116 protein-coding genes, 3 tRNA genes and 1 pseudogene (2 of these 120 running past the window's edge) are annotated in these 108915 nt (G+C 65.4%); 79 read left to right on the top strand and 41 right to left on the bottom strand.

Going from position 1 to position 108915, the window contains the following annotated elements; translation table 11 throughout:
• From lptG to bfr, 4 genes are all read left to right on the top strand, one after another.
• On the top strand, positions 1 to 989 hold the 3' portion of the coding sequence (lptG, locus tag RM463_RS10315; RefSeq protein WP_311429934.1) for an LPS export ABC transporter permease LptG. It extends 76 nt beyond the left edge of the window; 989 of the gene's 1065 nt are visible here — the last part of the coding sequence; the start codon falls outside the window, past its left edge; its stop codon occupies positions 987 to 989.
• 15 nt (positions 990 to 1004) lie between these two features.
• The gene (locus tag RM463_RS10310) at positions 1005 to 1481 is read left to right on the top strand and encodes an RDD family protein (protein ID WP_311429933.1); all 477 of its coding nucleotides are present in this window, start codon (positions 1005 to 1007) and stop codon (positions 1479 to 1481) included.
• Positions 1482 to 1594: 113 nt separating this feature from the next.
• Complete coding sequence (locus tag RM463_RS10305) at positions 1595 to 1801, top strand: bacterioferritin-associated ferredoxin (RefSeq protein ID WP_132043567.1); 207 nt, start codon at positions 1595 to 1597, stop codon at positions 1799 to 1801.
• 101 nt (positions 1802 to 1902) lie between these two features.
• Positions 1903 to 2385: a bacterioferritin gene (gene bfr / locus RM463_RS10300; protein WP_311429932.1), complete on the top strand. Its 483-nt coding sequence runs from the start codon at positions 1903 to 1905 to the stop codon at positions 2383 to 2385.
• Positions 2386 to 2508: 123 nt separating this feature from the next.
• Here bfr and RM463_RS10295 read toward each other — a convergent pair whose 3' ends face one another.
• The 4 genes from RM463_RS10295 to RM463_RS10280 form a co-directional block, all read right to left on the bottom strand.
• Positions 2509 to 2733 (bottom strand): DUF1653 domain-containing protein, encoded by a 225-nt coding sequence (locus RM463_RS10295; RefSeq protein ID WP_311429931.1) that lies wholly within the window; start codon positions 2731 to 2733, stop codon positions 2509 to 2511.
• A 90-nt stretch (positions 2734 to 2823) separates the two neighbouring features.
• Positions 2824 to 3663: a tRNA cyclic N6-threonylcarbamoyladenosine(37) synthase TcdA gene (gene tcdA, locus RM463_RS10290; protein ID WP_311429930.1), complete on the bottom strand. Its 840-nt coding sequence runs from the start codon at positions 3661 to 3663 to the stop codon at positions 2824 to 2826.
• 4 nt (positions 3664 to 3667) lie between these two features.
• Positions 3668 to 4474 carry a pseudouridine synthase gene (locus tag RM463_RS10285; RefSeq protein WP_311429929.1) on the bottom strand — a complete coding sequence of 269 codons (807 nt, stop codon included), beginning with the start codon at positions 4472 to 4474 and terminating at the stop codon, positions 3668 to 3670.
• A 128-nt stretch (positions 4475 to 4602) separates the two neighbouring features.
• Entirely contained in the window at positions 4603 to 5772 is a 1170-nt protein-coding gene (locus RM463_RS10280) for a cation diffusion facilitator family transporter (protein ID WP_311429928.1), read from the bottom strand.
• 166 nt (positions 5773 to 5938) lie between these two features.
• On the opposite strand from RM463_RS10280, the gene aceK reads away from it, so the two are divergent.
• From aceK to RM463_RS10260, 4 genes are all read left to right on the top strand, one after another.
• Entirely contained in the window at positions 5939 to 7684 is a 1746-nt protein-coding gene (gene aceK / locus RM463_RS10275; protein ID WP_311429927.1) for a bifunctional isocitrate dehydrogenase kinase/phosphatase, read from the top strand.
• A gap of 81 nt (positions 7685 to 7765) precedes the next feature.
• Entirely contained in the window at positions 7766 to 8185 is a 420-nt protein-coding gene (locus RM463_RS10270; protein WP_311429926.1) for an STAS/SEC14 domain-containing protein, read from the top strand.
• A 73-nt stretch (positions 8186 to 8258) separates the two neighbouring features.
• Positions 8259 to 8996: an NAD-dependent deacylase gene (locus RM463_RS10265; protein ID WP_311429925.1), complete on the top strand. Its 738-nt coding sequence runs from the start codon at positions 8259 to 8261 to the stop codon at positions 8994 to 8996.
• Between the two features lie 53 nt (positions 8997 to 9049).
• The gene (locus tag RM463_RS10260) at positions 9050 to 9895 is read left to right on the top strand and encodes a DTW domain-containing protein (RefSeq protein WP_311429924.1); all 846 of its coding nucleotides are present in this window, start codon (positions 9050 to 9052) and stop codon (positions 9893 to 9895) included.
• A 10-nt stretch (positions 9896 to 9905) separates the two neighbouring features.
• Here RM463_RS10260 and RM463_RS10255 read toward each other — a convergent pair whose 3' ends face one another.
• From RM463_RS10255 to def, 8 genes are all read right to left on the bottom strand, one after another.
• Positions 9906 to 10280 carry a DOPA 4,5-dioxygenase family protein gene (locus tag RM463_RS10255; RefSeq protein WP_311429923.1) on the bottom strand — a complete coding sequence of 125 codons (375 nt, stop codon included), beginning with the start codon at positions 10278 to 10280 and terminating at the stop codon, positions 9906 to 9908.
• Between the two features lie 78 nt (positions 10281 to 10358).
• Positions 10359 to 11597: a TraB/GumN family protein gene (locus tag RM463_RS10250; protein WP_311429922.1), complete on the bottom strand. Its 1239-nt coding sequence runs from the start codon at positions 11595 to 11597 to the stop codon at positions 10359 to 10361.
• A 162-nt stretch (positions 11598 to 11759) separates the two neighbouring features.
• On the bottom strand, positions 11760 to 13208 hold the full coding sequence (locus RM463_RS10245) for a TrkH family potassium uptake protein (protein ID WP_311429921.1): 1449 nt from the start codon (positions 13206 to 13208) through the stop codon (positions 11760 to 11762).
• Between the two features lie 28 nt (positions 13209 to 13236).
• A complete protein-coding gene (gene trkA / locus RM463_RS10240) occupies positions 13237 to 14610 on the bottom strand; it encodes a Trk system potassium transporter TrkA (RefSeq protein ID WP_195689169.1) in 1374 nt (457 codons plus the stop codon).
• Between the two features lie 102 nt (positions 14611 to 14712).
• Positions 14713 to 14922, bottom strand: coding sequence for a dodecin (locus RM463_RS10235; RefSeq protein WP_195689170.1), 210 nt, complete (start codon positions 14920 to 14922; stop codon positions 14713 to 14715).
• 63 nt (positions 14923 to 14985) lie between these two features.
• A complete protein-coding gene (gene rsmB / locus RM463_RS10230) occupies positions 14986 to 16347 on the bottom strand; it encodes a 16S rRNA (cytosine(967)-C(5))-methyltransferase RsmB (RefSeq protein WP_311429920.1) in 1362 nt (453 codons plus the stop codon).
• A complete protein-coding gene (gene fmt, locus RM463_RS10225) occupies positions 16344 to 17333 on the bottom strand; it encodes a methionyl-tRNA formyltransferase (RefSeq protein ID WP_311429919.1) in 990 nt (329 codons plus the stop codon). Before fmt ends, rsmB begins: the two co-directional genes overlap by 4 nt.
• A gap of 106 nt (positions 17334 to 17439) precedes the next feature.
• Entirely contained in the window at positions 17440 to 17952 is a 513-nt protein-coding gene (gene def, locus RM463_RS10220) for a peptide deformylase (RefSeq protein WP_311429918.1), read from the bottom strand.
• A 175-nt stretch (positions 17953 to 18127) separates the two neighbouring features.
• On the opposite strand from def, the gene RM463_RS10215 reads away from it, so the two are divergent.
• Genes RM463_RS10215 through aroE form a run of 5 tightly spaced genes read left to right on the top strand, consistent with a single transcriptional unit; the run spans position 18128 to position 22721 of the window.
• Positions 18128 to 19210 (top strand): LysM peptidoglycan-binding domain-containing protein, encoded by a 1083-nt coding sequence (locus tag RM463_RS10215; protein WP_409228547.1) that lies wholly within the window; start codon positions 18128 to 18130, stop codon positions 19208 to 19210.
• Positions 19211 to 19219: 9 nt separating this feature from the next.
• Positions 19220 to 20320 (top strand): DNA-processing protein DprA, encoded by a 1101-nt coding sequence (gene dprA, locus RM463_RS10210; RefSeq protein ID WP_409228440.1) that lies wholly within the window; start codon positions 19220 to 19222, stop codon positions 20318 to 20320.
• 43 nt (positions 20321 to 20363) lie between these two features.
• Positions 20364 to 20921: an L-threonylcarbamoyladenylate synthase gene (locus tag RM463_RS10205; RefSeq protein ID WP_311429916.1), complete on the top strand. Its 558-nt coding sequence runs from the start codon at positions 20364 to 20366 to the stop codon at positions 20919 to 20921.
• Between the two features lie 37 nt (positions 20922 to 20958).
• Entirely contained in the window at positions 20959 to 21912 is a 954-nt protein-coding gene (gene hemF, locus RM463_RS10200; protein WP_311429915.1) for an oxygen-dependent coproporphyrinogen oxidase, read from the top strand.
• Entirely contained in the window at positions 21909 to 22721 is an 813-nt protein-coding gene (gene aroE, locus RM463_RS10195; protein WP_311429914.1) for a shikimate dehydrogenase, read from the top strand. The genes hemF and aroE overlap by 4 nt, the downstream gene beginning before the upstream one ends.
• A 102-nt stretch (positions 22722 to 22823) precedes the next feature.
• Here aroE and RM463_RS10190 read toward each other — a convergent pair whose 3' ends face one another.
• Complete coding sequence (locus RM463_RS10190) at positions 22824 to 23081, bottom strand: hypothetical protein (protein ID WP_311429913.1); 258 nt, start codon at positions 23079 to 23081, stop codon at positions 22824 to 22826.
• A gap of 1 nt (position 23082) precedes the next feature.
• On the bottom strand, positions 23083 to 23886 hold the full coding sequence (locus RM463_RS10185) for a M48 family metallopeptidase (protein ID WP_311429912.1): 804 nt from the start codon (positions 23884 to 23886) through the stop codon (positions 23083 to 23085).
• A 190-nt stretch (positions 23887 to 24076) separates the two neighbouring features.
• On the opposite strand from RM463_RS10185, the gene RM463_RS10180 reads away from it, so the two are divergent.
• The gene (locus RM463_RS10180) at positions 24077 to 24946 is read left to right on the top strand and encodes an ATP-binding protein (protein ID WP_311429911.1); all 870 of its coding nucleotides are present in this window, start codon (positions 24077 to 24079) and stop codon (positions 24944 to 24946) included.
• 88 nt (positions 24947 to 25034) lie between these two features.
• Here the strand turns inward: RM463_RS10180 and der are convergent, their stop codons facing one another.
• From der to trmJ, 14 genes are all read right to left on the bottom strand, one after another.
• Complete coding sequence (der, locus tag RM463_RS10175) at positions 25035 to 26438, bottom strand: ribosome biogenesis GTPase Der (RefSeq protein ID WP_132043619.1); 1404 nt, start codon at positions 26436 to 26438, stop codon at positions 25035 to 25037.
• Entirely contained in the window at positions 26435 to 27583 is a 1149-nt protein-coding gene (gene bamB / locus RM463_RS10170) for an outer membrane protein assembly factor BamB (protein ID WP_195689181.1), read from the bottom strand. The genes der and bamB overlap by 4 nt, the downstream gene beginning before the upstream one ends.
• A complete protein-coding gene (locus RM463_RS10165; protein ID WP_311429910.1) occupies positions 27580 to 28305 on the bottom strand; it encodes a tetratricopeptide repeat protein in 726 nt (241 codons plus the stop codon). The genes bamB and RM463_RS10165 overlap by 4 nt, the downstream gene beginning before the upstream one ends.
• A gap of 32 nt (positions 28306 to 28337) precedes the next feature.
• Complete coding sequence (hisS, locus tag RM463_RS10160; protein ID WP_267491313.1) at positions 28338 to 29648, bottom strand: histidine--tRNA ligase; 1311 nt, start codon at positions 29646 to 29648, stop codon at positions 28338 to 28340.
• 28 nt (positions 29649 to 29676) lie between these two features.
• Positions 29677 to 30792 (bottom strand): flavodoxin-dependent (E)-4-hydroxy-3-methylbut-2-enyl-diphosphate synthase, encoded by a 1116-nt coding sequence (ispG, locus tag RM463_RS10155; RefSeq protein ID WP_161424011.1) that lies wholly within the window; start codon positions 30790 to 30792, stop codon positions 29677 to 29679.
• Between the two features lie 10 nt (positions 30793 to 30802).
• A complete protein-coding gene (locus RM463_RS10150) occupies positions 30803 to 31810 on the bottom strand; it encodes a RodZ domain-containing protein (RefSeq protein ID WP_195689183.1) in 1008 nt (335 codons plus the stop codon).
• Positions 31811 to 31839: 29 nt separating this feature from the next.
• Positions 31840 to 32589 carry a type IV pilus biogenesis/stability protein PilW gene (gene pilW, locus RM463_RS10145; RefSeq protein WP_195689184.1) on the bottom strand — a complete coding sequence of 250 codons (750 nt, stop codon included), beginning with the start codon at positions 32587 to 32589 and terminating at the stop codon, positions 31840 to 31842.
• A 117-nt stretch (positions 32590 to 32706) separates the two neighbouring features.
• A complete protein-coding gene (gene rlmN / locus RM463_RS10140) occupies positions 32707 to 33834 on the bottom strand; it encodes a 23S rRNA (adenine(2503)-C(2))-methyltransferase RlmN (RefSeq protein ID WP_195689185.1) in 1128 nt (375 codons plus the stop codon).
• A gap of 68 nt (positions 33835 to 33902) precedes the next feature.
• Entirely contained in the window at positions 33903 to 34328 is a 426-nt protein-coding gene (ndk, locus tag RM463_RS10135; protein ID WP_132043633.1) for a nucleoside-diphosphate kinase, read from the bottom strand.
• 232 nt (positions 34329 to 34560) lie between these two features.
• On the bottom strand, positions 34561 to 34887 hold the full coding sequence (locus RM463_RS10130) for an iron-sulfur cluster assembly accessory protein (RefSeq protein WP_195689186.1): 327 nt from the start codon (positions 34885 to 34887) through the stop codon (positions 34561 to 34563).
• A gap of 55 nt (positions 34888 to 34942) precedes the next feature.
• On the bottom strand, positions 34943 to 36100 hold the full coding sequence (locus tag RM463_RS10125) for an IscS subfamily cysteine desulfurase (protein WP_195689187.1): 1158 nt from the start codon (positions 36098 to 36100) through the stop codon (positions 34943 to 34945).
• 32 nt (positions 36101 to 36132) lie between these two features.
• Entirely contained in the window at positions 36133 to 36603 is a 471-nt protein-coding gene (gene iscR, locus RM463_RS10120) for a Fe-S cluster assembly transcriptional regulator IscR (protein WP_195689321.1), read from the bottom strand.
• A 98-nt stretch (positions 36604 to 36701) separates the two neighbouring features.
• Positions 36702 to 37559 (bottom strand): serine O-acetyltransferase, encoded by an 858-nt coding sequence (cysE, locus tag RM463_RS10115; RefSeq protein WP_311429909.1) that lies wholly within the window; start codon positions 37557 to 37559, stop codon positions 36702 to 36704.
• 386 nt (positions 37560 to 37945) lie between these two features.
• Positions 37946 to 38695, bottom strand: a complete 750-nt coding sequence (trmJ, locus tag RM463_RS10110; RefSeq protein WP_195689189.1) for a tRNA (cytosine(32)/uridine(32)-2'-O)-methyltransferase TrmJ — start codon at positions 38693 to 38695, stop codon at positions 37946 to 37948.
• Between the two features lie 156 nt (positions 38696 to 38851).
• Here trmJ and RM463_RS10105 point away from each other — a divergent pair, with 156 nt between their 5' ends.
• On the top strand, positions 38852 to 39646 hold the full coding sequence (locus tag RM463_RS10105; protein WP_195689190.1) for an inositol monophosphatase family protein: 795 nt from the start codon (positions 38852 to 38854) through the stop codon (positions 39644 to 39646).
• Between the two features lie 77 nt (positions 39647 to 39723).
• Here the strand turns inward: RM463_RS10105 and hisC are convergent, their stop codons facing one another.
• Positions 39724 to 40788, bottom strand: a complete 1065-nt coding sequence (gene hisC, locus RM463_RS10100; protein WP_195689191.1) for a histidinol-phosphate transaminase — start codon at positions 40786 to 40788, stop codon at positions 39724 to 39726.
• Positions 40789 to 40897: 109 nt separating this feature from the next.
• Here hisC and RM463_RS10095 point away from each other — a divergent pair, with 109 nt between their 5' ends.
• The 7 genes from RM463_RS10095 (at position 40898) to RM463_RS10065 (ending at position 47184) form a co-directional block, all read left to right on the top strand.
• Positions 40898 to 41797: an AEC family transporter gene (locus tag RM463_RS10095; protein ID WP_195689192.1), complete on the top strand. Its 900-nt coding sequence runs from the start codon at positions 40898 to 40900 to the stop codon at positions 41795 to 41797.
• Positions 41798 to 41894: 97 nt separating this feature from the next.
• Complete coding sequence (locus RM463_RS10090; protein ID WP_195689193.1) at positions 41895 to 42344, top strand: copper resistance protein NlpE N-terminal domain-containing protein; 450 nt, start codon at positions 41895 to 41897, stop codon at positions 42342 to 42344.
• A 123-nt stretch (positions 42345 to 42467) separates the two neighbouring features.
• A complete protein-coding gene (gene radA / locus RM463_RS10085; RefSeq protein WP_195689194.1) occupies positions 42468 to 43853 on the top strand; it encodes a DNA repair protein RadA in 1386 nt (461 codons plus the stop codon).
• A gap of 50 nt (positions 43854 to 43903) precedes the next feature.
• Complete coding sequence (selD, locus tag RM463_RS10080; protein WP_195689195.1) at positions 43904 to 44941, top strand: selenide, water dikinase SelD; 1038 nt, start codon at positions 43904 to 43906, stop codon at positions 44939 to 44941.
• Positions 44938 to 46026: a tRNA 2-selenouridine(34) synthase MnmH gene (gene mnmH / locus RM463_RS10075; protein ID WP_195689196.1), complete on the top strand. Its 1089-nt coding sequence runs from the start codon at positions 44938 to 44940 to the stop codon at positions 46024 to 46026. The genes selD and mnmH overlap by 4 nt, the downstream gene beginning before the upstream one ends.
• Before the next feature lie 96 nt (positions 46027 to 46122).
• The gene (locus RM463_RS10070; protein WP_195689197.1) at positions 46123 to 46416 is read left to right on the top strand and encodes an MGMT family protein; all 294 of its coding nucleotides are present in this window, start codon (positions 46123 to 46125) and stop codon (positions 46414 to 46416) included.
• Positions 46417 to 46602: 186 nt separating this feature from the next.
• Positions 46603 to 47184 carry a YjaG family protein gene (locus tag RM463_RS10065; RefSeq protein ID WP_195689198.1) on the top strand — a complete coding sequence of 194 codons (582 nt, stop codon included), beginning with the start codon at positions 46603 to 46605 and terminating at the stop codon, positions 47182 to 47184.
• 11 nt (positions 47185 to 47195) lie between these two features.
• Here the strand turns inward: RM463_RS10065 and hisF are convergent, their stop codons facing one another.
• The 4 genes from hisF to hisB form a co-directional block, all read right to left on the bottom strand.
• Positions 47196 to 47969, bottom strand: coding sequence for an imidazole glycerol phosphate synthase subunit HisF (gene hisF / locus RM463_RS10060; protein ID WP_132043661.1), 774 nt, complete (start codon positions 47967 to 47969; stop codon positions 47196 to 47198).
• Between the two features lie 2 nt (positions 47970 to 47971).
• Complete coding sequence (gene hisA / locus RM463_RS10055) at positions 47972 to 48718, bottom strand: 1-(5-phosphoribosyl)-5-[(5-phosphoribosylamino)methylideneamino]imidazole-4-carboxamide isomerase (protein ID WP_195689199.1); 747 nt, start codon at positions 48716 to 48718, stop codon at positions 47972 to 47974.
• A gap of 63 nt (positions 48719 to 48781) precedes the next feature.
• Positions 48782 to 49423 (bottom strand): imidazole glycerol phosphate synthase subunit HisH, encoded by a 642-nt coding sequence (gene hisH, locus RM463_RS10050; RefSeq protein WP_195689200.1) that lies wholly within the window; start codon positions 49421 to 49423, stop codon positions 48782 to 48784.
• A gap of 31 nt (positions 49424 to 49454) precedes the next feature.
• Complete coding sequence (gene hisB / locus RM463_RS10045) at positions 49455 to 50048, bottom strand: imidazoleglycerol-phosphate dehydratase HisB (RefSeq protein ID WP_195689201.1); 594 nt, start codon at positions 50046 to 50048, stop codon at positions 49455 to 49457.
• Positions 50049 to 50235: 187 nt separating this feature from the next.
• On the opposite strand from hisB, the gene RM463_RS10040 reads away from it, so the two are divergent.
• The 17 genes from RM463_RS10040 to RM463_RS09960 all read left to right on the top strand — a co-directional run bounded on the left by RM463_RS10040 (position 50236) and on the right by RM463_RS09960 (position 63869).
• Positions 50236 to 50697, top strand: a complete 462-nt coding sequence (locus RM463_RS10040; RefSeq protein ID WP_311429908.1) for an acetyl-CoA sensor PanZ family protein — start codon at positions 50236 to 50238, stop codon at positions 50695 to 50697.
• Positions 50694 to 53036: an AsmA family protein gene (locus RM463_RS10035; RefSeq protein ID WP_311429907.1), complete on the top strand. Its 2343-nt coding sequence runs from the start codon at positions 50694 to 50696 to the stop codon at positions 53034 to 53036. Before RM463_RS10040 ends, RM463_RS10035 begins: the two co-directional genes overlap by 4 nt.
• Before the next feature lie 52 nt (positions 53037 to 53088).
• The gene (gene mutY, locus RM463_RS10030; RefSeq protein WP_195687364.1) at positions 53089 to 54180 is read left to right on the top strand and encodes an A/G-specific adenine glycosylase; all 1092 of its coding nucleotides are present in this window, start codon (positions 53089 to 53091) and stop codon (positions 54178 to 54180) included.
• A 26-nt stretch (positions 54181 to 54206) separates the two neighbouring features.
• Positions 54207 to 54479: an oxidative damage protection protein gene (locus RM463_RS10025; RefSeq protein WP_195687365.1), complete on the top strand. Its 273-nt coding sequence runs from the start codon at positions 54207 to 54209 to the stop codon at positions 54477 to 54479.
• Positions 54480 to 54539: 60 nt separating this feature from the next.
• A tRNA-Phe gene (locus RM463_RS10020) sits at positions 54540 to 54615 on the top strand.
• 6 nt (positions 54616 to 54621) lie between these two features.
• Positions 54622 to 54696, top strand: a tRNA-Gln gene (locus RM463_RS10015).
• A 94-nt stretch (positions 54697 to 54790) separates the two neighbouring features.
• Positions 54791 to 54866 (top strand) — tRNA-Thr (locus RM463_RS10010).
• Between the two features lie 138 nt (positions 54867 to 55004).
• Complete coding sequence (locus RM463_RS10005; RefSeq protein WP_311429906.1) at positions 55005 to 55871, top strand: ParA family protein; 867 nt, start codon at positions 55005 to 55007, stop codon at positions 55869 to 55871.
• Complete coding sequence (gene dnaB, locus RM463_RS10000) at positions 55858 to 57261, top strand: replicative DNA helicase (RefSeq protein WP_311429905.1); 1404 nt, start codon at positions 55858 to 55860, stop codon at positions 57259 to 57261. Before RM463_RS10005 ends, dnaB begins: the two co-directional genes overlap by 14 nt.
• Positions 57258 to 57638, top strand: coding sequence for a hypothetical protein (locus RM463_RS09995; RefSeq protein WP_300272108.1), 381 nt, complete (start codon positions 57258 to 57260; stop codon positions 57636 to 57638). The genes dnaB and RM463_RS09995 overlap by 4 nt, the downstream gene beginning before the upstream one ends.
• Positions 57631 to 57867 carry a hypothetical protein gene (locus RM463_RS09990; RefSeq protein ID WP_096654978.1) on the top strand — a complete coding sequence of 79 codons (237 nt, stop codon included), beginning with the start codon at positions 57631 to 57633 and terminating at the stop codon, positions 57865 to 57867. Before RM463_RS09995 ends, RM463_RS09990 begins: the two co-directional genes overlap by 8 nt.
• A 75-nt stretch (positions 57868 to 57942) precedes the next feature.
• Positions 57943 to 59847, top strand: coding sequence for a ParB family protein (locus RM463_RS09985; RefSeq protein WP_311429904.1), 1905 nt, complete (start codon positions 57943 to 57945; stop codon positions 59845 to 59847).
• Positions 59844 to 60446, top strand: coding sequence for a DUF2857 domain-containing protein (locus tag RM463_RS09980; RefSeq protein WP_311429903.1), 603 nt, complete (start codon positions 59844 to 59846; stop codon positions 60444 to 60446). Before RM463_RS09985 ends, RM463_RS09980 begins: the two co-directional genes overlap by 4 nt.
• The gene (locus RM463_RS09975; protein WP_311429902.1) at positions 60446 to 61804 is read left to right on the top strand and encodes an STY4528 family pathogenicity island replication protein; all 1359 of its coding nucleotides are present in this window, start codon (positions 60446 to 60448) and stop codon (positions 61802 to 61804) included. Before RM463_RS09980 ends, RM463_RS09975 begins: the two co-directional genes overlap by 1 nt.
• An 82-nt stretch (positions 61805 to 61886) precedes the next feature.
• Positions 61887 to 62636, top strand: coding sequence for a PFL_4669 family integrating conjugative element protein (locus tag RM463_RS09970; RefSeq protein ID WP_023004985.1), 750 nt, complete (start codon positions 61887 to 61889; stop codon positions 62634 to 62636).
• A 333-nt stretch (positions 62637 to 62969) separates the two neighbouring features.
• On the top strand, positions 62970 to 63425 hold the full coding sequence (locus RM463_RS09965) for a DUF3158 family protein (RefSeq protein ID WP_169956674.1): 456 nt from the start codon (positions 62970 to 62972) through the stop codon (positions 63423 to 63425).
• An 18-nt stretch (positions 63426 to 63443) separates the two neighbouring features.
• Positions 63444 to 63869 carry a single-stranded DNA-binding protein gene (locus tag RM463_RS09960; RefSeq protein WP_311429901.1) on the top strand — a complete coding sequence of 142 codons (426 nt, stop codon included), beginning with the start codon at positions 63444 to 63446 and terminating at the stop codon, positions 63867 to 63869.
• Positions 63870 to 64119: 250 nt separating this feature from the next.
• Here RM463_RS09960 and RM463_RS09955 read toward each other — a convergent pair whose 3' ends face one another.
• From RM463_RS09955 to RM463_RS09945, 3 genes are read right to left on the bottom strand one after another with little or no spacing between them, the layout of a single operon-like run.
• Positions 64120 to 65058, bottom strand: a complete 939-nt coding sequence (locus tag RM463_RS09955) for a glutaminase (protein ID WP_133483821.1) — start codon at positions 65056 to 65058, stop codon at positions 64120 to 64122.
• A gap of 4 nt (positions 65059 to 65062) precedes the next feature.
• Positions 65063 to 66475: a YfcC family protein gene (locus tag RM463_RS09950; protein ID WP_311429900.1), complete on the bottom strand. Its 1413-nt coding sequence runs from the start codon at positions 66473 to 66475 to the stop codon at positions 65063 to 65065.
• A gap of 53 nt (positions 66476 to 66528) precedes the next feature.
• The gene (locus tag RM463_RS09945; RefSeq protein WP_311429899.1) at positions 66529 to 67758 is read right to left on the bottom strand and encodes a M20 aminoacylase family protein; all 1230 of its coding nucleotides are present in this window, start codon (positions 67756 to 67758) and stop codon (positions 66529 to 66531) included.
• A gap of 115 nt (positions 67759 to 67873) precedes the next feature.
• Here RM463_RS09945 and RM463_RS09940 point away from each other — a divergent pair, with 115 nt between their 5' ends.
• From RM463_RS09940 to RM463_RS09820, 25 genes are all read left to right on the top strand, one after another.
• Positions 67874 to 68794: a LysR substrate-binding domain-containing protein gene (locus tag RM463_RS09940; RefSeq protein ID WP_311429898.1), complete on the top strand. Its 921-nt coding sequence runs from the start codon at positions 67874 to 67876 to the stop codon at positions 68792 to 68794.
• 252 nt (positions 68795 to 69046) lie between these two features.
• Positions 69047 to 70939, top strand: a complete 1893-nt coding sequence (locus tag RM463_RS09935; protein ID WP_311429897.1) for a DNA topoisomerase III — start codon at positions 69047 to 69049, stop codon at positions 70937 to 70939.
• Positions 70940 to 71755: 816 nt separating this feature from the next.
• Positions 71756 to 72031, top strand: coding sequence for a hypothetical protein (locus tag RM463_RS09930; protein ID WP_299313364.1), 276 nt, complete (start codon positions 71756 to 71758; stop codon positions 72029 to 72031).
• 108 nt (positions 72032 to 72139) lie between these two features.
• Positions 72140 to 72673, top strand: coding sequence for an STY4534 family ICE replication protein (locus RM463_RS09925; protein WP_305497895.1), 534 nt, complete (start codon positions 72140 to 72142; stop codon positions 72671 to 72673).
• A gap of 91 nt (positions 72674 to 72764) precedes the next feature.
• Positions 72765 to 73001: a hypothetical protein gene (locus RM463_RS09920; RefSeq protein WP_023005080.1), complete on the top strand. Its 237-nt coding sequence runs from the start codon at positions 72765 to 72767 to the stop codon at positions 72999 to 73001.
• An 86-nt stretch (positions 73002 to 73087) separates the two neighbouring features.
• Entirely contained in the window at positions 73088 to 73624 is a 537-nt protein-coding gene (locus tag RM463_RS09915) for a hypothetical protein (RefSeq protein ID WP_096655003.1), read from the top strand.
• 140 nt (positions 73625 to 73764) lie between these two features.
• Positions 73765 to 74409, top strand: coding sequence for a PilL N-terminal domain-containing protein (locus tag RM463_RS09910; RefSeq protein ID WP_165771600.1), 645 nt, complete (start codon positions 73765 to 73767; stop codon positions 74407 to 74409).
• A complete protein-coding gene (locus tag RM463_RS09905; protein WP_311429896.1) occupies positions 74402 to 75163 on the top strand; it encodes a hypothetical protein in 762 nt (253 codons plus the stop codon). Before RM463_RS09910 ends, RM463_RS09905 begins: the two co-directional genes overlap by 8 nt.
• 19 nt (positions 75164 to 75182) lie before the next feature.
• A complete protein-coding gene (locus tag RM463_RS09900) occupies positions 75183 to 75938 on the top strand; it encodes a TIGR03759 family integrating conjugative element protein (RefSeq protein ID WP_311429895.1) in 756 nt (251 codons plus the stop codon).
• 14 nt (positions 75939 to 75952) lie between these two features.
• Complete coding sequence (locus RM463_RS09895; protein ID WP_311429894.1) at positions 75953 to 76537, top strand: transglycosylase SLT domain-containing protein; 585 nt, start codon at positions 75953 to 75955, stop codon at positions 76535 to 76537.
• Positions 76538 to 76551: 14 nt separating this feature from the next.
• Positions 76552 to 76728 carry a hypothetical protein gene (locus RM463_RS09890; RefSeq protein ID WP_156940893.1) on the top strand — a complete coding sequence of 59 codons (177 nt, stop codon included), beginning with the start codon at positions 76552 to 76554 and terminating at the stop codon, positions 76726 to 76728.
• Positions 76715 to 77290 carry an integrating conjugative element protein gene (locus RM463_RS09885; RefSeq protein WP_311429893.1) on the top strand — a complete coding sequence of 192 codons (576 nt, stop codon included), beginning with the start codon at positions 76715 to 76717 and terminating at the stop codon, positions 77288 to 77290. Before RM463_RS09890 ends, RM463_RS09885 begins: the two co-directional genes overlap by 14 nt.
• Positions 77291 to 77300: 10 nt before the next feature.
• Complete coding sequence (traD, locus tag RM463_RS09880) at positions 77301 to 79595, top strand: type IV conjugative transfer system coupling protein TraD (RefSeq protein ID WP_311429892.1); 2295 nt, start codon at positions 77301 to 77303, stop codon at positions 79593 to 79595.
• Positions 79564 to 79854, top strand: a complete 291-nt coding sequence (locus RM463_RS09875) for a hypothetical protein (protein WP_311429891.1) — start codon at positions 79564 to 79566, stop codon at positions 79852 to 79854. Before traD ends, RM463_RS09875 begins: the two co-directional genes overlap by 32 nt.
• 1 nt (position 79855) lies before the next feature.
• Positions 79856 to 80548 carry a TIGR03747 family integrating conjugative element membrane protein gene (locus RM463_RS09870; RefSeq protein ID WP_311429890.1) on the top strand — a complete coding sequence of 231 codons (693 nt, stop codon included), beginning with the start codon at positions 79856 to 79858 and terminating at the stop codon, positions 80546 to 80548.
• A gap of 194 nt (positions 80549 to 80742) precedes the next feature.
• Positions 80743 to 81105 (top strand): RAQPRD family integrative conjugative element protein, encoded by a 363-nt coding sequence (locus RM463_RS09865; RefSeq protein WP_311429889.1) that lies wholly within the window; start codon positions 80743 to 80745, stop codon positions 81103 to 81105.
• Positions 81105 to 81320: a TIGR03758 family integrating conjugative element protein gene (locus RM463_RS09860; protein WP_023005028.1), complete on the top strand. Its 216-nt coding sequence runs from the start codon at positions 81105 to 81107 to the stop codon at positions 81318 to 81320. Before RM463_RS09865 ends, RM463_RS09860 begins: the two co-directional genes overlap by 1 nt.
• A gap of 59 nt (positions 81321 to 81379) precedes the next feature.
• A complete protein-coding gene (locus RM463_RS09855) occupies positions 81380 to 81739 on the top strand; it encodes a TIGR03745 family integrating conjugative element membrane protein (protein WP_089689191.1) in 360 nt (119 codons plus the stop codon).
• On the top strand, positions 81739 to 82122 hold the full coding sequence (locus RM463_RS09850; protein WP_089689190.1) for a TIGR03750 family conjugal transfer protein: 384 nt from the start codon (positions 81739 to 81741) through the stop codon (positions 82120 to 82122). The genes RM463_RS09855 and RM463_RS09850 overlap by 1 nt, the downstream gene beginning before the upstream one ends.
• Positions 82119 to 82766 (top strand): PFL_4703 family integrating conjugative element protein, encoded by a 648-nt coding sequence (locus RM463_RS09845; protein WP_311429888.1) that lies wholly within the window; start codon positions 82119 to 82121, stop codon positions 82764 to 82766. The genes RM463_RS09850 and RM463_RS09845 overlap by 4 nt, the downstream gene beginning before the upstream one ends.
• On the top strand, positions 82763 to 83635 hold the full coding sequence (locus tag RM463_RS09840; RefSeq protein ID WP_311429887.1) for a TIGR03749 family integrating conjugative element protein: 873 nt from the start codon (positions 82763 to 82765) through the stop codon (positions 83633 to 83635). The genes RM463_RS09845 and RM463_RS09840 overlap by 4 nt, the downstream gene beginning before the upstream one ends.
• The gene (locus tag RM463_RS09835; protein ID WP_311429886.1) at positions 83632 to 85074 is read left to right on the top strand and encodes a TIGR03752 family integrating conjugative element protein; all 1443 of its coding nucleotides are present in this window, start codon (positions 83632 to 83634) and stop codon (positions 85072 to 85074) included. The genes RM463_RS09840 and RM463_RS09835 overlap by 4 nt, the downstream gene beginning before the upstream one ends.
• Positions 85037 to 85504, top strand: a complete 468-nt coding sequence (locus tag RM463_RS09830; RefSeq protein WP_371931880.1) for a TIGR03751 family conjugal transfer lipoprotein — start codon at positions 85037 to 85039, stop codon at positions 85502 to 85504. The genes RM463_RS09835 and RM463_RS09830 overlap by 38 nt, the downstream gene beginning before the upstream one ends.
• On the top strand, positions 85504 to 88434 hold the full coding sequence (locus RM463_RS09825) for a conjugative transfer ATPase (RefSeq protein ID WP_311429885.1): 2931 nt from the start codon (positions 85504 to 85506) through the stop codon (positions 88432 to 88434). Before RM463_RS09830 ends, RM463_RS09825 begins: the two co-directional genes overlap by 1 nt.
• A gap of 63 nt (positions 88435 to 88497) precedes the next feature.
• Positions 88498 to 89632, top strand: a protein-coding gene (locus RM463_RS09820; protein ID WP_409230097.1) for an IS3 family transposase whose coding sequence is annotated in 2 segments (ribosomal slippage) — positions 88498 to 88757 and positions 88756 to 89632 — 1137 coding nt in all. Because the reading frame shifts where the segments join, the coding sequence is not laid out codon by codon here.
• 285 nt (positions 89633 to 89917) lie between these two features.
• On the opposite strand, the pseudogene RM463_RS09815 reads toward RM463_RS09820, so the two are convergent.
• Positions 89918 to 90215 (bottom strand): annotated as a pseudogene (locus tag RM463_RS09815) (IS1380 family transposase); the annotation flags it as partial.
• 346 nt (positions 90216 to 90561) lie between these two features.
• Positions 90562 to 91815, bottom strand: coding sequence for an IS256 family transposase (locus RM463_RS09810; protein ID WP_311429883.1), 1254 nt, complete (start codon positions 91813 to 91815; stop codon positions 90562 to 90564).
• 907 nt (positions 91816 to 92722) lie between these two features.
• Between RM463_RS09810 and RM463_RS09805 the strand changes: the two genes are divergently transcribed.
• The 5 genes from RM463_RS09805 to RM463_RS09785 all read left to right on the top strand — a co-directional run bounded on the left by RM463_RS09805 (position 92723) and on the right by RM463_RS09785 (position 97070).
• A complete protein-coding gene (locus RM463_RS09805) occupies positions 92723 to 93841 on the top strand; it encodes an FAD-dependent oxidoreductase (RefSeq protein WP_311429882.1) in 1119 nt (372 codons plus the stop codon).
• The gene (locus RM463_RS09800; protein ID WP_311429881.1) at positions 93816 to 94118 is read left to right on the top strand and encodes a (2Fe-2S)-binding protein; all 303 of its coding nucleotides are present in this window, start codon (positions 93816 to 93818) and stop codon (positions 94116 to 94118) included. Before RM463_RS09805 ends, RM463_RS09800 begins: the two co-directional genes overlap by 26 nt.
• Positions 94118 to 95512, top strand: a complete 1395-nt coding sequence (locus RM463_RS09795; RefSeq protein ID WP_311429880.1) for a (2Fe-2S)-binding protein — start codon at positions 94118 to 94120, stop codon at positions 95510 to 95512. Before RM463_RS09800 ends, RM463_RS09795 begins: the two co-directional genes overlap by 1 nt.
• Positions 95509 to 96630: an FAD-dependent oxidoreductase gene (locus tag RM463_RS09790; protein ID WP_311429879.1), complete on the top strand. Its 1122-nt coding sequence runs from the start codon at positions 95509 to 95511 to the stop codon at positions 96628 to 96630. Before RM463_RS09795 ends, RM463_RS09790 begins: the two co-directional genes overlap by 4 nt.
• 95 nt (positions 96631 to 96725) lie before the next feature.
• Complete coding sequence (locus RM463_RS09785) at positions 96726 to 97070, top strand: RidA family protein (protein WP_311429878.1); 345 nt, start codon at positions 96726 to 96728, stop codon at positions 97068 to 97070.
• Between the two features lie 194 nt (positions 97071 to 97264).
• Here the strand turns inward: RM463_RS09785 and RM463_RS09780 are convergent, their stop codons facing one another.
• Entirely contained in the window at positions 97265 to 97639 is a 375-nt protein-coding gene (locus RM463_RS09780; RefSeq protein WP_311429877.1) for a histone-like nucleoid-structuring protein, MvaT/MvaU family, read from the bottom strand.
• Between the two features lie 201 nt (positions 97640 to 97840).
• On the opposite strand from RM463_RS09780, the gene RM463_RS09775 reads away from it, so the two are divergent.
• Genes RM463_RS09775 through RM463_RS09755 form a run of 5 tightly spaced genes read left to right on the top strand, consistent with a single transcriptional unit; the run spans position 97841 to position 102680 of the window.
• On the top strand, positions 97841 to 98308 hold the full coding sequence (locus RM463_RS09775; protein ID WP_311429954.1) for a TIGR03757 family integrating conjugative element protein: 468 nt from the start codon (positions 97841 to 97843) through the stop codon (positions 98306 to 98308).
• Positions 98308 to 99255 carry a TIGR03756 family integrating conjugative element protein gene (locus RM463_RS09770; protein ID WP_311429953.1) on the top strand — a complete coding sequence of 316 codons (948 nt, stop codon included), beginning with the start codon at positions 98308 to 98310 and terminating at the stop codon, positions 99253 to 99255. The genes RM463_RS09775 and RM463_RS09770 overlap by 1 nt, the downstream gene beginning before the upstream one ends.
• A gap of 13 nt (positions 99256 to 99268) precedes the next feature.
• A complete protein-coding gene (locus RM463_RS09765; RefSeq protein WP_311429876.1) occupies positions 99269 to 100759 on the top strand; it encodes an integrating conjugative element protein in 1491 nt (496 codons plus the stop codon).
• Complete coding sequence (locus RM463_RS09760; RefSeq protein WP_311429875.1) at positions 100756 to 101136, top strand: hypothetical protein; 381 nt, start codon at positions 100756 to 100758, stop codon at positions 101134 to 101136. The genes RM463_RS09765 and RM463_RS09760 overlap by 4 nt, the downstream gene beginning before the upstream one ends.
• The gene (locus tag RM463_RS09755; protein WP_311429874.1) at positions 101136 to 102680 is read left to right on the top strand and encodes a conjugal transfer protein TraG N-terminal domain-containing protein; all 1545 of its coding nucleotides are present in this window, start codon (positions 101136 to 101138) and stop codon (positions 102678 to 102680) included. The genes RM463_RS09760 and RM463_RS09755 overlap by 1 nt, the downstream gene beginning before the upstream one ends.
• Before the next feature lie 11 nt (positions 102681 to 102691).
• Here RM463_RS09755 and RM463_RS09750 read toward each other — a convergent pair whose 3' ends face one another.
• Together RM463_RS09750 and RM463_RS09745 are read right to left on the bottom strand one after the other, a co-directional pair.
• Positions 102692 to 103087: a hypothetical protein gene (locus RM463_RS09750; protein WP_311429873.1), complete on the bottom strand. Its 396-nt coding sequence runs from the start codon at positions 103085 to 103087 to the stop codon at positions 102692 to 102694.
• Between the two features lie 230 nt (positions 103088 to 103317).
• Positions 103318 to 104085 (bottom strand): UTRA domain-containing protein, encoded by a 768-nt coding sequence (locus RM463_RS09745; protein WP_311429952.1) that lies wholly within the window; start codon positions 104083 to 104085, stop codon positions 103318 to 103320.
• Between the two features lie 280 nt (positions 104086 to 104365).
• Here RM463_RS09745 and RM463_RS09740 point away from each other — a divergent pair, with 280 nt between their 5' ends.
• The 5 genes in view from RM463_RS09740 to RM463_RS09720 are tightly spaced (at most 55 nt apart) and all read left to right on the top strand, a layout consistent with a single transcriptional unit that may run on beyond the window.
• Complete coding sequence (locus tag RM463_RS09740) at positions 104366 to 105445, top strand: extracellular solute-binding protein (protein WP_311429872.1); 1080 nt, start codon at positions 104366 to 104368, stop codon at positions 105443 to 105445.
• A 55-nt stretch (positions 105446 to 105500) separates the two neighbouring features.
• Positions 105501 to 106325 (top strand): alkaline phosphatase family protein, encoded by an 825-nt coding sequence (locus RM463_RS09735; RefSeq protein WP_224420295.1) that lies wholly within the window; start codon positions 105501 to 105503, stop codon positions 106323 to 106325.
• Positions 106322 to 107155 (top strand): ABC transporter permease subunit, encoded by an 834-nt coding sequence (locus RM463_RS09730; RefSeq protein WP_311429871.1) that lies wholly within the window; start codon positions 106322 to 106324, stop codon positions 107153 to 107155. Before RM463_RS09735 ends, RM463_RS09730 begins: the two co-directional genes overlap by 4 nt.
• Positions 107139 to 107999: an ABC transporter permease gene (locus RM463_RS09725; RefSeq protein WP_023006927.1), complete on the top strand. Its 861-nt coding sequence runs from the start codon at positions 107139 to 107141 to the stop codon at positions 107997 to 107999. The genes RM463_RS09730 and RM463_RS09725 overlap by 17 nt, the downstream gene beginning before the upstream one ends.
• Positions 107996 to 108915 carry the 5' portion of an ABC transporter ATP-binding protein gene (locus tag RM463_RS09720; RefSeq protein WP_311429870.1) on the top strand. The gene runs 232 nt beyond the window's last position, so the window shows 920 of its 1152 coding nt (coding positions 1–920); the start codon lies at positions 107996 to 107998; the stop codon falls past the right edge of the window. The genes RM463_RS09725 and RM463_RS09720 overlap by 4 nt, the downstream gene beginning before the upstream one ends.

Here is a 108915-nt window from a genome sequence, read left to right as displayed (position 1 = left end):
TGGGGCTCGACCTGGTGATCACCTATATCAACGACCTGGGCGATGTGGAGGGAGACTATGGCGCCTTGCAGGTGCTGCTCTACCTGTTGATGCGCCTGCCCTGGCGGCTCTACCAGTATGCGCCGGTGGCGGTGCTGATCGGTGCGCTGATCGGCCTGGGGGGCATGGCCTCGAGCAATGAACTCACCGTGATGCGCGCCGCCGGCCGCTCCCTGGTGCGGATCCTCTGGGGCGCAATGAAGCCGATCATCCTGGTGGTGATCGTGGTGCTGTTTATCGCCGAATATGTCTCCCCGCGAACCGAGCAGTTTGCCAGCGCCTGGCGGGTCGAGAAGATCCAGGGGGCCGGTACCCTGGTGACCGAGCGCGGTGGCTGGCAGCGGGAGGGCGACAGCTTCTACCGCTTCGGCGCCATTCGTGCCGATGATACCGTGCTCGATCTCACCCGTTACCAATTCGAGGGACAGCGCCTGATCGAGGCGATGAGTGCCGCGCGGGCGGTCTGGCAGGAGGAGCGCTGGGTGCTGGAAGACGTGGCGGTAACACGATTTACCGAACAGGCGACCGAGGCCCGGCGCCTCGAGACCCGGGAGTGGGATACCCAGCTGACCCCGGAGCAGCTTTCGCGGCTGTTGCGCGACGTCCAGAGCCAGTCGCCGAGTGAGCTATGGGCCTATGCCAGCTACCTGCGCGACCAGGGACAACAGGCCACCCAGCCGCTGCTCTACTTCTGGCAGAAGATGCTGCTGCCGCTGACCATGGGGTCGCTGGTGCTGGTGGCCGCCTCCTTCGTGTTCGGTCCGTTGCGCAGCGTGGCCGCCGGCACGCGGGTGTTCTATGGCGTGATCACCGGTCTGGCGTTCAAGTATCTGCAGGACCTGCTGGCACCGGCCTCCACGGTGTTCGGCTTCTCGCCGGCCTGGGCGGTACTGGCACCGACCCTTATCTGTGTCGTGGTAGGGGTTCTCCTGCTGCGCCGCAACGGTTAAGACAAGGAGAGCGCCATGCCACACCGCTTGCCCAATCTCGATGACGTCTGGCCCGCCGGCCTCGGCCGCCGGCTGGGTGCCATGCTCTACGACGCCTTCCTGGTGGCCGCCATCTGGTTGCTGGTGGCCGGGTTGCATCTTCTGGTGGTGCGCCACCTGATCGGCCTGCCCGCCGAACAGGTCGGGATGGGGGTCGCGCAGGTCGCTTCCCTGCGCTTTGGCATGCTGGCGTCGGCGTTCGCCTTCTTCGCCTTCTTCTGGTGTCGTGGTGGCATGACCCTGGGCATGCAGGCCTGGCGGCTGCGAGTGCAGACCCTGGATGGCTGCACCATCACCCTGCGCCAGGCCATGGTGCGCTATCTGGTGGCCTGGCTCTCCGTGGCCACCCTGGGGCTGGGCTACCTGTGGGTGTTGTTCGATGCCGAGCGGCGCAGCTGGCCCGATATCGCCTCGGGGACCCGGGTGGTGGTACTCCCCAAGACATCCCGCTAGCCCTGATCCCGCTCGTCGGGCATTGACCGGCGTCAGTCATTGACCCCGTTGCGGTTGCAATACCTTATGCGAATCATTTACATTTGTCTCGCTATCCAACGCGAGGAATTCGCATGTACGTCTGCATCTGCAAGGGAGTTTCCGATCGCCGCATCCGCCAGGTGGTGGAAGAGGGGGCACGTAGCTGGCGCGAAGTCCAGGCCGAGACCGGCTGTGGCACCCAATGTGGCAAGTGTGCCTGCGTCGGCAAGAGCCTGACCCGCGAGGCGGTGAAGGAGGAGCTAATGCAGGCCTCGACGGATCTTGCCTACGCGGTGTAACGGCGCCGGCACCTCCGCTTCCCCGCTGTCGAGGTTTGGCAATCGCCATCGCGGCGTGCCAAGCTTGGGGATGACTCCCCCATGTCATGAGAGGCAGATCCATGAAAGGCGACAGCAAGGTTATCGAACACCTCAATCGCGCTCTGGGCAACGAGCTGGTCGCGATCAACCAGTACTTCCTGCATGCCAAGATGTACAAGGACTGGGGCCTGAAGAGGTTGGCCAAATGGGAATATGACGAGTCCATCGAAGAGATGGTCCACGCCGACAAGCTGATCGAGCGCATCCTCTTTCTCGAGGGCATTCCCAACCTTCAGGACCTTGGCAAGCTGCATATCGGCGAGAACGTGCGTGAAATGCTCGAGTGTGACCTCAAGATCGAGCATGAGGGGCGCAAGGACTACATCGAGGCCATCGACTACTGCGAACAGGTCAAGGACTATGTGACTCGCGATCTGTTACGCGACCTGCTGGCCGACGAGGAAGAGCATATCGATCATATCGAGACCGAACTGGGGCTGATCGACAAGGTTGGCATCGAGAACTACATGCTCAAGCAGATGCAGGAAGCCGGCGACGAGTAATCACTCCCCCCTTTCTCGTCGGCCCTGTACCGAAGTGCCTCCTTCAGGACCCATCGAACGTGACTCCCGGCGCCCAGGTGGCGCCGGTGTTCGTTTCTGCCTCCCGACGCGAGCAGGTCCGTCTCAGAAGGCCTTCTCCAGCTCGAAGCGTGGGACCGGCTCACCCTGCACCTTGACCAGTTCGTTGAACATCGCGAGGGGTCGCACCCAGAGGCCGTAGTCGCCATAGAGGGCGCGATAGACCACCAGAGGCTCCTCGGTCTCGCTGTGATGGGCCATGCCGAGCACCTCGTAACGGTTGCCCTTGTAGTGGCAGTAGATTCCGGGAACCGGCAGTGGGCGGGTCATGACACTCTCCTGAAGTAAGAAAAGAACTCTGAAGTGAACTCTGAGAAGGGCTGCTGTTGGTGGCGCGGTTACTCTATGAACCCAGGAGACTCAAGCGCCACTCTGGCGGCTGCTGACCCGCTTGGCCAGCCTTGCCAGGGTGCGTGATGCGGCCACGAAGCCGAAGCTGCCGGTGACGAAGGTGGCGGCGCCGAAGCCGGAGGCGCAGTCCAGACGGGTGGCCTCGCCGCTGCCCGGCTTCTGGTAGCACACCTCGCCGTCGCTGCCCGGATAGACCAGCTGTTCGTCTGAGTAGACGCACTCCACCGAGAAGCGCCGCCGGGGGTTGCGCGAGAATCCGAAGTCGCGGCGCAGCCGCGAGCGCACCTTGGCCAGCAGCGGGTCATGTTCGGTGCGCGTCAGGTCGGCCACCTTGATACGGGTGGGGTCGGTCTGGCCGCCGGCGGCACCGGTTACCGTGATCGGCAGCTTGCGCCGCCGACACCAGGCGATCAGCGCCGCCTTGGCCACCACGCTGTCGATGGCATCGATCACATGGTCGGCATCCTCGGGGATGCGCTCGGCCAGGTTGGTGGGGGTGACGAAGGCGGTATCGGCCACGACCTCGATGCCCGGCTGAATCGCCCGACAGCGCTCGGCCAGCACCTCCACCTTGGGACGGCCCACGGTACCGTCCAGGGCGTGAAGCTGGCGGTTGGTATTGGAGACGCAGACATCGTCCAGGTCGATCAGGGTCAGCCTGCCGATGCCGGAGCGGGCCAGGGCCTCCACGGCCCAGCTGCCGACGCCTCCCACGCCGACGACCACGATATGAGCGCTGCGGAAGTGTGCGAAGGCACGGGCGCCGTAGAGACGGCGGATGCCCCCGAAGCGCAGGTCGTGGTCATCCTCGGTGAGGCCGGCGGGAGAGGCGGTAATGGGATCGCTCATGGTCTCATGGGGTCGTGAGTGGGACGGTGGATGGTGCCGCGGTGGCGGGCCAGGGGATCTCGGTGGGCGAGAGGGTCTCTACGTTATCCGGGGGCAGGTGGCCGCTCCAGCCGAACCGCTCGAACAGCGCGCGCATGGCGCCATCTGGAGCGCACTCGACGCGCAGCCGCTGGCCCGTGGCAGGATGATGGAAGGCCAGCCCCACGGCGGCCAGCAGCAGACGGGGAGTGTCCAGCTGCTCGGCGAAGAAGCGATTATGCTTGCCCTTGCCATGCTTGGCGTCACCGATGATCGGATAGCCGCGCCGGGAGAGGTGGCGGCGGATCTGGTGGCGGCGCCCGGTGAGGGGATATGCCTCCATCAATGAATAGCGGCTCTGGGGGTAGCGATCCACCTGTACCGGCAGCTCCACGCTGTCCAGGCGGCGCACCACGGTGATCGCCTCCTGAGCCGGCATCTCCGCCTTGGGGCGGCGGCCGTCCTCCTCGCGCAGCGCATAGTCGAGGTGCTCGGCCTCGGGGCCGATGCCTCGCACCACCGCCAGGTAGCGCTTGACGACATCGCGCTCGGCGAAGGCGTCGCCCAGGCGAGTGGCGATCTCCGAGGAGAGGGCGAACACCATGGCCCCCGAGGTGGGGCGGTCGAGGCGGTGGACCGGATAGACCCGCTGACCCAGCCGGTCGCGCAGGCGCTGCAGCAGAAATTCGCGCTCACCCCGAGCCAGGGCCGTGCGGTGCACCAGCAGCCCGGCGGGCTTGTGCACGATCGCCAGGTGCTCGTCGCGATAGAGGATGCGCAGCTCGTCCGCCATGGCCCGGGTCCGATTCAGAAAGGGCGGCCATTGTCGCCTTCAGCCGTGGGGATGTCATCCCCGGTGGAGGGTTGCCTCATCGGCGCCTGCTGCCAATCCATCGAGCCGCCTTCGGACTGCCCGAGGGATCAGTCGCTCGCAGGCAGATAGGGGACGTCGGCCAGGCGACGCACCTCGACGTGGGAGAGCCAGTCGATATCCGCGGCGCGCTCCTTCAGGTCGCGTATCACCGCCTGACTCTCCCGGGGATAGCCTTCGTCCAGGCAGATGACCACCGTTACCGCATCCTCCAGATAGTGCAGCTCCAGCTCGCGGATCTCCGGCCACACCTCGTGAGAGGACCAGCGCCGGGCCAGGGCAGCCTCGACCGCGGGGCGTAATGGCAACCCGGGGAAGCGACTGGGGTCCCCCTCGCCGGCGTCATCCTCGGGGTCGATATGGAAGGTCAGGTCGGTCAGGGCGGGGAAGCCGTTGCGCAGGCGACGACTCACCTCGTTGCCGATCTCGTGCCCCTCGGAGACGCTGATTCGCGGTGACACCACCACATGCAGGTCGAGCATGGTGTGGCCCGCCGACTGGCGGGTGCGCAGGTCGTGGATACCGCGAACGCCGGGCACGCTCATCGCCATCTGGCGCATCTCTTCCTGGGTGGCCACGGGCAGGGCGGTGTCCACGAGCTCGCGGCCCGAGTCCCACAGCAGGTCCCAGCCCACCTTGCCGACCAGCAGGCCAACGATGATAGCGGCCGCGGTATCGATCCAGGCGGCGCCGAACTGGCTACCGATCAGCGCCACCATGACCACGCCGGTAGAGAGCACATCGCTTCGGTGGTGCCAGGCATTGGCCTCGAGCATCTTCGATCCGATGCGTTTCGCCACCCGGCGGGTGACATGGAAGAGCCACTCCTTGGCGAGCAGGGCCAGGGCGGTGAGCAGGATCGCCCAGATGCCGGGTGGCGGGATCCGGGTGTCGGCGAGCAGCCGATCCAGGCTCGACCAGGCGATCGCGCCGGCCACGAAGATCAGCACGCTACCCAGGAACAGGGTCGCCAGGGTCTCGATACGCCCGTGGCCGTAGTGGTGATCATGGTCGGGGCCCTGATGGCCGTAGTGGGAGGCGGCGATCACGAAGCCATCGGTCACCAGGTCGGAGAAGGAGTGCACGCCATCCGCCACCATCGCGGCGGAGCCGACGATCCAGCCCACGATGACCTTGGCCACGCCCAGCACGCAGTTCGCTCCTATCGAGAGGTAGGTGACGCGTCGGGTGGCCTGGTGTTTCTCGAGATGGGTCTGCATGGGCGAATCCGGGAGGGCTCCAGGAGGCAATGGTCGAAAATAGTACCGAAAAGGTACTGATTGATGCAAGGCGGAAAGCCGGTGTCGCTTGCCACCATGGTCGGCTCGCCACGGCGACGGGATAGGGCCATGCTCTACTCCTGCCTGATAGCGTCTGGAGACATGCATGCCGCTTTCCCCCTCCTATCGCCTCGCCGCCACCATCCTGCATGGCTTCGACGAATACCGTTCACGCTTCAAGGCGATTACCGCGGACGCCAGCCGACGCTTCGCCGCCGGAGCGTGGCATGAGGCGCAGCAGGCCTCGGCGGAGCGTATCAATCTCTACGAGGAGAAGGTCCAGGCTACCCTGAAACGGCTGCGCCGCGGCTTCAGCGAGGAGCTGTTGACCGACTGCGAGTGCTGGCGCGAGGCGCGCACTCACTATGCAGGACTGATCGATCAGCGGCTGGATTACGAGCTGGCCGAGACCTATTTCAACTCGATGTTCTGCTCGCTCTTCCATCACCGCCATATCCGCAACGAGTGGATGTTCGTCTACAGCTCGCGGGAGCGGGCGGCACGTCTCTCCGGGCTGACCCTGTGTCGTCGTGTTCGGGTCCAGGGGGACTGGACCGCCGGGTTGCGCTGGGCCCTGGGGGGTGCCCGTCTGGAGCCCCCCTTCATCGATCTGGAAAAGGATGCGGCCCAGGGAGGAGAGATGCTCCGGGGGCTGCTGCCCGACACCATCCGCGATGACCCCGAGGCCGAGATCGAGCTGATCAAGAGTGTCTTCTATCGCAACAAGGGGGCGTATCTGGTCGGTCGGGTGCTGGGCGGGGGGGAACAGGTGCCGCTGGTACTGCCGGTGCTTCACGAAGTGGGAGCCGGACTCTATCTGGATACCGTGCTGATCGAGCCCGATGAGGTCTCGATCATCTTCTCGTTCACCCGTGCCTACTTCCAGGTCAAGGTCGTCGTGCCCAGCGAGTTCGTGCACTATCTTCAGGAGCTGATGCCCGACAAGCCGGAGGGTGAGCTCTACGCCGCCATCGGGTTCTTCAAGCATGGCAAGACCGAGTTCTTCCGCGGTCTCAATCGTCAGGTGGCACGCCGCGATGATCGCTTCATTATCGCCCCGGGAGTTCGCGGCATGGTCATGGCGGTCTTCGTGCTGCCCTCGTATCGCACCGTCTTCAAGATCATCAAGGACCGCTTCGACCCCTCCAAGTCGATGAGCCGCGAGAACGTGCGCGAGAAGTATCGCCTAGTCAAGCTGCACGACCGGGTGGGGCGCATGGCGGATACCCAGGAGTTCTCGAACTTCATCGCCCGCCAGGATCACTTCGATCCCGAGTGCCTGGCACACCTGCTGGAGGTCGCCCCCTCCACAGTCTACTTGCGTGGCGACAAGGTGGTCATCAGGCACTGCTATACCGAGCGCATGATGACCCCGCTCAACCTCTATCTCGGGCAGTGCGACGAGGCGGAGACCCGGGCGGTGCTCAAGGACTATGGCAATGCCATCAAGCAGATGGCCGCCGCCAATATCTTCCCGGGCGATATGCTGCTCAAGAACTTCGGCGTGACCCGCCACGGCCGGGTGGTGTTCTACGACTATGATGAGGTGTGCTATCTCACCGAGTGCAACTTCCGGCATATCCCCGAACCGCTCTACCCCGAACAGGAGCTGGCCGATGAGCCCTGGTACTCGGTGGGACCCAACGATATCTTCCCCGAGGAGTTCAGCCCCTTCCTGTTTGCCGATATTCGCCTGCGGCGGCTCTTCTACGGGCTCCACCCCGAGCTGTTCGATGCCGACTACTGGAAGGGCTTGCAGCGGGCGGTCCTCGACGGCCGCGTCATCGACGTCTACCCCTATCGCAACAAGCAGCGCTTCAGCGGCGTCGAAAACGGAGGCCTGGTCCACTAGCCGAGGCGTGGCGCGCTATGCTGAAGGAGCGTGAAGCCCCCTGGTGGCAATCCGTGGGGCTCTCAACCCAAGGAGAACGTCATGCTGGATCTGATTACTCACTCGGCAGGGCATGTCGTGGCGATGAAGGCGGGAGGCGTCGTCACCGCAAGCGAGTTGCAGCGTGCCATCGATGCCATCGAGGCCGCCAAGCAGAACCATCCGCTGGTCAGCATGGTGGTCGAAATCGATAACCTGCGCTGGATGACCCTCGGTGCGCTGCTCAAGGATGTCGGTTATGGTCTGACCCAGCTCGGTGACCTGAAGCGTTACCACCGTGTGGCCGTGGTCACCGACCAGGCCTGGCTGAAACATGTCGCCCATCTGGAAGAGCGCCTCTTCCACACGTTGGAGATCCAGACCTTCGCCAAGCGCGACCATGCCGCCGCCATGGCCTGGGCGGCCGAGCTTCCCAGGGGAGCCCACGAGAGCCCGGAGGAGGATGGCTATCACGGCGCCTGAGCCGGATCACGCTCGCTGGTCGATACCTGGCCGAGATGGTAGTTTCGAGAGAGACGGTGTCGAGAGGTGATGAATGGGTGAGCGGCGCGCGCCCCATCTGGTGGTGCTGACAGGAGCGGGAATCAGTGCCGAGAGCGGCATCCAGACCTTTCGTGCATCGGATGGTCTGTGGGCCAACCACCCCGTCGAGGAGGTGGCCACCCCCGGTGGCTGGCGGCGCGACCCCGCCCGGGTGCTGGCCTTCTACAATGCGCGGCGAGAGCAGGTGCGTCGAGCGCGTCCCAATGCCGCCCACAAGGCCCTGGCGGCATTGGAACAGCAGGGCTTTCGGGTCAGCATCATTACCCAGAACATCGATGATCTGCATGAACGGGCCGGTTCCCGGCATGTCCTGCATCTGCATGGCGAGATTCTCAAGGCGCGATCCACGGTGGATCGCCGCATGCACTATCCGCTGCCGCGTGGCGGCATCGCCCTGGGGGATGTGTGTGACAAGGGCAGCCAGCTGCGCCCCGATGTGGTGTGGTTCGGCGAGGATGTGCCCCACTTTCTTGATGCCTGCGAAATCGTGGCCGAGGCCGATCTGGTGCTGGTGGTGGGTACCTCGCTCGAGGTGATGCCGGCCGCCTCACTGCTTCAGCATGCTCCCTTCGACGCCGGCTGCGTGCTGGTCGACCCCGAGGCCGAGGCGCTGGCGCCACCCGGTGTCGCCCGGCTCAGGCAGCCCGCCGGCAGGGGGGTGCCGGCGCTTGTCCGGCACTGGCGGCGTGAGGGGCGGCTGTGGGTACCCGAGGCGCTGCTGGAGGAGTGAGGCGCCAGGGGCATGCTAGAATGCGCCCCCGATTTCTCCCCGGACAGGCCATCATGCAGGACGACTTCCCTCACGAGTCCGAGACGTTTCACGAGCCCGAGACCCCGCCGGCGAACGCTCCTCGGGCTGGGCTTTCCCGCGACCCGGGAACCGGGCTCACCCGCGACCCCGGAACCGGGTCTACTCGTGACCCCGGAACCGGTCACCCACGCCCACCACGCCGCGAGTTCAAGGCGCGAGGGAGCTTCGTCGAGCGTTGCCCGGGGTGCAACCTGCCGATGCTCAATTGCCTGTGTCCCTATCGAGTGCAGGCCAGAAGCTACGCCCGGGTGTGGCTGCTGACCCACTCCATGGAGCATTTCAAGCCTACCAATACCGGACGGCTGATCCAGGATGTGCTGCCCGATACCGAGGTGTTCACCTGGTATCGCACCGCGCCGGACGAGCGCCTGCTGGCGCTGCTGGACGACAAGCGCTTCGCGCCCTTCGTGGTCTTTCCCGATGATCAGCCCGACTATGCCGAGCGCGTGGTCGACATCGACGCCGTGACCGAATCCCGGGCGGCGGGTCGCATTCCCGTCTATCTGCTGCTCGATGGTACCTGGCGCCAGGCGCGACGGATCTTCCGCAAGAGCCCCTATCTGGATACCCTGCCGGTGTTGCCATTGCGCACGGAGCGCTTGACGCGCTACCGGTTGCGCAAGCCCGCTTCCAGCTCACATCTGTGTACCGCCGAGGTGGCCGCCGAGCTGCTGCGACAGGGGGGCGACGAGGAGGCCGCCCTGGCCCTGGACGACTATTTCGACGCCTTCAACGAGTGCTATGCCGCCAGTCGGCGCTTCGAGAAGATCGAGGCGCCGACCGCGGCGATGCGGCGTCTGTTGGCAGGCCAAGAGTAGTTCCACCGCCTCAGCCGTTGTCCGAGAAGATCTCCAGCGCCAGATCGTGGGAGCGGCCAAGCCATATGGCGCCCTGGGTATGATCGAAGAGGTCGTCATCGCTGCCGAGATGCACGAAGACATCCAGGTCGCCGCGATTGAGGGCCAGCCAGGGCACCAGCTCACCGAACTGCTCCGGCGCGAAGGAGAGTTGGCAGCTCCATAGGGGATGGGGTCCTACCGGTCGCTCATGAAAGCGGCCCACCTGAATATCGAAGCGCGTGGCGCAGGCGCTGGCGAGGCGCCTGGCCTGGGCCAGGCCATCTGCATCCGAGTAGTAAAGATGCGCGTGGTAGTAGCGAATGACGCTTGTATCGATCAGGCCGTCGGCCGTCTGGTCAGGCATATCACTCCCCCCTTGTCGGGTGTCTCGTGGCGATCTCGGTCAGCCTGGGCGGCATTGTGATCAGGTCCGGTGGCTGGGTCAGCCGCTGCCGAACAGGGTTCCTGCGATGCGGAAACCGGCGATCCAGGTACCGGCGGCGGAGCCCAGGGTGGCGGTCAGAAACACCAGCAGGGTGCGTGAGACCCGGTTGTGCCACCACCCCTTGAGGTGGGTGACATCGTGGCGCAGCGTGGAGAAGTCGCGCACCTTGGGCTTGCGCAGGTAGAGCTCCACCCCGGCCGCGACGAAACCGGCCCCGATGGTGGGGTTGAGCGAGGTGAGCGGCGCGGCGAAGAAGGTGGTAATGACCGTGAACGGGTGGGCCAGGGCCACCAGGGTGGCCCCCGCCGAGAGCACCCCGTTGATCAGGAACCACTCCGCCACCAGCTGCCAGCCGAGGCCGGTGTTGCGTGAGAAGCCGATGGCGAAGCCGGTAAGCACCAGGGCGGTGATCACCCAGGGCAGTGCCTTCCAGATCTTCGACGGCGGCGGCGTGGCCTCGAGTCGCTGACGCTCCTCGGCCGGCTGTGGCGGCAACTCGTCGGCGAAGTGATCGGCCATGCCCTGCATATGGCCGGCACCTATCACCACCAGCACATTGCGATAGCGCCCCGGCGGCGCCTCCTCGGCCAGGCGCAGCACCATGTAACGGTCACGCTCACTGATCAGAGGGGTATAGAGGCTCTCTGACTCGGCCGCGAATTCGCTGAAGGTGGACTCCAGCACGTCGCCCTCCTTGAGGCGCTCGACCTCCTCGGGGGAGACCTCCTGGCGCGACAGCACGCTACCCAGCAGCCCCGAGAACAGCGAGAAGCGCTGCCACCAGGGGACGTTGTGATAGATGCGCTTGAGGGTCACGCCGACATCGCGGTCGATCAGCAGCAGCGGCAGCGCCGCCCGCTGCGACTCCTCCAGGGCGGCGCGCATCTCGGCCCCGGGCTCGATGCCGGACTGTTCGGCGAGGCGCTGCTGGAAGGCGCCCAGCGCCAGGCTGGCGGCCACCACGCCGGCCTTGCCCTGGCGGAAGACCTGGAACAGGTCCTGTTCGGCCAGGGCGTCGGGATTGGTCATGCTGTGATGGCGGGAGTCACACAGCTCGATGGCCACGGCGTCGAACTCGCCCGAGCGGATCAGTCGGCGCACGTCCTCGGCGCTCTCGGCGGAGACATGGGCGGTGCCGAGCAGGGTATAGCGGGTCTCGCCGATCTGCAGGACCCGCTGCGGGCCGCTGGTGGTATCGTCCGGGCGTGTCGGCATGGGGGCCTGGGTCTCGGTCATGGGGGCTCGGCTCGAAGAAGTGAGAGCTCGATTATCCATGAACGCTCCCGCCGGGCCAAACCTCCTGCATACCGGCACGGGGCGATCGCAGATGGCAGCACCGCCCAAGGCGGCGGGCCGTCACCCTGTCGGTGACTGTGATAGCCCTGCGCCGTGGCTCGGCTAGCGGCGCCAGAAGGCGGGGGTGAACAGCACCAGCACGGTGAAGATCTCCAGGCGGCCCAGCAGCATGGCCAGCACCAGAATCCACTTGGCCAGATCGGGCAGGTCGCCGTAGTGGGCCGAGGCCTCGCCCAGGGCGGGGCCCAGGTTGTTGAGCGCCGACCCCACCGTGGACCAGGCGGTCACCTGGTCGACCCCGGTGGCCATCACCCCCACCAGCATCAGGAAGAACAGCATCACGTAGACGGAGAAGAACCCCCATACCGCCTGGGCGATGCCGTCCGGCACGCTTACCCTGCCGATCTTTACCGTGATCACCGCACTCGGGTGGATCAGGCGCATCACCTCACGCATGCCCTGCTTGAGGATCAGGATGATGCGGATCACCTTCATGCCGCCGGCGGTGGAGCCCGAACAGCCTCCCACGAAGGCGGCCATGAACAGCAGGAAGGGCAGGGCGCCGGGCCACAGCGAGAAGTCGGTGACGGCGAAGCCCGTGGTGGTGGCCACCGAGACCACCTGAAACAGGGCATGACGAAGACCGAGCTCGGTCTCGTAGGTGCCGGTCAGCCAGAGGGAAACGGCGGCGATGGTGGTCAGGCCGGCAAGGAACAGCAGCAGGAAGCGTGCCTCGGGGTCCTCGAAGTAGTGCAGCAGGCTGCGCTCCCGCCAGGCGATGAAGTGCAGGCTGAAGCTGACCGCCGACACCATCAGGAAGAACACGCAGATCAGCTCGATGGCGGCGCTGTCGAAATAGCCGATGCTGGCGTCGTGGGTCGAGAAGCCGCCGATGGCAACGGTGGAGAAGCTGTGGCCCAGGGCGTCGAACCAGTCCATGCCGGCGGCCATGTAGGCGAGCATGCAGGCGATGGTCAACGAGGCGTAGATGTACCACAGGGCCTTGGCGGTCTCGGTGATGCGCGGGGTCAGCTTGGAGTCTTTGAGCGGGCCCGGAATCTCGGTGCGATAGAGGGCCATGCCACCGACCCCCAGGGTCGGCAGGATCGCCACCGCCAGCACCACGATCCCCATGCCGCCCAGCCACTGCAGCTGCTGGCGATAGTAGAGGATCGATTCGGGCAGGTGGTCGATGCCGGTGATCACGGTGGCGCCGGTGGTGGTCAGCCCCGAGAAGGATTCGAACACCGCATCGGTCAGTGTGAGCGCCGACTCGCCGGCCAGCATCAGCGGCAGCGAGCCGAACAGCGCGAGCACGCTCCAGAACAGCGCCGCGATCAGGAAGCCATCGCGAGTGCGCAGCTCCTTGAGGGCGCGGCGGTTGGGCAGAAACATCAGGGCGCCGGTCGCCACGGTGATGCCGATGGCCACGGCGAAGGCATCCCACTGGCCGTCGGCGAACAGCAGCGAGATCAGGATCGGCGGCATCATGGTCAGGCTGAAGAGCATCAGCAGCAGCCCCAGGATACGCAGCGTCATGCGCAGGCTCATCGGACGGCTCTCCTTGCGTCGTGGGCTATCAGAAGAAGGTCAGCCCGACCTGAAACAGTCGCTCCACATCGCGGATGCGGCGCTTGTCGATCACGAACAGGATGACATGGTCGCCGGACTCCACCACCACATCATCATGGGCGATCATCACCTCCTTGCCGCGCACGATGGCGCCGATGGTGGAGCCCCGCGGAAGATCGATCTCGCCGATGGAGCGCCCCACCACCCGGGATGACTGGATATCGCCATGGGCGATGGCCTCGATGGCCTCGGCGGCGCCGCGGCGCAGCGAGTGGACGTTGACGATATCACCACGGCGTACATGGGTCAGCAGGCTGCCGATGGTGGCCTGCTGGGGCGAGATGGCGATATCGATCTCGCCGCCCTGGACCAGGTCGACATAGGCGGCATTGTTGATCAGCGTCAGCACCTTCTTGGCCCCCATGCGCTTGGCCAGCATCGACGACATGATATTGACCTCGTCGTCGTTGGTCAGGGCACAGAAGATGTCGCACTCCTCGATATTCTCCTCCTCGAGCAGGCGCTTGCTGGTGGCGCTGCCGTGCAGGACGACGGTGCGGTCGAGGCGTTCGGAGAGCACCGTGCAACGCTTCAGGCTGTGTTCGATGATCTTCACCTGATGGCTGTGCTCCAGGTGCTCGGCGAGGCGTTCGCCGATATTGCCGCCGCCGGCGATCATGATGCGACGGAAGTCGCGGTCGAGGCGGCGCAGCTCGCTCATCACCGCGCGAATATCGCGCCGGGCGGCGATGAAGAAGACCTCGTCATCGGCCTCGATGACGGTATCGCCCCGCGGGATGATCGGACGGTTGCGCCGGTAGATGGCGGCCACCCGGGTGTCCACGCTGGGCATGTGGCGGCGCAGGAAGGCCAGGTCCTGGCCCACCAGGGGGCCGCCGTAGACCGCCTTGACCGCCACCAGCTGCACCAGGCCACCGGCGAACTCCAGCACCTGCAGGGCGCCGGGGTATTCGATCAGGCGGCGGATATGGTCGGTGACCACCTGCTCGGGGCTGATCAGCACATCGATGGGCACCGCCTCGTGGGCAAACAGCCCGCGGCGGGTGAGATAGGCGGTGGCCCGCACCCGGGCGATCTTGGTCGGGGTGCGAAAGAGGGTGTGCGCCACCTGGCAGGCGATCATGTTGACCTCATCCTGGCTGGTCACCGCGATCAGCATGTCGGCGTCTTCGCAGCCGGCCTGACGCAGCACCATGGGGTAGGAACCGGGGCCCACCACGGTGCGGATGTCGAGCCTGGTGTGCAGCTCGCGCAGCTTGTCGCCGTCGGTGTCGACGACGGTGATGTCGTTCTCCTCGCGGGCCAGGTGTTCGGCCAGGGTGCCGCCGACCTGGCCGGCGCCGAGAATGATGATCTTCATCGCGTGAGGGTTCCGCTGGGTCGAGGGGCGGCGACAGCTGTTGCGCCGCAGCACGTGGCGGCTAGCCTAAACCAGCCGCCACGGGAAGGACAGGGGCCGGAGTCAGTCCAGGGTGAAGCCGACCTTGATGGTGACCTGCCAGTGCTGCACCCGGCCATGCTCGATATGGCCGCGGGTATCGATGACCTCGAACCAGCGCATGCCGTGCAGGCTCTCGCTGGCCTTGCCGATGGCACTCTCGATGGCCTGCTGAATGCCTTCCTCCGAGGAGCCGGTCAGCTCGACATGCTTGTAGATATGGTTGCTGCTCATGATCCCTCCTGCACGTGTCGATGGTGTTTCCTGCTTGAGGCGGGCCCTTCTGTGAGCCTGACCCTAGCGTTTCCTTAGTCTGGCATAGAAGAAGCCATCGTGACTGTCGGCTTCCGGCAGCAGCTGCTGCCCGGCACCGGCGGGGCGGCCCCAGGCGACGTCACGCGGTGTGGTCGCCTCGGCATCCGGGGTGCGCGCCATGAAGGCGGCGACCTGCTCGCTGTTCTCCTCCGGCAGTACCGAACAGGTCGCGTATAGCAGGGTGCCGCCGGGGCGCAGCAGTGGCCAGAGGTTGTCGAGCAGGCGGGCCTGGAGCTCGGCCAGTGCCTTGATATCCGAGGCGCGGCGCAGGCGCTTGATATCCGGATGGCGCCGGATCACCCCGCTGCCGGAGCAGGGGGCGTCGAGCAGGATCGCCTCGAAGGGGGTGCCGTCCCACCAGTCGCGGGCGGTGGCATCACCGTGGGCCAGGCGGGCCTTCAGGCCGAGGCGCTGCAGGGCGTCCTCGACCCGGGCCAGACGCTCGGCGTCGCTGTCCACGGCGTGCATGTCGATATCGAAGACCTCCAGCAGATGGCTGGTCTTGCCTCCCGGGGCGCAGCAGGCATCCAGCACCCGGGCGCCGGGGCGGGGAGCCAGGGTCGGGCCGAGCAGCACCGTGGCAAGTTGGGCGGCCTCATCCTGAACGCTGACGTGGCCGGCGTCGAAGCCGGGCAGCTCGAAGACGTCGCAGGGGGTCTCCAGGGTGATGCCATCCGGCGCATGGGCGCACAGTCGTCCCTCGAGGCCCGCCGCGTCAAGGCGCTCGAGATAGGCCTCGCGGTCGCCATGGCGGCGATTGACGCGCAGTGTCATGGGGCCGGGGACATTGTTGGCCTCGGCCACGGCGCGCCACTCATCCGGCCAGGCCTGGCGCAGCGACTTGAGCAGCCACTTGGGGTGCAGCAGCGCCACCGCCGGGTCGCGGTCCACGTCGGCTAGCAGGGCGGCGGATTCACGCTGCAGGCGGCGCAGGCAGCCGTTGAGCACCCGGGTGGCCCACTCCTTGCCGATCAGGCGAGCGGCGCCGGCGGTCTCGCCGACGGCGGCGTGAGCGGGTATGCGCAGGTAGAGCAGCTGATAGATGCCCACCAGCAGCAGCGCCTGGACATCGGCATCACGCACCTTGAAGGGCTTGTTCAGCAGCCTCCCGGAGAGTGCCTCGAGGCGCGGCAGGGTGCGACAGACGCCGAAGCACAACGCCTTGAACAGGGCGCGGTCGCGGGCTACCACCTGATGGTCATCGAGGCCGGCAAGCGACCCCTTGCCGGTGATCACCGGTACCAGGGCGCGAGCGGCGGCGGCGCGGACCGCCAGGCCGCCGTCATTCTCCAGCCCACGCGAGGCGGCGCGGCGCGACTTGCCGTTGGAGGGGGGCTGACTCATGAGGAGGTCTCCTCGTGATGGTGGCCGAGGCGCAGGCCAGCTGGGAAACGGTCGGCCCGGGCGTGCAGCAGATCCTTGACCGGCAGTGCCTTGCCACCGGGCAGCTGGGCGCGGGTGACTCGCAGCACCTCACGGCCCTCGGGGCCACAGGCGATGCGCAGCGCGTCGTTGTCATGCTCGAGCAGGGTGCCGGGCGCGGCGGGAGGCTCGTTAGCGGCGAGATCGCTCGCCTCGGCCATCAACAGGCGCAGGCGGTCGGCCTCGAAGGCGCACCAGGCCACCGGCCAGGGGTTGAAGGCGCGCACGCGAGCGGCCAGTGCCGCGGCAGGCTCGCGAAAGTCCAGCTCGGCCTCGGCCTTGGAGAGCTTGGCCGCATAGGTAACGCCGGCCTCGGGCTGCGGGGTGGCCGTGAGGCCCTCCTCGGCGAGGGCATCCAGCGCCTCGACGATCGCTTCACCACCGAGTGTCGCCAGGCTGTCGTGAAGCTCGCCACCGGTGGTCGTGGTGGTGATGGGGGTGCGTCGCACCAGCAGCATGTCGCCGGTGTCGAGCCCGACATCCATCTGCATGATGGTGACACCGCTCTCGGCGTCGCCGGCCTCGATGGCGCGCTGGATGGGCGCCGCACCACGCCAGCGCGGCAGCAGCGAGGCGTGGATATTGAGGCAGCCGAGCCGCGGCGTATCGAGCACCGCCTTCGGCAGGATCAGGCCATAGGCCACCACTACCATGATATCGGCATCGATGGCGGCCAGTTCGGCCTGAGCCTCGGTGGGCTTGAGGCTCTCGGGCTGGTAGACCGGTAGTTCGTGCTCCAGGGCGAGCCGCTTGACGGGGCTCGGCGTCAGCCTGCGGCCGCGCCCGGCGGGGCGGTCGGGCTGGGTATAGACGGCGACGATGCGGTGGCGGCTGGCCAGCAGCGCCGCGAGGCTCTCGGCGGCGAAATCGGGGGTGCCGGCGAAGATGATATTGAGGGGTCGGGACATGGGGACAGCCTGGCCGTAAGTGGATACCTGCATGATAACGGAGCTTGCCGTAAACGACGAAGGCCGACGCGTTCGGCGTCGGCCTTCGTGAAGCTGGCGGCGGGGCTCAGGCGTCCTGCATCAGCTTCTGGCGCTTCTGCATCTTCTTGATCACCCGGTCGCGCTTGAGCGGCGAGAGGTAGTCGACGAACAGCACACCCTCGAGGTGATCCTGCTCGTGCTGGATACAGTGCGCGAGCAGGCCATCGGCTTCCAGCTCATAGGGCTGGCCGTCGCGATCCAGTGCCTCGAGGTGAACACGCAGGGCACGGGGCACATCGGCGTAATACTCGGGGATCGACAGACACCCCTCCTGCATCGGCTCGCGCTCTTCGCCGATGGGCGTGACCTCGGGGTTGATCAGCACCAGGGGACTCGAGCGATCGTCGCTGACGTCCATGACGATGACGCGGCGGTGCACGTCCACCTGGGTGGCGGCCAGGCCGATGCCCTGGGCGTCGTACATGGTCTCCAGCATATCGTCGACCAGCCGGCGCACCTCGTCGTCGACCGCTTCCACCGGCGCCGCCTTGGTGCGCAGGCGCTCGTCGGGATATTCGAGGATAGGTAATTTGGCCATGGCGTTGGTTTCACCGTTATGCTGTCATTTACACAATGACACTAATTCCAGGTGTGATGCGTACGTCGGCGACAGGGCCGAGAGTCGCAGCACGTCGATAACATCAGACTATATCACGCCGGTAGCGTTCCATGGCATCGGTCGGTGACACGCGGGGAGAGCAGGGATGAGGCAGATGGTGGACGGCAAGTTGCGACGCGCGTGGTTGGGCCTGGCGGCGGGGCTTGGCCTGGCCGCGGCCGCCGGCGTTCAGGCCCAGGGGCTGAGCTGGGAGGATGGCCTGCGCGGTGATGCCCCGGACCGCTATACCGTGGTGCGGGGTGACACCCTGTGGGATATCTCGGGACGCTTCCTGCGCCACCCCTGGCAGTGGCCCGAGGTGTGGCAGGTCAACCCCCAGATCCGTAATCCGCACCTGATCTACCCGGGGGACGTGGTCTACCTCTATGACTGCGATGGTCGCCCCTGCATCGGGCTCGAACGCGGCCAGGGTCAGGTGCGGCTCTCTCCGGAGATGCGCACCATTCCGCATCGCGAAGCGATTGCCCCGATCCCCCTGGAGGATATTCGCCACTTCCTGCGTGAACACCGCATCGTCGATGACCCCGAGGCCCTCGAGGAGCTGGCCTATGTCGTAGGGGGTGATGACCGCCGATTGATGAGTGGCGTGGGGGATCGGCTCTATGCGCGGGGCGAGGTGCCTGCCATTGGTCGCGTAGGATTCTATCGCGTGGGGGAGCGCTTCCTGGATCCGGCCAGCGGTGAGCTGCTGGGCCTCGAGCTGGAGGGGGTCGGTCAGGCACGCCGCGAGCGTCAGGAGGCCGAGATGGCGGTGCTGGAGGTGACCTCTTCGCAGCAGGAGGTGCGCAACGGCGATATCGTGCTGCCCCTGGAGGATCGAGGTCTGGTGACCGAGTTTGTTCCCCGCGCGCCCGAGCGCGAGGTGGAAGGCACCATCCTGGCGGTGCCGGGTGGCGTGCAGTTCATCGGTCGCCTGCAGGTCGTGGCGCTGGATCGCGGCCGTCGTGACGGACTCGAGCCCGGCCATGTGCTGAGAGTCGAGCAGCGTGGCGAACTGGTCAGCGACCCGCGTACCGGCGAGCAGCTGCGCCTGCCGGGGGAGGATGCCGGGCTGGTGATGGTCTTCAAGGCCTACCAGAAGATGAGCTACGGCCTGGTCATGGAGGCCAGTCGAACGCTGGCCGTGGGGGATCGAGTCCACAACCCGCGGCGGGCGGTCAGCGCCGCCCTGCGCTGAGGCCTGGCAATGGCGATGCCTGCCCTCGGCACCCGGGAGTGGCTGGCCCTGACGGGCCTGCCGGGGCTCGGTGCTGGGGCACTGGCCGAGCTGCTCGCCCGGCAGCCGCAGTGGCCCGATGGCTGGCTGGCGGTGTTGCCGCGACGGGCCGCCACGGAGTTGCGGCTATGGCTCGACCACCCCGCGCGCAGCCCGCTTGAGGCCCGGGTGGACGCTGCCCTGGCCTGGGCGGCGGCCAGTGACGACCACCATCTGCTGCACGCCGGGCACCCCGCCTGGCCAGGCCTGCTCTCCGAGATTGCCGACCCGCCTCCGCTGCTGTGGGCCTGGGGTGACCTCGCCAGCCTGGCGCCTCCCAAGCTGGCCATGGTGGGGTCGCGTCGCGCCACCCGCGAGGGGTTGACCAATGCCGCCGGCTTCGCCCGTGAGCTCGCCACACGGGGCTGGTGCGTGGTCAGCGGCATGGCACTGGGTATCGATGCCGCCGCCCAGCAGGCCGCCCTGGATGCCGGTGGCACCAGCGTGGCGGTGCTCGGCTGTGGCGTCGATGTGATCTATCCCCCGCGCCACCATCGGCTGCATGTCCGACTGCGTGAGGCCGGGGGACTGCTGCTTTCCGAGCATCCGCCCGGTACCCCGGCCCGGGCCGGTTTCTTCCCGCGTCGCAACCGTATCGTGACCGGGCTCAGCTGTGGGGTGCTGGTGGTGGAGGCGGCCGAGCAGAGTGGCTCGCTGGTCAGCGCACGACTGGCCGGTGAGCAGGGCCGTGAAGTGTTCGCCCTGCCGGGCTCGCTGCATAATCCTCAGGCGCGAGGCTGCCTGCGGCTGATCCGCGAAGGGGCGGTGCTGGTGCGTGAGGTCGATGATATTCTAGCCGAGCTTACCCAGTGGCAGGCTCCGGTAACGCCCGCCACGATGCGTGCCGAGGCCCCCGGTCGGGATGATGACCCACTGCTGCGCTGGCTGAGCGGGACCCCGACGCCGGCCGACGTGCTGGTGGGACTGACCGGGCTCGATATCGCCGAATGCCAGCGGCGCCTGCTGACACTGGAGCTCGAAGGGCGTGCGGCACGGGTCGCCGGTGGCTGGGTGCGCCTCTCGGCGGCGTGATAGAATCCTCGGCCATTCGCGCCCAGCCGAGTGAGGAGAGCCCATGAGCCAGGCCCATCAGATCGAGCAAGCCGCCGTTGCCCTGCGCCAGGGTGGGGTGATCGCCTATCCCACCGAGGCGGTCTGGGGGCTGGGTTGCGACCCCGACAGCGAGGAGGCCCTGGCCAGGCTGCTGCGTCTCAAGCGGCGTGACCCCGCCAAGGGGGTGATCCTGGTCGCGGCGAGCATCGAGCAGTTCGGCGCGTGGCTGGAAGGGCTGCCCGCCGAGCGGCAGGCACCGCTGGCGGCCAGCTGGCCTGGGCCCAATACCTGGCTGGTGCCCCACAACGGGCGCAGCCATCCCCTGGTGCATGGCGAGCATGATCGAGTGGCCCTGCGCGTCAGCGCCCACCCCCTGGTGGCGGCGCTCTGCGAGGCCTTCGGTGGCCCCATCGTTTCCACCTCGGCCAACGTGGCCAGCGAGCCGCCGGCGATGAGCGCCGACGAGGTGCGCACCCTCTTCGGCACCGGACTCGATGCCATTGTCGAGGGGGAACTCGGTGGTCTCGCGCGTCCCAGCACCATTCGCGATCTGGTCAGTGGCCGAGTGCTGCGCTCCTGACCCATCCACTCTTCTTTCATCCTGCCTGGAGGCACCGTTGGCCCACCCGCAACTCGAAGACGTCAAGACCTATCTGCTCGATCTGCAGGAGCGCCTGTGCAGCGCCCTGGCTGCCGTGGATGGCGGCGCGGTGTTCCACGAGGATGCCTGGCAGCGCCCGGGGGGCGGTGGAGGCCGCTCCCGTGTGATCGAGAAGGGGCGAGTGTTCGAGAAGGGGGGCGTCAACTTCTCGCACGTCTACGGCGAACAGCTGCCACCCTCGGCCACGGCGGCCCGCCCCGAACTGGCGGGGCGCAGCTTCCATGCGGTGGGGGTCTCCTGGGTGCTGCATCCCGAGAACCCCCATGTGCCGACGAGCCATGGCAACGTCCGCTTCCTGATCGCCGAGAAGCCCGGCGAGGCGCCGGTATGGTGGTTCGGCGGCGGCTTCGATCTGACCCCGTTCTACCCGGTGCACGAGGATGTGGTCCATTGGCATCGGGTCGCCCGGGATGCCTGTGCCCCCTTCGGCGAGGAGGTCTACCCGCGCTACAAGGCGTGGTGCGACGACTACTTCTATCTGAAGCATCGCGACGAGACCCGCGGCGTGGGTGGGCTCTTCTTCGACGACCTCAATGAATGGGGCTTCGAGCGCAGCTTCGCCTTCCAGCGTGCCGTGGGCGACGCCTTCCTCGAGGCCTACCTGCCGATCGTGAAACGCCGGGTCGATACGCCCTGGAGCGAACGCGAGCGCGACTTCCAGCTCTATCGCCGTGGACGCTATGTGGAGTTCAATCTGGTGTGGGATCGCGGCACCCTGTTCGGGCTGCAGAGCGGTGGGCGCACCGAGTCGATCCTGATGTCGATGCCGCCGCTGGCGAGCTGGGAGTATGACTGGCACCCGGAGCCCGGCAGTGCCGAGGAGTGTCTCTACCGCGACTATCTGCGCCCCCGTGACTGGCTCGGCGAGCAGGCGGGGCGAAGCCAGGGCCAGGAGGAGGACGGAGCATGACCGATCGCTACTGTGTCTTCGGCCACCCGGTGGCCCACTCGAGATCGCCGTTTATTCATGCCGCCTTCGCCGAGCAGACCGCCGATACCATCGAGTACACCGCCATCGAGGCGCCGCGTGACGACTTCCCCGGCGCCTGGCGGCGCTTCACCGCCAGCGGTGGGCGCGGCGCCAACGTCACCGTGCCCTTCAAGGAGGAGGCGTTCCGCCTCTGCGACACGCTCAGCGAGCGTGCCCGGCGTGCCGGAGCGGTCAACACCCTGATCTTGGGAGGGGACGGCCAGACCCATGGCGACACCACCGATGGCATCGGCCTGGTGCGCGATCTGGAGCGCCATGGCGTGAGGCTGGCCGGGGCGCGCATCCTGGTGCTCGGTGCCGGTGGCGCGGTGCGTGGCATTCTGGAGCCGCTGCTGGCCGGACACCCGGCGAGCCTCCTGGTGGCCAATCGCACCGCCGCCAGGGCCGAGGCCCTGGCCACTGACTTCCGGGACCTGGGCGAGATCGCCGGGGGTGGCTTCGACAGGGTGGAGGGGCCGTTCGATCTGGTGATCAACGGCACCAGCGCGAGCCTGGCGGGCGACCTGCCGCCACTGCCCGAGGGACTGTTCGCCGCCGGCGCTACCGCCCACGACATGATGTATGGCGCCGAGCCCACGGTGTTCCTGCGCTGGGCAGGTGAGCGCGGCGCCCGCACCGTGGATGGCCTCGGCATGCTGGTGGAGCAGGCGGCGGAGTCCTTCTTCCAGTGGCGCGGCGTGCGACCCGATACCGCCCCGGTGCTGGAGGCGCTCAGGGCCGCGCTTTAATCATTCGGGGCTATCGCAGTTAAGGTTATCGCCTAGGGCTGATCCGTCGACAGGTCCCCGGCGCCCCTTGCTAGAGCCAACAGCGATAGACCTGCTGAATAATCAGCGGCGTTTGACATAGAGCCCCATCATGCACAACGCCAGGCCGATCAGCGACAGCAGCATCCCGCCATTGACCAGCCAGGGGTAGCGCTGCAGCCAGGAGACGAAGGGCTGGGGGGCGTCGCGGCACACCCCTTCCAGATAGTCCCAGTGGCCCCCCGAGAGCGTGCACTCCCGCACGCTCGAATACTCCCAGAAGTAGACGCCCATCAGTGCCAGCATGGGGACGATCAGCAACAGAAGTCCGAGTCTCAGCATCTCAGGACCTCGCGCAGCTGGGCGTGCGGCCGGCCTGACGGGCGCGCTCGTAGCGGTTCAGGGCATCGTCCATGAGCGCCTGCAGGTCCTGGGTACGCTGACCGTGGCTGGGGTGGCTGGAGAGCCAGGCGGGGGGCTGGGCACCGCCCTGGGCGCTCATGTTTTCCCATAGCGACAGGCTGGCGCGAGGATCGAAGCCGGCCTCCGCCATCAGGTAGAGACCGAGCTCGTCGGCCTCGCTCTCGTGACGCCGCGAGAAGGGCATCAGGATGCCGTACTGGGCGCCCATGCCCAGGGCCCCCATGACCTGCTCGCCACCCGCTCCCTCGAGGCCGGCGGCCGAGGAGAGCACCGATAGCCCGAGCTGGGTGGCGGTCTGGGTGGAGACACGCTCGTTGGCGTGACGGGCCAGCACGTGGGTGATCTCGTGGCCGACCACCGCGGCCAGCTGGTCCTGATTGCGGGCGACCTCCAGCAGGCCGGTATGGACCCCCATATAGCCCCCGGGCAGGGCGAAGGCGTTGGCCGATTCATCCCGGAAGACGCGGATCTGCCAGTCCTGGGACTGACGCTGCTCGGGTGGCAGCGCACGGACCAGGGCATCGGCCACGCACTGCACGTAGCGCTGGGTGGCGCCGCCCACCATGGGGCGCTCCTGCTGATATTGCTCGAAGGCCTGGGCGCCCATCTGATCGAGCTGGTCGTCCGACACCAGGGTCAGGCGCTGACGCCCGGTGGGGGAGGTGGTGCAGGCGGCGATGGTCAGGCACAGCGCGCCGATGGCGAGGGGTTTGAGCCAGCGCATGGCGGGTCTCCTTGGTGGGCAATGACATCCAGCCTGTAAGACGCTGGACGAAGGTCCGAGTTCGCCACAAGATACTCTGAACGCTTGCGAGGTCAACCGTCGCTTACGGATTCAAACTGCCTCAGGGAGGCATGTCCCCAGCCAGCCCCGAAGGGGTAGCACTCCCTGGGACTTCACGAAGGAGAAGCCAATGGACGCTGAGCTGACGCGTCGCCTGCTGCACCTGCTGGATCGCGTAGAGCACTGGCTGCCGCCGGCTCCGGTGGAGGTGGACTGGTCGCGGGATGTGGCCGCCCTGTGGCAGCGTCATGCCCTGGGAGGGCGCCTGCTGCCGGTGCCGCCCCGGGATGCGCTGGGCCTGGACGACCTGATGGGCATCGAGCGCCAGAAGCTGGCCCTGATCGACAACACCCGGGCCTTCCTGCAGGGGCTGCCCGCCAACCATGCCCTGCTGTGGGGCTCCCGGGGCAGCGGCAAGTCGTCGCTTGTCCGAGCCCTGCTCAATTGCCTGGCCGATGAGGGCCTGCGCCTGGTGCAGGTGGATCGCCACGACCTCTCCGGTCTGCCAACGCTGGTGGAGCAGCTGCGTCACCATGACCAGCGCTTCGTGGTCTACTGCGACGACCTCTCCTTCGAGGGGCACGACGATGCCTACAAGGCATTGAAGAGCGTGCTGGACGGTGCCCTGACCGGCCCTCCGCCCAATGTGCTGCTCTACGCCACCTCCAATCGCCGCCATCTCCTGCCCGAGTCGATGAGCGACAACGCTGGGTCGAGGCTGGTGGGTGACGAGCTGCACCACGGCGATGCGGTGGAGGAGAAGATCTCGCTCTCCGACCGCTTCGGGCTCTGGCTGGGCTTCCACCCCTTCAACCAGGATGTCTATCTGGAGGCGTGCTGTCACTGGGTCTCCCAGCTGGGCCACCCCGAGGACTGGGGCACCGAGGCGCGGGCCGAGGCGATCCGCTTTGCTACCCTACGGGGTGGGCGCAGCGGACGCACCGCCTGGCAGTTTGCCAACCACTGGGTGGGTCGCCGGCGGCTGCACGACAGGCAGTAAACACGAATCAGCAGACACGAAGGCGCCCGGCTCGTGCCAGGGATTTCCTGAAAGCGGGCCGGGCGCCTGTGATCGAGGGGGGACGGGGTCAGCGGCGGCTGTTGCGAGCCTCCTTGGTGCGCGAGAGCTCGCGCTTCTTGGCCTTCTCGCGGTCGCTGGCGCCTGCCATCTTGTCGTAGGGGTTCTTGCCGGAGCGGAACTCGAAGCGCATCGGTGTGCCGCGCACCTTGAGCACCTTGCGGAAGGTGTTGGTCAGGTAGCGGCGATAGGCCTCGGGCAGGGACTCGGTCTGGTTGCCGTGAACCACGATGATCGGCGGGTTGCTGCCGCCCTGGTGGGCCATGCGCAGCTTGATCCGGCGGCCGCGAATCATGGGCGGCTGGTGCGACTCCACCGCGTCCTGCAGGATGCTGGTCAGGCGGTTGGTGGACCAGTGGGCGTTGGCCGAGGCGAAGGCGCGCTCCAGCGACGGATAGAGGTCACCGACTCCGGTGCCGTGCAGTGCCGAGATGAAGTGCAGGTCGGCATAGTCGGCGAATCCCAGTCGACGCTTGATCTCGGCGCGCATCTTCTCCTTGGCCTCGCTTTCCAGGCCATCCCACTTGTTGACCGCCAGCACCAGGGCGCGGCCGGTGGTCAGCACGTAGTCGAGCAGGTGCAGATCCTGCTCCACCAATCCCGAGCGGGCATCGAGCACCATGATGGCGACATGACACTCCTTGATCGCCTCCAGGGTCTTGATGATGGAGAACTTCTCGGCCACTTCACGGACATTCTTGCGGCGCCGTACGCCGGCGGTATCCACCAGCACATAGGGCTTGCCACGGCGCTCGAAGGGGATCTCGATGGCGTCTCGGGTGGTGCCGGCCTCGTCATAGACCACCACTCGCTCCTCGCCGAGCAGACGGTTGACGAGGGTCGACTTGCCGACATTGGGGCGCCCGATGACACCGATGCGGATGCCCTTGGTGCCGGTGTCCGCCGGAATGCTCTCGTCGCGCTCCGGGAAGGGGGCGAGCACCTCGTCGATCAGCGTGGTGACATTGCGACCATGGGCGGCGGCGATGGGACGCGGCTCGCCGAGGCCCAGCTCCCAGAACTCGGCGGTGGCGCTGTCCTCGTCGAGACCGTCGGTCTTGTTGACCACCAGCCAGGTCTTCTTCTGGTTGACCCGCAGGTGGTTGGCGATGGCCTCGTCGGCGACATTGAGGCCGGCTCGGGCATCGACCAGGAACAGCACGATGTCCGCCTCGTCGATGGCGGCCAGTGACTGCTCGGCCATGGCGGCATCGATGCCCGCCTCGTCGCCGCTGATGCCTCCGGTGTCGATCACCGTGTAGGCCTTGCCGCCGAGCATGCCGTTACCGTACTTGCGGTCCCGGGTCAGGCCCGGGAAGTCGGCTACCAGGGCGTCGCGAGTACGGGTCAGGCGGTTGAACAGGGTCGACTTGCCCACATTGGGCCGGCCGACCAGGGCGATCACGGGTGTCATCGGATATCCAGGGTCTCGAGGGTGCCGTCATTGGCCAGCACATGAATGCGATTGCCGTCGGTGACCGGGCGCACGCCGATGCCGGAGCCGTCGATACGCTCACGGCCGACCATCTCGCCGCTGCGTGCGTCGATCAGGTGCAGGTAACCGTCGAAGTCACCGAACACCAGCTTGCCATCGGCAAAGGCCGGTGAGGTAGGCCGACGGCCTTCCAGCACGGTGCTGCGCCAGACCTCCTCTCCGCTGTCGGCGGCCAGGGCCAGGATGCGTCCCGACTCCTCGACCACGAACAGGAAGTCACCCACCACCAGGGGGGTGTGGTAGCTGGAGAGCTCCCGGGCCCACAGGGGTTCGCCACGGGTCGCTTCCAAGGCCACCAGGCGGCCGTTGTAGCTGGTCACGAAGAGGCGACCGTCGGGGGTCAGCACCGGCTGGCCGGCGAGGTCCACCAGGCGCTCGATATCGCTGCGCCCTTGTGCCACGGCGATGCGCCGCTCCCACAGCGGCTGGCCGCTGCGGTTGTCCAGTGCCACCAGGCGGCCGTTGGCGAAGCCGGCGAAGGTCACCGGGTCGATGGTCGTGGGGGTGCCGGTGCCGCGCAGGGTCAGCGAGGGCAGGCTGGCCTGATAGCGCCAGCGCTCATCGCCGCTGTCGCGATCCAGGGCGGTGATGGAGCCGTCGACGCTCTGCACGATCAGCAGCTGCTGATTGGGCTGGGGGGCGGCCAGCACCTCGCTGGGCACGCGGGCACGCCAGCGCACGCTGCCATCACGCTGGCTCACCGCCAGCACCTGGCCGTCGCGGGTACCCAGGTAGATATCCCCGGCTACCGCGGTGAGGGCGCTGGAGACCGGCACCTCGAGCGCCGTCTCCCAGCGAGTGTCGCCGGTATCGGCATCGAAGGCGAACAGCTCCCCCTGGTAGTCGGCGGCGAACAGGGCTTCGCCCTCGCGAGCCGGTGCGATGGGATAGGCGGCACGCCCCAGGCCGTCACCGGCGCCCTCGCGCCAGGCGGTGTCGAGCTCCGCGCTCGCCGCGAAATCTCTTAGCTCGGTAGGCGGATACTGTGGTTCCACCTGGCTGCCGGCACAGCCGGCGAGCAGCGTCAGGCCCGCAAGGGTGGCGATCAGGAAGGTCGGTTTCATGCGTCCAGCCCCCGGTTGTCATGGCTTGTGGTATCGAGGTTCGATGTTTCCAGAGCCGAGCCTTCGGGATCCGGCGACTCAAGCCCCAGGTTGTCGAGCTTGAGCTGCACGCCGTAGAGCGGCTGGTCGTTGGTCTCGGCGAGACGCAGTGCCTCACGCCAGGCGGTGGCGGCCTCTTCGCGACGCTCGAGGGCGTGATAGGCATCGCCGCGCACCTCGGCCCGCTGGGCGGCCAGCGCCTCGGGGACACCACTCTGCAGGACGTTCAGTGCCTGATCGGCGTCGCCCTCGGCGACCAGCAGTCGTGCCAGGCGCAGCCGCGCCAGGCCGGCCACATAGTCGTCCGAGCCGGCATCCGCCAGGGGCTGCAGGCGCTCCCGCGCGCCGGCCAGATCACCCTGGGCGACCGCCAGGCGGGCATCCATCAGGCGCGCCAGGTCGGCATACAGCGTCTTGCCATGCTCATCGACGATCTCCTCCACCAGGGCGCGAGCCTCGGGGAGCTGCGCCTCATCGAGGTCGTTGCCGGCGGTCAGGTTGACCAGTTGCTGGTAGCGCATCGAGGCGGCGGTGGCCTGGTTCTCCTGATAGCCCTGCCAGGTATTCCAGCCCAGCACGCCCGCGGCGGCCAGGGCCACGCCGGCCACCAGCGAGAGGCCATTCTCCTTCCACCAGCGCTTGAGCGCCTCGACCTGTTCTTCCTCGGTTCTCAGCTCCGCCACGGGCGGTCTCCTTGTGTGTCTGGTATGGGCCTTCAGGCCAGCAGATCGCGCAGCTCGTCGACCAGGGCATCCCGGGCCAGGCTGCGCTGGTCACGCTCCTCGCGCAGGAACTTCAGGGTCGCGGTGCCGCGGGCAAGCTCGTCCTCGCCGAGCAGCAGGGCCAGGCGAGCGCCGCTGCGGTCGGCCTTCTTGATCCGGCTCTTGAAGCTGCCGCCACCACAGTGCAGCTGGGCACGCAGGGTCGGCATCTCGCCACGCAGCCGCTCGACCAGCTGCAGGGCGGCGCCGGCCGCGGCATCGTCCATGGGCAGCACATAGAGGTCGAGTTCGCCGCGGGCGGCATCGGGAATCAGTTCAAGGGTCTCGAGCAGCAGCACCAGGCGTTCGATGCCCATGGCGAAACCTACCGCCGGGGTCGGCTTGCCCCCCAGCTGTTCCACCAGGCCGTCGTAGCGGCCGCCGGCACATACCGTGCCCTGGCTGCCGAGCGCGCGGGTGGTCCACTCGAAGACGGTGCGACTGTAGTAGTCGAGACCGCGCACCAGGCGCGGGTTGATCACGTAGTCGATGCCGGCGGCATCGAGCAGGGCGCGGAGCGACGCGAAGTGCTCGCGGGACTCGGCGTCCAGATGATCGAGCAGCTGGGGAGCGCCGGCCAGCATCTCGGCCATCTCAGGGTTCTTGGAGTCGAGGATGCGTAGCGGATTGCTGGTGAGGCGGCGCCGGGAGTCTTCATCCAGCAGCTCGTGATGCTGCTCGAAGTAGGCCACCAGGGTGTCGCGGTAGGCGGCGCGAGCCTCGGAGGAGCCCAGGGAGTTGAGCTCCAGGGTGACATGCTCCATCAGCCCCAGCTCGCGCCACAGGCGTGCCGAGAGCAGGATCAGCTCGGCGTCGATATCCGGCCCCTCGAGACCGAAGCTCTCCACGCCGACCTGATGGAACTGGCGGTAGCGCCCCTTCTGGGGGCGCTCGTGGCGGAACATCGGTCCCTGGTACCACAGGCGCTGGGTCTGGTTGTGCAGCAGGCCATGCTCCATGGCGGCGCGCACGCAGCTCGCCGTGCCCTCGGGGCGCAGGGTCAGGCTGTCTCCGTTGCGATCCGCGAAGGTATACATCTCCTTCTCGACGATATCGGTCACTTCGCCGATGGAGCGGGAGAACAGTGCGGTCTGCTCGACGATAGGGGTGCGGATCTCGGCATAGCCGTAACGGGCCATAAGATCGCGGACCTTGCCTTCGAAGTACTGCCACAGGGCGGACTGCTCCGGCAGCAGGTCGTTCATGCCACGAATGGCCTGGATCTTCTTGGCTGGCGCCTTGGAACTTGCTTGGGACTTGCTCAACGGTGGCTCCTTGATGGATGCCGGCGACTCAGGCGTCGCGGGCGATCACGTCCTGTTCGGTCTGCTCTTTCTCGCGCACCTTGTCGCGGATCAATCGCTCGAGGTCGTCGACCAGGTGGTCGTTGCGCAGCTTGGAAGCCGGCTTGCCGTCGATATAGACGAGGTTGGCCGGGGAGCCGCCGGTGAGGCCGATATCGGTCTCCTTGGCCTCGCCCGGGCCGTTGACCACGCAGCCGATCACCGACACATCGAGGGGCGTCATGATGTCCTCGAGGCGCTCCTCCAGGGCATTCATGGTGCCGATAACATCGAAGTTCTGGCGCGAGCAGCTGGGGCAGGCGATGAAGTTGATGCCCTTGGAGCGCAGGCGCAGGCTCTTGAGCATGTCGAAGCCGACCTTGATCTCCTCTACCGGGTCGGCGGCGAGCGACACGCGGATGGTGTCGCCGATGCCGTCCATCAGCAGCATGCCAAGGCCAATCGACGACTTGACGGTGCCCGAGCGCAGTCCACCGGCCTCGGTGATGCCGAGGTGCAGCGGCTGCTCGATGCGCGTGGCCAGATCACGGTAGGCGGCCACCGCCATGAAGACGTCGGAGGCCTTGACGCTGACCTTGAAGTCCGGGAAGTCGAGGCGCTCGAGGTGGTCGATATGACGCATGGCCGACTCGACCAGGGCCGCCGGCGTGGGCTCGCCATACTTCTTCTGCAGGTCCTTCTCCAGCGAGCCGGCGTTGACGCCGATGCGGATCGGGATGCCGTTATCGCGGGCCGCCGAGACAACCGCGCGTACGCGATCCTCGCGGCCGATATTGCCGGGGTTGATACGCAGGCAATCGACGCCCAGCTCGGCGACGCGCAGGGCGATCTTGTAGTCGAAGTGGATGTCGGCGACCAGCGGTACCTCGACCTCGCGCTTGATGCGACCGAAGGCCTCGGCGGCCTCCATGTCGGGTACCGAGACGCGCACGATATCGGCACCGGCGGTCTCGAGCTGGCGGATCTGCGCCACGGTGGCGGCCACATCCAGGGTGTCGGTATTGGTCATGCTCTGCACCGAGATGGGGGCATCGCCCCCGACGGCTACCCTGCCGACGTGGATCTGGCGTGACTTGCGACGGACGATAGGGGATTGTGCGTGCATGGTGACGGAATCATTCTCCCAGGGTGAAGCGGGCGACATTGCTGGCACCGGCGCGCTCGGCGAGGTCTATGCTTTCGCCCTGCCAGACCAGCTCGACACCGGAAGCGTTGCCCACGGTAAGGCGGAAGGGCGGCTCGCCTTCGACGGTGGCCGTGGTGCCGGGTTCCTGCAGGCCAACGAAGACGCGCTGGTTGGTGGCGTCGAAGACCTCGGTCCATGACTGCTCGTTGAAGGTAAACACCAGGCGGCCGGCATCGGCCGGCGCAGCACTCGGCTCGCTGCCGGCGGTGGAGTCGGCGTCTGCCTCCGGCTCGCCAGTGGCTTCGGCGCTGGTCGGCTCCTGTGTCTCGGCGTCGGCGAGTTCCTCGATATCCCGATCCGGCGTGACCGAGGAGGCGCTGCTCTCCTGCAAGGTACCTTCGGCGGCCTCGGTGGGGCTCTCGGCAGGGGCCTGCCCCGCCGCCGCAGTCTCGTCGGGCAGCGGCGGCAGGCTGTCCGGTTCGGCAGTGGCCAACGTCTCGGATTCGGTCACGCTGGCGGTACCATCGAGCCGGTCGACGGCAACCGGGTCGCTCTCGCCGATGCTCGGCGGCTCGCCCCCGCCGCGGCTCTGCCACCACATCAGGGTCAGGCCGATCAGGCCGGCCAGAACCAGCAGGGAGACCAGCCGAAACAGCCAGGCGCCCAGACGAGAGGGGGGCTTGCTGATCTGAACCGGTGTGACCTGGCGCTGGGCGGCGTCATGTCTGCCGAAGCGGGCGCGATAGGCCTCCAGGACCGGGGTATCGTCGATTCCGAGCAGGTGCGCATAGGCGCGCAGGTAGCCGCGCCGATAGGTGGCGATCGGCACCTCCTCGTAGCTGTCCTCCTCGAGGCCACGGATCACCGCCGGCCTCAGGTTGAGCGCACCGGCCACCTCGGAGAGGGAAAGGCCCTGACTCTCGCGTTCACGCCGCAGCTGCTCGCCGGGCGAGGCCGTGGCATCAGCATGCAGGTCCTGTTCATGGGGGTCGCTCATGGCGGCGCATCCTTGGTGGCGTTCTCGGGTCAGGGCGTGGTGCCACGCCCCTCCAGCTGTTGGGTATAGAAGGCGGCAGTGGTGCCGTCGCCCTGGGCCCTGGCGATGTCGCCGGCCAGCCTCAGCGCTTCAGGGCGCGGGCCGGCCAGGCGCATGAAGGCCTCGATCTGTGCTCGTGCCTGGGGCAGTTGGTTCTCGGCGTACTCCAGTTCGGCCAGGGTGAAGTAGCTGCGCGGAGCGCGTGGGTCGATCTCCTGGGCACGGAGCAGGTTCTGCCGCGCCTCCTGCACCTCGCCGAGCTCACGATGACACTGCCCGAGGTTGGCGAACAGCTGGGCTCGGTTGGGGTACTGGGCATCCTTCGAGGCTCGCTCGAGCTGTTCACAGGCCTCACGCACGCGACCGCGCGCGTAGAGGAACGCCGCATAGTTGTTGCGAGCCCGGGTGAAGTCGGCGTCGGCCATCAGCGCCCGGCGGAAGGTCTCGTCGGCCAGCGTCTCTTCGCCCTGGCGCTGATAGACCATGGCCATGGCCTGCAGCGCCTCGGGATCATCGGGAGCGATCTCCAGCGCCCGGTCCAGTGCCCCCATGGCGCGCCGCAGGTTGTTGCGCTCCAGATAGGCGACGCCGAGCTGGGTGTAGGCGTCGGCCGGGCTGGTCTCGCTCTCCGCGGAGGCGATCCCCTGTGACTGGGTGGCGCAGCCGGCCAGCCACAGGCTGCCCAGCAGGGCGGCCAGAGGCAGCAGCGAGCTTCCGGTGAGGCGTGGGCGGCGTATCATGAACTCCTCCCCAGGATCGACAGGCTCCCACCGGCGGTGTGCCGCGGACTGACGGAAGCCGGAGGGAGGCAGGGACCCATCAAAGCGTTGTGCCCGGTTGAAGTCAAGGTGGCCCCTTCAGTCGGCGTCGAGCTGGATCGACTTGATATAGCGCTCGTGCCGACGGGTACGGTCCTTCACCCGGCCCACCAGCTGACCACAGGCCGCATCGATGTCGTCGCCCCGCGGAGAGCGGATCGGCGCGGTGTAGCCCAGCTCATAGAGCCACTGCTGGAAACGCACCACTTGGTTGCGTGACGGTGTCTCGTAGCCCGAATGGGGGAAGGGGTTGAAAGGGATCAGGTTGATCTTGCATGGCAGCTCACGCAGCAGCTCGGCGAGCTGGCGGGCGTGCCCCTGCTGGTCGTTGACCCCCTTGATCACCGTGTATTCGATGGTGACCACGCGGGTGTCGTCGCACTTGGCCAGATAGCGCTGGCAGGCATCCAGCAGGGTGCGAATGTTGTACTTGCGGTTGAGCGGCACCAGTTCGTTGCGCAGCTCGTCGTTGGCAGCGTGCAGCGAGATGGCCAGGCTCACGTCGAGCTCGTCGCCGAGCTTGTCGAGCATCGGCACCACGCCGGAGGTGGAGAGCGTGACACGGCGCTTGGAGAGGCCGTAACCGTCATCGTCGAGCATCAGCTTCATGGCCGGCACGACGTTGTCGTAGTTCAGCAGGGGTTCGCCCATGCCCATCATCACCACGTTGGTGACCGGACGGTTGGCGGTATCCCTGCGCGGGCCCACACTGCGCTGGGCCACCCAGACCTGGCCGATGATCTCGGCGGCGCTGAGATTGCGCTGGAAGCCCTGCTTGCCGGTGGAGCAGAAGCTGCAGTCCAGCGAGCAGCCCACCTGGGAAGAGACACACAGGGTGCGGCGCTTGCCGTTATCGGCAGGGATCAGCACCGTTTCCACGTAGCTGCCGTCCTCGACCTCCAGCACCCACTTGCGGGTTCCATCGTTGGAGGTGCCCTCGTAGACCACGCCGGGGCCGCGAATCTCGGCCACCTCGGCGAGCCTTTCACGCAGCGCCTTGGAAAGGTTGGTCATGGCCGCGAAGTCATCACAGCCCTCGTGGTGGATCCACTTCATTACCTGGGCGGCGCGAAACTTCTTCTCGCCGATGGAGAGGAAGAAGGCCTCCATCTCCTGGCGGGACATGCCGAGCAGGTTGGTCTTCTGGGGTGCGGTTTCAGCGGTCATGGCGTTCAGCGGGTCGGGGAAGGGGGAGCGCAGGGGAGGCGGGGACAGGGCCCCGCCCGGAGTCTCGATCAGCGCGGGCAGATCTCGTCGGCGCCGAAGAAGTAGGCGATCTCGCGCTCGGCGGACTCGGGGGAGTCGGAGCCGTGCACGGCATTGGCGTCGATGGTCTCGGCGAAGTCGGCGCGGATGGTGCCCGGCGCGGCTTCCTTGGGGTTGGTGGCACCCATCAGCTCACGGTTCTTGGCGATGGCGTCGTCGCCCTCGAGCACCTGCACGACCACCGGGCCGGAGGTCATGAAGCCGACCAGATCCTTGAAGAAGGGGCGCTCCTTGTGCTCGGCGTAGAAGCCGCCGGCCTTGTCGTCGTCCAGCTTGAGCATCTTGGCGGCCACGACCTGAAGGCCGGCCTTCTCGAAGCGGGAGATGATCTCGCCGATGGCGTTCTTGGCGACGGCGTCGGGCTTGATGATGGACAGGGTGCGCTGGGTAGCCATGGGCTTGTCTCCAGTAGGGGTGATGGATATCGATGGATAGCGCCGCGCCGCCCTCTGGCTTGCGGCAAGCAGGGCGGCGCGGTGAATCGGGTGATGCGGCTCGGCGTCCGGTGGTTCGGCAGTGCGCCGACTGGGCGGGATTATAGCGTCCCGGGGCGGCGTTGAACAATCGTCGCCGCCTCTGGGTGGTCAGCCGCTGGTCGAACCGGTCGAGGTCGTTTCGGTGACAGGCCTAGACGGTGAAGCTCTCACCGCAGCCGCATTCATCCTTGACGTTGGGGTTATTGAAGCGGAAATAGCGGTTGAGCCCCTCGTTGACGTAGTCGACCTCGCTGCCATCGAGCATCTCCAGGGCGTCGGGCGCGACGAAGACCTTGACCCCATGCTCCTCGAAGCAGGTGTCGTCATTGGCCGCCTCGTCGGCGAAGTCGAGCACGTAGCTGTAGCCGGAACAGCCACTGGGCTTGACCGACACACGCAGTCCAAGGCCCTGGCCGCGCTCGTCGAGTACCCGACGAATCTGCTCGGCGGCGGCGTCGGTGATGGTGAGATGCGACATGGGTCTCTCTCCTGTTGTGAATGCTGTTGCAGGGGGTGCGCCAGTCATGAGCGCGTCATCTGGCCTGGCGGCGCAGGCCGATCAGGGCGTGGCGCAAGGCCTCCAGGGCCCGGTCGATGTCGGCCTCGGTAGTGAAGCGTCCGAAGCTGAAGCGCAGCGAGGCGAGCGCCAGCGCCCGCGGTAGCCCGATGCCCTTCAGTACATAGGATGGCTCCACGCTCGCCGAGTTGCATGCCGAGCCGGTGGAGAGGGCGATATCGCGCAGTGCCATCAATAGCGACTCGCCCTCCACGCCCGTGAAGGCCAGATTGAGAATATTGGGCACGGAGGCTTCCAGTGCAGTGTTGCAGTGGATGCCGTCGAGGTCGGCGAGCCCGTCGAGCAAGCGGTCGCGCAGCGACTCGATGCGCGCCTGGTCGGCGGCACCCTCGGTGCCGGCGAGGGCGAAGGCCTCGCCCATGCCGACGATCTGGTGGGTCGGCAGGGTGCCGGAGCGCATGCCACGCTCGTGGCCGCCGCCGTGAATCAACGCCTCCAGTCGAATATCGGGGTGGCGCCTCACATAGAGGGCGCCGACGCCCTTGGGTCCGTAGGCCTTGTGCCCGGAGAGCGACATCAGGTCGATGCCGAGGCGCTGTACATCGAGCTCCAGGCGGCCTACCGCCTGGGCGGCATCGACGTGGAAGGCGGCGCCGCCGGCGTGGGCCACCTCGCTCAGGGCCGCCAGGTCGTGGATCACTCCCAGCTCGTTGTTCACCGCCATCAGCGATACCAGCACGGTGTCCTCGCGCATCGCCTCACGCAGCTGTGCCGGGCTGATTCGGCCGTCGTGGGCCGGCGTCAACCAGGTGACGTCGAAGCCCTCGGCCTCCAGGGCGTGGGCGGTATCCACCACCGCCTTGTGCTCGATCACCGAGGTGATCAGGTGGCGGCCGCGGTGGCGGTTGGCACGCAGGAAGCCGGTCAGGGCCAGGTTGTCGGCCTCGGTGGCGCCGCTGGTCCAGACGATCTCGCGAGGGTCGGCGCCGATCAAGTCGGCCACCTGACGACGGGCATTCTCTACCGCCTGCTCGGCCTGCCAGCCCAGCATATGGCTGCGCGAGGCGGGGTTGGCGAAGATGCCATCGAGGGTCAGGTGGCGCGCCATCAGCTCGGCGACTCGGGGGTCGACGGGGGTGGTGGCGGCGTAGTCGAGATAGACGGGTGTGGTCATGGCCTCGGATAGTCTCGAGTTCGGCCTGGCGATCACGTCGCCGAGGCGAGGATGCCGTCACCATCGAGGCGACGACGTTGACGGCCGGCGATCCGCTGGATCTCCTGGCGGTCGGCCAGCTGGCCGAGGGTGACGCCGTCCAGGAAGCCGTGGATATGTTCCGACAGCTCGCACCACAGATGGTGAGTAAGGCAGGTATCCCCCTGCTGGCAGTCGGAAAGGCCACCGCATCTGGTGGCATCCACCGACTCATCCACGGCGTCGATCACCCGGGCCACGGAGATCGCTTCCGGCTCCTGGGCCAGCAGATAGCCGCCGCCAGGGCCGCGCACGCTCTTCACCAGTCCGCCGCGGCGCAGGCGAGCGAACAGTTGCTCGAGGTAGGAGAGCGAGATCTCCTGGCGCCGTGAGATATCGGCCAGGCAGATGGGCCCGCTATGGGCATTCATGGCCAGGTCGAGCATGGCGGTGACGGCGTAGCGTCCCTTGGTGGTCAGGCGCATGGCGTCCTCGGCACCGCCGGAGCGGCGTTGGGTCATCATCGGCTCGCTGGGGAGCGCGCGGGTCGAAACGGCATTATGGGAAAGACCGAGTGACAAGGTCAACCATTCGTGCCGGCCCCTTCGTCGGCCCGATCGCGCCTGTCTTCGGAGGCAGGGGCCTTCTCGGGGGTCTTGCAGGGGTCGTCGAGTACCTCGGCGAAGTCCTCGTCGCGCAGCTCGGGCATCTCCCCGGCACAGTAGCTGGCGTCGACCTTGCGCAGGGTCTGGCACATGCGCTCGAGACGCTCATCCACGGCGTGCATATGATCGAGCATCGCCTGGATGGAGCGCGCCACCGGGTCGGGCATATCCTCGCTGACCCCGTAGGCGTCGAAGCCAAACTTGCGACGAATCGCCTCGCGGCGACCCGGATCGACGTCCAGGGTGTCGGCGGTATCCGGCTCCTCGCGCTTGACGATCTTGCCGGGTATGCCCACCACGGTGGCGCCGGCCGGTACCTCCTTGGTAACCACGGCGTTGGAGCCGATCTTGGCGCCGGTGCCGACGCTGAAGGGGCCGAGGATCTTGGCGCCGGCACCGACGATCACGCCATCCTCCAGGGTGGGGTGGCGCTTGCCCTTGTTCCAGCTGGTGCCGCCCAGGGTCACTCCCTGGTAGAGGGTGACGTCGTCGCCCACCCTGGCGGTCTCGCCGATCACCACGCCCATGCCGTGGTCGATGAAGAAGCGCCGACCGATGGTGGCCCCCGGGTGGATCTCGATGCCGGTGAGCCAGCGCGAGAAGGTGGAGAGGCTGCGGGCCAGCCAGCGCAGGTTGGCGCGCCACAGGCGATGGCTCAGGCGATGGAGCAGCAGGGCGTGCAGGCCCGGGTAGTTGGTCAGCACTTCGAGGAAGTTGCGCGCCGCCGGGTCACGGTCGAAAACGCTGTTGATGTCCTCACGCAGGCGTTGAAACATGCAGCGGTCCTTGGGCTTGGATGGGCAGGGCGGCAGCCGCCGCAGATGGTCATTTTAGTGTGGGGGCGCCGGTGAAGGCCTTCAAGGCGGATCGGGGTTTTTCGCAGGGCTATCGTAGATGGCAGCTGCGCTTAAGGCTGTTCCGGCGACAGGCCGTCGAGGGGCGCTACGAGTACTTCCCTGTAGGCTACCTCGGCCCTGCGGCGCTCTCGCGTCCCGCTCCGCTTGCAGGTCCGGTGCTGGCCATCCATGGCCAGCCCGTTCGGAGCCGTGCTCCTCACCCCCTGGTCCTCGGACCCCCTCTGCGACCTGTCCCCGGCGCCTTTCACGATCACCGTGTTGGTAACTGCGATCGCGCTGGGGCTTTTCACCGGTGCTTTGCCTTTTCAGTCATCGCGTGGCGGGGCGAGCTTCTCGGTCTCCGTGAGGATGCCGCGCAGGATATTGAGCTCCATGCGCTCGGGGCGGGCCCGAAGGGTAAAGCGGCGCAGCCGGGCCATCAGCTGGCGAGGCCTGGCCGGGTCATGGAAACCGATGGCGACGAGAGTGCGCTCCAGGTGGGCAAAGTAGTGCTCGAGCTCGGCATGGCTGGCCAGGACCTGGTCGGGGCTCGTGGGCTCATCGGTATCGGCGGGCTCACTCGTCAGCCAGGCCTGGCGGCATTCATAGGCGAGCACCTGCACCGCCGCGGCCAGGTTCAGCGAGCTGAAGTCGGGGTTGGTGGGGATGTGCACATGAGCATGACAGCGCTGCAGCTCGGCATTGGTCAGGCCGCTGTCCTCGCGACCGAATACCAGCGCTACCCGGGCATCTGGCTCGACCAGCTCCCCGGGCAGGCGGTCACCCACCTCTCGTGGCGAGAGCATCGGCCAGGGGAGGGTGCGCGAACGGGCGCTGGCGCCTACCGTCAGGGTGCAGTCGGCGACGGCCTCCTCCAGGGTGTCGACCACTCGGGCGGCGTGTACCAGATGATCGGCACCCGAGGCGCGCGATACGCTCTCGGCGGTGATCGGCTCACAACGTGGTGCCACCAGGCTCAGGTCGGCCAGGCCCATGTTGTGCATGGCGCGGGCGGTGGCGCCGATATTGCCGGGGTGGCTGGTGCCGATCAGGACGATTCGGATGCGCTCGAGCATGGGTCAGGGTCCGGTGCTGCAGGAAGTTTAGGGGCGCAGTCTAGCATGCGAGCGCCGCCGTGGATGGCGCGTCCCGAGCGCTTCTGCTAGGATTCGCGACATCGTTTCGAGTGAACGTTCCGTTCTTTAACACCACCGACTCCCCAAGGCCCGATCATGCATCCGATGGTCCAATACGCGCTGCGCGCCGCTCGCAGTGCCGGAGAACAGTTCCTGCGCATCCGTGAGCGCATCGAGAACTCCCACCAAGAGCACAACCTCGAGCGCCTGCTGCAAGATGCCGCGCGCAACGCCGAGACGTTGATCGTGCGTCAGCTCTCCCGCGGTTATCCCCAGCACGGCGTCGTCGGTCGATTCACGCCTCACCGCGAGGGTGAAGGCGAGGGGCGCGATGTGCTGTGGCGCATCGAACCCTTCCATGGCTACTCCAACCTCGAGGTGGCTGCCCCCGGCTTCGCGCTGTCGCTGGTCTGCCTGATCAAGGGGCGTGCGGAGCATGCGGTGGTGATCTGCCCCTTCAGCGATGATGAATATCTGGCCAGCCGGGGTCGTGGTGCCCAGCACAACGGCAAGCGCATCCGTGTGCCTGGCCGTCATGCCGTGACCGGCACGCGCATCGCCATGGGTCTGCCCGACGCCACCCTGCGCAGCCGCCATCTGCCCGCTTACCTGACCCTGGTGCAGCAGCTGGGCCCGCTTGTCGAGATGCAGCGCGCCACCGGCAGCGGCCTGCTCGACCTCGCCGAGCTCGCTTCCGGTCGTGCCGATGCCGCCTTCGTGCTGGGTCTGGAGGAGCAGGAGCTGCATGTCGGCAGCCTGCTGCTCAAGGAGGCCGGCGCACTGATGGGCACCCCGGATGGTCAGCCCCTGGTGGAGGCGGATGGCCGCCTGATGGCCGCCGGTCCGCGCCTCTACAAGGCGCTGGTACAGCAGCTCAAGCCGCACTTCTAGGCGGGTGAGCCCATGAAAAGCCCCACGGTGCCTGAGCACCGTGGGGCTTTCGTGTTTCTGGCATCCGGTTTTCGGGCTCAGGCGGGTGCCTGGCAGAGGGCCTCCAGGGTCTCGGTGAGGCTGGTCATCTCATCCTCGGTACCGATGCTGATGCGCAGATGATCACGCAGCGCCTCGGTATTGAAGTGGCGAACCAGGATGCCGCGCTTGCGCAGTCCCACGAACAGCTGGGCGGCATCATGCTCGGGGTGATGTACCAGCAGGAAGTTGGCCTGGGAGGGCAGCACCTCGAAGCCGAGCCGTTCGAGGCGGTCGCGGGTGCGCTCACGGGTGGTGATCACTCGCCCTCGGCATGCCGCGAAGTGCTCGCGATCGGCCAGGGAGGCGATGGCCACGGCGCTGGCCAGGCTATCGATTGGATAGGAGTTGAAGGAGTCCTTGACCCGCTCCAGCCCCTCGATCAGCTCCCGGGAGCCTACCGCATAGCCCAGACGCAGGCCGGCCAGGCTGCGGGACTTGGAGAAGGTGCCGGTGACCAGCAGGTTGGGGAAGCGCTCCACCAGCGGTACCGCACTCTCGCCCCCGAAGTCCACGTAGGCCTCGTCGACCAGCACCACCGACTCGGTGATGCGCTCGAGCAGGGTGGCGAGGGCCTCGCGGGTATGACCGTGGCCGGTGGGGGCGTTGGGGTTGGCGAAGATGGTGCCGCCGGCCGTGGCCGAGAAGGCCTCGAGGTCCACCGACCAGTCGGTGGCCAGCGGCAGGGCCTGGCGCTCGATGCCGTAGAGGCGGCAGTAGACCGGATAGAAGCTGTAGCTGATCTCCGGCATCTCGAGCGGCCGTCCCTGGCGGAAGAAGGCCTGGAAGGCCAGCGCCAGCACCTCGTCGGAGCCGTTGCCCACAAACACCTGTTGTGGCTCGACGCCGAGCTCCTCGGCCAGCGCCTCGCGCAGGGCGCGGGATTCGGGGTCCGGGTAGCGACGCAGATGGTCGCTGGGGAAGTCGCGCAGCACGGCGCCGACCCCGGGGGCCGGCGGATAGGGATTCTCGTTGGTGTTCAGCTTGATCAGCTGCTCGCGGGGCTGCTCACCCGGGATATAGGGGGTCAGCTCGCGCACCTCGGGGCTCCAGAACTTGCTCATCGCTCTCGCTCGGGTCATGGAGGGGATACCAGCATGGTGACCCGCCCGGCCGGGCCGCGCAAGCCGTGCTAGGCTGGGGCTCCTGTTCCCTGATGACAATGACGTCGTGATGACCGCCCAGATTCTTGCCACCCTGCTGCCGGTATTTCTGATCGCCGGGTGTGGCACCCTCTATGGCCGCCTGCGCAACCCCGATATCGCTACCCTCAATACGCTCAACATGGAGCTGTTCGTGCCCATGCTGGTGTTCGCCGTGCTGGCCGATGGCCAGGCGCCACTGGAGGAGTACCTGGGGCTGGCGCTGGGCGGAACCGTGGTGGTGCTGGGCTCCGGGCTGCTGCTGTGGCCGCTGGCCAGGCACCTGGGCCTGGAGGTGAAGACCTTCCTGCCGCCGATGATGTTCAACAACTCCGGCAACATGGGAATTCCCCTGCTGCTGCTGGCCTTCGGAGAAGCGGCGCTGCCCGCGGCGGTGGTGCTGTTTATCGTCGAGATGCTGCTGCACTTCACGGTGGGGCTCTGGATGTTGCGCCCCGGCTCATCACTGCTGCGGCTCCTGCGCCTGCCCATCGTGCTGGCCACCCTTGCCGGCCTTGCGGTCAACCTGTTCGGCGTGGCGCTGCCGGGCTGGCTGCTGGAGGCGCTGCACATGCTCGGCGGGGTGTGCATTCCGCTGCTGCTCTTCGCACTCGGCGTGCGCATGCTCGATATCGATTTCTCGGACTGGAAGACCGGCCTGCTGGGTGCCGTGCTATGCCCCCTTTCGGGGCTGGTGCTCGCCGCGCCGCTGATCTGGCTGCTGGGGCTCTCCGGTCTGCAGGCCGCGGCACTCTGGGTGTTTGGCGCCCTGCCGCCGGCGGTGCTCAACTATCTGGTGGCCGAGCAGTATCGCCAGGAGCCCCACAAGGTCGCCTCGCTGGTGCTGATCGGTAACCTCGGTTCGCTGGTGGTGATGCCGGTGGTGCTGGCGCTGGTCTTTGCCCACGTGCATGCTGGTGTCGGCGGCTGAGATGCTGCGAAGCTGTGCGCCGGCCCTATCAGCGGTTATGCTGTGTGTCAGGCCGCCGTGCCAAACGAAGCAACGACCACTGCCCAGGAGGACGTATATGCAAATCAGGACCTTGCTCGCCGGATCGGCCCTGCTCGCGCTGCTGGCCGGGTGTGCCGCCGGTCCCGGCGGTGGCCCGGGTGGCGCCGCCGTGGAGCCCGACGAAGAGCGTTATCAGGGAACTCTGCCGTGTCGCAACTGTGATGGTATCGACCTCGATGTGCTGATGCGCGGCGATGAGCAGGCCGCTGCCGCGGAGCGCACCTTCGAGCTCAATGCCTCTTACCGTGGCCACCCCCAGAGCCCCCCGGACGAGACCTACGCCGGCAACTGGGAGGTGCTCGCCGGCACCGCCAGTGAGCCCGATGCCACCGTCTACGAGCTGACTCCTGACGGCGAGGGGCAGATCTACTACTTCCTGCGCCTCGATCCCCAGACCCTGGAGCTGATCGACCCCGAGCGTCGCCGCTTCCAGAACAGCGAGATGCTGCAGCTCAAGCGACAGTAATCGCCGGCGAGTGATGCTGGGTGATCCGGTGGGGGCGGCCTTTTGGCCGCCCCCTGCCGTTGAGGCCGATGCCGCGCCTCGCCCAAGCGGCTTTCTACGATCCAACCACCGATGAGACATGCCATGGCCAAGGCAAAGAGCGCCTTCGTCTGTACCGAATGCGGCGCCGAGTACCGCAAGTGGCAGGGGCAGTGTGGAAGCTGTCGCGAATGGAACACCCTCAGCGAGGTGCGTCTCGCTCCGGCACGGCCCGGCGGCGCGAGCGCCGCGGCAGCGACGGGCGGCGGTCGTGGCGGCTATGCCGGCGCCCTGACTCGCGAAGTGGTCGACCTGGGCAATGTCGATCTCAGCGAGGTGCCGCGCCTCTCTTCCACCTTCGCCGAGTTCGACCGGGTACTGGGCGGGGGCCTGGTGCCCGGCTCGGCGGTGCTGCTGGGCGGCCACCCCGGGGCGGGCAAGTCGACCCTGCTGCTGCAGACCGCCTGCAAGCTGGCCCAGGAGCGCTCCTCGATTTATGTCACCGGCGAGGAGTCGCTCTCCCAGGTGGCCATGCGCGCCCACCGACTGCAGCTGCCTACCCGGGGGCTGAAGATGCTGGCCGAGACCAGTGTCGAGACCGTGCTGGCGGTGGCCGAGCGCGAGCGTCCCGAGATCCTGATCATCGACTCCATCCAGACCATGCACCTGGAGGATATCGCCTCGGCCCCGGGCGGCGTGGCCCAGGTGCGCGAATCCGCGGCGGCGCTGACGCGCTTCGCCAAGCAGAGCAACACCGTGCTGCTGCTGGTGGGGCATGTGACCAAGGATGGCAGCCTGGCCGGCCCCAAGGTGCTGGAGCACATGATCGACGCCTCGCTGTTGCTGGAGGGGGGCGCCGACTCGCGTTTTCGTACCCTGCGCGGTCAGAAGAACCGCTTCGGCGCGGTCAACGAACTGGGGGTCTTCGCCATGCTCGAGCACGGCCTCAAGGAGGTGAAGAACCCCAGTGCCATCTTCCTCTCGCGCACCGAGGAGCAGGCGCCGGGCAGCCTGGTGATGGTGGTATGGGAGGGCACCCGGCCGATCCTGGTGGAGGTACAGGCACTGCTCGATGATTCGCCACTGGGCAATCCGCGGCGGGTCGCCGTGGGTCTCGACGCCAACCGCCTGGCAATGCTGCTTGCCGTGCTGCACCGCCACGGTGGCCTGTTCACCGGTGACCAGGATGTCTTCCTCAACGTGGTGGGCGGGGTCAAGGTGCTGGAGACCAGCGCCGACCTGGCGGTGCTGCTGGCGGTGGTCTCCAGCCTGCAGAGCCGCCCGCTGCCGCGTGAGCTGGTGGTGTTCGGCGAGGTGGGGCTTTCCGGCGAGATCCGCCCGGTGCCGAGCGGCCAGGAGCGTATCGTCGAGGCCGCCAAGCATGGCTTCACCCGTGCCATCGTGCCGCGTGCCAATGCCCCCAGGCATGCCCCGGAGGGCATGGAGGTCGTCGCGGTGGACAAGCTTGCCGATGCCCTCGAGGCCCTGTGAGCCGGGTCTCTGGTGTTAGAATGCCCGTCACCGATAGCGAGGAGAAACCGATGAGCGCCATCCGCCTGACACAGTACAGCCACGGCGCCGGCTGCGGCTGCAAGATCGCCCCCGACGTACTCGACGACATCCTGGCCAAGGCCGGCCCCGGCGCAAGCCACTCGCGCCTGATCGTCGGCAACCAGGGCCGCGAGGACGCCGCCGTCTACGATCTGGGCGATGGCCGCGGCATGATCGCGACCACCGACTTCTTCATGCCCATCGTCGACGACCCCTTCGACTTCGGACGCATCGCCGCCACCAATGCCATCAGCGATATCTACGCCATGGGCGGCACCCCGGTCATGGCGCTCGGCATCCTCGGCTGGCCGCTGGACAAGCTGCCCGCCGAGGTGGCCGGCGACGTGATGGCCGGTGCCCAGGCGGTGTGCCGCGAGCTGGGGCTGGCCCTGGCCGGAGGCCACTCCATCGACGCCCCGGAGCCGATCTTCGGCCTGGCGGTGAACGGGCTCGTCGAGCTCGATCATCTCAAGCTCAACAAGGGCGCCAGGCCCGGTGATCTGCTGTTCCTGACCAAGCCGCTGGGGGTCGGCCTGCTGACCACGGCGGAGAAGAAGGGGCTGATCGAACCCGGCCACCAGGGCCTGGCCCGGGAGACCATGCTGCGCTCCAATCGCATCGGCGTGGACCTGGCCCGGGTGGCGGGAGTGCATGCCATGACCGATGTCACCGGCTTCGGGCTCGGTGGGCATCTGGCCGAGGTGTGTGCCGCCAGCGAGGTGGCGGCGCGTATCGACTTCCGTCGCCTGCCGCGGCTGGCCGAGGCCGAGGCCTACCGGCGCAAGGGGGCGGTGCCCGGGGGGACCCTGCGCAACCGCCAGGCGCTGGGCGAGAGCCTGCCCGAGATGGATGAGGCCCACTGGCAGTGGCTGTGCGACCCCCAGACCTCCGGCGGCCTGCTGCTGGCCGTGGACCCGGCCTGGGAGGATGATGTCGAGCGCATCGGCCGTGAGCATGGCCTGACTCTCGCGCCCTTCGGCGAGATCGTCGAGGCCAGCGGCCCGGCGCGCATCGAGGTGCGTGGATGAGAGAGCTGCCGCTGGTCGACCCCGACCCGGGGCTGCTGAGCGAGGGGCGGCGGCTTATCGATGTGCGTGCCCCCGTGGAGTTCATTCAGGGGGCCCTGCCCGGGGCGGTCAACCTGCCGTTGATGGATAACGAGGAGCGGCGCCTCGTCGGTATCGAATACAAGCAGCGTGGCCAGGCGGCGGCCATCGCCCTGGGTGAGCGACTGGTCTGCGGCGAGGTCAGGGCGGCCCGGGTCGCGGCCTGGAAGGCGGAGCTCGAGCGGCACCCCGATGCCATCGTCTACTGCTTTCGTGGCGGCCTGCGCTCGCAGATCGCCCAGCAGTGGATCCGTGAGGCGGGTATCACCCGGCCACGTATCCGCGGCGGCTGGAAGGCGATGCGCCAGGCGCTCTGTGCCCGCATCGATGCCGCCGCCGAGCAGCCGCTGTTGGTGGTGGGCGGGCTCACCGGCTGCGCCAAGACCGATCTGGTGCTGGCGCTGGACAACGGCCTGGACCTGGAGGGGTGCGCGCGTCACAAGGGCTCGGCCTTTGGCCGCCACCCTCTGCAGGCTCCCAGCCAGATCGACTTCGAGCACGCCATGGGTCTGCGCCTGCTGGCGCTGCCGGGCCCGCTGGTGGTGGAGGATGAGTCTCGCCATATCGGTGGCTCCAACCTGCCCCAGGCCTTCTGGGAGGGGATGCAGCGTGCCCCGCGGATACGCGTGGAGATGCCCCTGGACTGGCGTCTGGCGCAGATCCACCGTGACTATATCGAGGCGCTGTGGTCGGTCTATCACCGACAGTTCGGCGAGTGGCTGGGCTGGGCCCTGATGCGCAAGCAGCTGGTGGAGTCCCTGGCCAAGCTGCGCAAGCGCCTCGGCAGCGCGCGCCTGGCTCGGCTGCAACGGCTCCAGGAGCTGGCCTTTCGCGAGCATGAGCGGGGCAACTCCCAGGCCCACGAGGCGTGGCTGGCGCCACTGCTGACCGAATACTATGACCCCATGTATCGTCACCAGCTGGAGAAGCGCGACCCGGGCGACTTTCTGCATGTGGGCGACTGGGAGAGCTGCCTTGCGTTCGCGCGGGAGTGGTCGGCGCAGTAGCGGAGAGGGCAAGGCAGGACGGGAAAGGCAGAGCGGGAACAGGGCATGGGGAGCCCTGTCCAGGCAGAGGGTGTTGGGGCGTCGGACGGAGGCAACATGCAGGCTAGCTGGAGAGAGCAGGTCCTGACCGTGATCGCCGAGATTCCCCACGGCCGGGTGACCACCTATGGGCGCATCGCCGCCATGGCCGAGGGTGCCACGCCACGGCTGGTGGCCCGCGCCCTGCGCGAACTGCCCGAGGGGCACGCGCTGCCCTGGTATCGCATCATCACCGCCTCGCGCCGGCTGGCCGACCATCCGGGTGCCGCGGAGCAGCGCGAGCGCCTGGCCGCCGAGGGGGTGCTGCTGGATGCCCGGGGTCGTGCTCCGGCGGAGCGAATGTGGCCGTGAGTTATATCGCTCAAACGGGGCTTTCTCGGGGACAGGCCCCGAAGTGTCGGACCATCGGGGAGGCGCTGTGAACCCGTCCCTGGGCGCTACCGACGCCATCCCTGGCGTAGGACCTCCTCTGCGACCTGTCCCCGACGCCCCTCGTGGTTCAGCGAGATTTTGATAATGTAAGCCCAAGGAGAGTCCATGAGCGGTTTCTTTCAGCGTCTGCAGGCCCTCGAGCCGCGCCGCCAGCAGGCCTTTATGGCGGCGCTGTGCGAGCGACTGCTGCCCAACTATGCGCTCTATGCCCAGACGGCCGGCCAGGGCAACCCGACGGGGCTGCGCGCCATTCTCGATCTGGTGTGGGAGCGACTGGCGATTGCCGGGGCCAGGATCGACTTCGAGCGACAGGCCGAGAAGCTGGCCGAGCTGGCCCCGCCGGAGGGTGATGACAGCTTCGGGGCTCGGCGTGCCACCGAAACGGTGGCGGCTCTCTCGGCGCTGCTCGACACCCTGCAGGGCGAGGCGCCGGAAGCGGTGCTGGAGGTCAGTCGCGCCTCGCGGGGTGGCGTGCGGGCCTTTATCGAGCTGACCGAAGGTGAGGAGGATGGCGAGCGCCTGTCGGCGCTGGTGCGCGAGCATCCGCTGATGGAAGACGAGAATGACTTCCAGGATGCGGCACTGGAGGCGGTGGAGGAGGGCGTGCTGGATCGCGACGCCCTCAAGGCCCTGCGCCGCCTGGGGCACAACGAGGGCGTCAGTAATCTCGGCCTGTCGGCCGACTGACGCCGGCTGGCTTATAGGCGCATTTCTATGCCGCGCTCGGCCATATAGCGCTTGGCCTCGGGAATGGTGTACTCGCCGAAGTGGAAGATGCTGGCGGCGAGCACCGCATCGGCTCCCCCTTCGCGTACGCCCTCCACCAGGTGGTCGAGGGTGCCGACCCCGCCGGAGGCGATCACCGGCACGCTGACGGCGTCGGCGATGGCGCGGGTCACCCCCAGGTCGAAGCCGGCCTTGGTGCCGTCGCGATCCATGCTGGTCAGCAGCAGCTCGCCGGCGCCGTACTCCACCATCTTCTTCGCCCACTCCACGGCATCCAGGCCGGTGGGGCGGCGCCCGCCGTGGGTGAAGATCTCCCAGCGCGGCGCCTCGCCCTCGGCGGAAACCCGCTTGGCATCGATGGCCACCACGATGCACTGACTGCCGAAGCGCTCGCTGGCCTCGCGAACGAACTCGGGGTTGGTGACCGCGGCGGTGTTGATGGAGACCTTGTCGGCACCGGCGTTGAGCATGGTGCGGATATCATCGCAGCTGCGAATGCCACCGCCCACGGTCAGCGGGATGAACACCTCGCCGGCGATGCGCTCGACCATCTCCACGGTGGTGTCGCGGTCCTCGTGGCTGGCGGTGATGTCGAGGAAGGTGATCTCATCGGCGCCCTGCTGGTTGTAGCGCTGGGCGATCTCCACCGGATCGCCGGCGTCGCGGATGCCGATGAAGTTGACGCCCTTGACCACGCGGCCGGCGTCGACGTCGAGACAGGGGATGATGCGTTTCGCGAGGCCCATGTTCAGCTCCCTTTTCCGGCGAGTTCGTCGCACAGCCGCTGACCCTCGGCCAGGTCCAGGGTGTCCTCGTAGATGGCGCGCCCGGTGATGGCGCCCAGGATGCCCGGCTCCCGGGCGGCTACCAGGGCGCGCAGGTCATCGAGGTTGGTCACCCCGCCCGAGGCGATCACCGGCAGCCCGCCGTCGCGGGCAAGCGCCGCGGTCGCCTCGACATTGACACCATTCAGCATGCCGTCCCGGGCGATATCGGTGTAGACGATGCTCGAGACGCCGTCGTCGGCAAAGCGCTTCGCCAGGTCAACGGCCTTGACCTCGGAGACCTCGGCCCAGCCATCGGTGGCCACGAAGCCGTCGCGGGCGTCGAGGCCGACGATCACGTGGCCCGGGAAGGCGCGACACATCTCGCCGACGAACTCGGGCTCCTTGACCGCCTTGGTGCCGATGATCACGTAGCTGACCCCGGCCGCGAGGTAGTGCTCGATGGTCTCGGCGGAGCGGATGCCACCGCCGATCTGGATCGGCAGGTCGGGGTAGCGCCGGGCGATGGCGGTGACCGCCTCGCCGTTGACCGGCTTGCCCTCGAAGGCGCCGTTGAGGTCCACCAGGTGCAGGCGACGAGCGCCGGCGGCGACCCAGCGTTCGGCCATGGCCACCGGGTCATCGCCATAGGTGGTGGAATCGTCCATGCGGCCCTGCTTGAGGCGTACGCACTGACCATCCTTGAGATCGATAGCGGGAATTACCAGCATGTCAGGCTCCTGTGGATTCGGGGCCGGGCGCCGCTGGGGGCGCTCGGTTGATCCTGGCGCGGCTTAGGGCGCCCAGTGAATAAAGTTCTCGAGCAGCCTGAGGCCGGCCCGCGAGCTCTTCTCGGGATGGAACTGCACGGCGAAGGTGGCATCGCGGCCGATGGCCACATGGGCCTGGGTGCGGCCGTAGTCGGTGGTGCCGAACACCGTGGCATCGTCACTGGCCGCCACATAGTAGCTGTGCACGAAGTAGAAGTGCTCGTCCTGATCGATGCCCTCCCACAGCGGATGCTCGCGCTGCTGGTGAACCAGGTTCCAGCCCATATGGGGGACCTTGAGGCGCTGGTTCAGGCCATCGCGCATGTCGGCGGGAAAACGCTTTACCTCACCGCCGAGGAAGCCCAGGCAGTCGATGCCACCGTTCTCCTCGCTGTGGTCGAGCAGCATCTGCTGGCCCACGCAGATGCCCAGCAGCGGCTTCTCCTGGCTGGCCAGCAGCTCCTCCACCAGGCCACGCAGCTCGGTCTTCTCCAGCTCACCGATACAGTCGCGAATGGCACCCTGGCCGGGCAGCACCAGGCGGGTGGCGCCGAGGATGCGGCGCGGGTCGCGGGTGACCACCACGTTCTCGTGGGTGACGTGTTCCAGTGCCTTGGCGACGGAATGCAGGTTGCCCATTCCGTAATCGATGACGGCAATGGTCATGGGGCGCTCCTCGTGGGGTGGTGCGTGGGGCTCACAGGCTGCCCTTGGTGGAAGGCATCTGGCCGGCCATGCGCGGATCGGGCTCCAGGGCCATGCGCAGGGCACGGCCAAAGGCCTTGAAGATGGTCTCCGCCTGATGGTGGGCGTTGAACCCCTTCAGGTTGTCGATATGCAGGGTGACCATGGCGTGGTTGACGAAGCCCTGGAAGAACTCCCAGAACAGCTGGGTGTCGAGGCTGCCCACGGCGGCGCGAGTGAACTCCACGTCCATGAACAGGCCGGCGCGCCCCGAGAAATCGATGACCACCCGGGAAAGCGACTCGTCGAGTGGCACGTAGGCGTGGCCGTAGCGGCGAATGCCGCGCTTGTCACCGATGGCCCTGGCGAAGGCCTGGCCGAGGGTGATGCCCAGGTCCTCGACGGTGTGGTGGTCATCGATATGCAGGTCACCATCGGCCTTGATGTCGAGGTCGACCAGGCCATGACGGGCTACCTGGTCGAGCATGTGATCGAGGAAGGGCACGCCGGTCTCGCAGGTCAGCTTGCCGCTTCCATCGAGGTTGATGGTGACGCTGATGCGGGTCTCCTGGGTGTCACGGCTGACCGTGGCGATACGCTCGGACATTGAGGCAACTCCAGCGCCTGGGCGCATGTCGAGGCGGGCTGCCGATGGTGGCGGCCCGCGGAAACAGGGTGGCAGCGGGGCTCGCCCGTCACCGGAAAACTGCCATTATAGAGAATCGCCGACCCCATCCGCTACAATGCCCCCTCCGCGGCGGCGAACCACGCTGCCCCGGCCCAGGAGACCAGCTATGCCGGTGACACTGCACCCCGTCGACCGGGGCACCTGTGACGTGGACGCCCAGGCCCGAACCGACCTGGCCCGAATCTATGCCGACGCGCCCGCCGAGCGTCTGCCGGCTCCCCCTGACGTCTTTATCGAAGAGCACCTGAGCTCGGGGGGCGCCTTCCTGTGTGCCCGCTTCAATGACCGCCTGATCGGCGCCATGGCGCTGCAGGATGACGGTGAGGCCTGGTGGCTGTCGCACTTCTGCGTGCGCAAGCCAACTCGGCGCCGGGGCGTCGGCTCGCGTCTGCTGACGCTGGTCGCCGAGGCCGCCAGTGCCGAGGGCAGGCCACTGCGTGTCGAGGTGGCCCAGCTGCAGATGGCCGACCAGCTGATGCTCTCGCGGCTCGGTTATCGTCTCGCTCGCAGTGGCGACCATTACGAACTCGCTCTTCCGGGCCGTCATTCCAAGGAGTCGCCACGATGAAGCGTCTGTTGAGCACCCTGCTGGCCGCCACCGGTATCATCGCCGTGCTGGCCGTGGGGGCGGTGATCTACGTTACCACCTTCCTCGACCCTGAAGACCTCAAGCCGGAACTGGAGGAGGTGGTAAAGGAGCGCACCGGCCTGACCCTTGACCTCAAGGGCCCCCTCTCCTGGTCGTTCTACCCGCGACTGGGGGTCGGCGTGGAACTGGCCGAGGCCTGGCTGCCGGAGCAGTCCATCGAGCAGGACATGGCCTTCATGGCCTTTCGCCGCGCGGAGGTGAGCCTGGCCTTCACGTCGCTGCTGCGCGGAGAGGTGGCCATCGACGGCATGGCCCTGGATGGCCTGCGCCTCAACCTGGCGCGTGACGAGCGCGGCCGCGGCAACTGGGAGACGCTGCTCGAGCGCCTGGCCGATGACGACGAGGAGCTGCCGACACCGGCCACTGCCTCCACGGCGCCGACACCGGGTGGCAGTGGGCCCTCCGTGGCCTTCAATATCGCCCGGGTGGAGGTCAAGGACGGCGAGGTGAACTATACCGATCGGGCCATCGGCCGCTCGCTGCATCTCAAGGGGCTCTCGGTGACCGGGCGTAACGTCAACCCGCGGCGTCCCTTCCCCTTCACGACCAGCTTCCAGCTGCTTGGCCATGATACCCCGACGGGTGCCGGTGATACCGTGCCGAAGCTGGCCAGTGACGTCACCCTGCAGGGGCGTCTCGCCCTGGCCCTGGCCGAGCGCCGCTATAGTCTCGAGGATCTCTCCCTGGTCACCCACAACCAGCTGGCCGGCGTGAAGAGCCCCCAGCAGCTGGAGCTGAGTGGCCAGCGGCTGGTGGTCGACGCGAGGGAGCGTCAGTTGCGCCTGGAGCGCGGCACGCTGAATGCGACGCTCGAGCATGCCGCGCTGGGTGAGGCTCCTCTCTCGCTGGTCATGGACTTCGTTCTGGAGTCTGATCTCGCCGATGGCAGCGCCCAGCTGCGGGACCTGACGCTGAGTGGTAATGATGGCCTGCGCCTGAGCGGCAATCTCAATCTTGCCGCCCTCTACGATGAACCACGCTACGACGGTCAGCTGCGCCTGGCGCCGACCTCGCTGCGGCCATGGCTCGAACGGTTCGGCAGCCTGCCGGCCACGGCCGACTCCGAGGCCCTCACCGACGTGGCGCTGACGACACCCCTGGAGGGCGACCTCCAGCGAGTGGACCTCACCGGCATGACCCTGGTGCTCGATGACAGCACCTTCACCGGGCGGCTGACGGCGGGTCTCGATGGACGCCGCCTGGAGGCCGAGTTGCAGGGAGATAGCCTGAACCTGGATGCCTATCTGCCGGCCGCTTCGGGGGCTGCCCCGGACGGCGCGGGTCTTTGGTCGCCCGGCATCGGTCGCGCCTATGCCCAGGAGGGCGATATGTTGCCCGTCGACTGGCTGCGTGAACTGTCGCTGGACGCCAGCCTGACCCTGAGCCAGCTGCGGCTGGGTGGCCTGGAGTTTCAGGACGCCTCGCTGGCGCTCGAGGGTGAGGATGGCCGACTGCGGCTGGCGTCGCTGGAGTCGGCCTTCTACGAAGGGAGCCTGGCCGCCACGGGCGAGCTTGATCTGACGCGTGACCCCATCGCCTGGCGTTTGGCGCCGCGCCTGGAGCGGGTGCGTGTCGACGCTCTGCTGGAGGCGCTGGGCGAGGGAGATGAGCGGGCGCCGCTGCGGGGCCAAGCCTTTGTCGACGGCGAGCTGACCACCCATGGCAATGCCTGGCCGGTGATGAAGCGCGGTCTCAATGGGCGCCTCGCCACGCGACTGGGCGATGGCGCGATCCTCGACATCAATATTTCCCGGGAGCTGTGCAGCGCCGTGGCGACCCTGCAGGGGGAGTCGACCCAGCGCGAGTGGGCGCCTGATACGCGCTTCGAGCGCGCCGAGGCCACCCTCGAGGTGCGCGACGGCGTCGTGGAGAGCGATGACCTCGTCGTTACCCTGCCGGGGATCGATGTGGGCGGCGAGGGCTGGCTCGACCTGACCAGCGAGCGCTTCGATCTGCGTGCCGCGGCGCGAGTGGTGGATACCGCCGATATGGCCTGCAAGGTCAATCGCCGCCTCGAGCGCCTGCCCCTTCCGGTACGCTGCGAGGGCAGCCTCGACGGCGATAGCGCCGAATGGTGTCGCTTCGACAGCACCGGCTTCCAGGCGGCCGTCGGCGAGGCACTGCGCGATGAGCTTGGCGAGCGTGCCGGCGATGCCGTGGAGCAGCAGCTGGAGGGGGCCCTCGACAAGCTCGAGGAGCGCCTCGGCGAGGGTGCCGGCAAGGAACTTCGTGACTCCTTGAGGGGTCTCTTCGAGTGAGCAAAGTCAGTCCCTGCGTCGGCCTCGTGCCGGCGCCTTTTTTTGAGCTTCAATGACCGATACACCGACACCCGTACTCGCGCCCGCCACCTTTCAGCGGCGTCTGCTCGACTGGTTCGATCAGCACGGCCGCCATGACCTGCCCTGGCAACAAGATCGCACGCCCTATCGGGTGTGGGTCTCTGAGATCATGCTGCAGCAGACCCAGGTGGCCACCGTGATCCCCTACTTCGAGCGCTTCATGGCGCGCTTTCCCGACCTGCGCCGCCTGGCGGCGGCGGAGCAGGATGAGGTGCTGCATCTGTGGACCGGGCTCGGCTATTACGCCAGGGGCCGCAACCTGCACAAGGCCGCCCGGGTGGTGGTGGAGGAGCATGGCGGAGAGTTTCCACTCCACAGCCTCGACGAGATGGCGGCCCTGCCGGGTATCGGCCGCTCCACCGCCGGCGCCATCATCGCTCAGAGCCAGGGGCGGCGGGCGGTGATCCTCGATGGCAACGTCAAGCGCAGCCTCACCCGGCTGCATGCCGTGGCGGGGTGGCCGGGGCGTCCGGCGGTGGAGCGCAGGCTATGGGCGCTGGCCGATCACTATACGCCGGACCATCGCCTGGCCGACTACACCCAGGCGATGATGGACCTGGGCGCCACGCTGTGTCGGCGCGGCACCCCCGAGTGTGGCCGCTGCCCCTTCAGCGATGTCTGTGTGGCCCATGCACGAGGTGAGGAGCGCCGCTTCCCGGAATCCAAACCGAAGAAGGCGCTGCCCACGCGCACCACTCGCATGCTGCTGCTGCGCGATGCGCGTGGAAGGGTGTTGCTGGAACAGCGACCCTCCAGTGGCCTGTGGGGTGGGCTCTGGAGCCTGCCGCAGTTCGATGACGCGTCGGCACTGCAGGCCTGGCTCGATACCCATGCCCCAGGCAGCCGGCTCGATGCCCCGGGCGCCTCCTTCACCCATGTCTTCAGCCACTTCCGTCTGGAGATCACGCCCCAGCCGGCGTGGATCGGGAGCCTCGATTCGATCGGAGAGGCGCGCCGCTGGTACGATCCCGATAATCCCGATGCCGTGGGCCTGGCGGCCCCAGTGAAGGCCCTGCTGGCGAGCCTGGCGACCTTCACCCTGGACATGCCGCCAGGGCCCTGAGCTTCCATCTGCCAAGGAGACGTCTCATGAGTCAGACCGTGTTCTGCCGCAAGTATCAGCAGGAGCTCGACGCCCTGCCATTCCCCCCTCTGCCTGGAAAGAAGGGCCAGGAGATCCAGGCCAGTGTTTCGCGCCGGGCATGGGAAGAGTGGCAGGCCCTGCAGACGCGCCTGATCAACGAGAAGCATCTCAATATGCTCGAACCTTCTTCCCGCGAGTACCTGATGGAGCAGATGGAGCGCTTCCTCGACAACCGGGAGACCGATCAGGCCGAGGGTTACATGCCGCCCTCATCTTGATGATAAGAAAGGGGTTGACGCGAAAAGCTGGTTGGGGTTTAATACGCACCGTTGGCAAGGGGCCAGATAGCTCAGTCGGTAGAGCAGGGGATTGAAAATCCCCGTGTCGGGGGTTCGATTCCCTCTCTGGCCACCAAGCTGCTGGGGTATAGCCAAGTGGTAAGGCACCGGTTTTTGGTATCGGCATTCCCAGGTTCGAATCCTGGTACCCCAGCCATCGCCAACCTCGTTTTCGAAAGACCGTGGACCCAAGTTCACGGTTTTCCTCGCCAGGAGGAATGGTCCTCCATGTCGCATTCAATGCGATTATTGCCGACATAGCTCAGTTGGTAGAGCAACTGACTTGTAATCAGTAGGTCCCGGGTTCGACTCCTGGTGTCGGCACCATCAAACAGTACGCGAAATCAGCAGCTTACGAGCAAGAGTGGAACTCCCACCTGGCGTGTCAGTAGACCTGACAGCTTCGTGAAATAGAGACAGATCATCAGCCTCACACTTGTTTCCATCTGGAACCGAGGTGAGGTTATGCGCGTTGTATCCGTTATTTCGACCAAGGGCGGCGTCGGCAAGACCACCGTCACTGCCAATCTGGGCGGCCTCCTGGCCGATGCGGGCCTCAAGGTCCTCTTCGTCGACCTGGACAGCCAGCCGACCCTCTCCAGCTACTACCCCCTTCGCACCGAAGCCCCCGGCGGCACCTATGAGCTGATCGCGCTCAGCGACACGGCGCCTGATCGCGTCATATCCCAGACGGCTCATCCCAACCTGGATGTTGTGATCTCCAACGATCACGCCGGCCAGCTCCCTCAGCTGCTGCTCAACGCCCCGGATGGCCGCTTTCGGCTTGCCCAGCTGCTCTCCCGCCTGTCGGGCTATGATCTCGTCCTGATCGACACCCAGGGGGCGCGCTCCATCACCCTGGAGATGGCGGTCCTCGCCTCCGATCACGCCCTCTCTCCCATCACCCCCGAGCTGCTTTCCGCCCGAGAGTTCGTGCGTGGCACCGTTGGCCTGCTGCGCGATCTCGAGGCGCTCAGCCAGTTCACCCACCTTTCTGTTCCCCCCGTTTCCGTACTCGTGAATCGCCTGGATGAAACCGCCGATGCGCGGGGCATCCACCAGACGCTGGCAGAGATGTTCGCCGCCGGCGAGCAGGGCGTCACCGTCATGCAGAGCACCATCCGCGCCGGTGTCGCCTTCCGACAGGCGGCCAGCGCGGGGTTGCCGGCTCACCAGTTCGAGCCGCGCAAGCCCGCCGGCCGCAAGTCGCCCGCCGCTGCCGACCAGGTCAAGACGATGGCCTGTGAGCTCAACCCCGACTGGCAGCCGCTGATCGACGCCATGGTCAGCACCACCGCCATGCAGGGAGGCTGCCACGATGAGTGCCATTGAGAACCTGGTCGAGCTTCGGGTGGCCGAGGAGCGCCCGGAAGCCGGTTATCTGCCTCCCCACAGCCTGGAGGCAGAGCAGTCGGTGCTGGGTGGGCTGCTGCTGGATAACGCCATGTGGGACGAGATCGCCGACCGTCTGGCCCCTGCCATGTTCTATCAGCAGGCCCACCGCCTGGTGTTTCAGGCGATCCGGGAGCTGGCAGATCGCGACCAGCCGATGGATGTGGTGACCGTCTCCGAAGCGCTGGAGGAAGCCCACCAGCTGGAGCAGGTGGGAGGGCTCGCGTTTCTGGCTGAGCTGGCCCGCAATACGCCCAGCGCGGCCAATGTGGCGGCCTATGCCGAGATCGTGAAGGACCGCCATGCGCTGCGGCAGCTGATCCACACCTGCTTCACGCTGAACCAGCAGGCCCTGAACGCTCAGGGCCGCACGGCCGCCGAGCTGATCGAGGAGGCCGAGCAGAAGCTCTTCGCCCTGACGGAGGAGCGCCATGACCGGCTGAGCTCCATGAAGGAGATGCTGGGGGAGGCCATCAACGTCATCGATCAGGCCTTCAATGCGCAGGGTGGGGTGACGGGGATCCCGAGCGGCCTGAGCGAGCTGGACGCCATGACCGCGGGCTGGCAGCCGGGGGATCTCATCATCCTGGCCGGCCGCCCCTCCATGGGCAAGACCGCCATGGGGCTCGGCTTTGCGGAGCATGCCCTGATGGCAGAGGAGGCTGCCGGTCCGGTCTTTATCTTCTCCCTGGAGATGCCCGAGTCGCAGCTGATGCTGCGGCTGATCGCCAGCCTGGGCAATGTCTCCCTGCAGAAGCTGCGCACCGGAAAGATGGAAGACGGGGATTGGCCCAAGGTAACCGCCGCGGTCAGTCGGCTCACCCAGCTGGACGGGAAGCTCTTGATCGATGATGCCTCGGGAATCACCGCTTCCAGCCTGAAGGCCCGCGCTCGCCGCATGACCCGCCGCTTCGGGCGCCCCTCCATGATCCTGGTGGACTACCTGCAGCTGCTTCAGGAGCCGGGCAGCGAGAATCGTACCCTCGAGGTGGGCAAGGTCAGCCGCATCCTCAAGGAAACCGCCAAGGAGCTGCGTACCCCGGTGATAGCCCTGTCGCAGCTTAACCGCTCCCTGGAGACCCGCCCCAACAAGCGCCCCTGCATGGCCGACCTACGTGACAGTGGCGCGCTGGAACAGGATGCCGACGTCATCGCCTTCATCTACCGCGACGAGGTCTACCACCCCGACAACGAAGACAGCCACGGCCTGGCCGAGTTGATCCTGGGCAAGCAGCGCAATGGGCCCACCGGCACCGTGCACCTGGCGTTCCAGGGGGAGTCGGCGCGCTTCAAGCCGTTGGCCTGGCAGCATCAGGAGGTGACCCCATGAGCCAGTATCGCGTGCGCACACCCGAACCCCGTTCCCGGCTTTCTCAGGCGTTGGCTCAGGTCATGAACGAGACTCGCCAGCGTCAGCTTGAGGCTGAGAAGGAAGGGTTCCCAGCCCTCGAGCATCTGATCTGCGTGGCTCAGGGACACAGCGGCCAGTCCCATCACCTGCGCCGCCTACTCCTCGCGCTCTACAACGGCGATAGCTGGCCCTTCGAGATGCAGCGGCTGCGCGGGCTCGACCCTGCTCTGCAGGCTGACGCCCTCGCGGTGATCCAGATGGCCACCTACAGCGGCCACGAGATCCACACCTTCATCGAGGGCGGTGATGCCTTGCTGAAACGCTTCTGGGAGATCGAGGAGGGCAACGATGAGTAAGTCGCTGTCGGCAGCACGAGGGTGCAAGGGGATGCAGCGCCTGGTGCGCTATGCCGCCACCCGGGGGTGGGAGGTGCAGCGTACCAGCGGTGGGCACCTGCGGTTCAGCAAGCCGGGTTGTGCGCCGGTCTTCACCTCCTTTACCACCAAGGACCGCCGCGCCGAGCTCAATGCACGCTCCCAGCTGCGCCGCGCGGAGGGGCAGCAGAGGGGCCGCCATGAAGAGTGATTCCACTGTCATCAGCACCCAGGCGCCGCATGGCGGTGCCGCCTCCGTCCGCTTCGTCACCGAGGAATACCGCCGATGAAACGCCCGAGCGACCAGCAGCTTCGTGAGCGCCTGATGCAGCCCAGCCCCAAGCGTCAGGGGCAGCCCGTGGATGCCATGACACCGCCCGACCAGGAGATGGCCGTCTGGGTCACCCTGGACATGCTCAAGCCCTACGAGCACAACCCCCGGCAGGTCCAGAACCCCAAGTACGAGGAGATCAAGGCGTCGATCCGTGCCGCGGGCCTCAAGCACAAGCCCCCGGTCACCCAGCGGCCGGGCGAGAAGCACTACACCATCTGCGACGGTGGCAATACCCGCCTGCAGATCCTGCGCGAGCTCTATGAAGAGACCGGTGAGTCGCGCTTCCACGCCTTCTATGCCCTGTACCGACCCTGGCAGTCGGAAGTGAAGATGCTGACGGGGCACCTCAGCGAGAACGACAACCGCGGCCAGCTGCTCTGGATCGAGCGTGCCAAGGGGGTGGTGGACGCCAAGGCGATGTATGAGGAGGAGAGCGGCAACACGCTCTCGCAACGCGAGCTGATCAAGCGTCTGGCCGAGGACGGCTACCAGGTCGCTCAGAGCCATATCAGCAAGATGCTCTACACCGTCGAGCACCTGCTGCCTACCCTGCCCAACACCCTCTACAGCGGCCTTGGCCGGCCACAGGTCGAGAAGCTGATCAGCTACCGTGAAGCCTGCCGGCTGCTCTGGGAGCGCTGCACCGAGGAGGTCACGCCCGAGGGCTTTGGCGAGGCCTGGCACCAGACCATGGCCTGGTTCGATGACGAGGGCCAGACCGAGATGAACTGGAGCATCGTGGTGGACCGGCTGTGCGGCATGCTGGCGGACCACACTGGCGTGCACTTCAACGTCTGCGAGCTGACCCTCGATAACATTGTCACCTACCGCAAGCGACGCTGGGACCTGGAAGAGCATCAGGCCTTCGAGGCCCTGGACGTTGAGTTGCAGCAGATGCGTGACCCCGACGCCCAGCCGCCCTCGCTCTATCCACCGCTGCCCGAGCCCGCCACGGGCGGTGCGCCGGTGGTGAAGGTACCCGCTTCAGATCCTGGCCGTGAACCTCAATCTCAGCCGCAGACCGACCCTCAGGCCGAGCAGCTGCCGTCGCCTCGGACCCTTAGCCGAGACGCGCCTACTGACGATGAGAGAGCAGAGAGCGCCGAGCTGCTTCGGCTGCGTGAGCAGGTTGCCGCGCTGGAGCGCGAAAAACAGCAGCTGAGCGAGTCACCGTCTCCCTCGGTGCCGGTATTTAGCGAGTCGGCATCGGAGGCTGACTCAGGGCCCATGGTGGCACCCGCAGAGGAGGCGTGTGACTGGCCAGAGGGTGCTGCGCGGACGGAGGCCGAGCGGGCTGCCCGCCTCGAGGGGCTGACCCAGTCCCGCTGGGAAGAGACTCCAGGGAAGCGCGGCTACCGTCACCATCTGGCCAGCGAGCTCGGCGTGCCCAGCTTCGACTTCGAGCAGCTGGCTCCCCTGGCGGCACCGGTGCTCTCCGGTGAGACCACCCCGCCCATTGCCGACGTCTGGTTTATCGAAGGCGTCGAGGATGAGCCTCGCTCACTGCGTATTCGTATCCGGGAACTGGTGCAGGTCATCGCTCGCTGGGGCGGCTTCGGCGGCAGCGACGTGGTGATCGCCGATGACGACGGCATCGGCTTCGACCTCAACCCACTGCCCGAGGCGGCCGACCGCCGTGCCCGCTTCGCCTGGCAGGCGCTGGCCAGCCTGCGCGGCGAGCTCAATCCCGAGTACCCCGCCGATGCCACCCTGTGGGGAGCGCTGCTGGGCACCCATCGGGAAGAGGGCGCTGAGAGCGCCTGGGACGATGCGGTACTGCTTCGTTTCTTCCGTCTGGTGCGGCTGATTCGCCGCCTTCGTGAACACCTGCAGGGACAACAGGAGGCCCAGTCATGAGCTCTTCATCCGCCAACCTGAATCAGGCGCTGCTCAGCCAGGTCATGGGGTTTCTTCGTGAGGGCAACATGCGCCGTGCGCTGGCCCTCGGCTTCAGTGAGGATGAGCTGCGCACCCTGCGGCGGCTGAGAGCGAGCGATATTGACTCGCTGGCCTGCGCAGGGCCGGTGGTAGCGCGCTTCTCGGTGGATCACGCCGCACTGCGCGGCGTCCTGGCGCGCATCGATCGTGACCAGGACCGTGAGACCCTGATCGACCGCTGCCTGAGGCTGGGGGCCAGCGTCAGCATGATGGGAGCGTTCTTCGGCCTGACCGGCAACGACTGCTCGACGCGCCGTCAGTTGTTGGGCATCGCGCCGCGCCAGGGGCGGCTGGCGATGCCGTCGGAGCAGGTAGAGCACGATGCCTGGGAGCGCTGGCAGCATATCGCCCTGGACCCCAAGGCGACCGATGACCTGCAGGGTATGGTGACCCTCGCCGAGGAGACCGATATCCCGCTGGCGGTGGTGTGGCACCTGGTCAAGCAGTGGGTCGACCCCGGCCAGCCGCGCACGGCGCCGCCGGCCGAAGAGTGGGCGTCACCTGAAGGAGAGCGGTGATGGTGCAGCTTCGTGATGCCACTCGGAAGGGGCTGGATCGCCTGATTGGCCAGGCGGCTTCCGAGCTGACCCAGCGCCGGGGCGAGTCCCCGGCGTCCTCCGTTGTGAACGGTGAGGTTGGGCAGTCTGGAGAAGCCGCATCCTCGGGCCTCGATGGCCTGCTGTTCTTCGGGAACCCCCATGAGACCGTGCCGCGGTCGTTGCTGCTGGATCCGCGCCTCGGGCACGTCGACAAGCTTGGCTGGCAGATGATGCGCATGCTGGTCAATCCGGACCGAACCACCGCGGTGCCGACCTACGACGAACTGCAGCCCTTGCTGCGGGGGGCGCCGGGCCAGAAGGCGTCGCGGGCCACGGTCGCCCGGGTTATCGCTGTGCTTCGCTTGACCCGCTGGGTCAGCCTCGGGCACCGGGCGCGCAACGCGCAGAACGGCCGAATTATCGGCAACGTCTATATCCTGCACGACGAGCCGCTTTCGCCCGCAGAAGCTTCGGTGCTGGATGCCGACTACGTTGAGTATGTGTGTCGCTGCCTTGATCACCAGAACAAGGTGGTCAAGGCCGTCGCTGCCATGGTGCTCGAGGAGCTCCAGGAAGCCGGTGCCCTGCATGAGCTGCCGACGCGTCTCGATACCATGGCCTCTCGCTCCCGGCAGGCCCGGAGCCGGTCGCCTGTCAGGCATGACGCTGCCCAGTTCGCTACCGTGACTGACCAGAAGAACCAGGGCAGGCAGCCGAGTTCTCATCGAGAACCCGGCCGAGTGCATCGAGAGAACTCCCCTGGTTTTCAGAGAGAACCAAGCCTGAAATCAAAGGCTTATCGGGCTGTCGAGGCAGTTCTCGATGAAAACTCGGGCAGTTCTTCCCGTACAGTACGTACTTCACACTGTGTAAAACCTACAGGTACCTCAGCCGTGAACCTGCACTGGCCGGCATGTCTCTCGATGGATGAGAGCGAACGCCAGGCGACTCAGCTGCTGATGGCGGAGCTGGCCGGCGGCACCCAGCAGGCGATTCTCGATGAGGCGGCAGGGCGCGTGAGCGGTGGCTCGGTGCGAAACCCCAAGGGCTTCCTGCGAGGGCTGATCAAGCGAGCCATCGGCGGCGAGTTCGTGGCGACCGGCTATGCCCAGGCTCAGGCGAAGCGCCGGGTGGGGAGGGCGCCACAGGGGGCTTCCGCCGCCGCCGAGCGGCCGGCAGCTCGAAGCGTACCGCCGTCCTCCCCCCGGACAGCGGAGCCGTCGATTGCCGAGCCGAGCACCACCTCGCCCGAGGAAGCCCAAGCCGCCCGAGAGCAGTGTCTGCGCTCGCTGGGGTTGTGGCCATCGGCCGGGAAAAACCCACTCAGCGGCCATTAACGATTCCCCTGTCTTCCCCGCATCAACTGATTGACAGTGCCTGCCGTACCGCGGACACACATCAGCATGAGGGCAACGCGACATGGCCGTTGATCGCCTGGGAGCACTGCGCAGCAAGATCGAGCTGACGCTACACACCCATCACGCAGCACGGATCTGGAAGGGGCGAGGCGTCGAGACAGGGCGTCCGCAGATTATCGGCATGCGGCAGTTTCTGCTGATCTGCGGTGCGATCAAGCAGAACGCCGCCAAGGATGACCCCTATGCGGATCACTGGCTGCTGCAGCTGGATGCCAAGCTCGCCGAGACGCGAGCTCAGCTGGACCAGCGCCTTCAGGAGCTGGATAACCTGCTGGCTCAGCTGCCGCCAGAGCTGGACGTGGAAGAGAATCTCAACCAGCAGCCCCTCAAGATTCCCGTCTATACGGGCGGCCAACACGGCTGGCTCGCTCTGCGCCTGCTGATCGATTTCGACCGCTTCGTCAGGCGCGTCATGCTTGCTCACCATATCGCCCTGATTGGCCGGCGACAGATGGAGGAATACGTCCGGGTGGGGGGTCACCTCCTGCGCAGCCTGTGCGCGAGCACCCAGAAGTACCCCGGCTTCAGCGGTGCCACCCGGGATGACTTTGCCGCCAACAATGCCAAGGCTCGAGACGCCATCGAGAAGTTCGGCGCACTCCCTGACGATGTGCTCTCCGGCAAGCGGCGCAGCGAGTTTGCACCGCCAATTGCCAAGCCAGCTGAGGCCGCGAGGGCCGGCAGCGACGGCGAGTCGAAAGGAGACTCACCGCCTTCCGCTGGGGAGCCAGGAGACGCTCCCTCGACGTGATTCCACTGGAATCACTTGATCGGCGGTGCCGGGGAGAGCTCCGGGGGTGATTCCACTGGAATCACCTGGGCGGCGGTGCCGAAGAGGCCTCCGGGGTGATTCCACTGGAATCACCTGGGCTGTGGTGCCGAAGAGGCCTCCGGGGTGATTCCACTGGAATCACCTGGGCTGTGGTGCCGAAGAGGCCTCCGGGGTGATTCCACTGGAATCATCTGGGCGGTGGTGCCGAAGAGGTCTCCGGGGGTGATGCCAGTGGAATCACTTGATCGGCGGTGCCGAGGAGGTCTTCGAGGTGATTCCAGTGGAATCACGGCAAGTGCATGAGGGGGCAGCTTGGATACCGCATCGAACAGCTATGGCAATGATGCATTCAACAGCTACGCAAAGGGTTTTTTAAAACCCTTTAAGGGTAAGGGGGAGCTGATTCGGCTCCGTGATGAGCTGGAGGAGTCGGCAAGGGCGGCGCGGCAAGAGGCGATCGATATAGCCTCGCAGGCGAATGGGGGGTTGCTGAAGTCGACCGACCTCTGGCTGACCCCATGGGGTAAATCAGGCGTTCCTGCCAGAACGCTGCAGTGGCGCGATAACAGGCAGAGGAGCATGGGGCTTTGGCTGCTGGAAACGTTCCTGTCTCGCGACGACATATCCGAGGCGATGCGGCAGTCCGTCATCGATCTCGAGGTGCAGCGCTGCGTGTTCAATGCCAAGGCGGCCACGATCAACTGGTCGATCAAGCGAATCGGCAAGGCGCTGGCCGATATCGAGCATGCCGTCTCATTTCAGCGATAACGACCAAGGAGGATACCCATGGGCACCCGCTTTTACGGTGAGGGAAATATCGGCAGCGATCCGGAGGTTCGGACATTTCCCGTGCGTGAGAACCAGCCGCCCCGCACGCTGCTCAGGCTAAACGTGCGATTCGATAACCTGGTCCCCAAGGATGGAGAGATCGTGGATCGTGGTGGCTTCTGGGCCGATGTGGAGTGGTGGCACCGTGATGCCGAGCGCTGGTCCCGACTGTACCAGCGGGGCATGCGGATTGTGGTAGTGGGCAAGATGGTTCAGGACAGCTGGGAGCAGAGCGGCGAGACGCGAACGGCGTTCAAGGTGCAGGCAGACCGGGTCGCTATCTTGCCTCATCGGGTGGCACAGGTAATCATGGATGCCCCTCATAGCCATCAGCAGCTTGTGGAGCAACATGCCAGTAGCCCGGAGGCGAACCAGGAAGGCTAAGGGAGCTAGCTGTGTAAAGCCACCAGGTTTTTCACGGAAAAGACCAGCTGACTGACAAGAGGCCGATAATTCAGGCTGGCATGCGCACGATACCAGTTATACTAATACAGCCAGGTCGGCAAATTTTGGTCTCGATGATACGAACCTCCGTAAGAATGAGTATATATTCAACCGTGGAAGGCGGCCCGAGTGATCTGCTTTGGCCTGCAGTCAGAATCAGTCTCTATATGCGCTGGCCCTAGTTGTGTGATTAGAAGATCGACAGCCCCAGACGGCTCGCCAGCTCGGTGATCATCGAGAGCCCGCGGGTGGAGTTGCCATGCCTGTTGAGGGGCGGGCTCCAGGCGGCGATAACGCCATGGCCTGGAACAATGGCCACGATGCCGCCGCCGACGCCGCTCTTGGCTGGCAGACCCACAGCAAAGGCGAACTGGCCGGACTGGTCGTACATACCGCTAGTGGAAAGGATGGCATTGACGCGATGGGCATCGCGCGGCGAGGTTACCTTTTCGCCGGTGATCGGATGCATACCTTGGTTGGCGAGGAACAGTAGGCTGGTGGCCAGCTCCTTGCAGCTCATCTCCACCGAGCACTGGAAGAAGTAGTGGGCCAGCACCTCGTCCACCTCGGCCTCGAGGTTGCCGAAGCTCTTCATCAGGTAAGCCAGGGCGGCGTTGCGGCTGCCGTGGCGGGTTTCCGAGGCCAGCACCTCGTCATTTACGTCGCAGTACTCGCTGCCTGCCAGGCGTCTCACGAAGCTAAGAAAGGCCTGGCGAGAGGACGAAAAATGCGAGACCAGGGTATCGGCCACCAGAATGGCGCCGGCATTGATGAAGGGATTACGGGGAATACCGTGCTCCCACTCCAGTTGGACGATGGAGTTGAACGGCTGACCGGATGGCTCCATGCCGACCCGGCGCCACAGACCGTCGCCCATCCGCTGCATCGCCAGCACCAGACCGAACACCTTGGAGATGCTCTGGATCGAGAAGGGAAGCTCGGCATCGCCGGCGGTATGGACCTCCCCATCCAGGGTGGCGAAGGCGATGCCGCAGCGTATAGGGTCGACCGTGGCCAGGGCTGGGATGTAGTCGGCTACCCGGCCCTCGATAGGCTGCTCCACGGCCCGCCGGTGAATATCCCGAAGGGCCTGGGAAAGCGAGAGGTCGGCGTCGGCAAGAAATTGCATGGCCTCAGTAACCGATGTAGTGAGCCACGACCAGGGCAATCCAGCACATGGCGTAGAGTGGCACCATGATCGGCAGGATCACGGGCAGCCACTGGGCATAGGAAACACGGCCCAGGGCCAGCATGGCCAGGATGCCACCGGCGGTAGGAGTGAACAGGTTAGTCAGCCCGTCGCCCACCTGGAAGGCAGTAATCATCAGCTGCCGGCTCATGTCGACGAGGTCGGCCAGCGGGATTAGGATCGGCATGGTCACCAGCGCCTGGGCCGAGCCACTGGGGATGAACAGGTTGATCACGCCCTGGATGATGCTGGCCACCACCGCGGCCAGGGCCACCGGCATGTCCCCCACGATGGCGCTCAGCGAGTGAACAATAGTGTCGATGATACGGGCATCACTGAGGATGACCTGGATTGAAGCGGCAAGACCAATCACCAGCGCACCGGCGGTCACGGAGGAGGCGCCCTCCATCATCCGCTGTACCAGTTGATTGGCGCTGAGACCGCTTGCTAGCCCGATCAGGATGGCCATAAGCAAGAAGTTGCCGGCGATCTCCTTGATGTACCAGCCGCGGGTGAAGACGCCGAAAAGCATGATCACCAGGCCGGCCAGGAAGATGCCGAGGACGATAAGGTTGTTGCGCGACAAGGCGTAGTCCTTGAGCTTCCGGCTCATCTCCACCGGTTCGTCGTCCTTGAACTCGATGTTGACCACGCGCAGGCAGATATAGGCGGCAAGCGTCGCCAGGCAGGTCAGCATCATCAGGGTGCGCAGCCACCAGCCGGAAAACAGCGGCAGTTCGCCAATGCTCTGTGCCACCCCCACGGTGTAGGGGTTGATGGGCGAGAGCGCAAAGCCGATGGCGATACCGCCCACGGCCATGGTCACACCCACCAGGCGCGAGCAGCCGATGGCCGCGGCGATCAGCACACCGACGGGCACCAGGGCAATGTTGTTCTCGGCACCCACGGCCATGCCAAAGAAGCCATAGATGAAGGTGCCCGCGGTGATAATCAGGTTGCGGCTCTTGATGCTGTTGCCCGCGCCCATCCTGTAGGCAGCAATGCCTATGGCGTTTTCCAGCGCCCCCGTGCCCTTGAGGATGTGGAAGAGTCCGCCGGCGATGAAAACGATGAAAAGGAACTGGGCGGCGTTGATCATCCCCTCGGGAATAGCCACGAAGACACGGAAGAAGTGCAAATTGGCAATATCGGACAGGTACTCGAAGGAGCCTGGAATTACCCGGCTCCGGCCATTCACCACTTCCCGCGCGAATTCGCCGGCGGGCACGAAGAAGGTCATCGCATAGACGACCACCAGCACCATGAAGATCAGGACCATTGGGTCTGGAAACTCACGGAACCACTGACGTTTCCGGGAAGCGGCAGGCTTGCGGTCATCGGACTGTTGTTGGCTCATGGTCACCCTTTGGGTCGCTGTGCGACCTCGTTGGAGTTGTCGTGGGTTGTGGATCACTCGGAGCGGGAAGTTCCCTGCGAGAAGTAGCGGGACACCAGGCCCATCAGGAAGGTGGCGGCGGGTCCCATGCAGTCATCGTTGAAGTCGTAGTGCGGGTTGTGCACGCTGCATGGTCCCAGGGGCAACCCTTCGTCGTGGCCGTTATCGCCGTTGCCGACGATGAAGTAGCAGCCAGGCACCTGCTCGAGAAAGTAGGCGCAGTCCTCGCTGCCGGTAAGGGGCGCGGTGGGCGCTTCGACTCGCTCGTCGCCGAACATCTCTCGGGCGGTGTCGATGGCAAGCTGGGTCTCGGCCGGGGCGTTAATCAACACCGGATAACCGCGCACGTAGTCGATCTCGCAGCGGCAGTCGAAGGACTCTGCCTGGGACTCGGCCAGGGTGCGAATGCGGCGCTCGAGGGTATCGCGCACCTCGGGGTCCAGGGTACGCACGCTGAGCTCTAGCTCGGCGCTGTTGGGAATGACGTTGGCGCTGGAGCCGGCCTGCATCCGGCCTACGCTGATCACCGAGACGAGGTTGGGATCGACGTTGCGCCCGACGATGCTCTGCAGTGCCAGCACGGTGGCAGCCGCTGGCAGAGTGGGGTCGGCGGCCAGCTGCGGCAGGGCCCCGTGGCCGCCCTTGCCAATGAAGGTCAGCGTGACCGTGTCCGAGGAAGCCATGAAGGCACCCTCCCTGAAACACAGGTGGCCCACGGGCTTGCCGGGGAAATTGTGCAGCGCAAAGAGGGAATCGCAGGGGAAGCGCTCGAAGAGGCCGTCTTCGATCATGCACAGTGCCCCGCCACCGCCACCCAGCTCCTCAGCAGGCTGGAAGATCAGGTTCAGGGTGCCGCTGCCGGGCAGCCCCTGCTCGCGATGCTGGCGGGCCAAGGCCTCGGCAGCACCCAGTAGGATGGCGGTGTGGCCGTCATGGCCGCAGGCGTGCATCTTGCCGGGAACCTGGCTGGCCCAGGGCAAGCCGGTCTCCTCCTGGATGGGCAGGGCATCCATATCGGCGCGCAGGCCGAGTCGCGGGCCCGAATTGTCGCCCCAGCGCAGCACGCCGACCACGCCGGTAGTGGCGATGCCGGTGTGAACCTCATAGCCCCACTCCTCCAGCCGCTCTGCCACTAGCTGGCTGGTGGCAAACTCCTCGAAACCGAGCTCAGGGTGCTGATGGATATGGCGGCGGCAGGCCTGCATCTGGTCGATATCTGGCGTGATCGTCGAATGGGCTGTCATCGGCTTCGCCTCTTAGCATTGGAATTTGCGTCAATAGAGCCGATGTTGTCAGTGGTGACTGATATCGAAAAGACGATAAAATCTACTTGATGACACGCATAGGTGTTCACTTGAGATGAAAAACCACCATTTGAGGGCCCTGCTGAAGGTGGCCGAAGAAGGGTCGATTCGAGGGGCCGCCAGGGCGCTGCACCTGAGTCAGAGCGCCCTGACCCGCGCGCTGCGCGAACTGGAGGCCGACCTTGGATCGGAGCTGCTGATACGCAGCTACCGCGGCGTCGAGTTCACACCGTCGGGCAAGGTGCTACTGAAACGGGCGCGCCTGGCGTTCTCCACCCTGGACAAGGCCAGGGATGAAATACGTTGGCTGCGCGGCGGCTCGGGCGTGCAGGTCACGGTGGCGGTGACCACCGCAATCGCGACCACGTCTCTGCCCGCCGTGCTTCGGGAGTTCGAGCGCGAGCAGCCTGATGCCAGCCTCAGCCTGGAGGAAGGCATGATGAGCACGGTGCTACCGGGCCTAATGGAGGGACGCATCGACTTCGCCATCGCCGTGGCCGAGGCGGATCAGCTACCCCACGAGATCACCTTCGAACCGCTGACCGAGCTGCTCTCGGAACCCATGGCGCGTGAAGGTCACGCATTGCTGGGTGCCACCGACTGGTCCCAGATGGCTGAGGCGCGCTGGGTGCTGAACCTGGCGGTCGGCAGCTCGGCACAGCGGCTGATCGACTGGCTCGAGGCTCAAGACATCTCGATCTCGCAGCGGGTGGTAAAGTGCGATTCTCCAATCATGATGGTTGAGCTGATGCGACGCACTGATCTGATCGGCTTCGGCCCGCGGTTCTTTGTCGACGATCCGCTTTCCGGCCGTGGGTTAGCCTGCTTCGACACCCTGGCCACCTTTCCGGCCTATACTATCGGCCTGCTCAAGCTGCGCGGCGTGCCCCTCCACCCCGGGGCCGAGCGGCTCGCGACCCTGTTCAGACGCCATATCTCCTTGCTGAATCTATCGCGCCGGCCATCGAGTCAATGAGTGAGTTGGCTCAGCGGGCTAATCCCCGCCCCGCGGGCTGGTAGCCTGACGCAAACCAACGGGTCTCCGAGAATGCCGGTACGTTCAGCTCAATGCCGGGCACGCGGGTGATGCCATGAGCGCGGCGCTCGAGGAGCGTTTCCGTGCGGCGCTCCGTTAGCGCAAAGCCTCGTTGCCAACGTTCCCTTTCTCTCTTCGTTCGCCCCCATCTCCTTGCCATGCTGCCTTCAAATTCATGAGGGAGTTGAGCCGATGCGTCTATTCCTGTGCGAGAAGCCTTCGCAGGCCCGAGATATTGCCCGTGTGATCGGTGCCGGCCAGCGCAGCGAGGGCTTCCTGAAGGGCGAGGGGTGTGTCGTGACCTGGGGGTTCGGGCATCTGCTCGAGCAGGCCCCGCCGGAGCAGTACGACCCGGCGCTCAAGCGCTGGTCGCTGGAGGCGCTGCCAATTCTGCCTTCGACCTGGAAGATGGAGATCAAGAAGAGCGGCCGCAAGCAGTTCGGTGTCGTGAAGAAGCTGCTGGGCCAGGCGACCGAGGTGGTAGTGGCCACCGATGCCGACCGGGAAGGGGAAACCATCGCCCGCGAAATCTTGGATCACTGCGGCTATCGGGGGAAGGTCTCCCGCCTGTGGCTCTCGGCCCTGGATGATGCCTCGATCCGCAAGGCCCTGGCCGGCATCAGGCCCGGCGAGGCGACCTACCCGCTATATCTGGCTGGGCTCGGGCGTAGCCGGGCCGATTGGCTGGTCGGGATGAACCTGACCCGGGCCTATACGGTGCTGGCCCAGCGACAGGGCCATCAGGGAGTACTCTCGGTGGAGCGTGTGCAGACGCCTGCGCTGCGCCTGGTTGTGGATCGCGACCGGGAGATTGCCTACTTCGTTCCCCAGCCCTTCTGGGAAGTCGTGGCGCATCTGCAGGCGTCGGGCGGGACCTTTCAGGCGAAGTGGCAACCGAGTGATGCCTCGATCCAGGATGCCGCGGGGCGCTGCGTCAGCGAGGAAGCCGCCCGGTCATTGGCTCAGCGAGTCACCGGGCAGCAGGGGCGTGTCAGCCACCTCGAGACGAGCCGCAAGAAGGAGGCGGCGCCACTGGTGATGGATCTCTCATCGCTGCAGCAGGAGGCGTCGCGCCGCTTTGGTTACGGTGCCCAGCAGGTATTGGATATCGCCCAGGCGCTCTACGAAGTCCACAAGGCGACCAGCTACCCGCGAACCGACTGTCGGTATCTGCCGGAGTCGCAGCGCGATGATGCCGAACGCATCGTGACGATGCTGCTGCACTCGGATGAGGTGCTGTCACCGCTTCGCCAGCGGCTGGACACGAGCCGCAAGAGCCGTGTCTGGAACGACAGCAAGATTACCGCCCACCACGGCATCATCCCGACCGCGGCCTGCGACCTGGCCAAGTTGAGCGATGACGAGCGCAACGTCTACGACCTGATTCGTCGCCACTACCTGGCCCAGTTTCTGCCGGCTCACGAGTACGATCGGACCGAGGTGCGGGTAGACCTGGAGGGCGAAGCGTTTGTGGCCTCAGGGCGGCAGGTGCGTGTGGAAGGGTGGCGCGAACTCTTTCCCCGGGCGGCGGTTGGAGATGGCGGCGACGAGGAGCGGGAAGCGCCCCCGCTGCCGTCGCTGAGCGAGGGGGAGTGCTGCCAGGCCCGTCAGCTTGAGGTGCTGGCCAAACAAACGACACCGCCCAAGCCCTTCACCGAGGGCACCCTGGTCGCCGCCATGAAGCATGCCGCTCGGTTCGTGACAGACGAGCGCCTGAAGGCGCGTCTCAAGGAGACGGCAGGGATCGGCACCGAGGCAACGCGAGCCGGCATCATCGAGACCTTGCTGAAGCGGGGCTTCATCAAGCGGCAGAATCGGGCCCTGGTTTCGACGCCGACCGGCCAGAAGCTGATCGATGCGCTGCCTACCGTCATCACCAATCCCGGCATGACGGCGCTCTGGGAACAGGCGTTGGATGACGTCGCGGCAGGGCACCTGGCGCTGCAGGAGTTCATGGGCCGTCAGGCCGGGATGGTAGAGAAGCTGGTGCAGCATGCGCGCGAGTCCACGGTGACGATGCCTCAGTCGAAGAGCAAGACGCCAGGAAAAGGCGCTGGCAGCCGGCGCAAAGCGTCATCATCTTGACCCTAAGAGGGGTAGGCTCAATAATGAGAGCCGTACCCCGTTGGTTGCTGACGGTCATCACGCAACGCCCTTTGAGCGCCAACGCTCAATCCCCCAAAGTATTCGCACCTCGCGAGACGAATACGCCCCATCCCGCCTATACGGCTCACACTGCATCATCAACAGTCGGGGTTCGAGGTTCATTAGTCCCAGGCCAACTTGGTTGGTTGGCCACCTATCTCATACGACGACCGGCCTGCCGGCTACCTTGATCCAGGGTAGCAGCCAGGCCGGTTGACGTTTCCACGCTGGAAACGCCTGCCCTTCTGCGGAGCCCGCCGCATCACCAACGGGAGCCCTTTGTGCAGGGATCTGTGCTTGATCGACCGAATGCGTCCGCGAAGAGATTCGGGTGCCACCGTGAGCGAAGCATGGCAACGAGGGACATGCCTTGGCTCCAGTTGCATGGCGGACATCCTGGTACTTGTCGATACGGCGACGACCCTGTTGATGCCCTCTATGGTCTTCAATCCCAAGACGTGGCGTGCCGCGTCTTGCGAGTGGGGATATCGAGGAGACGCTGCCCAAGCAATGAGCAGCCTTCCAGTGGGCAAGTGCCGCCGCTGGCGGCCCGGTGGTCTCGACCGGTTCCAACCGAGACACCCCAGGCACCCAGGCGTTTCAAGGGTGCGCCGCTTGGCGGTACGCCGTCACCCAAGGCCTCGCGCATCCCGAGACGAGGCCGCCCATTCGGGCTGGATGCCACTGCGATTACCACCCATTCGGGGAGATGCCTCCCCAGGGGGGCGGACCCCCTGGAACCTGGAGGAAGACCCCATGGCCACGATTGTCGACGACCATGTCATGGTCTGTGACGACTGCCTGATGATCATCGCCAACGACGATGCCACCGGGCTGGATCACTTCCTGGATGAGGAGAGCGCTGCTGCCCGAGAAAGGGAGGTGCGTGATTCCATCTACGCAGCGCAGCGCGACGGGAACACCCTCGTCGTCGGCGATAGCGAGCACGACGAAGCGTTCTCGACCTCATCCTGCGACTGCTGCCACACCCACCTGGCGGGCGCTCGGCACCACTGCGTGCTGATGGGCTGAGCCAGCGTCTGAATCCACCCCTTGCCCACCCGGGAAGCCACTCGACTTCCCAGAGGGGGGGGCGAGTGTCTTCCGGGCGCACACCGCAACCCACCGAGGAGACACTCCATGACGAACTCCACTCACCAGAGTGCCACCACTGGCTTCTTCGATCTGCATATCACCGGCCTTGGCTATCTCAACCGCATCCGAGAGGTCAGGCCGAAGCGTGGAGACGCGTTCTGGGCATGCGATATCGCCGCCCTGAACGGCCCCGCGGACGATGTGGGCTATACCCGCTTCGACTGCCGGATCAGCGGCCGTGAGGCCGAAGCGCTCGTCAAACGCTGCCGTCAGGCGGTGTATCAAGGTCGCAAGGTGCTGGTGGGCTTCAAGCTGGGCGACCTCTGGACGGACACCTTCGTCTACTCCAGAGGCGACAAGGCGGGCCAGACCGGCGTCAGTCTCAAGGCGCGCCTGCTGTTCATCAGCTGGATAAAGGTGAACGGCGAGATGGTTTACCAGGCACCCCGCCGCGACGAGCAGACTGCCGGCAACGACAGATCCGCTGCCTCAGTGGAGCCGTCTGAAGCCGGCAATGGCTACGCCGCTGCCCACGCGGGAGAAGCGGCCGGCTCCTTCGATTCGCCGGCCATGCACTGATCCACAGCGCTTCCATCAACCTACCCAGCCGGGGATTTACCTCCCCGTCGGGGAGGTTCTTCTCGGCGATGACAGTCCGCTGGAGAAGACAATGCGAGTGGAAGTTAACCAACTGCTCTACGATCCGCGAGATCCGATCTGCTTCTACATCCTGAGCGAGAGTGCCGGGAGGCTGTACGCCTTCGTGCAGTGCATCGATCGGGGCATGGATCTCAAGGCTCACTACCGCGCCCGCTATTGGGGCGAGTACAGCCACGACGACCCGGATGGCAGCATCCGTCTCATCCTGACTCACGGGGGTAAATGGCCAGGCCTGCCCCTCGACTAACCACATTGCCCATCACCACCCAGCCGGGGAAATGCCTCCCCGCTGGGAAGGTTCTCCCCGGTGCTGTTATGAACGGGAGAACCACGATGGAACACTTTGTCCCTAATCCCTATGCGGTCGAAGGTGCGCTGATTCGGGAGGCGGTGCTGCGCGAGCAGTTTCGTCTCACGGTGCATGGCACGCGCTGGGAGTATGACGATACCGCTCCCTCGGACCCCTGGTTCGAGGAGACAACCGTCATCGACGCTGGCAGCTTTGCGACGGTCACCGAGATCGTCCATGCAGAGCCCGACCTTCTGGCGCATATCGGCCCGGAGGTCATGCTGTCTCACGCCGAGGTGCGAGACCGGTACGGTCGCCTTGTGGCAGCAGCACGCTTTACGACGGGTGCCTTCGAGTGGCTCATGCCGCCCACCGTTCAGGAAGCGTCTGCGCTACGCGAGCGCGAGCAGGCACTGGAGCAGCGGGCCAGGGAGGAGATTGCCCTGGCAGACAACGTCAGCGCAGCGCGCTGGCTTCGCGAGCAGGCGGCAGGCGTGCGGCTGCAGCTGGCTCTGGACCACTACTATCGACCCTATGTGCGCCGAGAGCTCGAGGCGCTCAGCGTCATGCCAAGGCACTGACGATTCCCAACCTGCGAAGAACGCCCCATTCCGGGGCGTTTTTCCTTTCCCCGCCTGATTACGCTTTCCAATCGACCCGCCCCCGCAAACCCGAGAACCTCCTGCCTCAACGCCATTGAATGGACTCCTTGAGGCAACGCATGCTCAACCTTCCCACCCTCTCGACCGCTGCGCTGATCGCCACCACGCTGCTGGCGGGCTGTGCGCATCAGCCGCAACAGGCTCCTGAACCCTCGAACGCCGACTCTCTGGTGCTTTCGCTGCCGTACTTCGACGTGGACGGCGAGCGGCATCGGGCCGTGGTCACCGGCCCCAACCCGCCGACGACCGAGGCCGTGACTCCGGACATTTACAGCGACGAACTGCCCTCCGTTGAGGTCATTCGCACCGGGCGTTACCAGCTGGTGGCCACTCAGGCCTCGCTGGGTCAGCGCTACCTCCTGGAGCAGACCATCGACGTGCGCATTCCGGCATCCATGACCACCACTGTGGAGGATGCGCTGCATCACACCCTGCGCCATACCGGCTATTCGCTCTGCCCCGCGCCCGGCCCCGCTCAGCGCACCCTCTACCGCAAGCCGCTGCCGGCGGCCCACTACCGGCTGGGCCCGATGCCGCTGCGCGAAGCCCTTCAGGTGCTGGGCGGCGACGCCTGGGAGCTGGAGGTCGACCCTGTCGCCAGAGAGGTCTGCTACCAGGTGCGGGATATCCGCTATGCGCCGGGGCACGGCGACGACAGCCGTGACGAGCGCAACGAAGCAGTGGCGGAGGTGAGCGATGCGTGAGCCTACTGAGCTGTCGCCCAACCACAAGCCGACGGAGCCGCAGCGTCGCCGCAAGTTCGGGGCAGGGAAGGGCAGCAGGAAGACCCTCTACGGTCTGCTGACGGTCAGCCTGGCCGGTGCCGTGGTGTCGGGGGCTCTGCTGTTGAGGCCGGCGCCTGAGGAGGTGCCGGTGGAATCTCTGGTGCAGTCCCAGGTTCAGCAGGCGGTGGTGCCCCTGGAGGAGGCGCTCGCCCGAGTGGAATCGCAGCAGACGGTGCTGGAGCAGCACCTGGCGGAGCTGGACCAGCGTCTCGAGCGAGCCGAGCAGCGCGGGCTGGAGAATGCCGCCGATATCACCGCCGCACAGGCGCAGCTGGAACAGCGGGATCCGCTTGAGCCCCGCCTGGCCGAGCTATCCGAGACGCTGAGCCACCTGGATAGCGAGCTCAACCTGCGCGTCACCGCCCAGAACGAGCAGATCCAGACGCTGGAGAAGCGCCTCGAGAAGAGCCGGCAGGCGGCACCACGCCCGGCACCTGCCCGCCAGGCGCCGCGGCCAGCGGCCCCGCCGTCGCCCCCGTTCCAGGTCACCGGCGTCGAGTCCCGGGGCGGGCGCCCCTACGTTGGCGTTTCGCCTAACGGCCTGCCGAGCCTGCGCGATATCCGGCTGATTGGCGTTGGGGATCGCCAGGATGGCTGGGAGCTGACCAGTATCCGCAGCACCCACGCCGTCTTCAGCCGCAACGGCCGCTCGGTCGACGTCCAGATTCCCTGAGCCCACCGGAGATCTTGCGATGACCACCATGGCACCTGCTGTTTTGCCCGCTGTGACCGTTGCCGTGGCGCTGCTGGCCAGCCAGGCCGCTGCCCAGTCCACTGCCCAGTCCACCATGGAGCATCGCCCCGATGCCTCCGCCGTGATTCAGGAGGCCCAGCGGCTGCTCGAGAGCGAGCGCACCACCACGCGCACGCAGCGGGCCGAGGCCTGGAGGCTGACCGAGCGCGACTGGGAGCGCTACGAGACCCTGATGGAGGGGCCGCGAGGGATCTGGTCGCCCAACCTCGACCCCATCACTGCCCTGGGCGTGGAGGCGCGCAGCGCCGAGGAGCGCCGCCGCTATGCGGAGCTGCTGGTAGAAGTGGAGCGCGAGCGCACCGAGCGGGAGCTGGCATTCCAGCGGGCCTACGACGAGGCCTGGCAGCGCCTCTATCCCGATGAGATGCCGGTGGACGAGTTCACCCTGCGGCCACGCAATGCCTTTCGCTTCACCGACGAGGGTGCGCTGCAGGCGCGGCTGACGGTGTATGTGGCGGCCGAGGCGTGCGAGCGCTGCGACAGCACCGTCAGCGAGCTGCTGGCCCAGGGCGCCCAGATGGACATCTTCGTGCTCGACAGCGACGGCGACGACGCTGTGATACGCGACTGGGCCCGCCGCGTGGGCGTGCCGGCTGCCCGCGTGCGGGCAAGAGATATCACCCTCAACCACGGCGAACCGAACCTAGAGCAGGGTATCACCGTCGGGTCGCTGCCCCAGGTCTATCCCAGGTGAGGGAGGCGGTCAGTATGGGGCGGAAAGCATGTCCACATCTGGTGATGGGCCTGGCACTAGGTTGTTGCCTGGCAGTGCTGGCATCGCTGGCCAAGGCGGCAGCGGTGCCTCCGGCCTATTTCGATGCAGCAAGCCTGCATCACGTCCCGCCTGAAGTGCTCTATGCGGTGGCGACAACTGAGTCGGTGGTCAGCCTGAAGACGGGTCGCCGTCCCTGGCCATGGACGCTGAACGTGGCGGGGGAGGGCTTCCGCTTCGCAACCCGCCGGGCGGCCTGCAGCGCCCTGATGCAGGCCCTCCAGGAGACTCGCCTGGTGGACGTGGGCATTGCCCAGCTTAACGTGCGCTGGCAGCCGCAGCTATTCGGCGCCGGCAAGCGCTTCTCGAATCCCTGCGATGCCCTCAACCCCTACGCCAATCTGGAGGAGGCGGCACGGCTGCTGCGCGGCCACTTCGAGGCCACCGGTGACTGGGTTCAGGCGGCCGGGCGCTACCACCGACCCGCCGGCGGGGAGCCAGCGGCCCGCTATCGCCGCATCGTTGCCGCAGAGCTCGAGCGCTTGAGCACGTCTCGCCAGCGGCAGCTGGCAGCCAACTGAAGGAGATGCCATCAATGACCTGTTCTGCCCCCTATCGCTGCCCCTACTGCGGGGCATTGGCCTGGCGGGAGCCCCGCGAAATCGAGCCGCCCGTCGACTACTGCCACGGAGATGCCCATGGCTCCCCTGAAGAGTATCGGGAGGAGAGCAGTGAGGTTGCGCTGGAGGAAGATCTTGATGCTGATGCGTGACTGTCGCTGCCGGGCGTTATCTCTGCTGATGGTTGGGCTCTTCGGGCTACTTGTCGCCAGTGCCCAGGCAGAAACCATGGCCCGAATGTCATCGTCTGGGCGCCCTGTGCTGGAGGTGCTCGCCGATCATGGCGGTGAGCCGGCCCGTCCCTACTTTGTTGCCATCGGCATGGCTAATGTGCCGGAGGCGGAGGGCTATGTGCCGGACACGCGGGCACCGGTGCCGTTCGGGGAGGCGGATATGCTGCCGGTGAGCAGCGAGCGGCTATCCCCCGGGGAGGTTGGCTTTCGCCCGCTTGAGCTGCCCGGCCGCATGACGCCTTTCTTCCTGGTCGGAGACGATCCGCTGTCGCTGCGCTGGCTGGAGGCTCGCGGGGAGATCCTGAGCGAGCTTAACGCCGTGGGGCTGATCGTTCAGGTGGCCACGCCCGAGGGGCTACAGCGCTTGCGCGAGACGGCGCCAGGGCTCGAGCTGCGGCCCACGGCAGGGGACGATCTGGCCGGCCGGCTGGGACTTGCTCACTACCCGGTGCTGGTGACGTCTCAAGGGCTGGAGCAGTAGAGGACGCGCGATGAACCAGACACACCCCCTGGAGGCGCTACTGCGCCCAGCGGTAGAGCTCAATACCGCCCTGGTCTGCCTGGCCTGTGCGGTGCTCTGCGTCATGGCGCCCTGGTCGCTGGCCTTGTCGCCCAGCGTGGGCTATGGCATGGCGGCAGGCTTTGCCGCCTTCGGGCTTTGGCGTGTTCGACAGGCCTGGTTGGTACTTCGCTACCGTCGCAACATGAAGCGCCTGCCGCGCTTCGCGCTGCGCAGTCGGCAGATTCCGGTCAGCCAGCGACTGCTGTGGATGGGCAAGGGCTTCAAGTGGGAGGCGCGCCACACCCAACGGCTCCATGAGAGCCAGCAGCCTCACGTGCAACGCTATCTGCGTCCGGGGCCAGCCTACCGCTGGGCCCGTGAGCTGGAGAATCGGCTGGAACGCTATGGGACCAGTCGGCCGCTGGTGAAACTGCTCGCCGCGGATGTGACCTGGAATCCGGTGCGCCCGCTGCCGCCGGTGGGCGGCATGGCAGCACTGCATGCCGTGGAGTGGAAGGAGCGCGATGTCTACTTGCCCCTCGGGGAGCGGGTGGGTCACACCCTGGTGGAGGGCACCACCCGGGTTGGCAAGACCCGGCTCGCCGAGATCCTGATCACCCAGGACATCCATCGCGGTGACGTGGTGATCGCCTTCGACCCCAAGGGCGATGCAGACCTGATGATCCGCATGTATGCCGAGGCTCAGCGGGCGGGCCGCGGCGACGAGTTCTACGTCTTCCATCTGGGCTGGCCAGATATCTCGGCGCGCTACAACGCCGTGGGCCGCTTCGGGCGCATCTCGGAAGTGGCCACCCGGCTTGCCGGCCAGCTCTCCGGGGAGGGCAACAGCGCCGCCTTCCGCGAGTTCGCCTGGCGCTTCGTCAACATCGTGGCCCGGGCCCGTCATGCACTGGGGCAGCGCCCCACCTACGATCAGATCCTCTCGGATGTGGTGAACATCGATGGCCTGATGATCGAGTATGCCCAGCAGACCCTGACGCGCCATGACCAGCACGCCTGGGAGCGCATCACCACCATCGAGGGCAAGCTCAACGACAAGAACATCCCCCGCCAGTTTCAGGGGCGCGACAAGCGGGTGGTGGCCATCGAGCAGTATCTGCAGCAGGTCAAGGTGGTGGACGCCGTGCTCGAGGGGCTGCGCAGCGCCGTGCGCTACGACAAAACCTACTTCGACAAGATCGTGGCGAGCCTTCTGCCGCTGCTGGAGAAGCTGACCACCGGGCGTATCGCCGAGTTGCTCTCGCCGGACTATGACGATATCGAAGACCCCCGGCCGATCATCGACTGGCAGCAGATCATCCGCAAACGGGGCATCGTCTACGTGGGCCTGGATGCCATGTCTGATTTCGAGGTGGCCCAGGCGGTGGGCAATTCGATGTTCGCCGACCTGGTCTCGGTGGCCGGCCATATCTACAAACACGGCATCGATGACGGCCTGCCGGCGGTGAACGGCAAGCGCATGGGCAAGGTACCGATCAACCTGCACTGCGACGAGTTCAACGAGCTGATGGGCGACGAGTTCATCCCGCTCATCAACAAGGGGGGCGGCGCCGGCATCCAGGTCACCGCCTACACCCAGACCCTCTCCGACATCGAGGCACGCATCGGCAACGCCGCCAAGGCCGGTCAGGTGGTCGGCAACTTCAACAACCTGGTGATGCTGCGGGTACGCGAGGAGAAGACCGCCGAGCTGCTGACCCGACAGCTGCGCCAGGTCAACGTGGCTACCCGCATGCTGGTCAGCATGGCCTCCGACTCCAGCGACATTGCCAACGACATCGACTTCACCAGCTCCGGCGGCGACCGCATCAGCACCGTACAGGTGCCGATGATCGAGCCGGCGGACGTGGTCTCGCTGCCCAAGGGGCAGGCCTTCGCCCTGCTCGAGGGCGGCCAGCTCTGGAAGGTGCGCATGCCCTTGCCGCTGCTCGACAGGCACGAGGACATCCCCGGCAGCATCGCCGAGCTCGCCGAGCGCATGAAGCGCGACTACACCACCGGCGAGCAGTGGTGGACCGCGGTGATGCCACCGCCGGTGAACCTGGAGCTGGGCGAGCTAGGGGCTGAACTCCCGATGCGGGCCCGCGATGCCCAGGAGTCGCCGCCTGCGCGGACAGAAGCTCGAGCGGAGGCGCGGGACATAGGCGAGGCCAAGGCGCGCCGGCAGGGGGAGGAGGCTGAGGATCAGCTGCTCAACGAGTGGCCGCTGGCCCAAGAGATGGAGAATCGTGATGAACCTCGAGACAGCGCCCGTGAAGGATGACGCCGCGGTTACCGCCATCGTCTCCAGTGTTGCCCTGGAGAGCGGCTCCCTGAGTGAGCTGCCTCAGGCCCTGTTCGGGCTACTCGACTACGTGGTCATCGGGATCGACCGCGTCGAGCTGACCCAGCATGCCTATCGCAAGGGGCTTTCGCCGGTATGGGAGCAGGGCGAGCACCCTCATGAGGGGCGGCTGATCCTGCACTACCACGATCGCCGCTGGTCGCTGCTCTGCTCGCTGACGCCAGTCAGGGTGCACTGAGATGGCCACGGCGGAACGTGCCCAGGAAACTCGACGCGGCTGGTTCTCCACGCTGTTCGGGCTTCCATTTCAGATTATGGCGGTGCTGGTCGTGTCGCTGCTGATGTCGGTGCTGGTCGAGTGGGCGGGAATCCACTGGCAGTGGTGGAGCCAGCCCGGGGCCCAGCATGCGCTGGAGACCCTGGAAACCGAAGTGGCCCGACTGGATACCCACTTCACGCGCTCGCTGCTGGTCTCGGACCCGGTCGCCCTGGCGACCCGAGCCGTCACCAGCGCCCACGAGTGGCTGTTCGTGAGGAGCGGGATAGCGGCCTGGCTTGAGACCAGTGCCCATCACGGAGGCTGGCTCGGCACCCTGCATATCTACGTGCAGGCGGCGCTCTACGTCACGCTGATGACCCTGACCCGCGTGGTCATTCTGCTGCTGACCTCGCCGCTCTTTGCTTTGGCGGCCCTGGTTGGTTTCGTCGACGGCCTGGTGCGCCGCGACCTGCGCCGCTTCGGTGCGGGGCGCGAGTCCGCTTTCATCTACCACCATGCCAAGCGGGCCATCACGCCGGTCTTCGTGGTGGGCTGGCTGTTCTACCTGAGCGTGCCCTTCGCCATTCATCCCAACGCCTTCCTGCTGCCCTGCGCGGCCCTATTTGGCTTGCTGGTCAGCATCGCCACGGGAAGCTTCAAGAAGTACCTCTGAAACTCCACATCGCAGGCCTTCCGCGGCCTCGCCGCTATCGTCCGGAGCCGGTTCAGGCTCCGCTGCTTGCGTGCCTAGGGAATTGAGCGGTCACAGATAAACGTGGTGTGCGGCGCTTATGGTTTCCTGCTGCGCTGCACCCTGGCGGGCGACAGGATGAGGACAATGCCAGCCAACGGATGGACTGTCTTGCCATGACGTTTCGCCGCTTGCCACGGGCCCTGTCGCCCCTGCTTCTGACGCTGCTGATCGCTCAACTCGGCGCTACCTACTCCGCCTATGCCAACGACCGCGACGGCGTGCGCGATGAGATCGCCCGCCAGGACCTGGCCCTGATCCAGGATCAGCTGGCCCAGATTCAGCGCATTGTGGATCGGCTCGAGAGCCGCGTTGGGGAGTTCGACCCTGAGACCACTCGTGTCTTCCTGGATGTGCCGCGCCTGCGCCGGGATATCCAAGCCGTGGACAAGGGCATCGATGACGTACTCGAACCGCCTCGATTGCCGCCCCGCCAGCCGGTGCCCCTCGCCGGGGACTACCTGCGGGAGTTGCGCTAATGGAGGCCTTCGCCGCCGGTGCCGGCTTCGAGGCGCCACCCCTGGGAGTCCTTATTGCCGGGGTGGGCTGCACCGTGGTGCTGCTCTGGGCGTGTTGGAGCGCCATCTCCTCCTATCGAGGCTACGCCAAGGGGCGCGTCAGCGGCGATGACTTCGGCTTTGCCGCGCTGCGCGCCGTCTTTCTGGTCGTGGTGATGTTCTGGATTTTCCTATGAGGTCACCGGCCTCGAACCCTGCGTCATTCAGCAATTCGTTACTCAAGAAGGAGCTCGTTATGACTACCGTGCGTTCACTCTTCTCTCGTACTCGTACACGGGGACTCGCCGCCTTGGCAGCGGTGGGGCTAGTGCCGCAGGCCATGGGGCAGGGGCTGCCCACCATGGAGGCACCCTCACGTGGTGAAGGCGGTGGTCTGATCGAGACGCTGCAGAACTACCTCTACGATTTCGGCGCCCTTGGCGGTCTCATCCTGGCCACGGTGGCATTCATCATCGTCGCCATCGCATCCATCGCCACCTTCAACGAGGCACGGGTTCGCGGGGAGTGGTCGAAGTTCGGCGTAGTGGTCGTCGTGGGGGTAGTGCTGATCGTGGCCATCATCTGGCTGGCGACCAAGGCCGCGGAGATCCTCTGATGGTCAATCGTCTCGACTTTCTGCCGACCCGTCTGAATGCCGCACCGGTGGTGTTTCGGGGCATGACCGGGCACGAGGTTGGGATGATGGCTCTGGGCGGAGTAGCCGCGGGCTTGCTTCCGGGCGCGATCGGCGCCTGGCTGCTGGGAGCCATCGCCATGGTGCCGACCGTGGCGTTTGCCTGTGCCGGCATGGCGCTCTACGTCGGTGGCGCCGTGATGCGGCGGCTACGTCGCGGCCGTCCCGCCTCCTGGCTCTACCGCAGCCTTCAGTTCCGCCTGGCCCGGCAAGGCATACGCCTGTGGGGCGGCGAGACCCTGATCACCCGCTCCGGCCCCTACTCGCGGCGGCGGATGCGCTACCAGCCGGGAGGACGGCCATGAGTCGCTTTCGTCACGCCCTGAGCGCCCGGGATGCCCATATCACCACCCTGCGCCTGGTCATCGCGGTGCTGGCCCTGCTGAGCGCCGGCCTGTGGTGGGGCTGGAAGTCGGCCCCGGAGAACCTAACCATCCACAATCCGCCCGACCTGCGCTCCGGCAGCACCCGCGCCTGGTGGGAGGTCGACCCCTCGAGCGTCTACGCCTTCGGGTTCTACGTCTGGCAGCAGATCAACCGCTGGCCCTCCGACGGCCAGAGCGACTATCAACGCAACCTGCAGGCCTACTCGCCCTTTCTCACCCCCTCCTGCCAGCGCTACCTGGACAACGACTACGAGACCCGCAACCGCCGTCAAGAGCTCTCCGGGCGCGTGCGCGGCATCTATGAGATTCCCGGGCGCGGCTATCGCGCCAGTGCCGTCGAGGTGCTGAGCCGAGATGCCTGGGTGGTGACCCTGGATATGGCCATCGACGAACAGTACGCCGGCACGCCGGTTCGCGATCTGTTCATTCGCTACCCGCTGCGGGTGGTGAGGGCCGACGTAGACCCTCAGCGCAACCCCTGGGGCCTGCAGGTGGACTGCTTCGATGGCATTCCACAGCGGCTGTCGGTACCAGATGCAGAGAAGCAAGGAGGCTCCTCATGAAGCGTGTGATGCTGGCCTGGTTGGTCACCGCCGTGTTCGCCGGTGAGGCGCTGGCGGTGGAGGTCATGCACTGGGAACGTCGACCGCTGGCGATACCGCTGCCGGTGGATGAGGAGCGGATTGTCACCCTGGACCGCAACGTTCGCGTGGGCCTGCCACCGGCATTGGCCAATCCCGAGGTACTGCGCGTACAGAGCGCCGGGGGCGTACTCTACCTGAAGGCCTTCGAGACCTTCGAGACCCAGCGTGTTCGCGTGCAAGACGTGGAGAGCGGGGATGTGCTGCTGCTGGACCTGTCGGCTGGGGAGGGCGTTAGTAGCGAGGAGATCCTGGTGGTGGATAGCCGAGAGTCATCCACGGCCAGTTCTTCCTCGGGCAGCGGCGGGGCGAAGACAGTATCGACCCCGCCATCGTCGGCTCAAGCGTCAGGCACTGCTGCACAGCGCGCGTCCACCACGCCTGTACCGGTGCTACTGACCCGGCATGCCGCCCAGTCCCTCTATGCGCCGCAGCGCACCATCGAGCCCCTGCGCGGCGTCTCTCGCGTCCCCATGCGGCTGCCCGAGTCGCTGAGTACCCTGCTGCCGTCACTGCCGGTGACCGCCACGCCCCTGGGCGCCTGGCGGCTCGATGGCTGGATGGTCACCGCGGTGAAGCTCGAGAACAACGATCGGCGCCGAGCCTTCGAGCTGGATCCGCGCTGGCTGCAGGGGGACTTCTACTCGGCAACCTTCATGCACCCCTACCTGGCCCCGCGGGGCTCCATGGAGGACACCACCACGGTCTTCCTGGTCACTCGGCGTCGCGGTCTGGGCAGGGCGCTGATCCCGCTGGAGGCGATGGAGGAGACCGAGGAGGGCACCTCATGACGCTGCGCAGCAATACCCTGCTGAAGGTGCTGGTCCCGGCGCTGCTGGTGATCGTGCTGCTGATCCTGGTCCGCGGCCTGAGCGGCGACAATGCCGGCACGGATACCGAGACGGCCGAGGCGGACCCGACGCTGACATTGAATGACGACGAGCTGAAGGCGCTCGGCATCGAGGGCGATACCCCGAGGGATACCGTGGCCACCCTGGTGGGGCACGTCCAGGCCATGCGCCGTGACCTGGAGCAGGCTCAGGCCGAAACTCAGGCGCTGCGTGATCAGAACGAGCAGTTGATGAGTCGCCACCAGGACGTGGACGGTGCCATCGACGAGGCCCTGCGCCGTGAGCGCGAACGGCTGCGTCAGGAGATCGCCCGGTCCAAGCCGGACAGCTCCATGCTGGGCACCTTGCAGCGTCAGCTGGACCAGCTGCGCCGCCAGGTGGATGGGCAGCGTGATGATGACCTGCCCATCGGCCTGGGCCTTGAGGGAGGCGGTGGCCCCGATGGGACATCCTACTCGGGCCCTGGCTCGGAGCATGCGCTGACCTGGGTCGAGCCCCTGGATGCTCAAGAGGACGAACGTGGGCGGGGCGAGATGACCTTCCCGACCCGCTTCGGCGAAGCCGCCGAAGAGCTGAGCGAGTCGGCACAGCGTGCCACCAGCGCGGTGGAGAGCCGGGTGACGGGGCGTCCCGATGAATCCACCGTGGAGCCGGTCTACACCCTGCCGGAGAACTCCACCCTGATGGGCTCGGTGGCCATGACGGCGTTGCTGGGCCGGGTGCCGATCGATGGCACGGTCAACGACCCCTATCCGTTCAAGGTGGTGATCGGCCGCGAGAACCTCACCGCCAATGGCATCACCCTGCCTGAGGTGGAGAGCGCCATTGTCAGCGGCACGGCCACCGGTGACTGGACCCTCTCCTGCGTGCGCGGCCAAGTCAATTCGATGACCTTCGTCTTCGAGGACGGCACCGTGCGCACCCTGCCGGCCCCTGAAGACGTCAACTCGGATGAGGGATCGAGCCGCACCACCCTCGGCTGGCTCTCGGATCCGCGGGGCCTGCCTTGCATTCCCGGGGACCGTAAGACCAATGCCCAGCAGTTCCTGCTCACCAGCTTCATCCTCGGCGCTGCCGAGGCCGGGGCCGATGCCATGGCGATGAACGAGGTCACCACCAGTGTGGACAGTGGTGGAGTGGTGAGTGGCTTGACCGGCGACTCGGGGCGCTATGCCGCCAGCCAGGCCCTGGCCGGCGGTGTGTCGGACGTGCGCCAGTGGGTTCAGGAGCGTTTCGGCCAAACCTTCGACGCCGTTTACGTCCCGCCGGGGCAGCCGGTCGCCATCCATATCGAGCGTGAGCTGCCCATCGACTATGAAACCCAAGGAAGGAGGGTGCGATATGACCGCTCGAGTGCGGCCAATCTCGATCTGCCGTAGCGCCACCATGTCGATGGCGGCCTTGTTCACCAGCCTGACGATGACCGGGTGTGCGACCTCCCAGGAGGAGCTGATGCCGGTGGGCGACACCACCATGATGGAGATCTGGCAGCACCAGGCCGGCCACAGCACCGGTGAGCGCCGCCTGCTGGATGTGCGCAGCGAGCTGCGCCGTCCGCTGAAGAGTGACGACATGGTCACGGAGCAGCTGCGCTACAGCCGCGATGTGGGCAACGAGATCTACAGCCAGTTCCGCCGTCTGCCCAACCCTGACCTGGTGATGTACGTCTTTCCCCACCTGGCAGGTACGGAGCAAGTGCCGGTACCCGGCTACTCGACGGTATTTCCCCTCTACCAACGCATCCAGTACGCCATGCCCGGTGAGAGTGCACGAGCCACCGCGGACTGGGTCGACGGGAGGACCCTCTGATGTCCCAGTTCGATGCGTTGATGAATCGCCTATTCGGCAGCGCCAAGGCCGATGACAGTAACCAAGCGCGGGGCCTGGATGAACTGCTCTCGGCGCCGCCCCAGGCACGAGACTATGAGGCCCAGTCGATCGAGCCCGATGCCATCGCTGCCCTGAGCCATGATATCCAGGGGCGGCCGTTGGCTCTGCCCCGGGGCAAGGCGCCCTCCGTCGCTGAGCTTCGCTCCCACTTTCGCCGGGCACCGTCGTTCAGCAACTACCTTCCCTGGGTGGAGTACCTGCCCGAGTCGGGCTGCTTCCTGCTCGAGGATGGCGTCTCGGTGGGGGTGGTAGCCGAGGTCTTTCCCATCGCCACCGAGGGGCGCGAGCCGGAGTCCCTGGAAGCGATTCGCGACCAGATCGAGGCCGCCTTTCAGGACAGCCTGCCCGAGTACGAGCAGCACCCCTGGGTGGTGCAGCTCTTCGTCAAGGATGAGATCGATGCCCGCCCCGACCTGGAGCGCATGCGCGACTATGTGCGGCCTCGAGCCCGGGAGACCGAGTTCACCCAAGACTGGCTGGCGAGCATGGCCGCCCACCTCAAGGCCATCTCCAAGCCCGGCGGGCTGTTCCAAGATGACGGCGTGACCCAGACCCGCTGGCGGGGGCAGACCCGCCGCACGCGCTTGGTGCTCTACCGTTGGCTCGGCAAGAAACGCAAGGCAGGGGAACGCCAGCGAGGGCTCTCTCCCGAGCAGGCCGCGAACCAGGTCTATGAACGGCTGGCCGCGGCCCTGAGCGGTGCGGGCCTGCGCCTGGAGCGCTACGACGGTCGTGCCTTTCACCGCTGGCTGCTACCTCGCTTCAATCCCCATCCGCGGCTGGTTCCCGATGATCCGGCGCGCTTCTATGCCCTGTGCGACTACCCCGAGGATGCAGATGAGGTGGCCTGGAACTATGACCTGGCCGAAGGAATGCTCTTCAACTCTCCCCGGGGGGATGTTGAGACTGGGTATTGGTGGTTCGATGGGCTGCCCCAGTGCTGTGTAGTGGTGGAGGAGATGCGCCGAGCGCCGGTGGTGGGCCACCTCACCGGTGAGGTGCGACGTTCCGACGGCCAGGCGAGCAACGCCCTGATGGACAAGCTGCCCGAGGGCACCGAGGCGGTACTGACCATCGTGGCCACGCCCCAGGAGCCCCTGGAGGACCACATCAACCGCCTGCACAGCAAGGCAGTAGGCGACAGTGTGCTGGCCCGCCAGGTTCGCGAGGATTGCGAGACCGCCCGCCGCTACCTGGGTCAGAACCACAAGCTCTACCAGAGCACCCTGGCCTTCACTCTGATGGGCAAGGACGAGCAGGATCTCCAGCAGCGCAGTATGGCGCTGGCCACTCAGCTGCTACAGGTCAACCTCTCGCCGGTGGACCCCGAAGACGAGGTAGCAGGCCTGAACACCTATCTGCGCTGGCTTCCGATGAACTTCGACCCGGAGCAGGACCGGAAGAACCGCTGGTATACCCAGTTCAACTACGTCCACCACCTGGCCAACCTGGCGCCGGTGTTCGGGCGCGGCCGCGGGACCGGGCGCCCTGGGATGACCTTCTTCAACCGCGGTGGCGAGTCCTTCAGCTTCGATCCGCTGAGCCTCGAGGACCGCTCGGCCAACGCCCACATGCTGGTGTTCGGCCCCACCGGTGCCGGCAAGTCGGCCACCCTGAACGGCGTGCTGAGCCAGGTCATGGCCATGCACCGCCCGCGGCTCTTCATCATCGAGGTGGGCAACAGCTTCGGGCTGCTGGGCCAGTATTTCGAGCGAAAGGGGATGAGCGTCAACCAGGTCAAGCTCTCTCCGGGCTGCGGGGCCAGGCTACCGCCGTTCGCGGCGGCCACTAGGCTGCTGGAAAACGAGGTGGAGGAGCGGCGCCTCGCCCGAGACGTCGAGGACGCCAACCCCTTCGAGGAGGCTCCCTTGGAGGAGGACGAGGAGCAGCCCGACGAGGAGCGCGATCTGCTGGGGGAGATGGAGATCACCGCCCGGCTGATGATCACCGGCGGCGATCCCAAGGAGGAGCGCGAATTTCGCCGCGCCGACCGGCGCATGGTGCGCGACGCCATCTACCGTGCGGCGGAGCGCTGCCGGGAAGAGGGACGTGACTGCATGACCCAGGACGTGCGCGAGGCGCTCTATACGATCTCCCGCGATACGGAGGTCCCCGAGGAGCGGCAGCGCCGCGCCTATGACATGGGGGAGGCTATGGGGCTGTTCTGCGACGGCTTCGACGGCGAGGTCTTCAACCGCCCCGGCACCGCCTGGCCCGAGTGCGACGTGACCATCATCGACCTGGCCCATTTCGCCCGGGAGGGCTACGAGGCCCAGCTCGCCCTGGCGGTTATCAGCGTGACCAACATGATCACCAACCTGGCCGAGCGCGATCAGTACAGCGGGCGGCCCATCGTCCAGGTCATCGACGAGTGCCACCTGCTCACCGTCAACCCGCTGCTCAGCCCCTACCTGGTCAAGGTGGGCAAGATGGGCCGCAAGCTCTCCCACTGGATCTGGATGGCTACCCAGAACCTCGAGGACTTCCCGGACGCCGCCCGCAAGCTGCTCAACATGATCGAGTTCTGGCTGTGCCTCTACATGCCCCCGGACGAGATCGAGCAGGTCAGCCGCTTCAAGGAACTCACCGCCACCCAGCGCAAGCTGATGGCCTCCGCCACCAAGGTCTCCAAGAAATACACCGAGGGGGTGGTGCTGTCAGGTCGCCTGGAGGCGCTGTTCCGGGTGGTTCCGCCCAGCCTCTACCTGGCCCTGGCCGGCACCGAGGGTGAGGAGAAGGCCGAGCGCATGCGGGTGATGCGCGAGCAGGGCTGCTCGGAGCTCGAGGCGGTGCTGCATATCACCCAGCGGCTGGATGAGGCTCGGGGTATAGGGTCCGTGAGAAAGTGAAGTGGTCCCCGAAATTCGGACCAGGCGCTAAGCTCTGATCAGACCGACCAGGAGACCCTGATCATGAGCAAGAAACGTCGGCAGTACAGCAACGAGTTCAAGGCCAAGGTGGCCTTGGCTGCGCTGAAGGGCGACGAGACCACCTCGGCGCTGGCAGCTCGCTTCGAGCTACATCCCTCCATGGTGAGCCAGTGGAAACGTGAACTGCTGGACAACGCCGCTGGCATCTTCGAGGGCAGCAGCGGCAAGGCCGCCCAGAAGAGCCAGGAGGAGATCGATACTCTGTACCGTGAGATCGGTAAGTTGACGGTGGAACGCGATTTTTATCACGCAGGCTCGATCGTTGAGCCGGGCCCAGCGCCTGGCCATGATCGAGCCGCCATCTTCCGCAACCCCGAGCCTGAGACGGCAGTGTCAGCTGCTGGGCATCAGCCGTTCCTCGCTGTACTACCAGCAGCGCGAGTGGCTGGCCGAGGATCTGGTGCTGATGCGCCTGATCGATGAGCAGCATCTGCTGACGCCGGTCTACGGATCCCGCCGGATGATCGTCCACCTCAACCGGCTGGGGCACCGGGTCAACCGCAAGCGGGTCCGCCGCCTGATGCGTCAGATGGGGCTCCAGGCCATCTACCCGCGACCACGGACCAGCCTGCCGGGCAAGGGCCACCGGATCTACCCCTACCGGCTGCGCGGCCTGACGATCGACCGGCCGAACCAGGTGTGGGCGACCGACATCAGCTACATTCCGCTGGCACGCGGGTTCATGTACCTGATGGTGGTGATGGACTGGTATAGCCGCCGTGTCCTGTCGTGGCGGGTCTCCAACACTCTGGACACGGACTTCTGTGTGGATGCGCTGGAGGAGGCACTGGCCCGTCACGGAGCGCCCGAGATCTTCAATACGGATCAGGGGTGCCAGTTCACCAGCCAGGCCTTTACCGGCGTCTTGGAGGCTCACGGCGTCACCATCAGCATGGACGGCAAGGGCTGTTACCGAGACAACATTTTCGTGGAGCGGCTCTGGCGAAGCGTGAAGTACGAGTGTGTCTACCTGAGGGCCTTCAAGGACGGGGCCCACCTGAAGCAGGAACTGGGCCGTTACTTCGCCTGGTACAACCAAGAGCGGCCCCATCAGGGATTGGACGATGCAACACCGGATGAGGCGTACTTCCCACAACCAGTGAAACAGGCGGCCTGACGCCGATGATGATCCGATCCGAGCTTAGATGACCTGTCAGGTGGTTCGAAGGATGGGGTCCACTTCACGAGGGCGCTGATCGGGCGACCGGAAGGCGCTGGCTGGCAGCATCACTCATCAAGATCGCTATCTTCAACGTGAGCAGCCGCTGGGGAATGCCCGAGAATGGAATTCCCCCGCTTTCTCATAGTTCTTGGGAATCAATTTCGACCGTCGAAGCAGCCTTGACCGCCGGCCGCTGCAGCAGTAGCTCGATTCCAGCTCCTGAGGTAGTCTCGTCGGGCGTCAACTCAGCGCCGTCAGTTTCGGCAGCCCCTTCAACAACGTCGGCCGCCACTTGTCGGCGGCGGCGCCGAGATGAACAGTGATGCGCCGGGCTTGCAACGACATCGTGGCAGTTGCATTCAGCACCTGCTCGCGTATCCGCTCCAGCTCCAGCCTTACCGGGTCTGCTGCCTCAGCAGGCAGCGCAGGCCATGCAGAACTTAATAGGCGTATAGACTCAGCAGCAGGCTCACTTCGTTGCGGGCCTCACGTCCTGTGAAGTGGAGGCGTCGCGATCGGTCGACGAGAAATGCAGGTTCCCATAAGCCACTCTCGGTAGCAGTTGCGCTGGTTGACACGTTCCTCGCGTCGCTCCATGGCAGCCGGTTCTTTAACAGCGCGGTCACCACATGCTCCAATAGCTCCTGAAGCATTAGCATTAGCATCAGCATCAGCATCAGCCTCTGGCTCAGAAAGCCCTGAAACATCCTGCGCTTTTCAAGCAGCTTCGCCAGTGCCATGCTCTTGGCAGCCATCGCGGGCTTCCTTCGGTGGGCGTGTTTGGCGACTTGAAACTTTAGCGAAGGCCCACGGTGGCCTAACTTATCAGATCTAACCACACTTCTTGCTGGCACGAGTTATTGTCAATTTCTGTGTATGGCCGGTCAGGCGACAGCCCTGTCTGACTGATCGGTCAAGGGTTCGCCGTCCTTGAACTGGACGTTGTTCACGACCAGCTCCAGCTTGTTGAACCCCTTGATCCGCTTCCAGCGCTTCTGGGCGCTCTGAAGCAGCTTGAAGACCATCGCCAGGGTCGTCGCTCTGGAGCCGCAGTTCCGGCTGCGCCTGCTCCGCAGGCGGACCGTGGCGAAGGTCGATTCGATCGGGTTGGTGGTGCGGATATGCACCCAGTGCTCTGCCGGGTAGTCATAGAACGCCAGCAGTTCTTCCCGATCCTTGGCCAGGCACTCCATGGCTCTGGGGTACTTGGCCTCGAAGCGTTTTACCGTGCGATCGAAGGCCTTATGTGCCTCGTCGCGGGTCTCGGCCATCCAGATCTCGTGGAGGTCGGCCTTGACCTTGGGCTGCACGGATTTCGGTAGCTTGTTCAGTACGTTGGCGGTCTTGTGGACCCAGCAACGCTGGTGGTTGGTCTCCGGATAGACCTTGCTCAGCGCGGCCCAGAAGCCCATGGCGCCATCGCCGACCGCCAGCTTGGGGGCCGTGGTCAGCCCGCGCTCGCGTAGCCCCGTGAGCAGCTCTTTCCAGCTGGCTTCCGACTCGCGTCGCCCATCCTCGACGGCGACCAACTCCTTACGGCCCTGCTCGGTGACACCGATGATCACCAGCAGGCACAGGCGGTCATCCATTCGAACGTTGCTGTAGACGCCGTCTGCCCACCAGTAGACGTAGCGCTGCTCTGATAAGCCCCGCTTCTGCCACTCGGCGTGCTCAGCCTCCCACTGCTTCTTGAGCCGCGACACAGTGTTGGCCGAAAGCCCCTTGGCCTGGTCGCCCAGCAGGGCTGCCAGGGCCTCCTGGTAGTCATCGGTGGAGACCCCCTTCAGGTAGAGCCAGGGGATCAGCTCTTCGATGCTCCGGGCCCGCTTCAGGTAGGGCGGCAGCAGCGCGCTGCTGAAGGTAACCCCATCACCGCTGCGATCGCGGGTCCGGGGCACCTTGACCTCGACGTCGCCGATACCGGTCTGCACCGTGCGCTCCGGCAAGTAGCCGTTGCGGACGACGGCACGGCGACCGTCTTCCAGCGTCTTCTCGGCGTACTGCTCAAGGAACGTGCTCAACTCGGCCTCCACGGCTTTGGCGATCAGATCTCGGGCACCTTGGCGAAGCAATTCATGCAGCGGGTCGGTAGCACCAGTGTCTGGTTGCGTCACGGCTTGGAGGGTAAAATCGGTCATGGCGTATCCATCCTATGCTGGTTGTGATCTGGCGTGATCAATCAGCAGGATACGCCACCCTTCCTTCTGCCCTCCATACACAAGACTTGAGCTTAACTCTGCTGGCACGTTATCAAGCCTAACTTCAGAAGTTGATTGATGCGTAAAGCGATGACTCCGATAACATATGCGCATAGGGTTGGTAAAAAATGGTATTAGTTTGCATGGCATTTAGGTGCTAGTTTTTAAGCCATAGCGTAAACACTGCATTGAAAAAAATTATAGCAATTTGAGTTATTTTCAATATCTTATTGATTTAATAATAAATAAGAGGATGTGAATTATGGGTTGTCGCGTACTTCGAATAGTATTTATAAATGGCGCAATTGATTTTTCAGTAGCTTTAGCCCCATGATTTTTCCTGCCGGCCCTTTTGTTGATTTAATTCTTCTTGTTCCGTATGAAACTCTCGGTTTATTTTTCCCCGGGTTTTTTTTGCGTACCAGTGTATATAGCAGTCTTAATGCATTGGTGTCGGCTTATGTGGCCACCATTCTGCATACTAATCGCTTATTTAAAGTATCAGTATTTGGTATGGGGGAACAGGTAGTAAATTCCGTGATGTCATTGAGGGCCAGTCAGTGGTCTATTTTTAGTCGTGTCGTATTTCCGGTGACCTTGTCGAGCGTGCCTGGCGGTTGGTTTCTCGCGTTAACCGCAGTTCCTATAAATTTCGATGGCGTTTTTTTGCGTCGTCCAGACCGACAGCGCTGTTCGTAAAATGTATAAGGATATTGTTTACACCATCGGTCCGATGATTGCTTTTATATCGACCGTGCTGATCTTTCTAACGGCTTTCTTGGTTCTGATGCTGGATCATGTCTCTGGGTTAGACAAATTCCTGATCGGCAATGGGTGAATCGATTAAATGAAGACTTATGATTTTGCTATCGTTGGTGGTGGGCTAGTAGGCAGTGCTATTGCTTATGGCCTGGCTAGGGCCAGCTACCGTGTCGCTGTGCTCGATGAGGGCGATGTTGCCTATCGAGCATCTCGAGGCAATTTCGGACTGGTCTGGGTTCAGGGTAAAGGGCTCGAAATCCCGAGCTACTCACAGTGGAGCATGAGTTCTGCATCCTTGTGGCCCAGCCTATCGGAAGAACTCTGGGAGCTCACTGGGGTAGCAACACAACACCAAGCGCCGGGAGGTTTGCATCTCTGCTACAGCCACAAGGAAATAGAGCTGCGGCAGGCTGAACTTACCACGTTGTCCAAGGCAACTGGCGGGCAGTTTGATTTCGCAATGCTCGATCATGAACAGCTACGCGAGATGATTCCGGAAATCGGGGAGAGTGTCACGGGAGCCTCATGGTCACGCTGGGATGGACATGCCAATCCTCTTTATTTGCTACGTGGGTTGCATGCCGGTTTTCTTCGCTTTGGCGGTACTTTCCTTCCTGGCAGCAAGGTTCACCGAGTACAACAGCGAGGGGATAGCTTTGTAATCGAGCGTGAAGGTGAGCGAGTCCATGCGGAGCGCGTGGTGCTCGCCGCCGGTCTCGGTAACCGCCTTCTAGCTCCTCAGGTTGGTCTGCAAGCACCACTGGTGCCTAACCGAGGCGAGATCCTGGTTACTGAGCGCATGAGCCCACTTCTGAATCTTCCGACCACGTACCTTCGCCAGACAGGGGAAGGCTCAATTTTGCTAGGTGATTCACATGAAGATGTCGGTTTTGACGAGGGCACAGAAACTCCTGTGCTATCGCATATCGCCCAACGGGCTGTGCGTGCCCTGCCGGCGCTAGCCAAGACGCGCATAGTACGTACTTGGGGTGCGCTGCGAGTGATGACACCTGATGGCTATCCGCTCTATCAAGCTTCGCTCTCTCATCCGGGCGCATTCGTGGCCTGCTGCCATAGCGGTGTGACCTTGGCTGCAGCCCATGCCAAACGCCTTGCCCCCTGGATCGCTGGTGATTCCTCACCTAACGAAATAGTTCCTTTCACCGCGGAGAGATTCGATGTTCAAACGGCTAACCCTGCCTGATGCGCCTATGCAGAAAACAGTGATCGTTTACTTCAACGGCCGGCAGGTTACTGCCCAGGATGGCGATACCATTGCAGCGGCGCTGCTCGCTGCCGGCGTCGAAGCATGTCGTACCACGCCGGTGAGCGGATCCCAGAGAGGCCCCTACTGCATGATGGGGGTCTGTTTTGAGTGTCTGGTCGAGGTGGACGACGTCCCTAATGTCCAGGGTTGCCAGGTCCATGTGAAGGACGGCATGCAGATTCGCTCTCAACACGGCGCAAGGAGGCTCGGCTGATGACGACTCATGACTTGGTGATACTTGGAAGTGGGCCTGCCGGTATGGCCGCTGCCGCCGCTGCCGTGGCCCATGGCATTACCGCGGTGGTGGTAGATGAACAGCCGGCGCCTGGTGGACAGATTTATCGTTCAATTGAGACTACGCCGATCAAGGAGCGGCGAATTCTTGGTAATGACTACTGGTGTGGTGAGGAGCTGGTAGATGGGCTTGATGATCCACGCATTGATTATCGGCCTGGGACTACCCTTTGGCAGCTCACCAGACAGCTTGAGGTCGGGCTCCTCCAGGGTGACCAAGCGTCGATGGTTCGAGCCCGACATGTCATTCTCGCTCATGGTGCCATGGAGCGTCCTTTTCCGGTTCCGGGCTGGACCCTGCCCGGAGTCATGACTGCCGGAAGCGGGCAGATTATGCTTAAGAGTGGTGGTTTGGTGCCCTCGGCACCGGTTGTTCTCGCTGGCTGTGGGCCACTTCTTTTACTGCTGGCCGTGCAATATTTGCGCGCTGGGGTTCCCATTGCTGCCTTGCTTGATACCTCGTCGCCAGGCCAATACCGGGATGCACTCCCGCTAATGCCAGGTGCGCTACGAAATATTCGAACTCTACTCAAGGGCGTGGGGCTATTGGCCGAACTGCGACGTGCAGGAGTTAGACATGTTCGGCATGTAACGGCTCTGGAGGCCGAAGGCGAGAACCGACTAGAGCGTGTCCGCTGGCGATGTGGCAATGATCCTGAGTGGCACTCCTTGACAACACCGCTGCTGCTACTGCATCAGGGTGTAGTACCAAATACACAGGTTACTCGGGCGCTCGACTGCACACATGATTGGGACGAGCGGCAACTGTCTTGGCGTCCGCGAACGGACACTTGGTTGGCAACAGATGTCGAGGGGGTCTCGGTCGCTGGAGATGCTGGTGGCATCGTAGGAGCCAAAGCTTCTGCTTTTCAGGGGCGGCTAGCAGGCTTGGGTGCCGCCATCGCTCTAGGTCGTGTTAATGAAGATCAAATCCGAGCGGAAGTGAAGCGGCTACGGCGTGAATTAAAGCGGGAAACGGCTATTCGTCCTTTCCTCGACACCCTCTACCAACCGGCCGCACAATGGCGCCTTCCGGAGGACAATACAGTTGTCTGTCGGTGTGAGGAAGTTACTGCAGGTGAAGTGCGGAACATGGCAAAGCAGGGGTGTCGTGGACCTAACCAGACCAAATCATTTACTCGATGCGGAATGGGACCCTGTCAAGGACGTATGTGTGGCCTGACGGTTAGCGAACTGTTGGCCGATGCCAACGGCCAGAGCGTTAGCGAGACTGGTTACTATCGGCTTCGCCCTCCCTTTAAACCCATTACTTTGGGGCAGCTGGCTACAGCCGCTGAGGACATTTCGAGATGAGTGCGCGGATTGTGATTGTCGGGGCAGGTCTCCATGGCTGTAGTGCCGCTGTCCATCTCAGCGCCCAGGGCCATCGGGTCACTGTGATCGACAAGGACTATGCCGGCCGTCATGCCTCAGGTGTTAACGCTGGTGGTGTGCGGCGATTAGGCAGGCATCCTGCGGAGATCCCATTGGCCATGGCGGCCTGGGAGCGTTGGCAACGCATGGCCGAGGTAGTAGGGGACGACTGTGGTTTTCGCCCGGTCGGGCAGATCATGGTCGCCGAGAATAGTGCAGACTTGGAGACGCTGGCTGAGCGTGAGCGACAGGTCCGTTCTCTGGGATTCAACCACGAATACCTTATTACTCGCGACGAGCTCCGTAAGCGTGTCCCTGCTCTGTCTCCCCATAGCCCTGGCGGGCTTGCCTGCGACGGAGATGGTTATGCCAACCCCTATCGGACGGTTACAGCCTGGAGGCGCTTGGCTCAACGGCAGGGCGCAAGTTTCTTCGAAGGTGTGACTGTCACTGACCTGGAGGCCTGTGGCAGCGGCTGGAAGGTTCAGGCTGGCACCCACCGGTTTACTGCTGACATCCTCATCAATTGTGCTGGTGCTTGGGCGGGAACTCTTTGTCAATGGCTGGGTGAGCCAGTGCCTCTCACAGCGGAGGCGCCGATGTTGATGATTACTGAGCGAATGAAACCATTTCTCGGCCCGGTTATTGGGGCTACCTCCAGGTTACTTTCCTTTAAACAGTTTGAGAATGGTACGGTGATGATCGGCGGAGGAATTCGTGGGGAAGTCGATTCACACCGTCAGGTTGCCGAGACCAGCCTTGGTGGCTTGGCAGAAAATGCAGACACTGTGTTGAGTCTATTCTCCTTTATGAATGAGGCGCGCATTGTCCGTACCTGGGCAGGGATGGAAGCCGTTATGCCGGACCAAATCCCAGTATTGGGCTCGAGCAGTACATCCGAGAACGTTATTCATGCCTTCGGCTTCTCGGCCCATGGTTTTCAGCTGAGTCCCATTACTGGGGAAATCGTGGCTGACCTAGCTATGGGGCGCGAGCCGTCCTACCCGATTGAGCCATTTTCGATTACACGTTTCAATGGTAATCACTCCTCAATCTGATCTACTGCTATTCCGCATTATACATCTTGCTCATTTTTCGGCATGCCGAAAAGAGTGACACCACGCCTGAAGTCAGGCAATCAAAGGAGTTAGTCATGATCAAGCGCAGTATCCCTACCCCAATTATGCATCGTGCAGTTGAAGCCAATGGTTTTGTGTTCTTTGGTGGCATCATCGCAGATGATCTCAGCTTGGATATGGCAGGGCAGACTCAGCAGGTATTGGACAAGCTGGAAAATTATCTTGCTGAAGCCGGAACTAAAAAGGAGTGTATTGTCTCGGCTACTGCTTATGTTTCTGACTTGTCGCTAAAGAAAGGGATGAACGACGTCTGGGTCCAGTGGTTTGGTCCCGAAAACCTGCCTGCCAGAGCGACTTTAGGGGTGGCAGATCTTGGAGAAGACGTGTTGCTAGAATTAGTAGTTACAGCGGCTAATTAATTGTAGCCACATAAACAAAGCGTATTGTTTGCAGCCCATTGCTTCACTAGCTAATTTTTAGATGGAGTAATGGGCTTTGAAGCTTTCTTGTATGTTGATTCTAAGGAGAAATGATATTGGCTTCTAGGCTTGTTTTATAAAAGATGTCTTGTTTAATTTTTTCCATCTAAAAATTCTACTCGTGTTCTCAGTCGTCAGTTCTCCGTCCTCACCAGCCACCCTTCCACGGTCTCGGCACCGTACTCCTCCTTCCACGCCTTCAGCGTCTTCTGGTTGCCGCCGCGGGTCTCGACGACTTCGCCAGTGTTCGGGTTCTTGTAGATCTTCAGCTTGCGCTTGGCGCGGCCGGTGCTCTTGGTGCTGCTTGAGCTCTTGTCAGCAGTTGGCGTTGGATCCAGAAGCTTGATGACGTCAGCGGCTGACTTGTCGAACTCGCGCATCAGGTCTTCGAGGTGGTTCTTGAAATCCAGCTCGGTCTTCAGGCGGTCGTCGTTCTTCAGCCTGTCGAGCTCTTCCTGGAGCTGCTTGAGCTGCTGTTCCTTCTGCATGTAGGTGTTGAGAATGGACATGAACTTCCTCGTGGTGGGTGAGTGTTGGGGAATATTATGGTGGTGGTTAGGGAATGATTCAATGTTTCTTGTCATTTAAAATGATGAGTTGGGTTGCGATATTGATAACCCGATGGGGTGGCCTTTGGTGACGACCCCAGAAAACATCTCTCAACGGAATTAACATTTCTTGCTGTCTCTCTGGATGTACCTGGCAATGCTATGCCAGTTCCTTGTTCTATTGGAGTGGCACGCATGGAGAGACACCACCCACGCCGCTGGCTGGCTGCCTTTAGCCTATCTGCCTGCCTGGTAGGCCCCGTACTCGCTGAGCCAGCCATCGAAGTCTTTACCACCGCCGGAGAGCCGGTGATCAATGTGCCGTCTGGTGCAGCGGTCATCGAACTCGATGTGCCTGGACGACTGGATGCCCTGCTGTCTCAGCAGTTGCCCGCAGATCCTGACGTTGCTGCAGCCTTGATGCGCGAGCGCATGACCACGCCCGCGTGGCAGGAAACTGCTGACCGCTATGCCGATAGCTATCTCGGGCTGGCCAGGGCCTGGCAGCTGGGTGTCGAGAAAGTGCCCGCCGTGGTGATCGATGGTCGCCATGTGATTTACGGCCAGCCGGACGTCGCGCAGGCATTGAACGAAGCCGATCGCCTGCTGAGTCAGGAGAGCCGCCCATGATGCGCTACAGGACCTTGGGCGCTCTGTTGATTGGCGCTGTGCTGAGCCTGGGCGTAATTGAGAGGCCCGCCCAGGCGCTAACAACACCAGAGATTGTGGCGTCGTCGATTTCTACTCAATGCCTGGACTATCAGGTCATCGGTATCTGCGTCTGGCTCAACTGTTCCTGGTCAGGCTGCTCGATCCGCACCTCGGTGCAGGTGCGCCATTACATCCCCGAGTTGGTGGTCTCCAGCTACGAGAACACCGGCGACAATCCCTGGTGGGAGGTGGCCACCCTCTCGCCACCATTGGGTGAGGCCTTGGCCGGCGGACAGAGCACCTCGGATGCCAACCGGGCTCGGCACGAGCACCTGCGCTTCAAGAACGTGGACGCCATCGGACACCCGGCCGGCGGTGTCTTCAGCAGCTTTGCCAGCGCCTTCGGCATGTCGTGCGCTGGGGCAGCGACACCCTTCCAGCCCTACCACCTCTCGACCCTGGACGCCCTGGCGTGGCGCAGCGCGATTCCCGAGTCGCTCTACCCGGAGGCTCTCACGCCCGGCATGCGTGAGCTGGGCCAGCCCGGCGACCTGTGGGGCAATATCTATCCGCGCAGCGGTTTCCTGACCCAGGTGCACGACTACAAGACCGCGGCGACCACTGCCCAGCGCTCTGCCGACATCGTCACTCGCACGGGGCAGCCTCACGTCTACACGCCGCTGGTGGCCTCCAGCCGCGACGGCTACTGGCCGCCCGGACCGGTCAAGGAGGGTGACCCCTCTTCGCATCGCTGGCAGCGCCTGACGCCCAGCATGAGCAAATCCTGTCGGGTGTGGCCGGACCGCGGCGTCACCGACACCTACGCCGACCGCCTGGACACCGGCGGTGACTACGCCTGGTCGCTGTGGCGCCCCTATCGCTGTTGCCAGCGTCGCGGGCAGACCCTGCTGTATGCAGTCCCCTGAAGGAGAGAAGCCGATGAAAGGAATTCGTATGCGACGCTTCGCCCTTGCGCCGCTGGCCGGTGCCCTGGTGGTGGGGCTGCTGTCTACCCATGCTGCCCAGGCTCAGGCGCAATCCGCCGATGCCCTTTACTACCAGATCGGCGGCGCCTCGCCTTTTAGCGTCTCCGCCGGACGGGGCTACAACCCCAACAGCCGTGGAATCGGCATTAGCTGGAACATGAATGCCACCTGCGGCAACTTCGATATCGGCGCTACGGTCTCCAACCAGCTCAACGGCATCACCAACGGCTTCCAGAACCTGATGGGGACGGTGGTTCAGAACGCCCAGAGTGCGGTGGCCTCGTTGCCTGCCATGGTCATCCAGCGGGCCAACCCGGGTCTCTATGACCTGCTAAGCAACGGCGTGCTGCAGGGGCGGGTGGACTTCGACCGCGCCTCCATGTCCTGCCGCCAGATGTCCGAGCGCATGGCCGACATGGTCACCGGGCAGGGGTGGCAGCAGATGGCCGCGGCCGAGAGCTGGCAGAGCGCGGCGCAGTCCAACGCCGACGTGGTCTCGGCCCAGGAGCAGGTCGACCAGTCTGGCGGCAACCAGGGCGTGACCTGGGTGGGTGGCCAGCGTCGCGGAGGCAGCGGCCAGGAGCCGATTCGGGTGGTCGAGGACACTGCACGCGCTGGCTACAACCTGCTGCATGGGCGTACCGATACCACCAGCACCGCCCCCATCCCGGGTGGCGGAGGCGGCTGGGGGTCGGTGGCCACCAACGAAGGCAGCTGGATCGGCGGCGGCGGGTTAGCCGGCACTTCCGGTGGGAGCGGTGGTGGCTCGGGGTCAGGCAGCGGGACGGGAGGAAGCTGTCTGGGCGGCATGTGTACGGTCTGGCAGAGCCCTGAGGAGGCCGCCGAGTGGACCCAGACGGTGATCGGTGAACAGTCGATTCGTACCTGCGACGGCTGCGAGCGCAGCGAGACCCAGGCCGGCAGTGGCCTGGTCCGCGAGCTGGAGCGTGAGCAGCAGGAGGTCTACGGGCTGCTGCAGGGGCTGGTCGACGGCAGCGAGCCGCTGACCCCGGAGAACCTGCGCCAGGTATCCGCCGGGGACGGCCTGACCGTCTCCCGTGGGGTGATCGAGTCGCTGCGCAGCGACCCCGAGGCCTCGCTGCTGATCCATCGCCTGAGCGGTGAGATGGCCCTGGCCAGAACCCTGACCAAGGCGCTGTGGGCGCGCCGGCTGCTGCTGGCCGGCAGCAGCGACCCGGGCATCGCCGACAACGAGCAGGGCGTGACGGCGCTGGATCGCAAGCTGGTGGCTCTGGATCGGGATATCGAGTCGCTGCGTTCCGAGATGGAGATCCGCCAGGCGCTGGGCAACAGCGCTGCCGGCATCGCCCTGGAGCGGGCCGCCCGGCGCAGCCAGGGCGCCTCGCAGGGCGAGACCTTCCGTCCGGATGCGGCCCTGGACGGCCGCGGACGCCCTGCCGGCGAGGAGGGCGGGGACGAATGACGCCACGCGCTTTCTCCTGGATGAATCCGGCCCGCTGGCCGTCGCTGCTGGTCGCCATGGCCGTGCTGGTCGTCATGTTCCTGCTGAGCGGCGCCATTCTCGCCGTCAGCGTGCGGCTGCTGGGTGGGCTCGAGGCCCACCATAGCGCCTGGCAGGCCGCCTGGCCGTGGCTGCTGGCCTGGCGGCTGAGCCTCTACGCCGCGCTGGTCCTGGTCTGGTGGCGCAAGGTGCGCCCCCGGGCGGTGGCGCGACTGCGCCGAGACCGCGACGACGGCCGACAGGCGCTCGCCAAGCTCCGGCGGCTCGAGGTGATGGCCCTGGGCATCCTGGGCCTTATCGAGGTCACCAACCTGATCAACCGGCTGGGAGGTGCCTGATGGGAGGCCTGCTCACCGCGCCGCTGGTGGTGTTCGACTACTTCTCGAACGCCATGACGCTACTCGGCTGGATCATCAACAACGCCATCTGGAACGTCATGGTCGGTACCGGCATCGCCGCGGTGCCGTTCATTACCCTGGTGCTCTCCGAATGGTTCAAGGCCCGCCAGGAGGGCGACGAGGCCGGGACCAAGGGCATCTTGACGGTCAACCGCATCGAGACCCGGCTCTACGCCATGATCCTGGCCTACGCCTTCACCTGCTTGCCGCTGCTGCAGGTCCAGCTGGCCACCGCCGATATCGACGAGAGCCGTTCGCTGGAGTGCGGGACCCGCCAGTTCGCCTCCGGCGGCTGGTCCGAGGGGGCGTTTGGAGCCACCGAGAATTCTATTGGAGGCCAGCAGGCCAGGATGCCGCTGTGGTGGGCGGGGGTGCATGCGGTATCCCACGGGGTCACAGCGGCGGCCGTTCATGCTATTCCCTGCTCGACGGACTTCGAGTCCATCCGCATGGAGCTGGACCTGCACAGCATCGAAGACCCGGGGCTGCAACAGGAGGTGGGAGAGTTCCAGCGCCAGTGCTTCGGCCCTGCGCGAAACCGGCTGCTGCAGGAGGGCGGCACCATCGAGGCGACCCGGGCCATGGACGTGGACTGGATCGGCTCGAACTACTTCCAGACCACGCCCGGTTACTACGACAGCTTCTACGCCGGGCGGCCCATCGCCGGCTTCCCGTTCAATGCCGACCGGGACGTCTCCCGGCCCAACACCGGCCCGGGGATGCCGGGCTATCCCTCCTGCCAGGAGTGGTGGTCAGCCGAGAGCGTTGGCTTGAGGGCCCGGTTGCATGATGAGGTGAGCACGGGGTTCTGGGATGACTTCCGCAGCGTCTTCACCGGCAGTGACGCCGAGGACTACGTGATACGGCGCCTGGTTAGCCCCCGCTCGGGTGCGGCCAGCGGCAACCTGGATCAGGCGGTGGTGGGGTTTCGAGGATTGGATGGTGGCAATAACTTCTGGGATGCCACCGTCACCGCCGGCTCGGCCATTGGCGGCACCCTGTCGATCCTGCCCTTCCAGGCCGGCATGGATATGCTCAAGCAGGCGCTGCCCATGGTGCAGGGCATCCTGGTGATGGCCATCATCATCTGCCTGCCCTTCGTGATGGTCATCTCCAGCTACAGCTTCAAGGTCGCCGGCATGGCTACCTTCGGGCTCTTCGCCATGTGGTTCCTGACCTTCTGGTGGGAGCTCGCCCGCTGGATCAACGCCAACCTGGTGGATCTGCTCTACCGCAGCGACGCCGCCAAGCTGAGCTGGCTCTCCGCCGCCAATAACCTCTATGACCGCATGGTGCTGCAGTTCGTGGAGGGGATGATGTTTCTGGTGCTGCCGGGGCTCTGGGTTGGTGTGCTCGGTTGGGCAGGCATGCGGATAGGTGGTGCCCTCAGCAGCGGCATTCAGCAGGGAGGAGGAAACGCTCAGAGTGCTGGTAGCTCTGGCGGGCAGAAACTGCAGGCGAAGGGCTCTGGCGGCAGACTCTGACGTTCAGAGCCTCAGTCATCGACCCTGAGCCCTCCAGAGTAGTACCCGAACCCATCAGGACCGTCCTGCCAGCCTTCCGCATATGGATCTGAGGCGGCAGTGGATGCCGGCACGTCTGTGCTCGAAGCCGTGGAAGCAGCGATGCCGGCAGCTAAGGTGACTGTGCCAGCGGTAACTTTACCGGCTCGCCTAGCGATGCGCCGCCACCCTTCCTGGGTGGTGGCCGTTTGGGCGGTGGACTTGGCCACGCCAGTGGCGGAGTCGCGCAGCAGGCGCAGCGAGTCTGCCGTGCTCGCCTGGGTATGCCAGCCATCGGACCAGCCTTCCTGCTGCCCACCGTCGAGAGCCTTCCGAGCTGCCTGGCGGCCAGCACTGGCGGCTTGTGTCAGCAGTGATTTCAGTGCCATGGGGCCTCCCTCCCTGGGTACATCAGCCTTTTAGCATAGATGCTTGCCGGGCGAGCCTCCACCGGGCGGAGCTCACAAAAGTGCGAGGGCAAAGGGTGAAAAGCCCAAAGGCCAGAAGGGAAGGGGGCTCAAGGGGAAGGGGCTTGCCCTGAAAGGGTTCAGTGAAACCATCGGAGGTTCAGGCGGCTGGCTGATGGGACCCGCCCCGCTGAAACGGAAAAGCGAGGCTGTTAACCACCATTCTGCGGTGCCGCCGATAGCGTGAGCTCGATGGCATCGTGCCGCCAGAGCTCATCATCGCAATCGATGGCCCGCCCGTTCTGGTCGTAGTTGATGCGCGTCACACGCTGAGCGGGGCCGCCTGCTGCGGCGCGTAGAGCATCAGCGGCGCGCTCATCCAGCACCGTGGAGCAGAGCTCGAAGCTCACGCGACTGACGCGGATCCCGTAGTGGCTACGATAGAGCTCGGTCAGCGAACGGGTCTCGAGGTCGTGGTCCAGAATCCCCGGGAAGCAATCCGTACGCAGGTGGTGCTCCACATACAGTACGGGGCGGCCATCGACGTGACGGGCTCTGACGATATGGTAGACCGGTGTGCCCTCCATGATCCCCAGGCGGGTAGCGATTCTGGCAGACGCTTGGCGCCGGGTTGCCTCCAGTACGTAAGTGTCTGCCCGGCGCTGCTGAGACTCCACCATCTCCCGGAAAGGCAGGCAGGCGAGCAGGTCATAGCGCAGGCGTGGTGGCGAGATGAACCAACCACGACGACTCTCTCGATAGATACACCCTTCAGCTTCCAGCTGCGTCAGCGCTTCTCGCAGGGTAATGCGGGTAGTACCGAAGCTCGCCATCATCTGCCGTTCCGATGGTAGCCGCGCTCCGTGACCGACGGCCTTGTCGGCCAGCATGTCGAGCAGCGCATGGCGCAGTCGATTCGCCGGTGGCGTCAGGCTGGGTGGATGGTGGCTAGGTGCTGACGTCGGAGAGGGCGGTGGCATCGTGGTCAAGGGTGTCTCGTATCTGGTCTAGTTCAGTTGTCGTTCCGTTATAAACGGCATGCTGCGTGTCAGCCTAGCGAAACTTCCATGTCGTCACGATGACAGCAGTTTCATGGAATACCAACGATGCCAATGTGTGTCGAGAATGGCGGCAGGCAATCCATTTGCCATGTTACCGACACGCCACTGTCACCTTGTCGGCCTAGTGTGCCTCCTGTCACCCGCTTCTGAACTAGACCAGATGGCGGTTTCACCCTGACCACTGCCATGGAGCCACACCGTGAATCCGACACGTTCGACGCTGCTTCGCCTCACTCTGACCGCCGCCCTGGGCACCACGCTGTTCGCCGGCCAGGCGCAGGCCTCCACCGACCTGTCAGATCTGATTGCTGCCGCCCAGGAGGAGGGCCGTGTCGACAGTGTCGGCATGCCGGATACCTGGGCCAACTGGAAGGACACCTGGGCGGATCTCAAGGAGCATTACGGCCTGGAGCACATGGATACGGACATGAGCTCCGCCGAGGAGATCGCCAAATTCAAGGCGGAAGGCGAGAACGCGACCGCCGATATCGGTGACGTCGGCATCAGCTTCGGCCCGATCGCCGTGACGGAGGGCGTCACCCAGCCCTACAAGCCGACCACCTGGGACGAGATTCCGGACTGGGCCAAGGACGAAGACGGCCACTGGATGCTCGGCTATACCGGCACGATCGCCTTCATGACCAACAAGCAGCTGGTACCGGAAGAGGAGCGTCCGCGCAGCTTCGCCGATCTGGTCGAGGGGGAGTACAGCGTGTCATTAGGCGCCGTGGGCCAGGCGGCTCAGGCCAACAGCTCCGTGCTGGCGGCGGCTTTTGCCAACGGTGGCGATGAAGCCGATCTGTCCCCGGGGCTGGAGCTATTCGCCGAGCTGGCACGCCAAGGGCGTCTTTCTCTGGCGGATCCCAGCATCGCCAACCTCGAGAAAGGCGAGGTCGAGGTAGCCCTGCTGTGGGACTTCAACGCCCTCAACTATCGCGACCAGATCGATCGTGACGCCTTCGAGGTGATGATCCCCTCCGATGCCTCGGTCACCTCCGGCTATGCCACCATCATCAACAAGCATGCCCCGCACTCCAACGCCGCCAAGCTGGCACGCGAGTTTATCCTTTCCGATGAGGGCCAGTTCAACCTGGCAGAGGGCTATGCCCGGCCGATCCGCGCCCAGCACCTGACTCTCCCCGAGGAGATCGCCGCCAAGCTGCTGCCCAACGAGCAATACGCCAATGCCCGGCCGGTGGAGGATTTCGAGGCCTGGGAACAGAGTGCCCGCCAGCTGCCGCGCCAGTGGCAGTCCCAGGTACTGATGCACCAGCAGTAACCCTTCCGCTTTCTCATCAATTGCCGCTTCCCCGTGAGGCGGCAAGGAGGTTTGCATGTCTCATCGCGTCATCCTCGTGGTGCTAGATGGCCTCAACCATGCCGTGGGGCAGCACGCCATGGGCCACCTGCATGCCCTGTGTGAGGCGGGCCGTGGCAGCTATCACACGCTGGATTGTGAACTGCCCGCCATGTCGCGTCCGCTCTATGAGTGCCTGCTGACGGGGGACCGCCCGGTGGACTCCGGTGTGGTGCATAACCAGGTGGTGCGCCGTTCCACCGGCACCAGCCTGTTCGATCTGGCGGTTCGCCAGGGGCGACGGACCGCCGCGGCGGCCTATCACTGGGTCAGCGAACTCTATCTGGAAGCCCCCTTCGTGCCGGCACGCCATCGTTTCCATCAGGATCCCGAGAGTGCCATTCAGGCCGGGCTGTTTTACTGGCAGGATCACTATCCCGACGATCACCTCTTCAGTGATGCCGAGGCGCTACGCCGTCTGAGCGACCCTGATTTCCTGCTGGTGCACAGCATGAATGTCGATGATGCCGGCCACCGTCATGGCGGGGAGTCGCCCCAGTACCGCAACGCCGCGCGGCGAGCCGATATCGCCCTGGCCGATTACCTGCCGGCCTGGCTGGCCGAGGGTTACCAGGTCATGGTGACCGCCGACCATGGGATGAATGCCGACGGCTCTCACTCGGGCCTGCTGGAAGAGGAGCGCCGAGTGCCTCTGTGGCTGTTCGGCGAGGCGTTTGCCCATGACGCAGCGATCACCCTCCAGCAGCCGCGGCTGTGCGGCACGCTTGCCAGCCTGCTGGGCCTGCAACACGACAAGCCCTCTCATCCCGAGCTGTTGGTTGAGGGGAGGGACGCGTCGTGAAGCGCCTGCTGCCTGCCTGGCTGTGGCTGATGCCTTTCGCGCTGGTCTTCGTCGCCTTCCAGATGGCGCCTCTGGGCTGGATCGCCGTCAGCGCCTTCCAGGTCGAGGGAAGCTGGGGGCTGGGGCACTTTCAGGAGATCGCCACATCGCCCTTCTTTCGCCAGGCGATCTGGCGCAGTATCGAGATCTCCCTGGTCTCCAGTCTGCTGGGACTCATCATCGCCGTTCTGGCGTGCCACAGCCTGACCCGAACCAATGGCCCGCTGCGTCGCTGGATGATCGCCTTCACCAACATGACCAGCAACTTTGCCGGGGTGCCGCTGGCCTTCGCGTTCATCATCCTGATGGGGGCCAACGGGGTACTGACCCTGGCCCTGCAGCGTGTGGGGCTGATCGATGACTTCTCGCTCTACTCACGCACCGGCCTGATCGTCATCTACACCTGGTTCCAGATTCCGCTGGGCATGCTGTTACTGTTTCCTGCCTTCGCGGGGCTGCGCGCCGACTGGCGTGACGCTGCCAGCCTGCTGGGCGCCGGGCGAGTCGCCTACTGGTGCCACATCGGCCTGCCGGTGCTCCGGCCGGCGCTGGCGGGGACCTTCACGATCCTGATCGCCAATGCCATGGGCGCCTATGCCACCGTCTACGCCCTGGTCAACACCAGCTACAACCTCATGACCATCCGTATCGCCAACCTGGTGTCGGGCGACCTGTTCCTGCAGCCCAACCTGGCCAGCGCCCTGGCGCTGATCCTGGTGGGCCTGCTGGCCATGGTCACCCTGATTCAGCAGTGGCTGTTACGCAGGAGCCATCATGTCGCAGAACGCTGATCTCACCCTGTCGCGGCCCAAGGCACCGGCCTTGCCGACGCTTCGCTTACCGCGCCCATCTATTCATGCCCTGGTGGTGGGGGGCGTCTTTACCCTGCTGGCACTGCCTCTGGTGGCGACGCTGGGGTATGCGCTGGCCACTAGCTGGGGCGCCACGCTGCTGCCGGACGGGCTGACCCTAAAGTGGTTTCTGGAGCTGTGGAGCACGCCGCGTTTCCAGCTGGCGTTCGCTCGCTCCATGCTGGTGACCCTCGGAGCTCTCGTGCTGAGCCTGGTACTGGTCGTGCCGGTGGCCTTCCTGGCGCATACCCGCTATCCGCGGCTGGATGCCTGGATGAACGGGCTGGTGCTGGTGCCCTTTGCCGTACCGCCGGTGGTCTCCTCGGTAGGTCTGCTGCAGCTTTATGCCGGTGGCCCGCTGCCGCTGGTGGGCTCCCCTTGGATCCTGATCTTCACCTACGTGACGATCGCGCTTCCCTTCGTCTATCGGGCCGTCGCCAACAGTCTGCGGACCATCGATGTGAGGTCATTGATGGACGCCGCTCAGCTGCTTGGCGCGACGCCGTTCAGGGCCTTCTTCCTGGTGATCCTGCCCAATATCCGCATCGGTGTTCAGGTCGCCGTCTTCCTCTCCTTCTCCTTCCTGGTGGGCGAGTTCGTCTTCGCCAACATGCTGGTGGGTACCCGCTTCGAGACCCTGCAGGTCTATCTCAACAACATGCGTGGGGCCAGCGGCCACTTCACCAGCGCGCTGGTGATCACGCTCTTCCTGTTCACCCTGTTGCTGACCTGGCTGGGGAATCGCCAGTCCGGCCACGCCATCGCCAAGGATGCCAACGCATGACAACCTTGACCGCTGCTCCCTATGCCCGCGACCACCTCCCGACGCTCGATCGCCGCGACACCGTGGCCGAGGTGGCGACAAGGCAGCAGGGCACCACAGCCACTGCGTCGCCTGACTATCTGCGCCTCGAGAGCCTGGCCAAGCGTTTCGGCGAGACTCAGGTGTTTTCCCAGATCGATGCCGAGATCGCCAAGGGCGAGTTCGTCACGCTGCTGGGCCCCTCCGGCTGCGGGAAGTCGACCCTGCTGAGGGCCATCGCCGGTCTGAACACGCTCGATGAAGGACGCATCATGGTGGGTGGCGAGGAGATTACGTCACTCCCTCCCCAGCAGCGCGGCGTCGGCATGGTGTTCCAGCACTATGCGCTGTTCCCCAATATGCGGGTCACCGACAACGTCGCCTTCGGGCTTCGCATGCAGAAGGTGCCCCAGGAGGAGCGCGGCCGCCGCGTGGACGAGGTGCTGCGCCTGGTCGAGCTGCGCGAGCATGCCGACAAGTTTCCGCATCAACTCTCTGGCGGGCAGTGCCAGCGGGTGGCACTGGCTCGCGCGCTGGTCGTGGAGCCCCGTATCTTGCTGATGGATGAGCCGCTGTCGGCGCTGGATGCACGCATCCGCCGTCACCTGCGTCAGCAGCTGCGCGACATTCAGAAGACGCTGGGCCTGACGACGCTGTTCGTGACCCACGATCAGGAAGAGGCGCTGATGATGTCCGACCGCATCTTCCTGATGCATGACGGACGTATCCTGCAGCAAGGGGATGCCGAAGCACTGTACACACGGCCCCGCAGCCATCAGGCCGCTGGCTTCATGGGGCACTACAACGTGCTGGCGGGGGAGCAGGCGCATGCGCTGCTCGGCACAGTGAGCAGGGCGGCGCTCGTGGCGTTGAGGCCCGAGGCCATCTACCTGCAGCC

It is taken from the genome of Halomonas sp. LES1, from assembly GCF_031846005.1.
Classification (GTDB): domain Bacteria; phylum Pseudomonadota; class Gammaproteobacteria; order Pseudomonadales; family Halomonadaceae; genus Halomonas.
This window is presented reverse-complemented; position numbering and strand designations above follow the sequence as displayed.

What these genes read in the sequence shown, in the direction of transcription:
- RM463_RS10310 (WP_311429933.1), top strand. Translation starts at nt 1,005, where the DNA reads ATGCCACACCGCTTGCCCAATCTCGATGACGTCTGGCCCGCCGGCCTC.
- RM463_RS10305 (WP_132043567.1), top strand. Translation starts at nt 1,595, where the DNA reads ATGTACGTCTGCATCTGCAAGGGAGTTTCCGATCGCCGCATCCGCCAG.
- bfr (WP_311429932.1), top strand. Translation starts at nt 1,903, where the DNA reads ATGAAAGGCGACAGCAAGGTTATCGAACACCTCAATCGCGCTCTGGGC.
- RM463_RS10295 (WP_311429931.1), bottom strand. Translation starts at nt 2,733, where the DNA reads ATGACCCGCCCACTGCCGGTTCCCGGAATCTACTGCCACTACAAGGGC.
- tcdA (WP_311429930.1), bottom strand. Translation starts at nt 3,663, where the DNA reads ATGAGCGATCCCATTACCGCCTCTCCCGCCGGCCTCACCGAGGATGAC.
- RM463_RS10285 (WP_311429929.1), bottom strand. Translation starts at nt 4,474, where the DNA reads ATGGCGGACGAGCTGCGCATCCTCTATCGCGACGAGCACCTGGCGATC.
- RM463_RS10280 (WP_311429928.1), bottom strand. Translation starts at nt 5,772, where the DNA reads ATGCAGACCCATCTCGAGAAACACCAGGCCACCCGACGCGTCACCTAC.
- aceK (WP_311429927.1), top strand. Translation starts at nt 5,939, where the DNA reads ATGCCGCTTTCCCCCTCCTATCGCCTCGCCGCCACCATCCTGCATGGC.
- RM463_RS10270 (WP_311429926.1), top strand. Translation starts at nt 7,766, where the DNA reads ATGCTGGATCTGATTACTCACTCGGCAGGGCATGTCGTGGCGATGAAG.
- RM463_RS10265 (WP_311429925.1), top strand. Translation starts at nt 8,259, where the DNA reads ATGGGTGAGCGGCGCGCGCCCCATCTGGTGGTGCTGACAGGAGCGGGA.
- RM463_RS10260 (WP_311429924.1), top strand. Translation starts at nt 9,050, where the DNA reads ATGCAGGACGACTTCCCTCACGAGTCCGAGACGTTTCACGAGCCCGAG.
- RM463_RS10255 (WP_311429923.1), bottom strand. Translation starts at nt 10,280, where the DNA reads ATGCCTGACCAGACGGCCGACGGCCTGATCGATACAAGCGTCATTCGC.
- RM463_RS10250 (WP_311429922.1), bottom strand. Translation starts at nt 11,597, where the DNA reads ATGACCGAGACCCAGGCCCCCATGCCGACACGCCCGGACGATACCACC.
- RM463_RS10245 (WP_311429921.1), bottom strand. Translation starts at nt 13,208, where the DNA reads ATGAGCCTGCGCATGACGCTGCGTATCCTGGGGCTGCTGCTGATGCTC.
- trkA (WP_195689169.1), bottom strand. Translation starts at nt 14,610, where the DNA reads ATGAAGATCATCATTCTCGGCGCCGGCCAGGTCGGCGGCACCCTGGCC.
- RM463_RS10235 (WP_195689170.1), bottom strand. Translation starts at nt 14,922, where the DNA reads ATGAGCAGCAACCATATCTACAAGCATGTCGAGCTGACCGGCTCCTCG.
- rsmB (WP_311429920.1), bottom strand. Translation starts at nt 16,347, where the DNA reads ATGAGTCAGCCCCCCTCCAACGGCAAGTCGCGCCGCGCCGCCTCGCGT.
- fmt (WP_311429919.1), bottom strand. Translation starts at nt 17,333, where the DNA reads ATGTCCCGACCCCTCAATATCATCTTCGCCGGCACCCCCGATTTCGCC.
- def (WP_311429918.1), bottom strand. Translation starts at nt 17,952, where the DNA reads ATGGCCAAATTACCTATCCTCGAATATCCCGACGAGCGCCTGCGCACC.
- RM463_RS10215 (WP_409228547.1), top strand. Translation starts at nt 18,128, where the DNA reads ATGGTGGACGGCAAGTTGCGACGCGCGTGGTTGGGCCTGGCGGCGGGG.
- dprA (WP_409228440.1), top strand. Translation starts at nt 19,220, where the DNA reads ATGGCGATGCCTGCCCTCGGCACCCGGGAGTGGCTGGCCCTGACGGGC.
- RM463_RS10205 (WP_311429916.1), top strand. Translation starts at nt 20,364, where the DNA reads ATGAGCCAGGCCCATCAGATCGAGCAAGCCGCCGTTGCCCTGCGCCAG.
- aroE (WP_311429914.1), top strand. Translation starts at nt 21,909, where the DNA reads ATGACCGATCGCTACTGTGTCTTCGGCCACCCGGTGGCCCACTCGAGA.
- RM463_RS10190 (WP_311429913.1), bottom strand. Translation starts at nt 23,081, where the DNA reads ATGCTGAGACTCGGACTTCTGTTGCTGATCGTCCCCATGCTGGCACTG.
- RM463_RS10185 (WP_311429912.1), bottom strand. Translation starts at nt 23,886, where the DNA reads ATGCGCTGGCTCAAACCCCTCGCCATCGGCGCGCTGTGCCTGACCATC.
- RM463_RS10180 (WP_311429911.1), top strand. Translation starts at nt 24,077, where the DNA reads ATGGACGCTGAGCTGACGCGTCGCCTGCTGCACCTGCTGGATCGCGTA.
- der (WP_132043619.1), bottom strand. Translation starts at nt 26,438, where the DNA reads ATGACACCCGTGATCGCCCTGGTCGGCCGGCCCAATGTGGGCAAGTCG.
- bamB (WP_195689181.1), bottom strand. Translation starts at nt 27,583, where the DNA reads ATGAAACCGACCTTCCTGATCGCCACCCTTGCGGGCCTGACGCTGCTC.
- ispG (WP_161424011.1), bottom strand. Translation starts at nt 30,792, where the DNA reads ATGCACGCACAATCCCCTATCGTCCGTCGCAAGTCACGCCAGATCCAC.
- RM463_RS10150 (WP_195689183.1), bottom strand. Translation starts at nt 31,810, where the DNA reads ATGAGCGACCCCCATGAACAGGACCTGCATGCTGATGCCACGGCCTCG.
- pilW (WP_195689184.1), bottom strand. Translation starts at nt 32,589, where the DNA reads ATGATACGCCGCCCACGCCTCACCGGAAGCTCGCTGCTGCCTCTGGCC.
- rlmN (WP_195689185.1), bottom strand. Translation starts at nt 33,834, where the DNA reads ATGACCGCTGAAACCGCACCCCAGAAGACCAACCTGCTCGGCATGTCC.
- ndk (WP_132043633.1), bottom strand. Translation starts at nt 34,328, where the DNA reads ATGGCTACCCAGCGCACCCTGTCCATCATCAAGCCCGACGCCGTCGCC.
- RM463_RS10130 (WP_195689186.1), bottom strand. Translation starts at nt 34,887, where the DNA reads ATGTCGCATCTCACCATCACCGACGCCGCCGCCGAGCAGATTCGTCGG.
- RM463_RS10125 (WP_195689187.1), bottom strand. Translation starts at nt 36,100, where the DNA reads ATGACCACACCCGTCTATCTCGACTACGCCGCCACCACCCCCGTCGAC.
- iscR (WP_195689321.1), bottom strand. Translation starts at nt 36,603, where the DNA reads ATGCGCCTGACCACCAAGGGACGCTACGCCGTCACCGCCATGCTCGAC.
- cysE (WP_311429909.1), bottom strand. Translation starts at nt 37,559, where the DNA reads ATGTTTCAACGCCTGCGTGAGGACATCAACAGCGTTTTCGACCGTGAC.
- trmJ (WP_195689189.1), bottom strand. Translation starts at nt 38,695, where the DNA reads ATGCTCGAGCGCATCCGAATCGTCCTGATCGGCACCAGCCACCCCGGC.
- RM463_RS10105 (WP_195689190.1), top strand. Translation starts at nt 38,852, where the DNA reads ATGCATCCGATGGTCCAATACGCGCTGCGCGCCGCTCGCAGTGCCGGA.
- hisC (WP_195689191.1), bottom strand. Translation starts at nt 40,788, where the DNA reads ATGAGCAAGTTCTGGAGCCCCGAGGTGCGCGAGCTGACCCCCTATATC.
- RM463_RS10095 (WP_195689192.1), top strand. Translation starts at nt 40,898, where the DNA reads ATGACCGCCCAGATTCTTGCCACCCTGCTGCCGGTATTTCTGATCGCC.
- RM463_RS10090 (WP_195689193.1), top strand. Translation starts at nt 41,895, where the DNA reads ATGCAAATCAGGACCTTGCTCGCCGGATCGGCCCTGCTCGCGCTGCTG.
- radA (WP_195689194.1), top strand. Translation starts at nt 42,468, where the DNA reads ATGGCCAAGGCAAAGAGCGCCTTCGTCTGTACCGAATGCGGCGCCGAG.
- selD (WP_195689195.1), top strand. Translation starts at nt 43,904, where the DNA reads ATGAGCGCCATCCGCCTGACACAGTACAGCCACGGCGCCGGCTGCGGC.
- mnmH (WP_195689196.1), top strand. Translation starts at nt 44,938, where the DNA reads ATGAGAGAGCTGCCGCTGGTCGACCCCGACCCGGGGCTGCTGAGCGAG.
- RM463_RS10070 (WP_195689197.1), top strand. Translation starts at nt 46,123, where the DNA reads ATGCAGGCTAGCTGGAGAGAGCAGGTCCTGACCGTGATCGCCGAGATT.
- RM463_RS10065 (WP_195689198.1), top strand. Translation starts at nt 46,603, where the DNA reads ATGAGCGGTTTCTTTCAGCGTCTGCAGGCCCTCGAGCCGCGCCGCCAG.
- hisF (WP_132043661.1), bottom strand. Translation starts at nt 47,969, where the DNA reads ATGGGCCTCGCGAAACGCATCATCCCCTGTCTCGACGTCGACGCCGGC.
- hisA (WP_195689199.1), bottom strand. Translation starts at nt 48,718, where the DNA reads ATGCTGGTAATTCCCGCTATCGATCTCAAGGATGGTCAGTGCGTACGC.
- hisH (WP_195689200.1), bottom strand. Translation starts at nt 49,423, where the DNA reads ATGACCATTGCCGTCATCGATTACGGAATGGGCAACCTGCATTCCGTC.
- hisB (WP_195689201.1), bottom strand. Translation starts at nt 50,048, where the DNA reads ATGTCCGAGCGTATCGCCACGGTCAGCCGTGACACCCAGGAGACCCGC.
- RM463_RS10040 (WP_311429908.1), top strand. Translation starts at nt 50,236, where the DNA reads ATGCCGGTGACACTGCACCCCGTCGACCGGGGCACCTGTGACGTGGAC.
- RM463_RS10035 (WP_311429907.1), top strand. Translation starts at nt 50,694, where the DNA reads ATGAAGCGTCTGTTGAGCACCCTGCTGGCCGCCACCGGTATCATCGCC.
- mutY (WP_195687364.1), top strand. Translation starts at nt 53,089, where the DNA reads ATGACCGATACACCGACACCCGTACTCGCGCCCGCCACCTTTCAGCGG.
- RM463_RS10025 (WP_195687365.1), top strand. Translation starts at nt 54,207, where the DNA reads ATGAGTCAGACCGTGTTCTGCCGCAAGTATCAGCAGGAGCTCGACGCC.
- RM463_RS10005 (WP_311429906.1), top strand. Translation starts at nt 55,005, where the DNA reads ATGCGCGTTGTATCCGTTATTTCGACCAAGGGCGGCGTCGGCAAGACC.
- dnaB (WP_311429905.1), top strand. Translation starts at nt 55,858, where the DNA reads ATGAGTGCCATTGAGAACCTGGTCGAGCTTCGGGTGGCCGAGGAGCGC.
- RM463_RS09995 (WP_300272108.1), top strand. Translation starts at nt 57,258, where the DNA reads ATGAGCCAGTATCGCGTGCGCACACCCGAACCCCGTTCCCGGCTTTCT.
- RM463_RS09990 (WP_096654978.1), top strand. Translation starts at nt 57,631, where the DNA reads ATGAGTAAGTCGCTGTCGGCAGCACGAGGGTGCAAGGGGATGCAGCGC.
- RM463_RS09985 (WP_311429904.1), top strand. Translation starts at nt 57,943, where the DNA reads ATGAAACGCCCGAGCGACCAGCAGCTTCGTGAGCGCCTGATGCAGCCC.
- RM463_RS09980 (WP_311429903.1), top strand. Translation starts at nt 59,844, where the DNA reads ATGAGCTCTTCATCCGCCAACCTGAATCAGGCGCTGCTCAGCCAGGTC.
- RM463_RS09975 (WP_311429902.1), top strand. Translation starts at nt 60,446, where the DNA reads ATGGTGCAGCTTCGTGATGCCACTCGGAAGGGGCTGGATCGCCTGATT.
- RM463_RS09970 (WP_023004985.1), top strand. Translation starts at nt 61,887, where the DNA reads ATGGCCGTTGATCGCCTGGGAGCACTGCGCAGCAAGATCGAGCTGACG.
- RM463_RS09960 (WP_311429901.1), top strand. Translation starts at nt 63,444, where the DNA reads ATGGGCACCCGCTTTTACGGTGAGGGAAATATCGGCAGCGATCCGGAG.
- RM463_RS09955 (WP_133483821.1), bottom strand. Translation starts at nt 65,058, where the DNA reads ATGCAATTTCTTGCCGACGCCGACCTCTCGCTTTCCCAGGCCCTTCGG.
- RM463_RS09950 (WP_311429900.1), bottom strand. Translation starts at nt 66,475, where the DNA reads ATGAGCCAACAACAGTCCGATGACCGCAAGCCTGCCGCTTCCCGGAAA.
- RM463_RS09945 (WP_311429899.1), bottom strand. Translation starts at nt 67,758, where the DNA reads ATGACAGCCCATTCGACGATCACGCCAGATATCGACCAGATGCAGGCC.
- RM463_RS09940 (WP_311429898.1), top strand. Translation starts at nt 67,874, where the DNA reads ATGAAAAACCACCATTTGAGGGCCCTGCTGAAGGTGGCCGAAGAAGGG.
- RM463_RS09935 (WP_311429897.1), top strand. Translation starts at nt 69,047, where the DNA reads ATGCGTCTATTCCTGTGCGAGAAGCCTTCGCAGGCCCGAGATATTGCC.
- RM463_RS09930 (WP_299313364.1), top strand. Translation starts at nt 71,756, where the DNA reads ATGGCCACGATTGTCGACGACCATGTCATGGTCTGTGACGACTGCCTG.
- RM463_RS09925 (WP_305497895.1), top strand. Translation starts at nt 72,140, where the DNA reads ATGACGAACTCCACTCACCAGAGTGCCACCACTGGCTTCTTCGATCTG.
- RM463_RS09920 (WP_023005080.1), top strand. Translation starts at nt 72,765, where the DNA reads ATGCGAGTGGAAGTTAACCAACTGCTCTACGATCCGCGAGATCCGATC.
- RM463_RS09915 (WP_096655003.1), top strand. Translation starts at nt 73,088, where the DNA reads ATGGAACACTTTGTCCCTAATCCCTATGCGGTCGAAGGTGCGCTGATT.
- RM463_RS09910 (WP_165771600.1), top strand. Translation starts at nt 73,765, where the DNA reads ATGCTCAACCTTCCCACCCTCTCGACCGCTGCGCTGATCGCCACCACG.
- RM463_RS09905 (WP_311429896.1), top strand. Translation starts at nt 74,402, where the DNA reads ATGCGTGAGCCTACTGAGCTGTCGCCCAACCACAAGCCGACGGAGCCG.
- RM463_RS09900 (WP_311429895.1), top strand. Translation starts at nt 75,183, where the DNA reads ATGACCACCATGGCACCTGCTGTTTTGCCCGCTGTGACCGTTGCCGTG.
- RM463_RS09895 (WP_311429894.1), top strand. Translation starts at nt 75,953, where the DNA reads ATGGGGCGGAAAGCATGTCCACATCTGGTGATGGGCCTGGCACTAGGT.
- RM463_RS09890 (WP_156940893.1), top strand. Translation starts at nt 76,552, where the DNA reads ATGACCTGTTCTGCCCCCTATCGCTGCCCCTACTGCGGGGCATTGGCC.
- RM463_RS09885 (WP_311429893.1), top strand. Translation starts at nt 76,715, where the DNA reads ATGCTGATGCGTGACTGTCGCTGCCGGGCGTTATCTCTGCTGATGGTT.
- traD (WP_311429892.1), top strand. Translation starts at nt 77,301, where the DNA reads ATGAACCAGACACACCCCCTGGAGGCGCTACTGCGCCCAGCGGTAGAG.
- RM463_RS09875 (WP_311429891.1), top strand. Translation starts at nt 79,564, where the DNA reads ATGAACCTCGAGACAGCGCCCGTGAAGGATGACGCCGCGGTTACCGCC.
- RM463_RS09870 (WP_311429890.1), top strand. Translation starts at nt 79,856, where the DNA reads ATGGCCACGGCGGAACGTGCCCAGGAAACTCGACGCGGCTGGTTCTCC.
- RM463_RS09865 (WP_311429889.1), top strand. Translation starts at nt 80,743, where the DNA reads ATGACGTTTCGCCGCTTGCCACGGGCCCTGTCGCCCCTGCTTCTGACG.
- RM463_RS09860 (WP_023005028.1), top strand. Translation starts at nt 81,105, where the DNA reads ATGGAGGCCTTCGCCGCCGGTGCCGGCTTCGAGGCGCCACCCCTGGGA.
- RM463_RS09855 (WP_089689191.1), top strand. Translation starts at nt 81,380, where the DNA reads ATGACTACCGTGCGTTCACTCTTCTCTCGTACTCGTACACGGGGACTC.
- RM463_RS09850 (WP_089689190.1), top strand. Translation starts at nt 81,739, where the DNA reads ATGGTCAATCGTCTCGACTTTCTGCCGACCCGTCTGAATGCCGCACCG.
- RM463_RS09845 (WP_311429888.1), top strand. Translation starts at nt 82,119, where the DNA reads ATGAGTCGCTTTCGTCACGCCCTGAGCGCCCGGGATGCCCATATCACC.
- RM463_RS09840 (WP_311429887.1), top strand. Translation starts at nt 82,763, where the DNA reads ATGAAGCGTGTGATGCTGGCCTGGTTGGTCACCGCCGTGTTCGCCGGT.
- RM463_RS09835 (WP_311429886.1), top strand. Translation starts at nt 83,632, where the DNA reads ATGACGCTGCGCAGCAATACCCTGCTGAAGGTGCTGGTCCCGGCGCTG.
- RM463_RS09830 (WP_371931880.1), top strand. Translation starts at nt 85,037, where the DNA reads ATGACCGCTCGAGTGCGGCCAATCTCGATCTGCCGTAGCGCCACCATG.
- RM463_RS09825 (WP_311429885.1), top strand. Translation starts at nt 85,504, where the DNA reads ATGTCCCAGTTCGATGCGTTGATGAATCGCCTATTCGGCAGCGCCAAG.
- RM463_RS09810 (WP_311429883.1), bottom strand. Translation starts at nt 91,815, where the DNA reads ATGACCGATTTTACCCTCCAAGCCGTGACGCAACCAGACACTGGTGCT.
- RM463_RS09805 (WP_311429882.1), top strand. Translation starts at nt 92,723, where the DNA reads ATGAAGACTTATGATTTTGCTATCGTTGGTGGTGGGCTAGTAGGCAGT.
- RM463_RS09800 (WP_311429881.1), top strand. Translation starts at nt 93,816, where the DNA reads ATGTTCAAACGGCTAACCCTGCCTGATGCGCCTATGCAGAAAACAGTG.
- RM463_RS09795 (WP_311429880.1), top strand. Translation starts at nt 94,118, where the DNA reads ATGACGACTCATGACTTGGTGATACTTGGAAGTGGGCCTGCCGGTATG.
- RM463_RS09790 (WP_311429879.1), top strand. Translation starts at nt 95,509, where the DNA reads ATGAGTGCGCGGATTGTGATTGTCGGGGCAGGTCTCCATGGCTGTAGT.
- RM463_RS09785 (WP_311429878.1), top strand. Translation starts at nt 96,726, where the DNA reads ATGATCAAGCGCAGTATCCCTACCCCAATTATGCATCGTGCAGTTGAA.
- RM463_RS09780 (WP_311429877.1), bottom strand. Translation starts at nt 97,639, where the DNA reads ATGTCCATTCTCAACACCTACATGCAGAAGGAACAGCAGCTCAAGCAG.
- RM463_RS09775 (WP_311429954.1), top strand. Translation starts at nt 97,841, where the DNA reads ATGCCAGTTCCTTGTTCTATTGGAGTGGCACGCATGGAGAGACACCAC.
- RM463_RS09770 (WP_311429953.1), top strand. Translation starts at nt 98,308, where the DNA reads ATGCGCTACAGGACCTTGGGCGCTCTGTTGATTGGCGCTGTGCTGAGC.
- RM463_RS09765 (WP_311429876.1), top strand. Translation starts at nt 99,269, where the DNA reads ATGAAAGGAATTCGTATGCGACGCTTCGCCCTTGCGCCGCTGGCCGGT.
- RM463_RS09760 (WP_311429875.1), top strand. Translation starts at nt 100,756, where the DNA reads ATGACGCCACGCGCTTTCTCCTGGATGAATCCGGCCCGCTGGCCGTCG.
- RM463_RS09755 (WP_311429874.1), top strand. Translation starts at nt 101,136, where the DNA reads ATGGGAGGCCTGCTCACCGCGCCGCTGGTGGTGTTCGACTACTTCTCG.
- RM463_RS09750 (WP_311429873.1), bottom strand. Translation starts at nt 103,087, where the DNA reads ATGGCACTGAAATCACTGCTGACACAAGCCGCCAGTGCTGGCCGCCAG.
- RM463_RS09745 (WP_311429952.1), bottom strand. Translation starts at nt 104,085, where the DNA reads ATGCCACCGCCCTCTCCGACGTCAGCACCTAGCCACCATCCACCCAGC.
- RM463_RS09735 (WP_224420295.1), top strand. Translation starts at nt 105,501, where the DNA reads ATGTCTCATCGCGTCATCCTCGTGGTGCTAGATGGCCTCAACCATGCC.
- RM463_RS09725 (WP_023006927.1), top strand. Translation starts at nt 107,139, where the DNA reads ATGTCGCAGAACGCTGATCTCACCCTGTCGCGGCCCAAGGCACCGGCC.